Source organism: Pseudomonas sp. CCI1.1 (assembly GCF_034348165.1).
GTDB classification, from domain to species: Bacteria; Pseudomonadota; Gammaproteobacteria; order Pseudomonadales; family Pseudomonadaceae; genus Aquipseudomonas; species Aquipseudomonas paracarnis.
The window spans coordinates 56,949-172,291 of the sequence record NZ_CP133780.1 but is presented as its reverse complement, the minus strand read 5'-3'; the positions used below and the strand labels follow the sequence as shown (position 1 = coordinate 172,291).

102 protein-coding genes, 8 tRNA genes and 2 pseudogenes (2 of these 112 cut by a window edge) are annotated in these 115,343 nt (G+C 60.0%); 47 read left to right on the top strand and 65 right to left on the bottom strand.

Translation table 11 applies throughout. The features are described from left to right. The 7 genes in view from RHM69_RS00825 to RHM69_RS00795 are tightly spaced (at most 19 nt apart) and all read left to right on the top strand, a layout consistent with a single transcriptional unit that may run on beyond the window. Positions 1-507: the 3' portion of a hypothetical protein gene (locus tag RHM69_RS00825; RefSeq protein WP_014717809.1), read on the top strand. It extends 30 nt beyond the left edge of the window; only the last 507 of its 537 coding nucleotides appear in the window; its start codon lies beyond the left edge, outside the window; it ends in the stop codon at positions 505-507. Next, positions 504-827: a hypothetical protein gene (locus RHM69_RS00820; RefSeq protein WP_014717808.1), complete on the top strand. Its 324-nt coding sequence runs from the start codon at positions 504-506 to the stop codon at positions 825-827. The genes RHM69_RS00825 and RHM69_RS00820 overlap by 4 nt, the downstream gene beginning before the upstream one ends. Beyond that, positions 824-1,384 (top strand): DUF6162 family protein, encoded by a 561-nt coding sequence (locus RHM69_RS00815; RefSeq protein ID WP_014717807.1) that lies wholly within the window; start codon positions 824-826, stop codon positions 1,382-1,384. Before RHM69_RS00820 ends, RHM69_RS00815 begins: the two co-directional genes overlap by 4 nt. Before the next feature lie 19 nt (positions 1,385-1,403). Beyond that, the gene (locus RHM69_RS00810) at positions 1,404-2,324 is read left to right on the top strand and encodes a metal ABC transporter substrate-binding protein (RefSeq protein WP_032901958.1); all 921 of its coding nucleotides are present in this window, start codon (positions 1,404-1,406) and stop codon (positions 2,322-2,324) included. Next, a complete protein-coding gene (locus tag RHM69_RS00805; RefSeq protein ID WP_073454479.1) occupies positions 2,321-3,067 on the top strand; it encodes a metal ABC transporter ATP-binding protein in 747 nt (248 codons plus the stop codon). The genes RHM69_RS00810 and RHM69_RS00805 overlap by 4 nt, the downstream gene beginning before the upstream one ends. Continuing rightward, positions 3,064-3,963, top strand: a complete 900-nt coding sequence (locus RHM69_RS00800; protein WP_032901932.1) for a metal ABC transporter permease — start codon at positions 3,064-3,066, stop codon at positions 3,961-3,963. Before RHM69_RS00805 ends, RHM69_RS00800 begins: the two co-directional genes overlap by 4 nt. Continuing rightward, positions 3,963-4,916: a metal ABC transporter solute-binding protein, Zn/Mn family gene (locus tag RHM69_RS00795; RefSeq protein WP_020301068.1), complete on the top strand. Its 954-nt coding sequence runs from the start codon at positions 3,963-3,965 to the stop codon at positions 4,914-4,916. Before RHM69_RS00800 ends, RHM69_RS00795 begins: the two co-directional genes overlap by 1 nt. 146 nt (positions 4,917-5,062) lie before the next feature. On the opposite strand, the gene RHM69_RS00790 is transcribed toward RHM69_RS00795, so the two are convergent. Next, positions 5,063-5,776 (bottom strand): UTRA domain-containing protein, encoded by a 714-nt coding sequence (locus RHM69_RS00790; protein ID WP_020301069.1) that lies wholly within the window; start codon positions 5,774-5,776, stop codon positions 5,063-5,065. Between the two features lie 351 nt (positions 5,777-6,127). On the opposite strand from RHM69_RS00790, the gene RHM69_RS00785 reads away from it, so the two are divergent. From RHM69_RS00785 to RHM69_RS00750, 8 genes are all read left to right on the top strand, one after another. Further along, positions 6,128-7,204: an ABC transporter substrate-binding protein gene (locus tag RHM69_RS00785; protein ID WP_014717801.1), complete on the top strand. Its 1,077-nt coding sequence runs from the start codon at positions 6,128-6,130 to the stop codon at positions 7,202-7,204. A gap of 177 nt (positions 7,205-7,381) precedes the next feature. Then, positions 7,382-8,188, top strand: coding sequence for an alkaline phosphatase family protein (locus RHM69_RS00780; protein WP_014717800.1), 807 nt, complete (start codon positions 7,382-7,384; stop codon positions 8,186-8,188). After that, positions 8,185-9,030: an ABC transporter permease gene (locus RHM69_RS00775; RefSeq protein ID WP_014717799.1), complete on the top strand. Its 846-nt coding sequence runs from the start codon at positions 8,185-8,187 to the stop codon at positions 9,028-9,030. Before RHM69_RS00780 ends, RHM69_RS00775 begins: the two co-directional genes overlap by 4 nt. After that, positions 9,017-9,817, top strand: coding sequence for an ABC transporter permease (locus RHM69_RS00770; protein WP_020301071.1), 801 nt, complete (start codon positions 9,017-9,019; stop codon positions 9,815-9,817). Before RHM69_RS00775 ends, RHM69_RS00770 begins: the two co-directional genes overlap by 14 nt. Next, positions 9,814-10,803 carry an ABC transporter ATP-binding protein gene (locus tag RHM69_RS00765; protein ID WP_019817262.1) on the top strand — a complete coding sequence of 330 codons (990 nt, stop codon included), beginning with the start codon at positions 9,814-9,816 and terminating at the stop codon, positions 10,801-10,803. Before RHM69_RS00770 ends, RHM69_RS00765 begins: the two co-directional genes overlap by 4 nt. A 33-nt stretch (positions 10,804-10,836) precedes the next feature. Beyond that, positions 10,837-11,490 (top strand): HAD family hydrolase, encoded by a 654-nt coding sequence (locus RHM69_RS00760; RefSeq protein WP_034127241.1) that lies wholly within the window; start codon positions 10,837-10,839, stop codon positions 11,488-11,490. Between the two features lie 361 nt (positions 11,491-11,851). Further along, positions 11,852-13,933 (top strand): carboxy terminal-processing peptidase, encoded by a 2,082-nt coding sequence (locus RHM69_RS00755; protein WP_224796967.1) that lies wholly within the window; start codon positions 11,852-11,854, stop codon positions 13,931-13,933. A gap of 117 nt (positions 13,934-14,050) precedes the next feature. Continuing rightward, entirely contained in the window at positions 14,051-15,820 is a 1,770-nt protein-coding gene (locus tag RHM69_RS00750; protein WP_014717796.1) for a bifunctional diguanylate cyclase/phosphodiesterase, read from the top strand. Here the strand turns inward: RHM69_RS00750 and RHM69_RS00745 are convergent. From RHM69_RS00745 to RHM69_RS00730, 4 genes are all read right to left on the bottom strand, one after another. Continuing rightward, a complete protein-coding gene (locus RHM69_RS00745; protein WP_005786715.1) occupies positions 15,817-16,188 on the bottom strand; it encodes a hypothetical protein in 372 nt (123 codons plus the stop codon). The genes RHM69_RS00750 and RHM69_RS00745 overlap by 4 nt on opposite strands. Next, entirely contained in the window at positions 16,185-16,523 is a 339-nt protein-coding gene (locus RHM69_RS00740) for a helix-turn-helix domain-containing protein (RefSeq protein ID WP_014717794.1), read from the bottom strand. Before RHM69_RS00740 ends, RHM69_RS00745 begins: the two co-directional genes overlap by 4 nt. A gap of 96 nt (positions 16,524-16,619) precedes the next feature. After that, on the bottom strand, positions 16,620-17,075 hold the full coding sequence (locus RHM69_RS00735) for a YkvA family protein (protein WP_020301075.1): 456 nt from the start codon (positions 17,073-17,075) through the stop codon (positions 16,620-16,622). A gap of 415 nt (positions 17,076-17,490) precedes the next feature. After that, on the bottom strand, positions 17,491-18,231 hold the full coding sequence (locus tag RHM69_RS00730; RefSeq protein WP_003190133.1) for an FKBP-type peptidyl-prolyl cis-trans isomerase: 741 nt from the start codon (positions 18,229-18,231) through the stop codon (positions 17,491-17,493). Between the two features lie 247 nt (positions 18,232-18,478). Here RHM69_RS00730 and RHM69_RS00725 point away from each other — a divergent pair, with 247 nt between their 5' ends. Beyond that, entirely contained in the window at positions 18,479-20,287 is a 1,809-nt protein-coding gene (locus tag RHM69_RS00725; RefSeq protein ID WP_032901939.1) for a di-heme-cytochrome C peroxidase, read from the top strand. Between the two features lie 29 nt (positions 20,288-20,316). Then, positions 20,317-21,450, top strand: coding sequence for a catalase family protein (locus RHM69_RS00720; protein WP_032901960.1), 1,134 nt, complete (start codon positions 20,317-20,319; stop codon positions 21,448-21,450). A gap of 89 nt (positions 21,451-21,539) precedes the next feature. Here the strand turns inward: RHM69_RS00720 and RHM69_RS00715 are convergent. The 4 genes from RHM69_RS00715 to RHM69_RS00700 form a co-directional block, all read right to left on the bottom strand. After that, positions 21,540-21,616 (bottom strand) — tRNA-Asp (locus tag RHM69_RS00715). A gap of 19 nt (positions 21,617-21,635) precedes the next feature. After that, positions 21,636-21,711, bottom strand: a tRNA-Val gene (locus RHM69_RS00710). A 177-nt stretch (positions 21,712-21,888) separates the two neighbouring features. Then, positions 21,889-21,965: transfer RNA gene (locus tag RHM69_RS00705), tRNA-Asp, on the bottom strand. An 18-nt stretch (positions 21,966-21,983) separates the two neighbouring features. Then, a tRNA-Val gene (locus RHM69_RS00700) sits at positions 21,984-22,059 on the bottom strand. 159 nt (positions 22,060-22,218) lie between these two features. On the opposite strand from RHM69_RS00700, the gene rdgC reads away from it, so the two are divergent. Both rdgC and RHM69_RS00690 read left to right on the top strand, forming a co-directional pair. Beyond that, entirely contained in the window at positions 22,219-23,139 is a 921-nt protein-coding gene (rdgC, locus tag RHM69_RS00695; RefSeq protein WP_020301078.1) for a recombination-associated protein RdgC, read from the top strand. A gap of 166 nt (positions 23,140-23,305) precedes the next feature. Further along, the gene (locus RHM69_RS00690; protein WP_102666700.1) at positions 23,306-24,262 is read left to right on the top strand and encodes a bile acid:sodium symporter family protein; all 957 of its coding nucleotides are present in this window, start codon (positions 23,306-23,308) and stop codon (positions 24,260-24,262) included. A 141-nt stretch (positions 24,263-24,403) separates the two neighbouring features. On the opposite strand, the gene RHM69_RS00685 is transcribed toward RHM69_RS00690, so the two are convergent. Next, positions 24,404-26,131 carry a M91 family zinc metallopeptidase gene (locus tag RHM69_RS00685; RefSeq protein WP_060767837.1) on the bottom strand — a complete coding sequence of 576 codons (1,728 nt, stop codon included), beginning with the start codon at positions 26,129-26,131 and terminating at the stop codon, positions 24,404-24,406. A 335-nt stretch (positions 26,132-26,466) separates the two neighbouring features. Between RHM69_RS00685 and sugE the strand changes: the two genes are divergently transcribed. Continuing rightward, on the top strand, positions 26,467-26,781 hold the full coding sequence (sugE, locus tag RHM69_RS00680; RefSeq protein WP_003190128.1) for a quaternary ammonium compound efflux SMR transporter SugE: 315 nt from the start codon (positions 26,467-26,469) through the stop codon (positions 26,779-26,781). 40 nt (positions 26,782-26,821) lie between these two features. Here sugE and RHM69_RS00675 read toward each other — a convergent pair whose 3' ends face one another. After that, the gene (locus RHM69_RS00675; RefSeq protein WP_020301081.1) at positions 26,822-28,321 is read right to left on the bottom strand and encodes a M91 family zinc metallopeptidase; all 1,500 of its coding nucleotides are present in this window, start codon (positions 28,319-28,321) and stop codon (positions 26,822-26,824) included. Positions 28,322-28,360: 39 nt separating this feature from the next. Here RHM69_RS00675 and RHM69_RS00670 point away from each other — a divergent pair, with 39 nt between their 5' ends. Then, positions 28,361-28,807 (top strand): hypothetical protein, encoded by a 447-nt coding sequence (locus RHM69_RS00670; protein ID WP_158245737.1) that lies wholly within the window; start codon positions 28,361-28,363, stop codon positions 28,805-28,807. 204 nt (positions 28,808-29,011) lie between these two features. Here the strand turns inward: RHM69_RS00670 and RHM69_RS00665 are convergent, their stop codons facing one another. The 3 genes from RHM69_RS00665 to RHM69_RS00655 all read right to left on the bottom strand — a co-directional run bounded on the left by RHM69_RS00665 (position 29,012) and on the right by RHM69_RS00655 (position 33,393). Further along, positions 29,012-30,886 (bottom strand): MFS transporter, encoded by a 1,875-nt coding sequence (locus RHM69_RS00665; protein ID WP_058410643.1) that lies wholly within the window; start codon positions 30,884-30,886, stop codon positions 29,012-29,014. A gap of 59 nt (positions 30,887-30,945) precedes the next feature. Next, the gene (locus RHM69_RS00660; RefSeq protein WP_038449620.1) at positions 30,946-32,094 is read right to left on the bottom strand and encodes a TDT family transporter; all 1,149 of its coding nucleotides are present in this window, start codon (positions 32,092-32,094) and stop codon (positions 30,946-30,948) included. A gap of 111 nt (positions 32,095-32,205) precedes the next feature. Then, positions 32,206-33,393: an MFS transporter gene (locus tag RHM69_RS00655; protein ID WP_073845297.1), complete on the bottom strand. Its 1,188-nt coding sequence runs from the start codon at positions 33,391-33,393 to the stop codon at positions 32,206-32,208. Positions 33,394-33,484: 91 nt separating this feature from the next. Between RHM69_RS00655 and RHM69_RS00650 the strand changes: the two genes are divergently transcribed. Then, on the top strand, positions 33,485-34,024 hold the full coding sequence (locus tag RHM69_RS00650; protein ID WP_072435554.1) for a TetR/AcrR family transcriptional regulator: 540 nt from the start codon (positions 33,485-33,487) through the stop codon (positions 34,022-34,024). A gap of 131 nt (positions 34,025-34,155) precedes the next feature. Here RHM69_RS00650 and RHM69_RS00645 read toward each other — a convergent pair whose 3' ends face one another. The 4 genes from RHM69_RS00645 to RHM69_RS00630 all read right to left on the bottom strand — a co-directional run bounded on the left by RHM69_RS00645 (position 34,156) and on the right by RHM69_RS00630 (position 37,333). Beyond that, a complete protein-coding gene (locus RHM69_RS00645) occupies positions 34,156-34,935 on the bottom strand; it encodes an ABC transporter permease (protein ID WP_003190115.1) in 780 nt (259 codons plus the stop codon). After that, on the bottom strand, positions 34,932-35,864 hold the full coding sequence (locus tag RHM69_RS00640) for an ABC transporter ATP-binding protein (RefSeq protein ID WP_014717781.1): 933 nt from the start codon (positions 35,862-35,864) through the stop codon (positions 34,932-34,934). Before RHM69_RS00640 ends, RHM69_RS00645 begins: the two co-directional genes overlap by 4 nt. Before the next feature lie 135 nt (positions 35,865-35,999). Continuing rightward, positions 36,000-36,617 (bottom strand): glutathione S-transferase family protein, encoded by a 618-nt coding sequence (locus RHM69_RS00635; RefSeq protein WP_003190113.1) that lies wholly within the window; start codon positions 36,615-36,617, stop codon positions 36,000-36,002. A gap of 56 nt (positions 36,618-36,673) precedes the next feature. Beyond that, a complete protein-coding gene (locus tag RHM69_RS00630) occupies positions 36,674-37,333 on the bottom strand; it encodes a transglutaminase-like domain-containing protein (protein ID WP_019817270.1) in 660 nt (219 codons plus the stop codon). 190 nt (positions 37,334-37,523) lie between these two features. Here RHM69_RS00630 and RHM69_RS00625 point away from each other — a divergent pair, with 190 nt between their 5' ends. Together RHM69_RS00625 and RHM69_RS00620 are read left to right on the top strand one after the other, a co-directional pair. Further along, positions 37,524-39,971: an acyl-CoA dehydrogenase gene (locus RHM69_RS00625; RefSeq protein WP_014717779.1), complete on the top strand. Its 2,448-nt coding sequence runs from the start codon at positions 37,524-37,526 to the stop codon at positions 39,969-39,971. Positions 39,972-40,046: 75 nt separating this feature from the next. Beyond that, positions 40,047-40,454 carry a PA2817 family protein gene (locus RHM69_RS00620; protein ID WP_003190109.1) on the top strand — a complete coding sequence of 136 codons (408 nt, stop codon included), beginning with the start codon at positions 40,047-40,049 and terminating at the stop codon, positions 40,452-40,454. 139 nt (positions 40,455-40,593) lie between these two features. Here RHM69_RS00620 and RHM69_RS00615 read toward each other — a convergent pair whose 3' ends face one another. Beyond that, positions 40,594-41,526 (bottom strand): LysR family transcriptional regulator, encoded by a 933-nt coding sequence (locus tag RHM69_RS00615; protein ID WP_014717778.1) that lies wholly within the window; start codon positions 41,524-41,526, stop codon positions 40,594-40,596. Positions 41,527-41,615: 89 nt separating this feature from the next. On the opposite strand from RHM69_RS00615, the gene RHM69_RS00610 reads away from it, so the two are divergent. Beyond that, a complete protein-coding gene (locus RHM69_RS00610) occupies positions 41,616-42,260 on the top strand; it encodes a hypothetical protein (RefSeq protein WP_073453079.1) in 645 nt (214 codons plus the stop codon). Positions 42,261-42,398: 138 nt separating this feature from the next. Here RHM69_RS00610 and RHM69_RS00605 read toward each other — a convergent pair whose 3' ends face one another. Together RHM69_RS00605 and RHM69_RS00600 are read right to left on the bottom strand one after the other, a co-directional pair. Next, positions 42,399-43,973, bottom strand: coding sequence for an alkaline phosphatase D family protein (locus tag RHM69_RS00605; protein WP_106111810.1), 1,575 nt, complete (start codon positions 43,971-43,973; stop codon positions 42,399-42,401). Next, positions 43,970-44,524 (bottom strand): GNAT family N-acetyltransferase, encoded by a 555-nt coding sequence (locus RHM69_RS00600; protein ID WP_014717775.1) that lies wholly within the window; start codon positions 44,522-44,524, stop codon positions 43,970-43,972. The genes RHM69_RS00605 and RHM69_RS00600 overlap by 4 nt, the downstream gene beginning before the upstream one ends. Positions 44,525-44,714: 190 nt before the next feature. Here RHM69_RS00600 and RHM69_RS00595 point away from each other — a divergent pair, with 190 nt between their 5' ends. From RHM69_RS00595 to RHM69_RS00570, 6 genes are all read left to right on the top strand, one after another. After that, positions 44,715-45,122 carry an ExbD/TolR family protein gene (locus tag RHM69_RS00595; protein WP_014717774.1) on the top strand — a complete coding sequence of 136 codons (408 nt, stop codon included), beginning with the start codon at positions 44,715-44,717 and terminating at the stop codon, positions 45,120-45,122. A 2-nt stretch (positions 45,123-45,124) separates the two neighbouring features. Beyond that, on the top strand, positions 45,125-45,853 hold the full coding sequence (locus tag RHM69_RS00590; protein WP_102666698.1) for an energy transducer TonB family protein: 729 nt from the start codon (positions 45,125-45,127) through the stop codon (positions 45,851-45,853). Positions 45,854-45,877: 24 nt separating this feature from the next. After that, positions 45,878-48,163 carry a TonB-dependent receptor gene (locus RHM69_RS00585; protein WP_014717772.1) on the top strand — a complete coding sequence of 762 codons (2,286 nt, stop codon included), beginning with the start codon at positions 45,878-45,880 and terminating at the stop codon, positions 48,161-48,163. Between the two features lie 25 nt (positions 48,164-48,188). Further along, positions 48,189-48,836 (top strand): MotA/TolQ/ExbB proton channel family protein, encoded by a 648-nt coding sequence (locus RHM69_RS00580; protein ID WP_003190096.1) that lies wholly within the window; start codon positions 48,189-48,191, stop codon positions 48,834-48,836. Positions 48,837-48,892: 56 nt separating this feature from the next. Next, positions 48,893-50,110: a phospholipase D-like domain-containing protein gene (locus RHM69_RS00575; protein ID WP_014717770.1), complete on the top strand. Its 1,218-nt coding sequence runs from the start codon at positions 48,893-48,895 to the stop codon at positions 50,108-50,110. A gap of 95 nt (positions 50,111-50,205) precedes the next feature. Continuing rightward, complete coding sequence (locus RHM69_RS00570; protein WP_014717769.1) at positions 50,206-51,945, top strand: dipeptidase; 1,740 nt, start codon at positions 50,206-50,208, stop codon at positions 51,943-51,945. A 536-nt stretch (positions 51,946-52,481) separates the two neighbouring features. Here RHM69_RS00570 and RHM69_RS00565 read toward each other — a convergent pair. Beyond that, positions 52,482-54,143 (bottom strand): M24 family metallopeptidase, encoded by a 1,662-nt coding sequence (locus RHM69_RS00565; RefSeq protein ID WP_102666697.1) that lies wholly within the window; start codon positions 54,141-54,143, stop codon positions 52,482-52,484. Positions 54,144-54,220: 77 nt separating this feature from the next. On the opposite strand from RHM69_RS00565, the gene RHM69_RS00560 reads away from it, so the two are divergent. Then, positions 54,221-55,711, top strand: a complete 1,491-nt coding sequence (locus RHM69_RS00560) for a PLP-dependent aminotransferase family protein (protein WP_019816690.1) — start codon at positions 54,221-54,223, stop codon at positions 55,709-55,711. 5 nt (positions 55,712-55,716) lie between these two features. On the opposite strand, the gene gltS is transcribed toward RHM69_RS00560, so the two are convergent. From gltS to RHM69_RS00545, 3 genes are all read right to left on the bottom strand, one after another. After that, positions 55,717-56,928 (bottom strand): sodium/glutamate symporter, encoded by a 1,212-nt coding sequence (gltS, locus tag RHM69_RS00555; RefSeq protein ID WP_014717766.1) that lies wholly within the window; start codon positions 56,926-56,928, stop codon positions 55,717-55,719. Positions 56,929-57,092: 164 nt separating this feature from the next. Continuing rightward, positions 57,093-57,380 carry a hypothetical protein gene (locus RHM69_RS00550; protein ID WP_014717765.1) on the bottom strand — a complete coding sequence of 96 codons (288 nt, stop codon included), beginning with the start codon at positions 57,378-57,380 and terminating at the stop codon, positions 57,093-57,095. A gap of 28 nt (positions 57,381-57,408) precedes the next feature. Then, entirely contained in the window at positions 57,409-58,512 is a 1,104-nt protein-coding gene (locus RHM69_RS00545) for a polyamine ABC transporter substrate-binding protein (protein WP_282377375.1), read from the bottom strand. 137 nt (positions 58,513-58,649) lie between these two features. Here RHM69_RS00545 and RHM69_RS00540 point away from each other — a divergent pair, with 137 nt between their 5' ends. Then, positions 58,650-59,441, top strand: a complete 792-nt coding sequence (locus RHM69_RS00540) for a helix-turn-helix transcriptional regulator (protein ID WP_282377374.1) — start codon at positions 58,650-58,652, stop codon at positions 59,439-59,441. Between the two features lie 79 nt (positions 59,442-59,520). On the opposite strand, the gene RHM69_RS00535 is transcribed toward RHM69_RS00540, so the two are convergent. The 4 genes from RHM69_RS00535 to RHM69_RS00520 form a co-directional block, all read right to left on the bottom strand. After that, positions 59,521-59,596: transfer RNA gene (locus RHM69_RS00535), tRNA-Gly, on the bottom strand. Between the two features lie 3 nt (positions 59,597-59,599). Beyond that, positions 59,600-59,675 (bottom strand) — tRNA-Glu (locus tag RHM69_RS00530). Positions 59,676-59,780: 105 nt separating this feature from the next. Then, positions 59,781-59,856: transfer RNA gene (locus tag RHM69_RS00525), tRNA-Gly, on the bottom strand. A 3-nt stretch (positions 59,857-59,859) separates the two neighbouring features. Further along, positions 59,860-59,935: transfer RNA gene (locus tag RHM69_RS00520), tRNA-Glu, on the bottom strand. A gap of 359 nt (positions 59,936-60,294) precedes the next feature. On the opposite strand from RHM69_RS00520, the gene RHM69_RS00515 reads away from it, so the two are divergent. Both RHM69_RS00515 and RHM69_RS00510 read left to right on the top strand, forming a co-directional pair. After that, the gene (locus RHM69_RS00515; protein WP_032872063.1) at positions 60,295-61,065 is read left to right on the top strand and encodes a hypothetical protein; all 771 of its coding nucleotides are present in this window, start codon (positions 60,295-60,297) and stop codon (positions 61,063-61,065) included. A 309-nt stretch (positions 61,066-61,374) separates the two neighbouring features. Further along, the gene (locus RHM69_RS00510; protein ID WP_019816694.1) at positions 61,375-62,187 is read left to right on the top strand and encodes an alpha/beta fold hydrolase; all 813 of its coding nucleotides are present in this window, start codon (positions 61,375-61,377) and stop codon (positions 62,185-62,187) included. Positions 62,188-62,223: 36 nt separating this feature from the next. Here RHM69_RS00510 and RHM69_RS30970 read toward each other — a convergent pair whose 3' ends face one another. The 4 genes and pseudogenes from RHM69_RS30970 to RHM69_RS00495 form a co-directional block, all read right to left on the bottom strand. Further along, the gene (locus RHM69_RS30970; protein WP_370706333.1) at positions 62,224-63,066 is read right to left on the bottom strand and encodes a methyl-accepting chemotaxis protein; all 843 of its coding nucleotides are present in this window, start codon (positions 63,064-63,066) and stop codon (positions 62,224-62,226) included. A gap of 15 nt (positions 63,067-63,081) precedes the next feature. Continuing rightward, positions 63,082-63,309, bottom strand: a pseudogene (locus RHM69_RS30965) (HAMP domain-containing protein); the annotation flags it as partial. Between the two features lie 995 nt (positions 63,310-64,304). After that, entirely contained in the window at positions 64,305-65,717 is a 1,413-nt protein-coding gene (locus RHM69_RS00500) for a PLP-dependent aminotransferase family protein (RefSeq protein WP_102666801.1), read from the bottom strand. Positions 65,718-65,917: 200 nt separating this feature from the next. Then, a complete protein-coding gene (locus RHM69_RS00495; RefSeq protein WP_014717758.1) occupies positions 65,918-66,679 on the bottom strand; it encodes an SDR family oxidoreductase in 762 nt (253 codons plus the stop codon). Positions 66,680-66,907: 228 nt separating this feature from the next. Between RHM69_RS00495 and RHM69_RS00490 the strand changes: the two genes are divergently transcribed. Then, positions 66,908-67,915, top strand: a complete 1,008-nt coding sequence (locus RHM69_RS00490) for an NADP-dependent oxidoreductase (RefSeq protein WP_014717757.1) — start codon at positions 66,908-66,910, stop codon at positions 67,913-67,915. 123 nt (positions 67,916-68,038) lie between these two features. Here the strand turns inward: RHM69_RS00490 and pyrF are convergent, their stop codons facing one another. Then, positions 68,039-68,737, bottom strand: coding sequence for an orotidine-5'-phosphate decarboxylase (gene pyrF, locus RHM69_RS00485; protein ID WP_003190068.1), 699 nt, complete (start codon positions 68,735-68,737; stop codon positions 68,039-68,041). 259 nt (positions 68,738-68,996) lie between these two features. Between pyrF and RHM69_RS00480 the strand changes: the two genes are divergently transcribed. Beyond that, positions 68,997-69,761, top strand: coding sequence for a response regulator (locus RHM69_RS00480; protein WP_014717756.1), 765 nt, complete (start codon positions 68,997-68,999; stop codon positions 69,759-69,761). After that, positions 69,761-70,792: a sensor histidine kinase gene (locus tag RHM69_RS00475; RefSeq protein ID WP_102666802.1), complete on the top strand. Its 1,032-nt coding sequence runs from the start codon at positions 69,761-69,763 to the stop codon at positions 70,790-70,792. Before RHM69_RS00480 ends, RHM69_RS00475 begins: the two co-directional genes overlap by 1 nt. Before the next feature lie 207 nt (positions 70,793-70,999). On the opposite strand, the gene RHM69_RS00470 is transcribed toward RHM69_RS00475, so the two are convergent. The 9 genes from RHM69_RS00470 to RHM69_RS00430 all read right to left on the bottom strand — a co-directional run bounded on the left by RHM69_RS00470 (position 71,000) and on the right by RHM69_RS00430 (position 79,151). Next, positions 71,000-72,064, bottom strand: a complete 1,065-nt coding sequence (locus RHM69_RS00470) for an AI-2E family transporter (protein ID WP_003190063.1) — start codon at positions 72,062-72,064, stop codon at positions 71,000-71,002. A gap of 73 nt (positions 72,065-72,137) precedes the next feature. Then, positions 72,138-72,956 (bottom strand): DUF4892 domain-containing protein, encoded by an 819-nt coding sequence (locus tag RHM69_RS00465; RefSeq protein WP_019816697.1) that lies wholly within the window; start codon positions 72,954-72,956, stop codon positions 72,138-72,140. 102 nt (positions 72,957-73,058) lie between these two features. Beyond that, positions 73,059-73,913 (bottom strand): alpha/beta hydrolase, encoded by an 855-nt coding sequence (locus RHM69_RS00460; RefSeq protein ID WP_072435567.1) that lies wholly within the window; start codon positions 73,911-73,913, stop codon positions 73,059-73,061. Next, on the bottom strand, positions 73,910-74,713 hold the full coding sequence (locus tag RHM69_RS00455) for an alpha/beta fold hydrolase (protein ID WP_014717752.1): 804 nt from the start codon (positions 74,711-74,713) through the stop codon (positions 73,910-73,912). The genes RHM69_RS00460 and RHM69_RS00455 overlap by 4 nt, the downstream gene beginning before the upstream one ends. A gap of 97 nt (positions 74,714-74,810) precedes the next feature. Further along, a complete protein-coding gene (locus RHM69_RS00450) occupies positions 74,811-75,254 on the bottom strand; it encodes a hotdog fold thioesterase (protein ID WP_014717751.1) in 444 nt (147 codons plus the stop codon). A gap of 30 nt (positions 75,255-75,284) precedes the next feature. After that, positions 75,285-76,934, bottom strand: a complete 1,650-nt coding sequence (locus tag RHM69_RS00445) for an AMP-binding protein (protein WP_019816699.1) — start codon at positions 76,932-76,934, stop codon at positions 75,285-75,287. 387 nt (positions 76,935-77,321) lie between these two features. Further along, on the bottom strand, positions 77,322-77,771 hold the full coding sequence (sixA, locus tag RHM69_RS00440; protein WP_014717749.1) for a phosphohistidine phosphatase SixA: 450 nt from the start codon (positions 77,769-77,771) through the stop codon (positions 77,322-77,324). Next, positions 77,768-78,115 (bottom strand): DUF4389 domain-containing protein, encoded by a 348-nt coding sequence (locus RHM69_RS00435; protein WP_014717748.1) that lies wholly within the window; start codon positions 78,113-78,115, stop codon positions 77,768-77,770. Before RHM69_RS00435 ends, sixA begins: the two co-directional genes overlap by 4 nt. 10 nt (positions 78,116-78,125) lie before the next feature. Next, positions 78,126-79,151 (bottom strand): NAD(P)H-dependent glycerol-3-phosphate dehydrogenase, encoded by a 1,026-nt coding sequence (locus RHM69_RS00430; protein ID WP_014717747.1) that lies wholly within the window; start codon positions 79,149-79,151, stop codon positions 78,126-78,128. Between the two features lie 195 nt (positions 79,152-79,346). On the opposite strand from RHM69_RS00430, the gene RHM69_RS00425 reads away from it, so the two are divergent. From RHM69_RS00425 to fabB, 5 genes are all read left to right on the top strand, one after another. Continuing rightward, positions 79,347-81,467 (top strand): TonB-dependent receptor plug domain-containing protein, encoded by a 2,121-nt coding sequence (locus tag RHM69_RS00425; RefSeq protein ID WP_317147082.1) that lies wholly within the window; start codon positions 79,347-79,349, stop codon positions 81,465-81,467. Between the two features lies 1 nt (position 81,468). Further along, a complete protein-coding gene (locus RHM69_RS00420; protein WP_014717745.1) occupies positions 81,469-82,398 on the top strand; it encodes an ABC transporter substrate-binding protein in 930 nt (309 codons plus the stop codon). Further along, positions 82,395-84,296 (top strand): ATP-binding protein, encoded by a 1,902-nt coding sequence (locus RHM69_RS00415; protein ID WP_014717744.1) that lies wholly within the window; start codon positions 82,395-82,397, stop codon positions 84,294-84,296. Before RHM69_RS00420 ends, RHM69_RS00415 begins: the two co-directional genes overlap by 4 nt. 249 nt (positions 84,297-84,545) lie before the next feature. Beyond that, positions 84,546-85,061 (top strand): 3-hydroxyacyl-[acyl-carrier-protein] dehydratase FabA, encoded by a 516-nt coding sequence (gene fabA, locus RHM69_RS00410; RefSeq protein WP_003190035.1) that lies wholly within the window; start codon positions 84,546-84,548, stop codon positions 85,059-85,061. A gap of 11 nt (positions 85,062-85,072) precedes the next feature. After that, on the top strand, positions 85,073-86,293 hold the full coding sequence (gene fabB / locus RHM69_RS00405) for a beta-ketoacyl-ACP synthase I (RefSeq protein ID WP_003190033.1): 1,221 nt from the start codon (positions 85,073-85,075) through the stop codon (positions 86,291-86,293). Between the two features lie 185 nt (positions 86,294-86,478). Here the strand turns inward: fabB and RHM69_RS30960 are convergent, their stop codons facing one another. The 3 genes and pseudogenes from RHM69_RS30960 to RHM69_RS00395 all read right to left on the bottom strand — a co-directional run bounded on the left by RHM69_RS30960 (position 86,479) and on the right by RHM69_RS00395 (position 89,223). Next, a complete protein-coding gene (locus RHM69_RS30960; RefSeq protein WP_404942496.1) occupies positions 86,479-87,342 on the bottom strand; it encodes a methyl-accepting chemotaxis protein in 864 nt (287 codons plus the stop codon). Continuing rightward, positions 87,334-88,104, bottom strand: a pseudogene (locus tag RHM69_RS30955) (MCP four helix bundle domain-containing protein); the annotation flags it as partial. The pseudogene RHM69_RS30955 and the gene RHM69_RS30960, both read right to left, overlap by 9 nt. Before the next feature lie 96 nt (positions 88,105-88,200). After that, on the bottom strand, positions 88,201-89,223 hold the full coding sequence (locus RHM69_RS00395; RefSeq protein WP_102666805.1) for an amidohydrolase family protein: 1,023 nt from the start codon (positions 89,221-89,223) through the stop codon (positions 88,201-88,203). Between the two features lie 139 nt (positions 89,224-89,362). Here RHM69_RS00395 and RHM69_RS00390 point away from each other — a divergent pair, with 139 nt between their 5' ends. Then, the gene (locus RHM69_RS00390; RefSeq protein ID WP_014717741.1) at positions 89,363-89,779 is read left to right on the top strand and encodes an OsmC family protein; all 417 of its coding nucleotides are present in this window, start codon (positions 89,363-89,365) and stop codon (positions 89,777-89,779) included. 62 nt (positions 89,780-89,841) lie between these two features. Beyond that, positions 89,842-90,708, top strand: coding sequence for a pirin family protein (locus tag RHM69_RS00385; protein WP_020301699.1), 867 nt, complete (start codon positions 89,842-89,844; stop codon positions 90,706-90,708). Between the two features lie 99 nt (positions 90,709-90,807). On the opposite strand, the gene RHM69_RS00380 is transcribed toward RHM69_RS00385, so the two are convergent. The 4 genes from RHM69_RS00380 to RHM69_RS00365 form a co-directional block, all read right to left on the bottom strand. After that, entirely contained in the window at positions 90,808-91,536 is a 729-nt protein-coding gene (locus RHM69_RS00380; protein WP_102666806.1) for a dienelactone hydrolase family protein, read from the bottom strand. Between the two features lie 66 nt (positions 91,537-91,602). Further along, the gene (htpG, locus tag RHM69_RS00375; protein WP_014717738.1) at positions 91,603-93,507 is read right to left on the bottom strand and encodes a molecular chaperone HtpG; all 1,905 of its coding nucleotides are present in this window, start codon (positions 93,505-93,507) and stop codon (positions 91,603-91,605) included. 89 nt (positions 93,508-93,596) lie between these two features. Then, on the bottom strand, positions 93,597-94,049 hold the full coding sequence (locus RHM69_RS00370) for a PaaI family thioesterase (RefSeq protein WP_038449582.1): 453 nt from the start codon (positions 94,047-94,049) through the stop codon (positions 93,597-93,599). Further along, positions 94,046-94,522 carry a PaaI family thioesterase gene (locus RHM69_RS00365; RefSeq protein ID WP_014717736.1) on the bottom strand — a complete coding sequence of 159 codons (477 nt, stop codon included), beginning with the start codon at positions 94,520-94,522 and terminating at the stop codon, positions 94,046-94,048. The genes RHM69_RS00370 and RHM69_RS00365 overlap by 4 nt, the downstream gene beginning before the upstream one ends. Before the next feature lie 156 nt (positions 94,523-94,678). On the opposite strand from RHM69_RS00365, the gene RHM69_RS00360 reads away from it, so the two are divergent. After that, the gene (locus RHM69_RS00360) at positions 94,679-94,936 is read left to right on the top strand and encodes a hypothetical protein (protein ID WP_003190018.1); all 258 of its coding nucleotides are present in this window, start codon (positions 94,679-94,681) and stop codon (positions 94,934-94,936) included. 84 nt (positions 94,937-95,020) lie between these two features. On the opposite strand, the gene RHM69_RS00355 is transcribed toward RHM69_RS00360, so the two are convergent. From RHM69_RS00355 to sdhC, 11 genes are all read right to left on the bottom strand, one after another. Next, complete coding sequence (locus RHM69_RS00355; RefSeq protein ID WP_019816707.1) at positions 95,021-95,761, bottom strand: DUF599 domain-containing protein; 741 nt, start codon at positions 95,759-95,761, stop codon at positions 95,021-95,023. A 256-nt stretch (positions 95,762-96,017) separates the two neighbouring features. Continuing rightward, a complete protein-coding gene (brnQ, locus tag RHM69_RS00350; protein ID WP_003190014.1) occupies positions 96,018-97,331 on the bottom strand; it encodes a branched-chain amino acid transport system II carrier protein in 1,314 nt (437 codons plus the stop codon). A gap of 428 nt (positions 97,332-97,759) precedes the next feature. After that, the gene (gene sucD, locus RHM69_RS00345; RefSeq protein WP_003190013.1) at positions 97,760-98,641 is read right to left on the bottom strand and encodes a succinate--CoA ligase subunit alpha; all 882 of its coding nucleotides are present in this window, start codon (positions 98,639-98,641) and stop codon (positions 97,760-97,762) included. Next, the gene (gene sucC, locus RHM69_RS00340) at positions 98,641-99,807 is read right to left on the bottom strand and encodes an ADP-forming succinate--CoA ligase subunit beta (protein ID WP_003190011.1); all 1,167 of its coding nucleotides are present in this window, start codon (positions 99,805-99,807) and stop codon (positions 98,641-98,643) included. The genes sucD and sucC overlap by 1 nt, the downstream gene beginning before the upstream one ends. Positions 99,808-100,011: 204 nt before the next feature. Beyond that, complete coding sequence (gene lpdA, locus RHM69_RS00335; RefSeq protein WP_014717733.1) at positions 100,012-101,448, bottom strand: dihydrolipoyl dehydrogenase; 1,437 nt, start codon at positions 101,446-101,448, stop codon at positions 100,012-100,014. Between the two features lie 99 nt (positions 101,449-101,547). Then, positions 101,548-102,771, bottom strand: coding sequence for a 2-oxoglutarate dehydrogenase complex dihydrolipoyllysine-residue succinyltransferase (gene odhB / locus RHM69_RS00330; RefSeq protein ID WP_014717732.1), 1,224 nt, complete (start codon positions 102,769-102,771; stop codon positions 101,548-101,550). Positions 102,772-102,815: 44 nt separating this feature from the next. Further along, a complete protein-coding gene (locus RHM69_RS00325) occupies positions 102,816-105,647 on the bottom strand; it encodes a 2-oxoglutarate dehydrogenase E1 component (RefSeq protein WP_014717731.1) in 2,832 nt (943 codons plus the stop codon). A gap of 262 nt (positions 105,648-105,909) precedes the next feature. Next, positions 105,910-106,614 (bottom strand): succinate dehydrogenase iron-sulfur subunit, encoded by a 705-nt coding sequence (locus RHM69_RS00320; protein WP_003172807.1) that lies wholly within the window; start codon positions 106,612-106,614, stop codon positions 105,910-105,912. 11 nt (positions 106,615-106,625) lie between these two features. Continuing rightward, complete coding sequence (gene sdhA, locus RHM69_RS00315; RefSeq protein ID WP_014717730.1) at positions 106,626-108,398, bottom strand: succinate dehydrogenase flavoprotein subunit; 1,773 nt, start codon at positions 108,396-108,398, stop codon at positions 106,626-106,628. Between the two features lie 3 nt (positions 108,399-108,401). Then, on the bottom strand, positions 108,402-108,770 hold the full coding sequence (gene sdhD / locus RHM69_RS00310; protein WP_003172805.1) for a succinate dehydrogenase, hydrophobic membrane anchor protein: 369 nt from the start codon (positions 108,768-108,770) through the stop codon (positions 108,402-108,404). Further along, positions 108,764-109,138: a succinate dehydrogenase, cytochrome b556 subunit gene (gene sdhC / locus RHM69_RS00305; protein ID WP_014717729.1), complete on the bottom strand. Its 375-nt coding sequence runs from the start codon at positions 109,136-109,138 to the stop codon at positions 108,764-108,766. Before sdhC ends, sdhD begins: the two co-directional genes overlap by 7 nt. 365 nt (positions 109,139-109,503) lie before the next feature. Between sdhC and gltA the strand changes: the two genes are divergently transcribed. Beyond that, on the top strand, positions 109,504-110,793 hold the full coding sequence (gene gltA / locus RHM69_RS00300) for a citrate synthase (protein WP_014717728.1): 1,290 nt from the start codon (positions 109,504-109,506) through the stop codon (positions 110,791-110,793). A 247-nt stretch (positions 110,794-111,040) separates the two neighbouring features. Here the strand turns inward: gltA and ltrA are convergent, their stop codons facing one another. From ltrA to RHM69_RS00280, 4 genes are all read right to left on the bottom strand, one after another. Then, on the bottom strand, positions 111,041-112,462 hold the full coding sequence (ltrA, locus tag RHM69_RS00295; RefSeq protein ID WP_011805433.1) for a group II intron reverse transcriptase/maturase: 1,422 nt from the start codon (positions 112,460-112,462) through the stop codon (positions 111,041-111,043). Between the two features lie 479 nt (positions 112,463-112,941). Continuing rightward, positions 112,942-114,600 (bottom strand): cation acetate symporter, encoded by a 1,659-nt coding sequence (locus RHM69_RS00290; RefSeq protein ID WP_003190002.1) that lies wholly within the window; start codon positions 114,598-114,600, stop codon positions 112,942-112,944. Beyond that, positions 114,597-114,908, bottom strand: coding sequence for a DUF485 domain-containing protein (locus RHM69_RS00285; RefSeq protein WP_003190001.1), 312 nt, complete (start codon positions 114,906-114,908; stop codon positions 114,597-114,599). Before RHM69_RS00285 ends, RHM69_RS00290 begins: the two co-directional genes overlap by 4 nt. Before the next feature lie 256 nt (positions 114,909-115,164). Then, a protein-coding gene (locus RHM69_RS00280) for a glycine betaine ABC transporter substrate-binding protein (RefSeq protein ID WP_003233255.1) crosses the window boundary here: on the bottom strand, positions 115,165-115,343 show its end. Its footprint extends 673 nt past the window's final position; only the last 179 of its 852 coding nucleotides appear in the window; its start codon lies beyond the right edge, outside the window; its stop codon occupies positions 115,165-115,167.

Sequence of the window (115,343 nt, the reverse complement as noted above, 5' to 3'; positions counted from 1 at the left end):
CCGCTGCGCGCCTTTTGGCTGAAATGGCGTTTCCATGTCAACATCCTGCTGTTGCTGGTGCCGCTGGGGTTCATGCCCAAATACTTTGCCGACGCCGCGTTGTTTCGCGGGGATACCGGCATCGGCGAGCGCGTGGCCGGGCAGGTGCAAGTCGGTCCCTGGAGCCTGACGCTGGCTGAGTTTCGCAACGAAGGCCCGAGCCCGAACCCGGCTGGCCCGATGAAGTTCTTCAACGCTGCCCTGTGCGATACCTGTGCCGAGCAGGTCAAGGCCACTTACCTGCGTATCGGCAAACCCCGCAGCCTGCGCGCCGCCGGAGTGATCTTCTTCGGCACGCCGTACCGCATGGGCGCCGCCCTGCCGATCCCAGAACGCACCCCGGCGGATGCCGAAATATGGGTGACCATGGAAGGGTGGGACGGCAGCATGCACCAGGGTTCCATCCCGCTGAGCCAGGCCTCGCCTGCCACCATTGCCTGGCTGAACAAGCAAGGAGTCAAACCATGACGTTCAAGCGCCTCACCCGCGCCGCGCTGTTGCTGTGCGCCGGCCTGAGCACCACCGCCTTCGCCCACAACCCGATGTGCGAATGCAAAGAAATCCCCGGCGAGCAGATACAGTGCAAAGGCGGTTTTTCCGACGGCAGTGGCGCCCCCGGCGTAACCCTGGATGTGATCGGCTACGACGAAACCATCCTGGTGCCGGGCAAGCTTGGCGAGGATTCGACCCTGACCTTCAAGAAGCCCGCCGCCGAATTCTACGTGCTGTTCGATGCCGGCCCCGGCCACGTGGTGGAAATCGACCAAGCGGATATCCCGTCGCAATGAGTACCACACAGGTTGTACGCCCCGCGGGCGCGGGCCACGAAACCCTTTATGTGTTGCTGTTGTGCCTGATCATCCTCGCGGTGGCGGGCACGGTCGTGGCGCTGCACGGGGAAACCCAGGAAGTCGCGGCAGTGCCCAGCCACCAGCTGGACGCCCGCCGCGACCTGAGCGCCGCCGAGCAAGGCATCTACGCCGACCTGCGGGTGACCCTGGATGAAATCCACCTGTTGCAGCAGGAACACAGCGCCCTGCCGACGCCTGAGCAACTGGCCGAAGAAGGCTTCGCGCCCTTTGCCCAGGATGCCAGTTCGGTCAGCCGTGGCGGCCATCGCTGGCAGCTGCTGGCACCCGCCGCCTACCTGGGCTTGAGCCAGGCGCCGGCCACCAGCGGTTCGCTGCTGATGCGCGTGCAAGGCAGTGAGCCGGATATCTGGCTCAACCGCAGCGCCAACCTTGCCGCCCCTTCCGACCTCACTGACCAGGCGCTGATCGCGGCCGGCTGGCAGCAGGTGGTCGCGCAATTCGATGCTGGCGTCACCCGCCAGCACCGTCACTGAACGAGAAGACCGATTGCCCATGTCCATGTCATCGCCCCTGTTGCGCCTTTTACTGGTTGGCCTGTTCAGCCTGATGCTCACCCCCCTTGCCAATGCCGAGGCGGCCAAGCGCCTGCGTATCGGCATTACCTTGCACCCCTATTACAGCTACGTGGCCAATATCGTGGGCGACAAGGCCGAGGTGGTGCCGCTGATTCCCGCCGGTTTCAACCCGCACGCCTACGAGCCGCGCGCCGAAGACATCAAGCGCATCGGCACCCTGGATGTGATCGTGCTCAACGGCGTCGGCCATGACGACTTCGCCGACCGTATGATCGCCACCAGCGAGCGCCCGGACATCCCGGTGATCGAAGCCAATGCCAACGTGCCGCTGCTCGCCGCTACAGGTAACGCGGCACGCGGTGCGGGCAAGGTGGTCAACCCGCACACCTTCCTGTCGATCAGCGCGTCGATTGCCCAGGTCAATAACATTGCCCGTGAGTTGGGCAAGCTCGACCCGGACAACGCTAAAACCTACACCCAGAACGCTCGCGCCTACGGCAAGCGCTTGCGCCAGATGCGCGCCGACGCCCTGGCCAAGCTGACCAGCGCGCCCAACCCCGACCTGCGTGTCGCCACCGTACACGCGGCCTACGACTACCTGTTGCGCGAGTTTGGCCTGGAAGTCACCGCCGTGGTCGAGCCGGCCCACGGTATCGAGCCAAGCCCCAGCCAGCTGAAAAAGACCATCGATGAACTGCGTGCTCTGGATGTGAAAGTGATCTTCTCGGAGATGGATTTCCCGTCCACCTACGTCGATACCATCCAGCGTGAATCCGGGGTCAAGCTGTACCCGCTGTCGCATATTTCCTACGGCGAATACAGCGCAGAGAAGTACGAAGTGGAGATGACCGGCAACCTCAACACCGTGGTACGGGCGATTCAGGAGTCGGGAGCATGACCGCCGCGCAGCACCTGAACGCCGTCAACGTCGGCCCCACCCTGAACTTCGACCAGGTCTCGCTGACCCTGGGGCGCACCGCAATCCTCGATGGCGTGAGTTTCCAGGTACAACCGGGCAGCATCCACGCACTGGTAGGTCCCAACGGCGGCGGTAAAAGCTCGCTGATCAAGACCCTGCTGGGGCAGACGCCGCACCAGGGGCGTTTGAGCCTGGAATGGCCAACCACACCCGGCACCATCGGTTACGTGCCCCAGGCGCTGGAATTTGACCGCGGCTTGCCGATGACCGTGGACGATTTCATGGCTGCCATGTGCCAGCGTCGTCCGGCGTTTCTGGGCCTTTCCAGGCATTACGCAGCGGCGATTGGCGATGCCCTTGAGCGCGTTGGCATGCAAGACAAGCGCAAGCGCCGCATGGGCGCGTTGTCCGGCGGTGAGCGCCAGCGCGTACTGCTGGCCCAGGGGCTGATTCCTGCGCCGCAGTTGCTGGTGCTGGATGAGCCGATGTCGGCCCTCGACGAGGCGGGTATCCAGGTGTTCGAACGGCTGTTGAACGACTGGCGCCTGGCCGGGATTACCGTGCTGTGGATCGAGCACGACCTAGAGGCCGTGGGCCGCCTGGCCGACCGCGTCACCGGTCTTAACCGCCGCGTGCTGTTCGACGCCACACCGAAAGAGGCGCTGACCCCGGACCGCCTGCTCACTCTGTTCTCCACTCACCCTCGGAGCCCGGCGCCATGAGTTATGAAGCCTTTCGCTTGATGGTCCAGGGCTGGGCCTCTGCCGGTTACCTGCCCGAAGCCCTGGCCTACGGGTTTGTGGTCAACGCCCTGCTCGCCGGCTTGTTGATCGGCCCGGTACTCGGCGGCCTGGGTACGCTGGTGGTGGTCAAGCGCTTTGCGTTTTTCTCCGAAGCGGTCGGCCATGCCGCGCTGACCGGCGTGGCCGTGGGCATTCTGCTGGGCGAACCCTATACCGGGCCTTATGGCAGCCTGTTTGGCTACTGCCTGCTGTTCGGCATCCTGCTCAATTACCTGCGTAACCGCACCGGCCTGGCGCCCGATACCTTGATCGGCGTGTTCCTGTCGGTGTCCCTGGCACTGGGGGCAAGCCTGCTGCTGATCCTGGCCGGCAAGATCAACGTGCACATTCTCGAGAACGTGCTGTTTGGCTCGGTGCTGACGGTCAACGGCAACGACCTGCTGGTACTGGCCATTGTCGGCTCGCTGGTGATGGCCCTGGCATTGCCGCTGTACAACCGCATCATGCTGGCCAGTTTCAACCCGCAATTGGCAGCAGTGCGCGGGGTGGCGGTGAAAAGCCTGGACTACCTGTTCGTGATCCTGGTGACCCTGATCACCGTGGCCGCGGTCAAGGTCATCGGCGCAATCCTGGTCGGTGCCTTGCTGGTGATTCCTGCCGCTGCGGCGCGCCTGTTGAGCCAGTCACTCAAAGGGTTTTTCTGGATCTCGGTGCTGATCGCCACCGTCAGCACCCTGTGCGGCATCCTGCTGCCGATCATCTTCGACCTGCCCATCCCATCCGGCGCCGCCATCATTCTGGTTGCCGGTATCGCCTTCGCCTTCGCGGCCATCGCCCGTGGCGTTGTGCCCAGCCTCAAAGGGAATCTTGGATAATGCGCCCTGTCTTTCGCCCACTGGCCCTGGCCATCGCTTGCTTGATGAGTACGTCGGCACTGGCCGTCGACGGTTTCGACGCCAAGGACTTCAAAGTCAACCAGGGCCTCGGTCACGCAGCCCTGACCAAGACCAAGCCGCCGGTCAAGGTGCTGGCGTCGCTGCCGATTACCTACGGCTTGGCCGAGGCGCTGCTCACAGGCACCAACGTAGCGCTTGAACGCGCCGCACCGGCCAATCTGCCGGGTTCGCGGCAGGTGTCCTACTTCACCGGCCGCGGTGCTGCGGCATTGAACAAGTTGGCGCTGGACGCCGACGCGGCCATCGGCCTGCGCTCGCTGTGGGCCGATGACCCGCTGTACCCCGTGGCGCGGCGCAGCAATATCCGCATCGTCGAAGTCGATGCCGCACGCCCGGTGGACGGCGGCTTGCCGGGTATCGCAGTACAACCGGGGGTCACCGATGGCTTGAACAGCCAACCCTGGCAATCGAGCAACAATATGGGGCGCATGGCCGACGTGATGGCCGCCGACCTGAGCCGCCTGGCGCCGGCTGCCAAACCCAGGATCGACGCTAACCTGGCCGCGCTCAAACAGCGTTTACTCAAGCTCACCGCCGACAGCGAGGCGCGATTGGCCAAGGCCGACAACCTGAGTGTGCTCAGCTTGAGCGATCACTTCGCGTACCTGGTCAGCAGCCTGAACCTGGAAGTGCTCAGCACCGATGCACGGCCCGACGCCGAGTGGACGCCCGAGGCGCTGCAAAAACTCAGCAGCGCGTTGAAGGACAACGCTGTGGCGGTGGTGCTGCATCACCGTCAACCCAGCGATGCAGTCAAAACCGCCGTCACTGCCGGCGGCTCCAGACTGTTGGTGTTGAATGTGGACGGCGCCGACCCGGTGACGGAGTTGGAAACCAATGTAGACCAAGTGATCAAGGCACTTACACCCTAGGCAAGCCACCGATCCGTCAGAGATAAACTCGGTTCAATGTGGGAGCTGGCTTGCCTGCGATGCGGACGCCTCGGTTTATCAGGCGCACCGAGTCGATGCCATCGCAGGCAAGCCAGCTCCCACATGGGCTCGCGGTGCACCAGCCGCTACACCACATCCACACCCACATGAATCGCATCATGCCGCCAGAACTCCAGGTCGCAGTCGATCAGGCGTTGATGCTGGTCGTAATTGACCCGGGCGATGCGCAAGCCCGGGCTGCCTGCCGAGACGCGTAGCGCAGCGGCCGCTTCCACCGGTAGCGAGGTGGGCACAATCTCGAAACGCACCCGCCCGTAGTGCAAGTCATATTTGCTGGCATACAGCTCAGTCATCGACTGATTCAAATCACACGCCAGGATCCCCGGAAAATACTGCGGGTTCAGATAGTGCTCGACATACAACACCAGGCGCCCGTCAATCCTGCGCCCCCGGCAAATCTGGATCACGCTCGACAACGCCGGCAACTGCAACCACGCGCACACCGCCGCCGACGCCGGTTGCAAGCGTGCTGAGATGACCTGCGTGGAAGCCTCGCGCCCCTGGTCGCTGACCATGGCGTGAAAGTGGCTGCGCTGCATCAGGTTATAGGCCAGCCGTGGCGGCGAAACGAACCAGCCCCGACGCTCTTCGCGGTAAATCTGCCCTTGGGCCTCAAGCTGTAACAAGGCTTCCCGCACGGTAATCCGAGTGGTACCAAACAACTCGCTGAGCTTGCGTTCGGCGGGCAGTTTGCTGGCAGGCGGCAACAGGCCGTGGTCGATCTGCTCCTGCAGCGCCAGGCCGATGGAAGTTACCGCCTTGATTGCCTCATCACGCATCAACGTTACCTATCTGGACTAGACCAGCACCGTTCAGGTGCATAAAACGCGCTCTATCTGGGCTTTTGCTGCTGGGTGCCAGCCTAGGCACTCCAGATGACCGACAGATGACAAAGGCTGTCGACTGCGTCTTCCACACCCTGCAATACATCGGCCAAGTCCAAGGCCTGCGGGCACTTGGGCATGGTCTACGCTAAGTCAGAGCTGAACGACATCAGCGCTTCAAAAACGACATCGACATGAAACTGTCATCCAGGGGGCCTAGATTGGCTCAGGTATTGCTGACCTAGACCAAACCACCGCTAACGTTCAGATAAAACGCCGCGTTGAAAACGCCCAAAGGAGCTTCGGATGAAACAGCTTTTCCTGGCATCACTGTTAGGCTCGACCATTGCCATGTGCACCGCCGCCATGGCTGCTGATACCGATCTAAAAACCTTGGAAGCCGCCGCCAAAGCGGAAGGCGCCGTCAACAGCGTCGGCATGCCCGATGACTGGGCCAACTGGAAAGGCACCTGGGAAGACCTGGCCAAAACCTACGGCCTCAAGCACATCGACACCGACATGAGCTCGGCCCAGGAAATCGCCAAGTTCAAAGCCGAAAAAGATAACGCCAGCGCCGATATCGGTGACGTGGGCGCGGCCTTCGGCCCGATCGCGGTAAAGCAAGAAGTGACCCAGCCGTACAAACCATCCACCTGGGCACAGGTGCCGGATTGGGCGAAAGACAAGGACGGTCACTGGGCCCTGGCTTACACCGGTACCATTGCCTTTATCGTCAACAAGAAGCTGCTGCACGGCTCCGAAGTGCCCACCACCTGGGCTGACCTGCAAACCGGTAAATACAAGGTATCGGTGGGTGACGTGAGCACCGCCGCCCAGGCTTCGAACGCAGTACTCGCCGCGGCCATCGCCAACAAAGGCGACGAGAAAAACATCGCGCCGGGCCTGCAATTTTTCACCAAGATCGCCCAGCAAGGTCGCCTCTCGCTGTCCAACCCGACCATCGCTACCATGGAAAAAGGCGAAGTCGAAGTGGGCCTCGTCTGGGACTTCAACGGCCTGAGCTATAAGGCCAAGATGGCCAACCCCGATGACTACGTGGTGCTGATCCCCTCGGATGGCTCGGTGAAATCCGGCTACACCACCCTCATCAACAAATACGCCAAGCACCCGAACGCCGCCAAGCTCACCCGCGAATACATCTTCAGCGATGCCGGCCAGCTCAACCTGGCGCGCGGCAATGCGCGTCCGATCCGGGCTGAAACCGACTTGAAACTGCCGGCAGACGTTGCCAAAAACCTGATCCCGGGCGAGCAGTACACCAAGGCCAACCCGCAGCCGATCAAGGATGCCGATGCCTGGGAAGCGACGTCCAAGAAGCTGCCACAGATGTGGAACGAGCAAGTCATCGTAGAAATGAAGTAATCGGTCTCTCTGATCCAAAGGCGGTCAGTGTGGGAGCTGGCTTGCCTGCGATAGCGGTCTGACATTCAACATTTGTGTCCACTGATACACCGCCATCGCAGGCAAGCCATCTCCCACATTTGATCCCATTCCACGTTGATACTGAGCCATACCCTCTGTTGCGGAGCCCCAGCCCCCATGAAGCACACTGTCATCCTTGTGGTGCTCGACGGCCTCAACTTCGAGGTTGCCCGGCACGCCATGGGGCACTTGCAGGCCTATGTCGGCGCAGGACGCGCAGCCCTCTACACACTGGAATGTGAACTGCCTGCCCTGTCCCGCCCGTTGTACGAGTGCATCCTCACCGGCGTGCCGCCGATCCAAAGCGGTGTCGTGCACAACAACGTCTCGCGCCTGTCCACCCAGCGCAGCATTTTCCATTACGCCACCGACGCCGGCTTGAGCACCGCTGCGGCGGCTTACCACTGGGTCAGCGAGTTGTATAACCGCACGCCCTTTCTCGCCGCCCGCGATCGTCATACCGACGACAAGGCGCTGGCGATCCAGCACGGGCATTTCTACTGGAATGACCACTACCCCGATTCCCACCTGTTCGCCGACGCCGAAAGCCTGCGGCTCAAGCACGCGCCAAACTTTTTGCTGGTGCACCCGATGAACATCGACGACGCCGGTCACAAGCATGGCCTCGACACCGCGCAATACCGCAACAGCGCACGCTCGGCTGACATTATCCTGGCCGACTACCTGCAAGACTGGCTCGATGCCGGCTACCAGGTACTGGTCACCGCCGACCACGGCATGAACAACGACCGCTCCCACAACGGCCTGTTGCGCGAAGAACGGGAAGTGCCACTGTTTGTCATCGGTGACGCCTTCAGCCTGGACACCGACGCTGCGCCGAAACAAACCGACCTGTGCGGCACCATCTGCGAACTGCTGGGCGTGCCCCACAACAAGCCTGTGTGCCGGGAGCTGCTCAAGTGAATGCATTGACCCGCGGCAAATGGCTGGCCCTGCTATGCCTGCTGCCCTTCGCACTGTTCTTTATCGTGTTCGAGATCGCGCCGCTGGTATGGGTGCTGATCAGCAGCCTGCAAACCGAAGAGTCCGGCTGGAGCCTGGAAAACTTCACCCGCATCTTCACCTCGAAGTTCTACCGGCAGGCCATCCAGTTCAGCCTGGAGATCAGTTTCTACTCCAGCATCTTCGGCATCATCATCGCCACCCTGGGCAGCTACTCATTGCGCCGAGTGGATTCGCCGCTGCGCAACTTCGTCACCGCATTCGCCAACATGACCAGCAACTTCGCCGGCGTACCCCTGGCCTTCGCGTTCATCATCCTGCTGGGGTTCAACGGCAGTATCACCCTCATGCTCAAGCAGGCCGGGATCATTGAGGACTTCAACCTGTACTCGAAAACCGGCCTGATCATCCTCTATACCTACTTCCAGATTCCCCTCGGCGTACTGCTGCTCTACCCGGCCTTCGACGCATTGCGCGAAGACTGGCGCGAGTCGGCCGCCCTGCTCGGTGCGAATGGCTGGCAGTTCTGGCGGCATATCGGCCTGCCGGTGCTCACCCCGGCGCTGCTCGGTACCTTTGTGATCCTGTTGGCCAACGCCCTCGGCGCCTATGCCACGGTCTATGCACTGACCACCGGCAACTTCAACGTACTGCCGATTCGCATTGCCGGCCTGGTCTCCGGCGATGTGTCGCTGGACCCGAACATGGCCAGCGCCCTGGCCGTGGTGCTGGTGGCGCTGATGACCGTGGTCACGGTGGTGCATCAACTGCTGCTCAAGAGGAGCTACCATGTCTCGCGCTGAAGCCGGCTCGGCCTCCCTCTACCACCGGGTGGTGGTGTACCTGTTGTTCCTGATCCTGGTACTGCCTTTGGTAGGCACCTTTGTCTACTCGATTTCCAGCAGTTGGTCGGCAACCATCCTGCCTGCCGGCTTCAGCGTGAAATGGTATGTACAGCTGTGGAGCGACCCGCGCTTTCTGATGGCCTTCGGGCAATCGTTGCTGGTGTGCGTGGGCGCACTGATCCTTTCGGTGGTGTTGATTTTGCCGCTGCTGTTCGTGGTGCACTACCACTTTCCCAAGCTCGACGCGTTGATGAACATCCTGATCCTGCTGCCCTTTGCGGTGCCGCCGGTGGTGTCCTCGGTGGGTCTGCTGCAACTGTACGGGTCCGGGCCGCTGGCGATGGTGGGCACGCCGTGGATTTTGATCGGCTGCTACTTCACCGTCGCGCTGCCGTTCATGTACCGCGCGATCACCAACAACCTGCAAGCCATCAACCTGCGCGACCTGATGGACGCTTCGCAACTGCTCGGCGCCAGCACCTGGCAGGCCGCGATCCTGGTGGTGCTGCCCAACCTGCGCAAGGGCCTGATGGTGGCGCTGCTGCTGTCGTTCTCGTTCCTGTTCGGCGAGTTCGTGTTCGCCAACATCCTCGTCGGCACCCGCTACGAAACCCTGCAGGTGTACCTCAACAACATGCGCAACAGCAGTGGCCATTTCACCAGCGCCGTGGTGATCTCTTATTTCTTCTTTGTGCTGGTACTGACCTGGGCCGCCACTCTCTTGAACAAGGACAAAAGCCAATGAGCTTCGTCAGCGTCCAACACCTGCAAAAAAGCTACGCCGGCACCCCGGTGTTCAGCGATATCAATTGCGAGGTCGCCAAAGGCGAGTTCGTCACCCTGCTCGGCCCGTCCGGTTGCGGCAAATCCACTTTGTTGCGCTGCATCGCCGGGCTTACGCCGGTAGACAGTGGCCAGATCCTCCTGGATGGCCAGGACATCGTGCCCCTGAGCCCACAGAAACGCCAGATCGGCATGGTGTTCCAGAGCTACGCGCTGTTCCCCAACATGACCGTGGAACAGAACGTCGCCTTCGGCCTGCGCATGCAAAAGGTCAACGCCGACGACAGCAACAAGCGCGTGCAAGAAGTGCTGCAACTGGTGGAGCTCAAGGACCTGGCCGGCCGTTATCCGCACCAGATGTCCGGTGGCCAGTGCCAGCGCGTCGCCCTTGCCCGCTCCCTGGTGACGCGCCCGCGCCTGCTGCTGCTGGATGAACCGCTGTCGGCATTGGATGCACGTATTCGCAAGCACTTGCGCGAGCAGATCCGCCAGATCCAGCGCGAGCTGGGGCTGACCACGATCTTCGTGACCCATGACCAGGAAGAAGCGCTGACCATGTCCGACCGCATCTTCTTGATGAACCAGGGCAAGATCGTGCAGAGCGGTGATGCCGAAACCCTCTATACCGCGCCGGTGGATGTGTTCGCTGCCGGGTTTATCGGCAACTACAACCTGCTCGATGCCGACAAGGCCAGCCAACTGCTGCAGCGGCCGATCAGCGGGCGCATCGCGATTCGCCCCGAGGCCATCGAGTTGAGCCGCAGCGGCGAGCTCGATGCGTTGGTGCGTAGCCACAGCCTGCTGGGTAACGTGATTCGCTACCGCATCGAAGCCCGTGGCGTCGAGCTGGTGGTGGACGTGCTCAATCGTTCGGCCGACGACCTGCACCCGGATGGCCAGCGCCTGGCACTTTCCATCGACCCCAGCGCACTGTGTGAAGTAGCCTGACAGGCAGCGACCTATTGAGAGAGAGCATCACCGATGGCATTGGTAATTTTTGATCTGGACGACACCCTGATCCACGGCGACTGCGCCACGCTGTGGAGCGAACAAATGGGCCGCCTTGGCTGGGTGGATCCTGAGTCGTTCATGCGCAGGAACAACGAGCTGATGGATGCCTACAGCCAGGGCAAGCTGTTGATGGAAGATTTCATGGATTTCAGCCTGGAGCCGATGATCGGCCGTACCCCGGAAGAAATCGAGCACCTGGTGGAGCCGTGGGTCGAGGACGTCATCGAGCCGCTGATCTACAGCGACGCCACCAAGACCATCGCCCGCCACCGCGCGAACGGCGACCGAATCCTGGTGATTTCGGCTTCGGGCACTCACCTGGTCACGCCGATTGCTGCGCGTATCGGTATCGAGGAAGTGCTGGGGATTAACCTGAGCGTCAGCCATGGGGTATACGACGGCAAGACAGAGGGTGTACTGACTTACCGTGAAGGCAAGATCACGCGGTTGCTGGAATGGCTGGAGCAGGAAGGCGAAACCCTTGAAGGTGCCTATTTCTATTCGGACTCGCGCAATGATTTACCGCTGCTGCTCAAGGTGGATCACCCGCAGGTGGTGAACCCGGACCCGGTGTTGCGCGCCCATGCCGAACAGGCCGGCTGGCCGATCCACCACTGGACCTGAATCAATAGAGATCAACCCGCAAGAGATGGCTTGCCTGCGATAGCGGTGCAACAGTGAAGAATTCTTCATCTGGTGCACCGCTATCGCAGGCAAGCCAGCTCCCACACTGACTGCATTTCAATCTAGGATTCGGTCAGGCTGTTGGCAATATGGACTACACCGAACGTAGGACGAGGTTGTTCTAGGCCCCCACATCACCGTCAACGCCTTGCAATGCTTTCACAGTGCCTCCATAGTGAGTCTGGACTGAGCCCGGTGCTGTAGCGCCGGGCTTTTTGCATTATGCGACCGGACCATATGGAACCGGCTCCCTCAAAGACGGCCTAATATGCGTTATCAATTGCCCCCGCGTCGAATCAGCATGAAGCATCTGTTCCCCAGCACCGCCCTCGCTTTTTTCATTGGTCTCGGCTTCGCGTCGATGTCGACCAATACGTTCGCAGCCAATAGCTGGGACAACCTTCAGCCTGATCGCGATGAGGTGATTGCCAGCCTTAACGTCGTCGAGTTGCTCAAGCGCCATCACTACAGCAAGCCGCCGCTGGACGACGCTCGCTCAGTGATCATCTACGACAGCTACCTCAAGCTGCTGGACCCCTCGCGTAGCTACTTCCTGGCCAGCGATATCGCTGAGTTCGACAAGTGGAAGACCCAATTCGACGACTTCCTCAAGAGCGGCGACCTGCAGCCCGGCTTCACCATCTACAAGCGTTACCTGGACCGCGTCAAAGCGCGTCTGGATTTCGCGTTGGGTGAGCTGAACAAAGGTATCGACAAGCTCGATTTCACACAGAAAGAAACCCTTCTGGTGGACCGCAAGGACGCTCCTTGGCTGACCAGTACCGCGGCGCTGGACGACCTGTGGCGCAAACGCGTCAAGGACGAAGTGCTGCGCTTGAAGATCGCCGGCAAAGAGCCCAAGGCCATTCAAGAACTGCTGACCAAGCGCTACAAGAACCAGCTGGCACGCCTGGACCAGACCCGTGCCGAGGATATCTTCCAGGCCTACATCAACACCTTTGCGATGTCCTACGACCCGCACACCAATTATCTGTCGCCAGATAACGCGGAAAATTTCGATATCAATATGAGTCTGTCCCTGGAAGGCATCGGTGCCGTCCTGCAAAGCGACAATGACCAGGTGAAGATCGTACGTTTGGTGCCGGCAGGCCCTGCTGACAAAACCAAGCAAGTGGCACCGGCCGACAAGATCATCGGCGTGGCCCAGGCCGACAAAGAGATGGTCGATGTGGTCGGCTGGCGCCTGGACGAAGTGGTCAAGCTGATCCGTGGGCCTAAAGGCAGCGTGGTGCGCCTGGAAGTGATTCCGCACACCAATGCACCGAACGACCAGACCAGCAAGATCGTGTCCATCACTCGTGAAGCGGTGAAGCTCGAAGACCAGGCTGTGCAGAAGAAAGTCCTCAACCTCAAGCAGGATGGCAAGGACTACAAGCTGGGCGTGATTGAAATCCCGGCCTTCTACCTGGACTTCAAGGCGTTTCGTGCCGGGGATCCGGACTACAAGTCCACCACCCGCGACGTGAAGAAAATCCTGACAGAACTGCAGAAAGAGAAAGTCGACGGCGTGGTCATCGACCTGCGCAACAACGGCGGCGGCTCCCTGCAGGAAGCCACCGAGCTGACCAGCCTGTTTATCGACAAGGGCCCGACCGTGCTGGTACGCAACGCTGACGGCCGTGTCGACGTGCTCGAAGACGAGAACCCGGGGGCCTTCTACAAAGGGCCGATGGCGCTGCTGGTCAACCGCCTCTCGGCCTCGGCCTCGGAGATTTTCGCCGGCGCCATGCAGGACTACCACCGTGCATTGATCATCGGCGGCCAGACCTTCGGCAAGGGCACCGTGCAGACCATCCAGCCGCTGAATCATGGCGAGCTTAAACTGACACTGGCCAAGTTCTACCGGGTATCCGGGCAGAGCACCCAGCATCAAGGCGTACTGCCGGATATCGATTTCCCGTCGATCATCGACACCAAGGAAATCGGCGAAAGCGCCCTGCCTGAAGCCATGCCGTGGGACACCATCCGCCCTGCGATCAAGCCGGCGTCGGATCCGTTCAAGCCCTTCCTGGCGCAGTTGAAGGCTGATCATGACACCCGCTCCGCCAAGGATGCCGAGTTCGTGTTTATCCGCGACAAGCTGGCCCTGGCCAAGAAGCTGATGGAAGAGAAGACCGTCAGCCTCAACGAAGCGGATCGCCGTGCACAGCATTCCAGCATCGAGAATCAGCAACTGGTACTGGAAAACACCCGCCGCAAGGCCAAGGGTGAAGACCCGCTCAAAGAGCTGAAGAAAGAAGATGAAGACGCGCTGCCGACCGAGGCGGATAAAACCAAGCCGGAAGACGACGCTTACTTGGCCGAGACTGGCCGGATCCTGCTGGATTACCTGAAAATCACCAAGCAGGTGGCCAAGCAGTAAATGATGGCGATTTAATGTGATCGCTCCTCGGAGTGTCATCATATAGACATCATTCTGTCGTGAAATAAAAGGACCGCAGGTTTACGCCTGCGGTCCTTTTTTTTGATCGAGACCGCCATGACCATGACCGAACAGCTGAATGCATTGGGCTCAATCCTGGCTCAAGGCAGTTTGCACAGCCTGTTCCAACCGATCATCTGCCTGTCGGAGCGGCGCATCCTCGGTTATGAAGCCCTCAGTCGTGGCCCGTCCAACAGCCCGCTGCACTCCCCCGTTGCGCTGTTTTCGGTGGCCAGCCATGCCGGGCGCCTGAGCGAACTGGACATGGCGTGTCGAGAGAGTGCGTGCCGGCGCTTCAGCGAGCAGAAACTGCCCGGCAAGCTGTTCCTCAATATCTCGCCGGAATCCTTGATGGAGCACGCGCATCAGCCAGGGCGCACCCTGCAACTGTTGCGCGACTTCGGTATTTCTCCCAGCCAAGTGGTGATCGAGCTCACCGAGCAAGCGCCCACCGACGATTTCGCGCTGTTGCAAACTGCCTTGCACCACTACCGCGACATGGGTTTTGCCATCGCACTGGATGACTTGGGCGCTGGTTATTCCAGCTTGCGGTTGTGGTCGGAACTGCGCCCGGACTACGTGAAGATCGACCGGCACTTTATCGACGGCATTCACCAGGACGCCCTCAAGCGCGAGTTTGTCGGCTCGATCCTGCAGATCGCCAGGGCATCCCGCGCCCAAGTGATTGCCGAGGGCATCGAACTGCCAGAAGAACTGGCGGTGTTGACCGAGATGGGCGTCGACCTGGTCCAGGGCTACCTGCTCTGCCGCCCTCAGGAAAAGCCGCCGCAGGAAGCGCGCCTGATGCTGCCCAAGCCGGATAACGCCACGCTGGCCCTCAATGACGAAGGCAGTGACTTGAGCGCCCTGCTCAATGAGCAGCCCGCCGTGGATCAAGACACAGCCACCGCTCAAGTGCTGGAATCGTTCCGCCGCCAGGCCAACCTCAACTCGCTGGCGGTGTTGGACGGCCGTGGTTGCCCGGTCGGCATTGTGCACCGGCACTCGTTGTCGGACGCGTTGCTCAAGCCGTTCGCGACCGATCTGTTTGCACGTAAACCCATCAGTCGCTTGATGAGCGATGATTTTTTGGCGGTGGAACTGAGCCAGTCCTTGCAACAGGTCAGCCGCTTATTGACCAGCCGCGCGCGGCAACGCATCGAAGAGGATTTCATCATCACCCTGAACGGTGATTACCTGGGGCTGGGTCGGGTCATTGACGTGCTCAAGTTGATCACGGAGCTGAAAATCCAGCAGGCCCGCTACGCCAACCCGTTGACCTTGTTGCCTGGCAATGTGCCGATCCAGCAATGCCTCACCCGGCTGCTGCAGCAACAGCGCGAGTCGGTGATCTGCTATGTGGATATCGACAGTTTCAAACCGTTCAACGACATCTACGGCTACGGGCGCGGGGATGAAGTGCTGCTGTGCCTGGCGCAGTGCCTCAACGACCGGGTAGACCCCAGCCGCGACTTTGTCGGGCACATTGGCGGCGATGACTTTCTGCTGGTGCTGGGCCCGCAGGACTGGCGCAAGCGGCTCAACCAACTGCTGGACGATTTCCACACCCAATGCCGACGCTTCTACCGCGCTGAACACCTTGAGGCTGGGTGCTTCGTGGCCCTCAATCGCCAGGGCGCGCGCCAGGAGTTTGCGTTGCTGTCGCTGTCCATCGGTGTAGTGCATTTGTATCCTCAGGCCTGCGCACAACTCGATGCCAGCCAGTTGGCAGAGCTGGCTTCACAAGCCAAGCACCATGCCAAGGATGTGGCGGGCTACAGCATCCACGTGATCGACAGCATGGACACCTGCGCCCAGGCGCTTTAGGCCTCGGCGGATTCCGGGTACTCGTACTCGAACACCCGCACCACTTCGGATGCATGCCAGGACGCGGCGGCCACACCATCGGAAGGCCCGCTGAACCGCCCCAGGCGCTCAACACACTCAAAAAAACCGGTGCGCGGCAGGCGGCTGGCACCCTGGCTGATCACCAGGGAACTGCGCAGCGGTTGCTCCGCCTTGGCATCCAGTGCCGCCAGGTGCTCCAGGGCCGCAGCCAGGGTCTGCATGGCCGGCGTCGGGAATTGCAGGCGCTCAAGCAGCGCACGGTAGGTGAGCAAATGGCGCTGGCGCCGCGCCTGATCCAGTTCGTTGAGCAACCCATCCCAGTGTTGACGACTAATACGTAAGCTCAAGACTCATCCCTCCAACCTGCAACGCCCAATTCCCAGGCCAGGCTGCGGCGAATGGCGGCATCCGGCTGGCGTTCACCACTTTCTATCAATCCAAGATACGAAGGGCTGATGCCCACGGTACGCGCCAGGGCCTCGATTGCCAGGCCCTTGGCCTCACGCAGGCCGCGCAGGGCTGCAAGCGGACGCAGGTCCTGCTCGATAGCGGTGGGTGCAACAGAAGGAGAAGCGCGTGTTGGTTGCAATTGACCGGCAGCTTTTAGCAGCGCCTGGTACTGGTCCCATGGCAACACCGCGTATTCGGGTGCGCCATCGCGTGAAATGATCTGGATATCCATGACTGCCCCGTAGGATAAAAACACTTACTAAGTAAGTTATTTCCTTAGGAGTGTAATCCTAACAGCCACAAAGGTCGCAGGGGATACCGGGCAACATTAGTTTTTTTGCGGGTTTTCCCGGGCCAGCAGCTCAGGCGTCGCTGGCAGGCGCTCAACCACCGCAAGTTTTTCCGGGCGCTGCCCATCGCGCCAGGCACGAAACGCGCTCAGTTCGCCGCTCAGGGTCTTCATGACCCATGCCAGCACGGCGATGTCATCGAGCATGCCGAACATAGGGAGGAAGTCCGGAATGGCATCAATCGGGCTGAGAAAGTACATCAGCCCCGCTACCACCGAAATCAGCGCCTTGGGGCTGATAGCACGGTATTCGCCACGCCAGTAAGCCAGGCAAAGGGCCTGAAGCAATTTGAGATCGTCCTTGAGCTGGCCGAGCCGATTGCCTTGGCTTGAACCTTTGGCAGCGACGGCAAACAGCAAGGTTGGCAAACGCCCCCGACCGAGCAAGCGTGCGGCCATAGGCAGGAAACGGGTGAAATTGAACGGTGGTTTCATAGGACACTCCAGTTCCAGGCGATATAAAAGGTTATCCACACAAATTGTGGATAACCTTGTGAACAGAGCCTGTTTTATCGGCTGAAAGCCACGGACTACAAGGCCTACAGTCAGATCGGGCGTTTTTTGCGCACATAAAAAAAACCCAAGAATTCATTGACTTGGCATGTATGTGCGGCTACCCGTGCTCGAGTCTTATATCAGACTGTGTCCGGTTGCAGACGTTCGTTTGGATTTTTTGAGGCTTCACGTAGGGGCTGCATCTGCACGACTCCGGCACGAGGCTGACCCCTGTGGCGAGGGAGCTTGCTCCCGCGGCGGCCTGCCCGTTCCCACAGAAAATTTTACAGTCCTTGGCCAGTCCCGAGAACAACAACGCCCCGTCGAGACGGGGCGTTGTGTGTTCAGGCGCCGATTACTTCTTGGCGGCTGGTGCAGCAGGTGCGTCAGCCGCTTCTGCCTTGGCTGGGTCCTTGATGGCCAGCAGTTCCAGGTCGAATACCAGCACCGAGTTGGCCGGGATCGCCGGGCTCGGGCTCTGGGCGCCGTAGGCCAGGTCGGACGGGATGTACAGCTCGACCTTCTCGCCAACGTGCATCAGTTGCAGGCCTTCGACCCAACCCGGGATCACGCCGCTGACCGGCAGGTCGATCGGGCTACCGCGATCTACGGAGCTGTCAAAGGTAGTGCCGTTGGTGAGCTTGCCGGTGTAGTGAACAGTCACCACGTCGGTCGGCTTAGGCTGGGCGCCGTCGGCCTTCTTCACGATCTTGTACTGCAGGCCGGAAGCGGTGGTGACAACACCGTCTTTCTTGGCGTTGTCTTCGAGGAATTTCTTGCCAGCGGCTGCCGACTCTTCGCTCATTTTGGTCATGCGCTCTTCAGCACGCTTTTGCAGTGCGGCAAACGCTTCAACCAGCTCATCGTCCTTGAGCTTCTGCTCTTTCTTGCCGACGGCATCTTCGATGCCCTGGGCAACAGCTTTGGAGTCCAGGTCGTCCATGCCTTCTTGGGCAAGGCTCTTGCCCATGTTCAGGCCGATGCCGTAGGAAGCTTTCTGCGCCGGGGTTTTCAGCTCTACGCTGGTCTGCGAATCACAACCCGCAAGTACCAGGCTAACCAGGGCCACCGCCGCCGCCAACCGATGCTGTTTCATGCTATTTCCTTGTTCATGCGCCATAAGGGCATTCGAATAAAGTCGCGAGCTTATCAGGCGGCCACGACCAATGGCTACCGGCATGTGAGCAGGAAACTTCTGATAAGTTCACGTGTTTAAAAGCATTTCCATTTATCATAGGGCCCCGCGACGGATCGCGGGACCGCCTGATAGCGGGCCAATTGCTACTTGCCGCACCTGTGGCGCAGTGGCATAACAACGCGACAATTCGACAAGGATAGTTATCTTGCGCATTTTTTCCCGTGTTTTACTCCTGATACTGATCGCACTGGGCCTGATTCTGGCCGTGGTGCTCTACTACACCCTCAACCCCAAGCTGCCGGACTACGTGCCAGTAAAGCAGGTGCACTACCAGGAGCAATGGAGTGCCGACGACCGCCAGACCTACTACTTCACGCCCCAGGGCACCCAAGTAAAAGGCCTGCACTACGACTGGTTCACCGCCCTGGAACTGCCGTTTTCCGAGCAACGCTTTGCCGCGCCGGAGTACCTGGCGCGCTTTGGCTTCCTGGTCGACCCCAAGCAGACGCCCACCGCGCAAAACCCTGGCAACCTGCCAGTAGGGTTCGCCCGGCACCAGAACGCCGACAGCAGGGCTCAGTACCTGGATATCACCTGTGCGGCCTGCCACACCGGCGAATTGCACTACAAGGGCCAGGCCCTGCGCATCGACGGTGGCTCGGCGCAACACGTACTGCCCTCCAGCGTTCCCACGTTGCGCGGTGGCAGTTTCGGCCAGGCCCTGGTCGCCAGCCTGGCCGCTACCTATTACAACCCATGGAAGTTTGAGCGTTTTGCTCACAAGGTGCTGGGGGATCAGTACGATGCCCGGCGCGATCAACTGCGCAAGGACTTCAAGCAATCGCTGAACCAGTTCCTCAAAGTCGCCTGGAATGACACCCACCGTGGCCTTTACCCCACCGAAGAAGGCCCGGGCCGTACTGACGCCTTTGGACGCATCGCCAACGCCAGTTTTGGCGACGCCATTTCCCCCGACAATTATCGCGTCGCCAATGCGCCGGTGGACTACCCACAGCTGTGGGATATCTGGACCTTCGACTGGGTGCAGTGGAATGGCTCGGCCCAGCAGCCCATGGCGCGCAACATCGGCGAAGCCCTTGGCGTAGGCGCGACTCTGGCGTTCTTCGACGCAGCCGGGCAACCGCTCAAGGGCGATGCCCGCTACCCATCCAGCGTACGGGTGCGCGACCTGCACCTGATCGAAGAAACCCTGCAACGGCTCAAGCCGCCGACCTGGCCGCAAGACTTGTTCGGTGCCATCGACAAACCCCTCGCCGCCCAGGGCCGCGCACTCTTTGCCGAGAACTGCGCCGGCTGCCACCTGCCCACCGTTACCGAAGAAAACGGCCGACCGGTGCAGCAGTTGAAAATGCTGCCGGTGGACTACATCGGCACCGACCCCGGCACAGCCAACAACATTGCCGACCAACGCTATGACCTCAGCGCGCTGCAATGGGACCCGGCCGAACTGGCCCGGCTCAATGTCGAACTGCACCCCACCCCCACCGCGCCGCTGGACCTGAAAAAAATGTCGGTGGCCCAAGGCCTGGCCTATGTCACCGCCTTCGTCGAAGAGCATGCCTACCGTGCGGCGGGCGTGACCCCGGCCGAGCGCCCGGGCCTGGACGGGTTCGGCCTGCCCATCGGCGTACGCGAGTTGCGTGCCTATAAGGCGCGGCCACTGGCAGGCGTATGGGCCACCCCACCGTTCCTGCACAACGGTTCGGTGCCGACGATCTACCAACTGCTCTCGCCCCAGGACGAACGCAGCACCACTTTCTATAAAGGCACCTTCAACTACGACCCGCGTCACCTGGGGTTTGAGACCACCGCCTTCAAGAACGCCTTCCTGTTCGATACCAGAGTCACCGGCAACCACAACAGCGGCCACGAATTCCGTGCCGGCGAACGTGGCAATGGCGTTATCGGCCGTGGCCTGCTGCCGCAGGAACGCTGGGCGCTGCTCGAATACCTCAAAGTGCTGGGCGGCCCGCTGGAGCAACAACTGCCATGATTATCCGATCGCAAAACAAGGACCGCTCCATGCTTGCTCGTCTCTGGCTGCGCCTTGGCGCCTTTGTGGGCAAAACCCTGCTGTGGCTGCTGGGCCTGGGCCTGCTGGGCTGGGTGTTGGCCACGGCCTGGTTCGCCTGGCAGCACAGGGGCCCGGTGTCGGTGAAGGAACAGATCCCGCCGGGTGAGGCGGCGATGACCCAAGGCATCATCCAGACCGCCGTGCGCATCGTTGACCAGCATCGCGAAGGCACTCGCTACCTGCGCGATGCCCATGCCAAGGCCCATGGGTGCGTGAAAGCCGAGGTCAGCGTTCTGGCGGATCTCGACCCGGCCTTGCGCCAGGGTGTGTTCGCCGAGCCGGGCAAGACCTGGCAGGCGACGATGCGCCTGTCCAACGGCAACGCCTACCCGCAATTCGATAGCATCCGCGATGCCCGCGGCATGGCGATCAAGCTGTTGGATGTGCCGGGCAAGCAACTGATGGCCGACCAGCAAGCGCGCACCGAGCAGGATTTCGTGATGTTCAGCCATCCGAACTTCTTTGTCAGCGATGTCGCGGAATACGCGCAGAACATCGGTGCGCAAGCGGATGGCAAGAAGGTCCTGGCGTTCTTTCCCAAGCTCGATCCGCGCAGCTGGCAAGTGCGTCACTTGTTTATCGCCCTGGCAACCCTGGCGCCCGCCCCGGCCAGCCCGACGCAGACGACTTACTTTTCAGTGTCGCCTTATAAGTTTGGCGCGGCCAACGCCAAGTTTCGCGTGGCGCCCGACCCGCAAAGCTGCCCGGATTATGTGTTGCCCAAACAGAACCAGGACCTGCCCAACTTCCTGCGCAGCGCGCTCAACCAGCAACTGTCCACCGACCGCGTAGACGCGTGTTTTGTGCTGCAGATCCAGCGGCAAAACCCGCAGGCCTTCATGCCCATCGAAGACACCAGCATCGAGTGGAAGGAAAGCGACGCGCCGTATGAAACGGTGGCCAAGGTCAGGATTCCCGCCCAGGACTTCGACACGCCGGCGCAGAACCTGGCGTGCGATAATCAGTCGTTCAACCCCTGGTTCGGTTTGGAAGCGCACCGCCCCATCGGCGGGATCAACCGACTACGCAAAGCGGTGTACGAAGCCGTCAGCGATTACCGCCACAGCCGCAACGCGCCGTAAGGTGCGTTAAATCGCAGGCGAAAAAAAACCCGCTCAATGAGCGGGTTTCTTATGGCTACCTGGCGTTCAGCGTTCCAGGTGACCGAATATGGCGCAGCGGACGGGACTCGAACCCGCGACCCCCGGCGTGACAGGCCGGTATTCTAACCGACTGAACTACCGCTGCGCGTAACACTTGAAGCGAATGGTGGGTGATGACGGGATCGAACCGCCGACCCTCTGCTTGTAAGGCAGATGCTCTCCCAGCTGAGCTAATCACCCTTCGTTTCGGTGTGGGCGCATCATACACCAAAAAATCGTAATGTCTTGATTTAAATGCAATTTATTTAAAAAAAGTTTAGCGCACGATTTTTTGCCATATTTCGGACAGAAAAAAGCCCGCTCGATGAGCGGGCTTTCTTTGGCTACCTGGCGTTCAGCGTTCCAGGTGACCGAATATGGCGCAGCGGACGGGACTCGAACCCGCGACCCCCGGCGTGACAGGCCGGTATTCTAACCGACTGAACTACCGCTGCGCGTAACACTGAAGCGAATGGTGGGTGATGACGGGATCGAACCGCCGACCCTCTGCTTGTAAGGCAGATGCTCTCCCAGCTGAGCTAATCACCCTTCGTTTCGGTGTGGCGCGCATTCTACGGAGCGACCCTAAGTCTGGCAAGCACTTTCTTAAATCTTTTTTTTCAGCCCTTCCAATGGCTTAGGCAGGGTTGGCCTGCGGCGTGATCAAGAGAATAATGCCCCCCTTTGTATAGAGGAGAGACTCACCCCATGTGGTTCAAGAACCTGCTTATCTATCGCCTGACCCAAGATCTGCCTGTTGATGCCGAGGCGTTGGAAGCGGCCATGGCCACCAAGCTGGCGCGCCCTTGTGCAAGCCAGGAGTTGACCACTTACGGTTTCGTCGCACCTTTCGGTAAAGGTGAAGATGCTCCCCTGGTTCACGTCAGTGGAGATTTCCTGCTGATCGCCGCCCGCAAGGAAGAACGCATCCTGCCGGGCAGCGTGGTGCGTGATGCACTTAAAGAGAAAGTCGAAGAGATCGAAGCCGAGCAGATGCGCAAGGTCTACAAGAAGGAGCGCGACCAGATAAAGGATGAAATCATCCAGGCCTTCCTGCCGCGTGCCTTTATTCGTCGCTCGTCGACCTTTGCTGCGATCGCGCCGAAACAGGGCCTGATCCTTGTCAATTCGGCCAGCCCAAAGCGCGCCGAAGACCTGCTGTCGACCTTGCGCGAGGTGATCGGCACCCTGCCCGTCCGTCCGCTGACGGTGAAGACTGCACCAACTGCCATCATGACCGACTGGGTCACCACCCAGAAACCGGCCGATGACTTCTTCGTCCTCGACGAATGCGAACTGCGCGACACCCACGAAGACGGCGGCATCGTGCGCTGCAAGCGCCAAGACCTGACCAGCGAAGAGATCCAACTGCACCTGACCACCGGCAAGGTCGTGACCCAACTGTCCCTGGCGTGGCAGGACAAGTTGTCTTTCATGCTCGACGACAAGATGACCGTCAAGCGTCTGAAGTTCGAAGACCTGCTGCAAGACCAGGCGGAACAGGACGGCGGCGATGAAGCCCTGGGCCAACTGGATGCCAGCTTTACCTTGATGATGCTGACTTTCGGCGATTTCCTGCCAGCGTTGGTTGAGGCACTGGGCGGCGAAGAGACGCCACAGGGCATCTAAGCAACACCGATCCAATGTGGGCACGGTCAGTGTGGGAGCTGGCTTGCCTGCGATAAAGGAGTGTCAGCCAGAGGAGTGCCGACTGACACTCCGCTATCGCAGGCAAGCCAGCTCCCACATTTGATTGCATCGACAACTCGGAAATCGAATAAAAAAGGACATCCCCATGCGTGCACTCGCCGCCTTGAGCCGCTTCGTCGGCAATACCTTCGCTTACTGGGTGTTGATATTTGCCGTGCTCGCCTTCCTCGAACCCAGCTGGTTCATCGGCCTGAAAAGCGCCATCGTCCCACTGCTGGGCCTGGTGATGTTCGGCATGGGGTTGACCTTGAAACTGGAAGACTTCGCCGAAGTCGCTCGCCACCCCTGGCGCGTAGCGTTGGGCGTGGTCGCGCATTTCGTGATCATGCCGGGCGTGGCATGGTTGCTGTGCCAGGCGTTCCATTTGCCGGCGGAAATTGCCGTTGGCGTGATCCTGGTCGGCTGTTGCCCAAGTGGCACGTCGTCCAACGTGATGACCTGGCTGGCCCGGGGTGACCTGGCGTTATCGGTGGCGATTGCCGCGGTCACCACCCTCCTCGCTCCGCTGCTCACACCGGCGTTGATCTGGCTGCTGGCCTCGGCCTGGCTGCCCGTATCGTTCATGGAGCTGTTCTGGTCGATCCTGCAAGTGGTGCTGCTGCCGATCGTGCTCGGCGTGGTCGCGCAACGGGTGCTGGGAGAACGGGTTCGTCACGCAGTGGACGTACTGCCGCTGGTGTCGGTGGTCAGCATTGTGATCATCGTCGCGGCCGTGGTTGCCGCAAGCCAGGCGAAGATTGCCGAATCGGGCCTGCTGATCATGGCGGTGGTGATGCTGCACAACAGCTTCGGTTACCTGCTGGGCTACTTCACCGGGCGCCTGTTCAAGTTGCCCTTGGCGCAACGCAAGTCGTTGGCGCTGGAAGTCGGTATGCAGAACTCCGGGCTGGGTGCCGCGCTGGCCAGTGCACACTTTTCGCCGCTGGCGGCAGTACCCAGCGCGTTGTTCAGCGTCTGGCACAATATTTCCGGCGCATTGCTTTCTACCTACTTCCGTCGCATGAGCGAGAAGGAAGACCGCCGCGCATCAGACGCCGCGTAATTTCAGCTCTCCAGAGAACTTCGCGGGGATGACCTCGCGACGCACCAAGCGATTGCCCTACCTATAACGAACGTGGCGCAAGCAAGTGCAGGGCCTTGCTTGCACCTATGCTTCAACACCGCTGAGCGATGTATTAATGCCTTAGTCGAAGTATCTTTGACGTAGAGGCAAATTCAACTCCGCCAGCAGAGCGTTTTCGTTATACGGCCACGGGTTGTAGGTGGAGGCCGAAAAGTTACGACCGAGGAACTGAAAAGGCTGATGACTGGTAGGAAGTCCAACGGCCTGGCGTTCCAGGTTTCTCTCCCAGGCAAAATTCGGATCAGGATGGCCTACAAACGTATAGCCCGGTAGAAAGGTACCCTGACCGCCGTTGACCGCATGACTAAGCTCATGGTAGAGAATCACGGCAGGGGGGCGCCCGTGTCCGGGAGTGATGAAACTTCGCTCATGAATCAGCACGGGATTAGTCGCAGGCGCCCCTCGGACACCGTTTGATATAAAGCCGTACGCGGGGTCATTTTCGAGACGATTGGCGTCTTGAGGCGAGGGAGGGCTATCTGGATCGCGGTGATGGTATGAGCTTCCATCCAATCCCTCTCGAAGGGTTATCGGCGCGGCAAGGGAATCGATTTCTGCCAGCATCCCCTGCCCTGTGGGTGAGCTGCGCAGAAACTCCAGGTTGTCTTCCATGTTTTGGATGAAGTCTTCGCTCCCCTTGATCTTGATGCTGCTACCGTTACTCGAAGCGCCTAAATGACGAACGCTTGCAGGTGAACGCACACCATTAAAATTATCCACCCCGCGTTGCCCATATACGATATCGGATGGGTTATAAGTCGTGACGGTGTCCTGCCCTCGTCCCGTGTATATAACATTGCGGTCACCACCATTAATGATGTCGTCACCGCCCCCGCCATGCAATATATTGCGCCCTCTGCCGCCATAAATTAAATCGTTACCCTGTCCTCCGTCCAAGTAGCTGATTTTTGCATCCGGACCACCGCCCGCACGCAGCTCATCACTCCCCTTGCCACCATATATCACCGTATTGCCAGTACCGCCGGTGATGAAGTCATTGCCATCATTTCCCTCTGCATAGCTATCACCGCTGCCCAGGTTGATGATGTCAGAACCGTCTCCACCAAATACATTCGTCCGGCCTGCCCCGCCATAAAAGATATCGTTACCCGCGCCGAGATTGACAAAGGTTTGCTCACGCCCTCCATAGTCGAGACTGACGCCATCGCGCCCACCCCCGGTATCAATGTAAAGACGCTGTTGATCAGCAGAGTTATTTTGGAAAGGCAGGTGGTACGACTGTCCATTAACGTGTGCAACAAGCCCTCCATCTCTGCCTCTTTCAACATGGACTCTGTCGTCGCCATCACCGGTAGATAACAGAACATGCTCACTTTGCTTTGAAGGGTCATCAGCGTCATTGGCGGAGCCGCGCTCAATGGTGACATTGTCATCTTTATAACGGTTAGTACTGATGCGAGCAGGCTCTTGCCCGGCAAAATTTATTTGTCCTTGCTGACCACGGGCAGCAGCCTTGACTTCCTCTCGACTAGGACCAGACCGGTAGTACGGTTCGCCCTGCGGCGCAGCAGCTTGCCTCGCCTGCCGCTGAGACTCATTATCGCCGCTGGTGTTTTCACCATAGGTAATCGGTCCCGCCTGGGAAGAATTGAACTCTACCGGGGGAGCATCATTTGTGTTGTTAAACATCAGCTGCACATTCGCCGTGTTTGGAGCAGCGCGTGCTTCCTGCCTGGCAGGATCAGCCGCCTGGCGATGACTTTCGTTGTTATTTTCATTTTCGTAAGATCGTGAACCGGGTGATGCTGCAACAGAAGAAGTTTCCATTGTGTACCTCCAATTAACACTCGGGCTTACGAACCTTATGTGGTGTTACGGGTGGAGGCCGTTCCTTGCCATTGGGCGAAAACTTCCTGACTCCTGCGCTAAAACATAGAACTCAACCTGCACACCGGCGATTCCTCCCAAACCCCTCGATTTAAAAATGGGCAGCCATTGACGTCGCATGAGCGAGCACAAAACAGCCGTGCGCTGGAGGCCGCGCCGTAAACTTGATCACCTGATTTAATTTCGGCACTCTAGCGAGCTACGCGAGGACGACCTCGCGACGCTATCAAGCGCTTACCCGGGGACGACCCCACTTTGATAGAAGCGAGGTCATCATGTCCTGGATCATTCTGTTTTTTGCCGGGTTGTTTGAAGTGGGCTGGGCCGTCGGCCTGAAGTACACCGACGGTTTCAGCAAGCCACTGCCAACCGCCCTGACGATTGCTGCCATGGCTGTCAGCTTGGGGTTGCTGGGGCTGGCCATGAAGGAGTTGCCGCTGGGCACCGCCTATGCCATCTGGACCGGCGTGGGCGCCGTGGGCACCGTAATTGCCGGGATTATCCTGTTTGGGGAGTCCATGGCGTTGTTTCGGTTGGCAAGTGTGGCGTTGATTATTTGTGGGTTGATAGGCCTCAAGATCAGCGCCTGAGTCATTGGTCGCTCCCGGCATTGGGAGCGACTTCCTTTAATCAGCGAGCAAAGTACCGCTCACGCAACGAAGTTCCCAGCTCGTCAGCAAGGCCATTCTCAGTGGCCCATGCCGGGTTTGTATTCGTAGGTGGCGTTGAAGGATCGTTGTCGAAGTCGAAAGGTGGCGCATTAGTCGGCTGGCCTACTGCCTGCCGCTCCCTGTTTGACTCAAATTGCGGCCGGTCAGGATCAGCTTGATCAGCCCCTACAAAAGTTTCACCAGCCAATGCGGTGCCATTGACACCGTTATAGGCATGCCCCATCTCGTGAAACAGCGGAATAATGGGCGGCCGCTTATGCTCTTCCACCACAAATGAAGGGTCGAATAGAATCGTTGCGTCATCTGCCGGAGCGCCCGGGATACCGTCATTGATATAACCATGAGCCCAATCATTCGGTGGTTCTTGACGAGGGTCACCCGCGTCGACCCCTTTACGCCCATAGTTATAAAAAGCGCCCTCCCCTTCGGGCTGTTGCACAACCTTGATTCGCTCAGGCGTTTTATCCAATGCACCCAACATTTTCTGTCCCGTTGGAGAACTTTGCAAAAATTCAAGGTCGTCGTTAAAACGCTGCTTGAATTCCTCAGTCCCCTCGACATTAAAGGCCTTACTCCCGACTTCTGTTGGAGACACTATCTTCAACTGCGAACCGAACGTTCGCTTGATACCGTCGCCGTCTTTCGCATAGATAGAATCGACATCCGATACTGAGTTGATCGTGTCAAGCCCTCTACCGCTGTAAAAGATGTTACGCCCCTTCCCACCAATGAGAACATCATCATCCCTGCCACCGTGCATGACGTTATGTCCGGAGCCGCCCTCTAATAGATCATTTCCGCGCCCCCCATCCATGTAACTGCCGCCGCTCCCGCCACGTAGTTTGTCGTTGCCGTTACCCCCATACATGACGCTGTAACCTAGGCCTGCAGTAATGGAGTCATCACCGTCATCACCTTCGGCATAAGCAACCCCTGCGCCCAGCGTCAGCGTATCGTTACCTGCGCCGCCATATACATTGGTCCTGCCCCCGCCGGCTTTGAATCTGTCATTACCATCGCCCAGCTTGACGCTCACCGGCAGCTCAAGATCATCGGCAACAGACACGTCATCGTCTCCGCCATTGGTGTGGATTTCAATCTTTTGACGACTTCTTTCATCCTGATAAAGTGGAATCTCATAGGACTTGCCGTTAATGTCAGCAATCAGCCCTCCATCGTTAGATTTTTTTATATGGACTTTATCGGCTGCATTTCCCGTCGTGATGACCAAATTCTCTTCTTTTGGTGGCCCGAAAAATCCTTTGCCACCTCTAACATTCAGCTCTATCTGTATTCCATCCTCACTGAAAGGCATATTTGGAATGATCTTCACGGGTGCCGACGTCACGCCAGATTTACTTTGAGATTTATCAATACCCGTCAAATAATTTAGCTGGCCCGTAACGGTCCCTTGGGCTGGAGAGTGGTGAAGAGACGGAGAACCAACAGGCATATTCATAGAAAGTCATCCTTAGCATTAATTAGCTGCGATGACTATGTGGCGGGCCTGACGAAACCGTTCCGTCAGCTGAATGACTTTTTACCCTATGCAGTAAGTTTCGAGAATTTTCCGACAGCAACACTCACATTTCTCAGGGCCTTACTTGAAGCATTACAACAGGCCCTGAGCTTGCAGATCATGCGCAATGGTACTGATGACTATTCGAAATACCTAGGCCGTATCGGCAAACCGAATTCCGCCAGCAGCGCATTTTCATTCCTGCGACGCATCGGATTGCCTTGGCTGCCTCTGAAGCTCGTTATCGCCACCATAGGTCACCGGCCCCACCCGGGCAGAGCTGGTCTCTACCCGGGAAGCATCATGCTCATTGCTGTACATAAAGGGCACACTGGCCGTGTTCGGAGCAGCCTGAGCACCCTGCGCTGCAGGGTCAGCCGCCTGTCGATAGCCGGCGTCGTTTTTTTCATCTTCGCTGGAGCGTGAAGCAGTCGATGGTGCAACAGGCGACGTTTCCATCACTAACCTCCGAACATGCATTTGGGATTACGACGGTTAGGTGGTGCTACGGACCGAAAACGTTCCTGAAACCGAGTGGAAACTTACCGACGCCTGTGCAGAAGATACTCATCAAGCACCAGACCAGCGCACAATCCGGATCGTTGATGAGCCTCCATTACCGACGAAAAACTACCTTAAACTTCCGCGTAATTTTCCAACCAATGCGTGCAAAGCATTCGGTGTCACCGTCTCACTTTCCACCGGCTCACCCGCCACCAACACCACCCGCGACCAGATCCGATGGAAAAAGCCCTTGTTCGGATCGCGGCTGAAGAAACTCCCCCACAACCCCTGCAACGCCATCGGGATCACCGGCACCGGCGTCTCCTCCAGGATGCGTGTCACCCCGCCACGAAACTCATTCATCTCGCCATCGGCTGTCAGCTTGCCTTCCGGGAAGATGCACACCAACTCGCCATCCTTGAGGTACTGGGCAATGCGCGCGAACGCCTGTTCGTAGATCTGAATGTCTTCATGGCGCCCCGCAATCGGAATCGCCCCAGCGGTGCGGAAGATAAAATTGAGCACCGGCAAGCGGTAGATCTTGTAGTACATGACAAAGCGAATCGGCCGACGTACTGCACCGCCAATCAACAGCGCATCGACAAACGACACATGGTTGCACACCAGCAACGCCGCGCCTTCATCCGGGATGGCTTGCAGGTTGCGATGCTCCACGCGGTACATGGAATGGCTGAGCAGCCAGATCATGAAGCGCATGGTGAACTCGGGGACGATTTTAAAGATGTAGGTGTTAACCGCGATGTTGAGCAGCGACACCACCAGGAACAACTCGGGGATCGACAGCTTGGCCACGCTCAACAGCAGAATGGACACGATGGCCGAGACCACCATGAACAGTGCATTGAGAATGTTGTTCGCCGCGATCACCCGTGCCCGTTCGTTCTCGGCGGTACGCGACTGGATCAGCGCATACAGCGGCACGATGTAAAAGCCACCGAACACACCCAGGCCGAGGATATCGAGCAGCACCCACCACGCCTGGCCGTAGCTGAGCACCGCGAGCCAATCGTTGGCTTGCACGTTCTGCGGGAAGCCGCCGGAGTGCCACCACAGCAGCAGGCCGAACACGGTCAGGCCAAATGAGCCAAACGGCACCAGGCCGATTTCCACCTTACGCCCGGAGAGTTTTTCGCACAGCATCGAGCCCAGGGCGATGCCCACCGAGAACACCGTGAGGATCAAGGTCACCACGGTTTCGTCGCCGTACAGCCATTCCTTGGCATAGGCCGGGATTTGCGTGAGGTAGATCGCGCCGACAAACCAGAACCATGAGTTGCCGACAATCGAGCGCGACACCGCCGGCGTCTGCCCCAGGCCCATGCGCAACGTCGCCCACGACTGAGTGAAGATATTCCAGTCCAGGCGCAGCTGCGGTGTCGACGCCGCTGCGCGCGGGATGCTGCGGCTGGCCAGGTAGCCCAGCACCGCCACGGCCACAATCGCCACCGCCACCACCGGCGCGTAATGGGTGGAAGACATCATGATCCCGGCACCGATGGTGCCCGCCAAAATTGCCAGGAACGTGCCCATCTCCACCAGGCCGTTGCCGCCCACCAACTCATCGTCGTGCAAGGCCTGGGGCATGATCGAGTACTTCACCGGGCCGAACAGCGCCGAGTGAGTGCCCATTGCAAACAGCGCCAGCAGCATCAGTTCAAGATGATTGGTCAGAAAACCCGTCGCGCCCACCGCCATGATCACGATCTCGCCGATCTTGATCGCGCGGATCAACGCGTCCTTGTTGAATTTCTCGCCAAACTGCCCGGCCAACGCCGAGAACAGGAAGAACGGCAGGATAAACAACAAAGCACACAGGTTGACCCAGATGGAGCGGTCACCCTCGATGGTGAGCTTGTAAAGGATGGCCAGAATCAGCGACTGCTTGAAGATGTTGTCGTTGAACGCGCCCAGCAACTGGGTAATGAAAAACGGCAAGAAGCGCCGCGTGCGCAGCAAGGTAAATTGGGAAGGATGGCTCATCGTCGTCCGTGTTCCTGCGTGGCCTTTATTTATCAGGCCACGACTTTACCTAATCCTGCTTACTTATTCGCTAGCCCGGCAATACAAGGCGAAACAAAAAGCTCGCCTTTATAAGCGCCCTGCACGGTGCGCTTGGCCACGATCAGCCACATCAGCGCCAGCGCAACCACCAGCACACTGCCAAACACGCTGAAAAACGCCAGCTGTAACAGGCTCGCCAATTTAAGCGTGGCCAAGGCGTAAACCCCCAATGGGAAGGTAAAACCCCACCAGCCCAGGTTGAACGGGATACCGGCGCGCAGGTAACGCAGGGTGATCAACACCGCAATCAACATCCACCACAAACCGAAGCCCCACAGGGTAATGCCCGCAATCAGGCCCAGGCCGTGGGCCATTTCACCGACACTGGCCAGGCCATTGGCGGCGAAGATCCCAGGGGCATCCGTACCGAGCAGCAACATGCCCAAGGCACCGGTACCGATCGGGCCCAGGGCCAACCAGCTCGACGCTGCCATATTGGCGTGAGGCAACTTATGCAAGGCCATGCGCAGCATCAGGATGGTCAGAATGCTGAACGCTACCGGCAGGGAAAACGCCCACAGCACGTAGCTGGTCACCAACATCACCAGTTGCGAATGGGCATCGGCCAAGTGCGGCGCGAGCAAGCCACCGCTGGCCGCTGCCACTTCGGCCGCCACCACGGGCAACAGCCAGACGGCGGTCATCTGGTCGATGCTGTGCTCCTGGCGGGTGAACATCATGAACGGGATCAGCACGCCGCAGGCCAGGGACATGGCCACGTCCAGCCACCACAAGGCTTCGGCCAACGGGATCACATCACCGCCCCAGCGCGGCAGGCCGAACAGCAGCAAGCCGTTGAGAATGGTCGCCAGCCCCATGGGGATGGTGCCGAAAAACATCGAGACCGTTGAGTGCCCGAAGATGCGCCGCGCCTCGTGGAAAAACATCACCCAGCGGGCGGCATACAGCACGCTGAACAGCACAAACAGGCCAATGGTGAACAGCCACAGGCCCTCGGCGACGGCATGCAGGCCTGGCAGGCTGACTGGCAGCTGGGCCAAGGCCAGCGCCAGCACACCGGTGCCCATGGTCGCGGCAAACCAGTTCGGGGTGAACTGGCGAATCACTTCCCGGGGACGGGCCAAGTGACTGAAGGGTTTGTAGCGGTGAGTGGTCGAGCAGGTCATGGGTTAATCCTCTTCCTCATTTGAGGTTGGGGCCATGATAGAACCTGATCGAATATCTATATAACGGGTAATATCTCTAACTGTTATCTATTTTACCTATATTAATCGTAATCATGCGCTGGCCCTTGCCTGCGCCGTGTCCCGCCACAACAACCCAACAAGCGCGCCGAGAGACAGCAAGATAAGCACCGCACCGTAGCCGTCCGTGGTCGCGATCAGGCCAAAGACGCGGCTCAGGTTACCCGCCAACAGCGCCGGCACGCAGAACGCCAGGTAGCTCAATACATAGAACGCCGACATCAGGCCCGCCCGCTCATGGGGCAACGCCAGGCCCACGATACTGCGCACACTGCCCATGAAACCGCCGCCGAAGCCCAGGCCTGCGATCACACTGGCGACAAAGAACAGCCACAGGCTGGCGGTGTTTACGGCAACCAGCAGCAACCCCACGCCCACGGCCAGCAGTGCAGCCGACAAGCGCATCACCCTGTCAGCCGCGTGATTGCGCAGGCTGTAGATCATCACCGCGCCGCTCAAGGTCACCACCGCCACCAGCCCGCCGCCGATCAAGTGCGAGGTCGACCCGGTGGCGACGCGCACCAACGACGGCGCCAACGAGGAAAAGAACCCACCCAGCGCCCACACGGCCACATTCAATGGCATCGCCAGCCACAAGGCGCGGCGCGCCTGCGGCGGCACATGCAGGGTTGGCGCCAGGGACTGCAAGGCGCCGGGTATACGACTGACCGTTTCAGGCAGGCGCCATACATAGAGAGCCTGCAACACCATCAAGCCCAGCAGGGTGTAATAGATCAATTGGGTTGGCCATGGCGCGTACTCCACCAGTAACCCGCTGCCCAGGCCACCACTGGCCATGCCGAGCATCGGTGCAAGGCTGTTGAGCATCGGGCCGCGGACGCGGTCGGTATCGAGCAGCGTCGCACTCAATACCGCTGTGGCAGTGCCAGTCGCGAAGCCCTGTAACGCGCGGGCGGCCAGCAGGCAGGCGGTGCTGTCAGCGTGGATAAACAGCAGCATCGCCACACTATTGAGCAGCAGCGCGGCGAAGATCACCGGCTTGCGCCCCAGGTAATCCGAGAGCGACCCCACCGTCAGCAGGGCCGCCAGCAGGCTCACGGCATAGACACCAAAGATGGCCGTGAGCATGGCCGCCGAAAAATGCAGGTGGTCTTGGTACACCTGGTACAAGGGCGTCGGCGCGCTGGAGGCGGCGAGAAAGGTCAGCACCATGATCACTAGAAACGCCAGGCTGGACCGCTGAGAGATGACACTGGACATGGGCACGCTCCGCTAAAGCTAATATTTTGCTTTTGTGCAGTGTGCTATTCGCTGGCGCTTAAAGCAAATTCTTTGTGTTAAGGTCTTGCCCATGGCGATCAAAGAAGGCCTCCGCCCGGGGGGCCGCAGTGCCCGGGTACAAGAATCCGTCCACAGAGCGGTGCGCGAATTGCTGGAAGCCCATGAGCGTTCCAGTGTCACCGTGCCGATGATTGCGGCATGTGCAGGCGTCACGCCGTCGACCATTTACCGGCGCTGGGGCGATCTGTCAGTACTGCTCGCCGACGTCGCCCTGGCCCGAATGCGCCCCGATACCGAACCGGCCAACACCGGCAGCCTGCGTGGCGACCTGCAAGCCTGGGCCGAGCAATACCTGGATGAGATGAGTTCGGACGTAGGCCGCAACATGATGCGCGACGTGCAAAGCAGCCCGACGCCAGGGTATTGCGTGAGCATCCTGAGTGGGCAGTTGCAGGTGATTGTTGACCGCTACCCGCAGGAACAGCCACCGAGCGTTGACCATCTGATCAACCTGCTCGCCGCACCGACGGTGTTTCGTATTCTGTTTTCGGCAGAGCCTTTGGCGGTAGAAGAACTGCATGCCCTGATCGAGCTGGCACTGAAGGCTTAAAGCCCTGCACAGAGCAAATGTGGGAGCGGGCTTGCTCGCGAAGGCGTCGTGTCAGTCAATGCATCAGCAACTGATCTACCGCATTCGCGAGCAAGCCCGCTCCCACATTTTTTACCGCGTGCCGTCAGCGGCTAGGTACGCATCCCACGTCCGCTCACCAGCAACCGCGCGCAGCCGATATACAAGACGATGGTGGCGACGATCATAAAGGTGATCGCCACACTGATCTTGATATCCGACACGCCCAGAATGCCGTAGCGGAAGGCGTTGACCATGTGCAGCACCGGGTTGGCCAAGGACACCGTCTGCCAGAACGGCGGCAGCAAGGTGATGGAGTAAAACACCCCGCCCAGGTAGGTCAGCGGCGTCAGCACGAAGGTCGGGATAATGGAAATATCATCGAAGTTGCGTGCGAACACGGCGTTGATAAAGCCCAGCAGCGAGAAGATCGTCGCCGTCAGCACGACCACCAGAATGGTGACCCCCAGGTGATGCACCTGCAGGTGGGTAAAGAACAGCGACAGCAGCGTCACGATCACCCCCACCATCAGGCCACGCAACACGCCGCCCAGGGTGTAGCCGATGAGGATGGTGTGCGGTGACACCGGCGAGACCATCAGCTCTTCGATGGAGCGCTGGAACTTGCTGCCAAAGAAACTCGACACCACGTTGCCGTAGGAGTTAGTGATCACCGACATCATGATCAGGCCCGGCACGATGTACTCCATGTAGGTGAAACCACCCATGTCGCCGATTTGCCGGCCGATCAGGTTACCGAAGATCACAAAGTACAGGACCATGGTGATCGCCGGCGGCAGCAGGGTCTGCGGCCAGATCCGGGTAAAGCGCTTCACTTCGCGATAGACAATGGTTTGCAGCGCGACAAGGTTGGGTTGCAGTTCGGAACTCATACCGCCACCTTCGCCAGATTTTTCTCCACCAGGGACACGAACAACTCCTCAAGGCGATTGGTTTTGTTACGCAGGCTCAACACTTCGATGTTCTGAGTCGCCAGCTGGGTGAACAGCGCGGTGATGCCCATGGCCTTATCCACCTGCACCTCCAGGGTGTGGCTGTCCACCAGCCGGCTTGGGTAGCCGAGCAACTGCGGCGCCACCGAGAGATTGTTTTTCAAGTCGAGCAGGAAGGTTTCCACATGCAACTGGCCCAGCAGGTTGCGCATGCTGGTGTTCTCGACAATGGTGCCGTGGTCGATGATGCCGATGTTGCGGCACAACTGCTCAGCCTCCTCCAGGTAGTGGGTGGTGAGGATGATGGTGATGCCCTTCTCGTTCAGTTCGGTGAGGAAGGTCCACATCGAGCGGCGCAGTTCGATGTCCACGCCGGCGGTAGGTTCGTCGAGGATCAACAGGCGCGGCTCATGCACCAGGGCACGGGCGATCATCAGGCGTCGCTTCATGCCACCGGACAGCGAGCGCGAAGGCACGTCACGCTTGTCCCACAGGCCCAGTTGGGTGAGGTACTGCTCGGCGCGTTCCTTGGCGACTTTCGCCGGAATGCCGTAGTAGCCAGCCTGGGTCACGACAATGTCGAAGGTCTTTTCGAACTGGTTGAAATTGAATTCCTGGGGCACCACGCCAATGGAGCGCTTGAGCGCCGCCGGGGATTTGTCCAGGTCATGCCCGAAGATATTCACCGTGCCGCTGGTCTTGTTGACCAGGGTGGAGAGAATACCGATGGTGGTGGATTTGCCGGCACCGTTGGGGCCCAGCAAGGCGAAGAAGTCACCTTCGGCAACGTCCAGATCGATACCACTCAGGGCCTGGAAACCGTTGCCGTAGGTTTTGGTTAGCTGCCGGATGGACAGAGCGGAACTCATATCGGAATACGCACCAAAGAAGGGAATAGAAAGAATAGATGAGGGCACACCGCAGGTAGTTCAACCGGCGATGCAATGCGGGCATGGTGCTTGCCCATGCCGCACAAGTACAGTCACCCGTATTAATAGTGTGTATTAAGTCAACGCGGTCATCACCGCCTTGCGGTAGGCCGGGCGCTGTTGCAAGCGCTGGTACCAGGCCTCCAGATTCGGCATTGCCGGGCGTTCGATGGGCATCTCGAACCAGGCGTAGATGAAGCAGCCCAAGGGAATATCGCCCATGCCGAACGCCTGGCCGGACAGGTAGGGTTGCTCGGCGAGGGCTTGTTCGACGGTTTTGAGCGCGTCGATACAGGCTTGGCGCCCGGCATTGATGCTGTCCCAGTTTTGCTGGTCAGCCGGGGTGCGCACGATGCCCCAGAACACCGCCTTGAACGGGTCGGCGAGCGTGGAAGTGGTCCAGTCCATCCACTTTTCGGCGTTGGCCCGGGCTTGCAAGTCGCTGGGGTAAAAGTCCGATGCCTGCTTGGCGCACAGGTAACGCACGATGGTGTTGGACTCCCACAGCACAAAGTCGCCATCTTCGATCACCGGCACCCGGCCATTGGGGTTCATGGCCCGGTATTGGGGGGTATCGACCACACCAAAAGCCCCGCCCGCATCAATTGCTTCATAGTCCAGGCCGAGTTCCTCGGCGCACCACAGTGCTTTCCTGACGTTTGATGAATTTTTACGACCCCAGATCTTCAGCATGACCGCGCCTTATTGTGGATGAACTTGGCTGGATGAAGGCAGCAGCATACGCCGGTTCAGCCGCGGCTTAAATCGCTCTGCATATCGCCGAGCAGGGTGGGCGCATCGTCGGCAAACAGGTGCGGGTAGCACTGACGGATATGCCCGAAGAAAAATGCTTCAGGCACGTCAGCAAATTGCCCGTGGTCCACCACGTACTCCATCGAACGCTGACCCTGGCGATTGAACGCGTGGAACACGCTGTCGTGCAGGCCATCGAATTCCAGCGGCGGCACGTCGAACACCTCGCACAATTGCTGGTTGAACGCCGGAGTGGCCTTGACCCAGCGGCCGTTCAGGTAAAGCTCGGTATAACCGTGCATGGCGAACACGTCACTCTTGAGCAGCGCGAGCAGCCGCGGTGTGGACAGGTGGTTGCGCACGTCCGCCAGGCCAATGCGTGCGGGAATGCCGCAGTGGCGCGCGCAAGCGGCGAGCAACGTAGCTTTGGGCACACAGTAGCTTTCGCCGGCCGCCAGGGCGAAGCTGGCGCTCAAGGTGTTGGGGTCACGGCTGAAGGTATAGGGGTTGTAGCGAATGGCCTCACGCACCGCGTAGTAAAGACTGACTGCCTGGTCACTTAAATCCGGGCGGGTTCCGCGATGTTTCTCGGCGAACTCCACCACCACAGGGTGGTCACTATCGATGAAGCGGCTGGGACTCAAGTACGTATTCATGAGCTTGATCTCCGAGGGGAGCCTGGAGTTTAACCACCAGGCCTGCCAGAGAGATAACGACGATTCGGCCAAATGCCGGCGCCGGCTGATGGGTTGCCCAGTACACCTTGTTACACCCTGATCACCCGGCTTGTTCGGATGCCGACTAAGCTCCCTGGTGGTTTCGCCCCTGGTTCACGGAGGATTGAATATGCTGTTGTTGTGGATACTGGTGCTGGTGGTCGGCATTGCCTACCTGGCACACCGCCGTACTGCCCCCCTGCCCGCCCTGGGCGTGGTCGCCGTCTACCTGCTGGCGATGGGCGCCTGGAGCCACGCACCGGGTTGGCTGCTGCTGATCTTCTGGGTGCTCCTGGCCGTGGTGGCCGCGCCTTTGTTGCTGCCCGACCTGCGCCGCCAATACTTCACCAAGCCGCTGTTCAGCTGGTTCCAGAAAGTGCTGCCGCCGATGTCCGAGACCGAGCGCGATGCGATCGATGCCGGTACCGTATGGTGGGATGGCGAACTGTTCAGTGGCCGCCCCGACTGGGACAAATTGCTGGCCTACCCCAAGGCGCAATTGACCGAGGAAGAGCAGGCGTTCATCGACGGCCCCACCGAAGAACTCTGCGCCATGGTCAGCGACTGGGAAATCGGCCAGGCCATGGACCTGCCGCCGCAAGCCTGGGAACACATCAAGACCCATGGTTTCTTCGCCCTGATCATTCCCAAGGAGTACGGTGGCAAGGGCTTCTCCGCCTATGCCCACTCCCAGGTTGCCATGAAGCTCGCGACCCGCAGCGGTGACCTGGCCTCCACCGTGATGGTCCCCAACTCCCTCGGCCCCGCCGAACTGCTGCTGCACTACGGCACCGACGAACAACGTAACCACTACCTGCCGCGCCTGGCCCGCGGCGACGACATTCCGTGCTTCGCCCTCACCGGCCCGCTGGCCGGCTCCGATGCGGGCGCCATGCCCGACACCGGGGTGATCTGCAAAGGGGAATGGGAAGGCAAGGAAACCCTCGGCCTGCGCCTGAACTGGGAAAAGCGCTACATCACCCTCGGCCCGGTCGCGACCTTGCTCGGTCTGGCCTTCAAGGCTTATGACCCAGACCACCTGCTGGGTGAGGAAGAGGACCTGGGCATCAGCCTCGCGTTGATTCCTACCGACACCCCTGGCGTGGAAATCGGCCGTCGTCACCTGCCGCTTGGCGCCGCCTTCATGAACGGCCCCAACTCCGGCAAGGATGTGTTTATCCCTCTGGAATACCTGATCGGTGGCCAGGAGATGCTCGGCAAGGGCTGGATGATGCTGATGAACTGCCTGTCGGTCGGCCGTTCGATCTCGCTGCCCGCCGTCGGCACTGGCGCTGCCAAGTTCACCAGCCTGGTGACCGGCCAATACGCCCAGGTGCGCGAACAGTTCAACGTACCGCTGTCGGCCTTCGAAGGGATCCAGGAAGCCCTGGCACGCATCGGTGGCAACGCCTGGCTGATGGACAGTGCGCGCATGCTCACCGCCAACGCCGTGGACCTGGGCGAGAAGCCGTCAGTGTTGTCGGCGATCCTCAAGTACCACCTGACCGAGCGTGGCCGTGAGTGCATCAGCCACGCCATGGACGTGCACGGCGGCAAGGGCATCATCATGGGCCCCAACAACTACCTGGGCCGCAACTGGCAGGGCGCACCGATTTTCATCACCGTGGAAGGCGCCAATATCCTCTCGCGTAACCTGATGATCTTCGGCCAGGGCGCCATTCGCTGCCACCCCTTCGTGCTCAAGGAAATGGCCCTGGCCGGCCGCGAAGACCATGACCAGGCGTTGAAGGAATTCGACGGCCTGCTGATGCAACACATCGGCTTTGCCGTCAGCAACGCCGCCAGCACCCTGGTGCTGAACCTGGGCTTCGGGCACTTCGAAAAAGCCCCGGGCAACCGGTTGAGCCAGGGCTACTTCCGTGCCCTGAACCGCCAGGCGGCTGCGTTTGCCCTGCTGGCCGACCTGAGCATGATGTTGCTGGGTGGCGAACTCAAGCGCCGCGAACGCCTGTCCGCCCGCCTGGGTGATGTGCTGAGCCACATGTACCTGGCCTCGGCGGCGCTCAAGCGTTATCACGACCTGGACTCGCCGGACCATCTGGAGCCGCTGTTTGCGTGGGCCATGGAAGAAAGCCTGGGCGAATCGGAACGCGCACTGGATGAGCTGCTGAGCAACTTCCCGAACAAGGTGCTGGGCTGCCTGCTGCGGGTGATCGTGTTCCCATTCGGGCGTCGTCATACCGGCCCGTCCGATGCGCTGGATGCCGAAGTGGCAGCCGTGATCGGCCGCGCCAAGGGCGACCCGACCCTGGAAGAATTGCTGGCCGGCTGTTATCGCCCGCAATCAGCAGAAGATCCCGTGGGCGCCCTGCAACATGCCTACGACCTGCTCGGTGCCAGCCACCCCTTGCAGAAAAAACTCCACAGCGCGCTCAAAAGCGGCCAGGTCAAGCCGGCTGCCGGCGAGCATGCCATCGACGCGGCCCTGCAGGCCGGCGTGCTGCAACCGGCCGAGGCGCAAACCCTGCGCGATGCCGAGGCGGCGCGACGCAAGGTGATCGACGTGGATGATTTCAGCAAGGAAGAGCTGATGCAGGCAGAAGGTAAAGTCCGCTGAGTCGAGCGGTCATATAAAAACGGGCGCGAGAGGCTTATACTCTCGCGCCCGTTTTTGCTTTAGAGGCCTTATCTCGTGTCCAACGTCGTTGCCGATCATCTCGTCTTGCTCGACCACTTGCGCAGCATCCTGGTTGCCGTCGGCGAAGCCGAACAGGTACCCGAGGAAAGCCACTCGCTGTTCCTGGAGCGTTTCGACGAACTGCGCGCCCTGTTGCCAATCGACCCGATCGAAAGCCAGTACCTGGGCCAGGACCTGATGAGCCAGGTCATCCTGCGCTACCCGCAAATCGCCCACCTGGTGCCCCGCGACCTGCTGTGGTTCTTTGGCGGCGACTGCCTGCACTTCATGCCCGACGAAGAACTGGACCTGTACCAGGCCCTGGAAGAACGTCGCTATGAAGCCGAACAGAACGACGAACCGTTCGACTGGAACCAGGAAAAACAGCTGCTGGCGATGCCTCAGGACCAGAGCAAACACTGACGACTATGCTCGTTCCTACGCTCTGCGTGGGAACCTATCCTGTGACGCTCTGCGTCACCCGTGCACAGGCATAAAGGCAGGACGCGGAGCGTCCAAGGTGGCATTCCCACGCAGAGCGTGGGAACGAGCAACCGCGCTCCTACCGCCGCCGCAGCGTGGGCTCCTTGGCCATGCACTCCACCAGATAATCGATAAACACCCGCAACTTCGGCGGTAGGTACCGTGTGGGCGAATGCAGCAGCCACGCCTCGCCATGGTACGAGGCAATAAAATCCCACCCCGGCAACACCTGCACCAACTCCCCCGCTTCCAATGCATGCCGCGCGGTGAAATACGGCAAGCTGGCAATCCCGACATGCTGCAACGCCGCCTCCAGCCGCACCCCGGTGTGGTTCGCCGCATACCGGCCGCGTACGCCGACCGTTACCGCCTTGCCAGCCTGGCGAAACTTCCAGCGTGAATCTCCCGGTGTTTCACCCAGATAAATGCAACTGTGCCCAAGCAGATCATGGGGATGGCTCGGTGTACCGTGCTCGGCCAGATATTGCGGCGTCGCGCACAACAAATGTTCGATGGGCAACAGCTGGCGCCCGACCAAGCCTGGCGGTGGGCTGTCGGTGATGCGGATGCTCAAGTCGACGTTGTCGTCGATCAAATCCACATGCCTATCTTCCAGGATCAATTGCACATCCACCTTGGGATAGCGCCGCAAAAATTCCGGCATATGCGGGTGCACCACAAATCGCCCCACCGCCTTGGGCACACTGACCCGCACCAGCCCCTCGGCTTCATGGGTAAATTGCCCACTGATTTCCATCACCGAGCGCGCCGCATTGACCATCTCCTGGCAACGCTTGAACACCTCCTCGCCGCCCTCGCTCAGGCGCAGCTTGCGCGTGGTGCGTTGCAGCAGGCGCGTGGCCAGGGCTTGTTCCAGGCGCGAGATGCTGCGGCTCACCGCCGAAGGTGAAACGCTGAGTTGCCGCGCCGCTTCGGAGAAGCTGCCGGTTTCCACGACCTTGACGAAAATCGCCATTTCACCCAATAACGGTAAAGGAAGATTGATGCTCATGACGCACAGGTCCATTGATAATTGAGCGGATTATCACCCATCTGCGCACTATTTATACTGCCCACAGAACCCTGATGCGGATGTAAATAATGACCGAGCGCCTGTTTTTTACCCACGACCACCTGACGGCCGAGCTGGAAGTGCTCAGTTGCACCCCGCACGAAGAGCAATTCGCCGTGATTGTGCAGTCGACCATTTTCCATCCCCAAGGCGGCGGCCAGCCGTTCGACACCGGCTGGCTCGGCGATAGCCAGGTACTGCGGGTCGTGCAGGAAGCCGAACAGGTGGTGCACTACGTCGACCAGCCCCTGGAACCAGGACCCGCCACTGCACGAGTCGACGCACAGCGGCGCGCCTTGCACACTCGTCTGCATTCGGCGGGGCACTTAATTGGCAATGCCGGCGAACGCCTGGGCTGGATGCCGATCAAGGCTCACCACTGGCCCGGCGAAGGCAAGATCACCTTTATCCGTGGCCAGACCGCGCAAGACATGGATGCGCAGACGCTCCAGCAGTGGGTCAACACATGGATCGCCGCCGACTATCCCCGCTATATGACGCTGGAAGATGGCACCCGCGAAGTCGGCTTCGGCGAATTACCGGCTTACGCCTGTGGTGGCACTCATGTCCAAGCGCTGAGCGAACTGGGCCAGGTAACGATCCTGGCGTTGTCGGAGAAAAAAGGCGCGCTCTCGGTGCGCTATGAAATCAATGCGGGAGGAGGCTTGCCTTAATGCCATTCAGTTAAGCTCAGTTCCCCTGTGGGAGCTGGCTTGCCTGCGAAAGCGTTAGTGCAGTAGCAGATGCAGTGACTGACACACCGCTATCGGGGGCAAGCCCCCTCCCACATTGGATCGCCCCAAAGAAACAGGCTACACGGCAATCGCCCCCGCCCTGCTCGGCTCAACCATGAACGACTTCAACGTCGACACCGTCGCCGCCGGGTCACGCGGATCACTGATCGCACGAAAATTCGTCAACATGCTATTGGCCGCCAACTCCACCGACACATACCCACGCTGGCGACTGTCGAAAAACTTCACATGGGGGTTGAGCGGCATGATCTTCATGAACGCGTCATAGGGCGGACCGTCGGAGGTCACCGACGAGCCAACAAACTCGGTGGCGACCACCGCCGAGTCCGGCCTTTCTGCGTCGGCATGCAGGTCGGTGGCCCAGAACGAATGAATATCCCCTCCCCAGAACACCGGGTTCTTCACGCGATTGCGCACGATCGACGCCAGCATCCGTGAGCGGTTCGCCATGTAGCCATCCCAGCCATCGGTCCAGCGGCCAAGCTTATGGTTGGTGAGGTCACGCTGCATCAGCGGCGCCACCAGCAGGTCTTGTGCGATCACATTCCATTGCGCTCCAGACTGAGCAAAGCCCTGGTCCAGCCAGGCTTCCTGCTGCCAGCCGAGCAACGTGCGGCCAGGGTCACGCAGGTCGCTGCAGGGGGCGGTGACAATATGCCCCTGGTGGCTGCCATTGGCCGCGATGCACGGTTGCTCGGAACGGTACTGGCGACCGTCGAGCACATGGAAACGCGCAAGCCGGCCGTAATCCAGGCGCCGGTAAATGCGCATGTCCGGCCCCTTCGGCACGCTGCTGGCACGCAGGGGCATGTGTTCGTAAAACGCCTGATAAGCCGCCGCGCGTTGTTTAAGAAACTGCGCCACCGCCACTTTCGGGTCCTGGGACCAGCGGTTGGCGTAGTCATTCTGTACTTCGTGATCGTCCCAGGTTACGACGCTAGGAGCCGCGGCGTGCAGGGCCTGCAGGTCTGGATCAGTCTTGTACAGTGCGTAGCGGTTGCGGTAATCACTCAGGCTTTGCGCATTGCCGCTGCCGTGAGAACGAAACACCTTGCCCGAATCCGCAGCATAGGAACTGTCGTAGATGTAATCACCGAGGAAAAACACCAGGTCCGGCTGCTCGGCGGCAAGGTGTCGGTAGGCGCTGAAATAGCCACGTTCCCAGTGCGAGCAGGACACAAACCCCAGCCGGGCCGAGGCCATGGCCTGCAACGGCGGCATCGTGCGCGACTGGCCCACCGGGCTCTGCGCACCGAGCCCTTCAAACTGGTACCAATACGGCCGATCTGCCGCCAGCCCCGCCACCTCGACATGCACCGCATGAGCGAAACGCGGCGTCGCCAATACTTCGCCCTGCTTCACAATGCGCGTCATCGCCGCATCGCTGGCCACCCGCCAGCGCACCGGCACCGAGCGACTCAGGCCGCCACGGCCATCCGCGGCGTTGAACAACGGCGCCAGGCGCGTCCAGATCACAAAGCCATCTGGCAACGGGTCGCCGGAAGCCACGCCGAGGGTGAACGGATAATCCACCCCGGCACTGCGCGCAAACGGGCTGAGGATGGAAAAGGCGGTAGCGACCACCAACCCGCCGAGGACCCGGCGTCGGCCGTGGTCGACGTCGCCGCTCACAAGCAGCGCTCCCAGTCATCACGCACGCTGGCAAACCCGAGCAAGTCCTCATACACGCCGTTCTTCAGGAACGCCTGGTGCATGCAGCCTTCATAGCGCAGGCCGATCTTCTCCATGACCCGCGCCGATTCCTTGTTGCGCGCGAAACACTGGCTGCCCACGCGCTGCAACCCTAGCGCCTCGAAGCCGAAATCCATCACCGCGCTCGCCGCTTCTGCCGCATACCCCTGGTTACGGCAGTGCGCCGCCACCCAGCCACCCAAGTGCCCATAGTGATGGCGAGCATTGATGCGCAGGCTGACCATGCCGACCAATTCGTCGGTGCCGCGCACATGCATCCCCAGGTTCAGCAGTTCACCAGTGCGGTACTTGTCGGCGGCCCCGGCAATAAAATCCTGGGCGGTTTCCAGGGTGTAGGGCGATGGAATGTTCGCCGTGTTGTCGGCAATTTTCGGCCCGTTGGCAAGCGTGAAAAGCACCTGCGCCTGGTGCATATGCAGGGCGCGTAACAGCAGTCGCGGGGTCGTCAATTGAGGCAGTGCAGTGGGCATGGGAGCCGGCTCTCAAGATAAATTTCTCAAGCATGGAGGCCCCGAGTGTCAGTTTCATTACGCCCGAAAACTGACCGGTAAGTTTTCTGAAAGACGCGTCCTAGAGCCTCTAAACGGTCAATTAAAGTTAACCAATCGGTCATTTTTGGCTGTTAGCGTTTTGCCCCTAATTCAATGACGGGGTAACGGAATGAGAACCTGGGACGAACCCAAGAAACGCAAGGCGCACATCGAGCTGATCCCGATGATCGACGTGATGATGTTCCTGCTGGTGTTTTTCGTACTGGTGAGCCTGAACGTGATTCCCGCGCTCGGCATGAAGACCCAATTGCCCAGCGCCAGCAGTTCGCAGCAGCTCAAGCCGCAAAACAAATTCATCCTCACCCTGGGCCTGGAAGGCCAGTTGCAACTGGACGGCAAGGACCTGACGGTGGAGGCCCTGGTGCCGGCGCTGAAGGCGGCCGAGAAGCCCGATACCAAGTCGACGATCATCGTCAACAGCGATAAAGGCGTGGAGGTTTCGCGCCTGGTGGAAGTGATGGACACCCTGCGCCTGGGTGGCTTCACCTCCGTGTCCATTGCTACGCGTAAGTCCTGACCATGTACGTTCTGTTTCGCGTGCGTCAGCTGCTGGGCAGTGTGCCGGCCCTGATCGCCTTGGTGCTGATTGCACTGGGTATCCAGTCCCAGACATTGAAGGTCGAGCCGGTGTATGACGAGTCGGCGGTCGAATTGGCCTTGGTCGAGCCGGAACCGCAAGTCATACCGGAACCGGTGGTGGAGCAAGAACCGCCGCCGCCGATGATCGAAGAGGAAGAGACCGAGCCGGCGCCCCCGCCGCCACCGCCCAAGCCGCTGCCCAAACCCAAACCTGAACCCAAGCCAAAACCTGTGCCCAAGCCTGCCCCCGTGGTCGCCAAGCCCCTGCCGGCGCCGCCACCGGTGGCGGCCAAGCCAGCCCCGGCCGTCGTCACCCAAGCGGCACCGACGCCTGCCCCACCGGCGCCACCGAAGGTCGATGGCCAGGCCCTGGAAAGCGGTTACCTCAAAGGCTTGCGCAACGAACTGGACACCTACAAGCAGTACCCCACCGGGCGCCAGGCGTCCCTCGAACGCCCGAGCGGCGAGGTGGTGGTGTGGTTGCTGGTAGACCGTCAAGGCCGTGTCCTCGACTCGGGTTTACAAACCCAGGCCTCGAGCATGCTGCTCAACCGGGCCGCCACCAATAGCTTGCGTCGCATCAAGCAAGTCAAACCGTTCCCCGAGCAAGCCTTCGGGGGGCGCAATGAGCAGCGCTTCACCGCCACCTTCAACTACAGCGTGCAATAAGCACCCGACACCAGGACGACAGTGATGAAGTTCACCCGTATTCATCTGGCACTAGTGGCCGCGACCAGCATGACCCAGGGAATGGTCATGGCAGAGACCAGCGACAGTGACGTCGGCACCATTGGGGTACAAGGCAAGGCGACCGCAGGAGGCGGTTACATGGTGCCGGAGGAAAGCATCAAGGGCCGCTCCACGGTAACCAAGGAAGCACTGGATAAACAGGCGGCCACCGGCAATGCCATCGACAAGCTCAAGTACACCCCGGGCTTGAACATCTCCAGTGAAGACAACACTGGCCTGTCGGGCTTTCGCTTCACCATGCGCGGCATGAACTCCGACCAGGTGGGCATGTCGGTGGACGGCATGCCGATCAATGATTCGGGCAACTACGCGCTGTATTCCAACCTGCTGGGCGATCCGGAAAACATCGACCAGATCTTCGTCACCCAGGGCGCTGCGGAATCCGACGGCCCGCACATTGGTTCCAGCGGCGGCAACATTGGCATCGTCACGATTCGCCCGACCAAGGAAACCGGTGCCTTCGTCAAACAGGTCGTCGGCAGCAACGCCACGCGCAAGACTTTTGCCCGCCTCAACACCGGCGAAATCAACGGCCTGAGCAACTGGCTGTCGGTGTCCCACACAGAAGGTGAAATGTGGCGCGGCTCGGGCGCGGTACGCGCGGACAAGGTGGAGTGGAACAGTTTTTTCGACGCCGGCAATGGCAACACCGCCAACCTGATCCTCAAATACCACGAGCAGGACAACAACAGTTACAGCCAGTTGACCAAGGCGCAGTTCCAGCAATATGGCCGCAAGTACGACCCTTACCCTGCCACCCCCAGCGTGGGCAGCAACGGCAAATACAACAGCTATTACGCCCTGGCGCAGAACCCGTTCCAGACCTTCACCGCCGTGCTCAACACCCAGTTCAAACTGGCCGATAACCTCGCGCTGTCCGTGATCCCGTATTACTACTGGGGCAATGGCAGCGGCGTCGGTTCATCCAGCTATGCCCTCAACCGTGGCTCCAATCAGGGCGGTGTGTTCGACCTCGGCAACCTGCCCACGGCCGCCCAATACAACGCCGACGGCACACCCAACAGCGGCGTGTACTACCGCCCTTCACGCACGCAAACCTGGCGTCCGGGTATCACCACCAAGCTGACCTGGGACCTTGGCGACCACAGCCTGCAATTCGGCTACTGGTACGAGCGCGCACGCCAGAGTCAAACCCAGCCGTTCATTCCGCTCAAGAGCAACGGCAAGCCAGTGGACACCTGGCCGGACTCCAACAGCGCCATCGTCGATGCCAACGGCAACACCGTGCAGGGCCGCGACCGTTTCACCGTGACGCCAGCGCAAAAGGTCTGGGCCCAGGACACCTGGTACATCAACCCGGACTGGACCTTCATCGCAGGCCTGGCCTACATGAACGTCGAGCGTGAAGGCACCAACCACGGCAGCCTCAACGAACGCCCGGAAAAACGTAACCAGACCTACAACAAACTGCTGCCCAACGCCGGCCTGAAATACCAGCTGGACGAGCGTGACCAGTTGTTCTACAGCGTGTCGCGCAACATGCGCGTGCCGCAGAACTACGTGCTCTACGACAAAGGCGCCGGCTCGATCGACGCCGAGCCGGAAACCAGCTGGAACCATGAACTGGGCTGGCGCTACAGCGGCGACGACATGAGCCTGGCCGCCACCCTGTTCTACATGGACTTCAAGAACCGCCAGGTGTCGTCCCGGGACATCAACGGCGACTTTGCCGACATCAACGCCGGCTCCGTGGTCAACAAAGGCCTGGAGCTGGAGTGGAGCGGCCAGTTGCCCCACCACTTCAATTACTACACCTCCTACACCTACACCAAGGCCGAGCAGCAGGATGACCTGACCGTCTACAACGCCGGCAAACCCATCGTGCTGCCCACCAGTGGCAAGCAGTTCGCCAACGTGCCCAAGAACATGCTGGCGGCCAACATCGGTTATGACGACGGGCGCTTCTACGGCACCTTCGGCGGCAAGTACACCAGCAAGCTCTACGGCGACCTGACCAACGACGAGGCGATTTCCGGTCGCACCGTGTTCAACCTCGGCGCCGGTATTTACCTGCCGGTGGACAAGAAGGTGGTCAAGGACGCGACCCTGCGCCTGAACGTCGACAACCTGTTCGACAAGAAATACCTGGACGGCGTGTACACCACCAAGACCAACGCGGCCAGCTACAGCGGCTTCCGCGATGGCGACCCGGCGTACATCGTCGGCCTGGACCGTACCGTCACCGTTTCGCTGGAAGCGAATTTCTAAGACTCACCCCAAGAGGAACACCATCATGGATATGAACCTGCTCCACGACGTCACCTTCTATGTGATGTACGCGGCGATGGCCATTGCGATCTTCATCGCCATCGAACGCGGTATCTACTTCGCCTACGTACGCCGCCAGGCACGCGCATTGATCGACGCCCTGGGCGCCAATGTGCACAGCGAGCGTGACCTGCCGGAGAACCTGACCCGTCGCGACAGCCTGCCGCTGAACATGATCTTGCCGGTGCTGGCCCAGAAGGCAACCCACGGTTCGCGCAAAGACCTGGACGACGAAATCGATACCCAGTACCTGAAGACGCGCGCCCCACTGGCCCGCAGCCTGTGGATCATCGAGACCATCACCACCGCCGCCCCGCTGCTGGGCCTGCTGGGCACCATTCTCGGCATCATCGACACCTTCAAGGCACTGGCCACCGCGGGCGTGTCGGACCCAGGGCAGATTTCCGGGGGTATCGGGACGGCGTTGTTCGCCACGGGATTAGGTATCGCCATCGCACTGTTTTGCGTGGTGTTTCACAACTTCTTCCAAGACAGCCTGGAGCGCATCAACGACCAGTTGAAGATCCTGTTGATCCGCGCCGCCACCGGTGCCCGCGCACAGGATGAAGTGCCCCATCGCGTGCCCACCCCGCTGCACAGCCGCACGGCTTGACCTACAGGGCGGGCGCCTTGGGCGCTCGCCTTTTCCTTTGGTGCGATGAGACGCTTATGTCCCTTTCGATGAAGTTGCGTATCGCCGGCCTGACCGGCTTGCTCCTCAGTCCGCTGGCCCAGGCGGACTTTTCCATTCCAGGCTTTGAACTGGTGCATACCGTACCCGTGGACACCGCCCTGGGCACCGACGATCTGCGCCAGCCCGGCCCGGTATGGATCGAGCTGTTCGACGGCGCCAAAAGCCGCATTGATATCGGCCAATTCTATGCCGCGGACCACCCTGGTTCGGTGATGAATACGGTGCTTGAACACCTGGAAGCCGCCGGCAAACGCGGCGTGAAGATTCGTTTCCTGCTCGAAGAAAAAGGCATCAAGCTGTCGGATGCCGCCACCCTGGAACGCTTGCGCGCCATTCCCAACCTGACCTTGCGCGTGCTGCCCTACGGGCAACTGAGCGGCGGCATCATCCACGCCAAGTACCTGCTGGTGGATGGCAAGCAGGCGTTTGTCGGCAGTCAGAATTTCGACTGGCGCGCCCTGGAGCATATCCACGAAACCGGGCTGCGCATCACTGACGAAACGGTGGTGGGCCAGGTGCAGGCGATCTTCGAGCAAGACTGGCAAGCCCAGGCCGCGCTGGCGGGTAAACAACCGGTGCCGCTACCCGCCAGTGGCCCGGCACCCGCACGTACCGGCAACTACCTGGTGGCCAGCCCGCAACGCTACAACCCGCCCGGCGTGGGCGACTCACAGTTGGAACTGCCGCGCCTGCTGGGCGAAGCCAAAAAAGAAGTACGCGTGCAATTGCTCGACTACGCGCCGCTGTCCTACGGACCGGATCGAACCCGGCCGTACTACGCGGTGATCGACAACGCCGTGCGCGCTGCTGCTGCCCGTGGCGTGTTGATCAAGCTGATGGTATCCAACTGGAACACCGACCCGCTGGAACTGCCTTATCTCAAGAGCCTGGCGGTACTGCCCAATGTCGAGATCAAGATCGTCACCCTGCCCGAAGCCAAGCAAGGCTTCATCCCTTATGCGCGGGTGATCCACAGCAAAACCATGGAGATCGACGGCCAAGTGGCGTGGGTCGGCACCAGCAATTGGTTGGGCGGCTACCTGGATAATTCGCGCAATCTGGAAGTGGTGATGCGCAGTGAGGCGATGGCCAAGCGCGTAGGCCAATTGCATGAACAACTGTGGGATGGGCCTTACGCTAGAGCCTTGAGCGTGACGGAGGAGTATCCCGCGGCCCATCCTGGCCAGCATTGACCTTGGGCACCTGAGTAATGGTAGTGTGTGGAAATGTTTCTGACTCTTCCGTCAGAAACCTCCTACTCACTACCTGCAAAGGAATGCCTTTAACCATGCACTTTCCACTGAAAAAACTGGTGGCTGCCACCTTGTTCGCCGCGAGCCTGTCGGCAGTTGCCACTCCCGCATCCGCAAACATCACCGCAGACCAAAGCGCAGCCATCCTGAAGCATTTCAGCGAGAACTCGGCCACCGATTTTCGCAGTTTCCTCGGCACCCTGGCCAAGAGCGAACTGGGCAAATCGGCTGACACCGGCCCTGCTATCAGCGCGTTTCTGGGCAACAAAACCCTGAGCGCCGAGCAGCAGAACGAGATCAATCGCCTGCTGGGCATTTATACCCGCGTGAAGTACGGCAAAGCCGCGCTCGAAACCCTGCGCGAACTCGTGGAAATCCCCACGTTCAACGTGGACGGCCTGCCACAGTATAAAAACCCGGAATTCCTCAAGATCGCGGCGAAGATCGAGGCCTTGGCCAAGTCCTTCAACCTGAACTTCCGTAACGTCGATAATCGCGTGTACGAAATTTCCCTGGAGGGCAGCGGTGATGACGTCGTGGGTGTGCATGCCCATGCCGATGTGGTGCCCGTGACTCCGGAAAACTGGGTGCTGCAAGACGGTACCAAACTCGACCCGTTCAAGGTCACGCTGATTGGCGACCGCATGTATGGCCGCGGTACCGAGGATGACAAGAACGGCATCGTGGTGACGATGTACGCCATGAAAGTCATCAAGGAAGAAAAACTGCCATTGGCGCGCACGTTCAAGCTGCTGGTGGACACCACTGAAGAAACCGCCGGTGATGCCATTCCTTACTACTTCGAACGCAATCCCGTGCCGCAATACAACCTGGCGCTGGATGGCGGTTACCCGGTGGTGATCGCCGAGAAAGGCTCGGGTACGGTCATGGCCACCTTCCCGGTGCGCAAGGGCGAAGGCAAAGGCGCGCAAATCATCGCGATGACCGGCGGCAAGGCGAACAACCAGATTCCATCGGCCTCGGTGGCCACGCTGGTCAGCGATACGCCAGCCGAATTGGCCGCCAGCTTGCAACAGGCCGGTGACGACTATGCCAAGCGCAATGGTGGCAATTTCCAGGTGACGGCCAAGGTCGATGGCAAGGACGTCAAACTCACGGTTACCGGCGTATCCGCTCACTCCTCCGAGCCTGAAACCGGGGTCAACCCGGTGGCGCGTATGCTGGACCTGATCCACAGCCTCGACGGCAAGGTCGCCCTCCAGCACAACCACATCACCGATGCCGCGCGGTATGCCGCCGACAACTGGGGCCTGGATTACCTGGGCGGCAAATTGGGTGTGGGCTACGCGGATGATTTCATGGGGCCGTTGACCACCTCGCTGACGTTTGTGGGGCAGGATGACAAAGCCTTCAAACTGGCCGTGAACCTGCGCGCACCGAAAGGTAAAACCCCGGAGGCGCTCAAGGCGCAAATCGAGCAGAAGCTGAACACCTGGGACAAGAACGCCAAGGTCAACGTGAGCTTCACTTACTCGCTGGACACGCCGATGTACCGCAACCCTGAAGGGGAATGGGTAAAAGCCTTGCTGGCAGTGGCCACTGAAAACCTGGGCATGGCGCACAAGTTCGGCACCTCGGCCGGCGCAACCTCGGTGCACGACCTGCCCAACGGCGTGCAATTCGGCCTGGCCCGCCCGGAAGAGAAGTACACCGGGCACACTGACAGTGAGTTCAAGACGGTTGAACAGTTCTTGCTGGACCTGCAGATCGTCACCGAAATGATGGGCCGCGTCGGGCAATTGCCGAAGCTCTGACCCAGTTGAAGCCCCAGCGAGGCTGCGATGGCGGCGGTACAGGCAACTTCTTTAGCGCCTGAACCACCGCTTTCGCAGCCTCGCTAAAGCTCGGGAGATCGGCGTATGTGGAATCACGCTTTGCAGGGCCATCGAGCCAAACACAACTCCCGACAACAACACCGCCCCAATGTGGGAGCTGTCGAGCCCCGGCGAGGCTGCGATGGCGCCGGCACAGTCAACCTCTTCATCGCCTGAACCACCGCTATCGCAGCCTCGCTAAAGCTCGACAGCTCCCACAGGGGATCGGCTGTGTATGTGGAATCCCGCCTTGCAGGGCCATCGAGCCAAGCACAACTCCCGACAACAACACCGCCCCAATGTGGGAGCTGTCGAGCCCCGGCGAGGCTGCGATGGCGGCGGCACAGGCACCCTCTTCAGCGCCTGAACCACCGCTTTCGCAGCCTCGCTAAAGCTCGACAGCTCCCACAGGAGATCGGCGGTGTGGGTGAGATCTCGCTTTGCAGGGCTATCGCGCCAAGCACAACTTGGCAACATCAGCCTTGCAACATCAGCATGTCTTCAAAGAAACCACCGACCGGCTCCGTGGGATGGCACAGCTGTATTTCCAGCACCCAGGCCATTTCACTCGGTGGGATCTCCAGGTCAGCCAACACTTTGCTCTCGAACAACGCATGGGGGAAATCTGCAAGGCGGTGCCCTGCCAGGTTGCGTGCCAATCTCCAGCCTTTGGACAGGGCGCTCTGCTCGGCGAAGTCGTAGAGTTCACGCCCAGTCAGGCCACGCAGCCACGCCTGGCGTGTTTCATCAAACACTTCGTGCACGGCCGTTTTGCAGGCCTGGTGCAACGGCGCATCGCCGAACACAAACGTATCGCCATAGTCCCCTTCGTAGCCATCCCACACCGGGCCAAGATCGACCACGGCAATGTCATTAGCGCGCAGCCTGCGCTGACGACAAACACCCTCGCGCGGCGGGCGCACAGTGTCGGCGCCAAAACGAATGTAGGTCGGATGCCAGGTGTGCGAAGCGCCCATGGCCTGCAGTTGCCTTGCGGCCATCTCAAGGGCCTCGCCGGTGGTCATGCCGATCTTCAACTGGCTGGCAATGGCCCCCAGGGCACGCATGGATTTTTCCCGCGCAGCCAACATGCCGTCCAAGGAATAACGCGGGCCGACTTTCTCCCAGACCGGGTCGAACGACAGGGAAACCGTTTCCGCACTTGACCGACCACTGGCAACAAACGCCTCCGCGATAAACCGGTGGCTAGCCAACCCCGCTTCAAGGCAATGGGTGCGCACCTGGCTGAGCATTGCACCATTACCGCACGCATACACCTGGACCTGCTCCCAGCGATGCCCGTGACCCGATGCAACCTCCTGCACCCTGCCCTCTGATGACCGCACGGGATGCCAGCGAAAACGGGGATGCTCAAGCATCGCGTGGTCGAGGAAGGCGCTGTCATAAAAGTCCGCCGATTGCGCGCCACCCCAATACAACGTCACTTCGACATCGCGCTTGAGCGCGGTCAGCAGGATAGGCTTGATGCCCGCGTAACCAGTGCCCGTGGCAAATAGGACCACGGGCGCCGCCTCATCGTCCTGCCAGGTACAGGCACCAAACGGCCCTTCCACGTGAAGACGCTCACCCGCGCCGAGATCACCCAGGATACCCTCGGAAAAGTACCCGCCACTCACCCTTCGAATCTGGAAGATCAACCGCCCTTCATCATCGGCGGGCAGGTTGGCAACCGAAAAGCAGCGCGTGTCACCGTCCGCCAGGCGGAACTTGAGGTATTGACCAGGCCGCACCGCCACTGGGCTTTCGGGTATCAATACCAACTCGATCACATCGGGGCCCAGCGCACGCTTGCTATGCACTTGCGCCGCCACTACCAGCGCGGGCGTATCCAGCGACCAGCCGGGAATACGCAGGCGCATGTCGCCGCAGGCGTGGCTCTGGCATAACAACATTTCATTGGCTGCCAGAGGATAAGAAGGCGCCGGCGCACCCGGCGCAAGGCGCTTGGCCCGGTACGCACCTTCGGCGACCACCACCTTGCACGAACCGCAGGCGCCACGGCGGCAGGAGAACGGCACGGCCAAGCCGCTGGCGAGCATGGCGTCGAGCAAGAGTTCATCGCCCGCTTCAAAGGTTTTCCCCGAGGGCGACAGTTCGATGACATGACGTTTATTCATAAAGACCTCGGGATAAGTAAGGCTTGATTGTTGCGCTAGACTAGGCCCATTAAAACCTCCAGATTTGGATACTTCAGATGGTCCAGATGCGTAAATGGCGTCCACTGCTCCGGCTTGAAGAAGGTGCAAGCCAGGCGACTTACCGCAAAATCGCCGAAGGCTTGGTCAATGCCATCCTCGAAGGCCGCCTGCCGCCCGGGACGTTACTGCCGGGCACGCGGGAAATGGCACACTTGCTCGACGTCAACCGCAAGACGGTGATCCTGGCCTACGAAGAAGCCATGACCAAGGGCTGGCTGATCAGCGAGCCGCGCCGTGGCACCTTCGTCAATGCGCAGTTGACACCCACGCAACTGCCCAGCGTTACACAACCGTCTTTCGCACCGCAGTTACTGCACCAACCAGCGGTACCCTATTTCACCCATAACGCCCAAGTGGTCGCGCTTGAGCATCGACACGGCGCGCTGTTTTTCGACAACGGCACCAGCGACCACCGCCTGCTGCCCCAGGCCGTTTTGCACCGTTACTATCGCCATGCATTGCGCAACAGTTTCGCCTCCAATACCGTGCGTTACGGGAGTGAGGGCACCGGCTATCATTTGCGCTGTGCCCTGGCCGAGATGCTGCGTAACAACCGTGGGCTGACGGTCACTGCCGAAAATATCTGCCTGACCCAGGGCACCCAGATGTCCCTGTACCTGAGCGCCAGCCTGCTGCTCAAGCCCGGCGACGTGGTACTGGTGGAACGCTTGAGCTACCCACCGGCCTGGGAAATTTTCCGTCAGCTCGGGGCTCAGTTGGTCACGGTCGACATCGACGATGAAGGTTGCCGCACCGACCAGGTCGAGCGCTTATGCCGTGAGCACAAGGTGCGCATGATTTACCTCACGCCCCATCACCAGTTCCCCACCACCGTGAGCCTGCATGCCGCCCGCCGGCAACACTTGCTGGCGTTGGCCGCGCTGCATGACTTGTGCATTATCGAAGAGGACTACGACCACGAATATCATTTCAGTGGCCGCCCTTACCTACCGCTGGCCAGTGACCGCGCCCAACGCCATGTGCTGTATATCGGCTCGTTGTCCAAAGTGCTGGGCTCGACGTTCCGCTGCAGCTATATCGTCGCGCCCACCTCTGTGATTGAAGCCCTGCAGCGCAATGCCGCGCTGATGTTGGGCGATGCCGACGCGGTCGCTCAAGCCATGCTGGCAGACCTGATCAATGACGGGGAGTTGAAGAAGCATGTGCGCCGCGTGTCGAAAGAATATCGGGCGCGCCGATCCGTGCTGCAGGACTGCCTGGACCAGGCGTTTGGCGCTCGCATACAGGTGCGCGAACCCGAGGGGGGCTTGGCGCTATGGGTACGTTTCGAGGAAGAAATAGACGTCGATAAGTTGGCAAGCGCCGCATTGGACCACGGCGTCGTGGTGCGCAGCGGTCGTCAGTTTTCACCCAACGACCAGCCGGTAAACGCGCTGCGCCTGGGCTTTGCCTCCCTCGACCGGGATGAAATCCAGCAAGCCACGCGGCGCCTGGCCCAGGCGATGAACGCCGTAGGCAGGCGTTGAAAAACTTACCCAGCGGCCCCCAGGAACGGCAGCGCCAGATACAATTTGATCACCACCGCATTGGCGATATCGATGAAGAACGCGCCCACCATCGGCACCACCAGAAACGCGATCTGCGAGGGCCCGAAGCGCTGCGTTACCGCCTGCATATTGGCAATCGCCGTGGGCGTTGCGCCAAGCCCGAAGCCGCAATGTCCTGCCGCCAGCACCGCCGCATCGTAGTTGCGGCCCATCACCCGGAACGTCACGAAAATCGCGAACAGCGCCATCAGCAATGCCTGTGCGGCCAGCAGAATGACAATCGGCAAAGCCAGTGCCGCCAAGTCCCAGAGCTTGAGTGACATCAGCGCCATCGCCAGGAACAACGACAAACTGACATTGCCCAGCACCGAGACTTCGCGCTCGAACACCTGATGCCAGCCGAGCATCGACAGCCCATTGCGCAGCACCACACCGACGAACAATACGCACACGAACGTCGGCAATTCGAACGCGGTGCCTTGGATGGCGGCATTCAACAAGTTGCCGCCCTGCAGACTGATCGCCACCAGCGCCAGGGTCTCGATAAACGAAAACGCGGTGATCAGGCGCTCTTCATTCGGTTGTTCGAACCCCTTGGCCAGGCTCGACTGCGGTTGCCCAATACCTGGCACCTCGACCCGCTTGATCAGAAAACGCGCCACGGGCCCGCCGATCAGGCCACCGAGCACCAGGCCAAAGGTCGCCGAGGCAATCGCCAGTTCAGACGCAGACGCCACGCCATACTGCTCACTGAACACCGCGCCCCAGGCCGCACCGGTGCCATGCCCACCGGACAGAGTCACCGAACCCGCAAGCAGGCCCATCAATGGGTCAAGCCCGAGCGCCGAGGCCAGCGCGATACCCATGGCGTTTTGCACCACCAGCAAGCCCGTTACCACCAGCAGAAACACCGCCAGGATCCGCCCGCCTTTCTTCAGGCTGGCAAAATCGGCGTTCAAACCGATGGTGGCAAAGAACGCCAGCATCAAGGGGGTTTGCAATGAAGGATCGAAGCGTACTTCGATATCGGCAAACCCGCGCAACGCCAGGAGCAGCATGGCGACCAACAGGCCACCGGCTACGGGTTCCGGAATGTTGTAGGTACGTAAGAAGCCGATGCGAGCCACAAGCCCGCGCCCCAGCAATAGCACCAGTGAAGCGGCAACGAGGGTTGAATAGAAATCGAGTTGAAGCATCCGGTCAGTTCTCTGAAGTGGACAAGGAGAATGGGTGGCCAGAGTAGAGAGCACAGGGCGAAAAGGCATCCACCCTACAAAAAACACAGACTTTCCCTACAAGCTTCACAATAATAACCTACAACCGCCTGCACCTCGCCCATCCAGAGATACGCACAGTAGACTTATCGACGACGCCTTCGCAGCAGAGGCCAGTTTGAGGCGATCTCACCCGGCTCAGCGTCACGCCCTGCGACTCGCACCAGATCTGGAAACTCAAGCAACAGGGCACGATTACCCCGGCCAATGTGCTCCATCACCGCCAGGGTAATATTTTCCCGCACCATGCCCGTCGAAACGTAGTACATGGCCCAGGCCTGTTCTGGCGTACACAGGCCGATCTGCTCTTCAATCTCTTTGTAGGCCTTGTAGTCGTCCGACTCTAAATAGCGCTGATCACCACCCTGGCGCATGCTGTCTCCCTCCCCGACCTCGTCCCCGTCACGTACCGCTTTTGACCTTGGTCCAGACCCGTGTGCGAATGCGCTCCGCCTTCAGCGGCAAGGGCTCAAGCGGAACCAGTGTGGCCATGGTCTTTTTATCGGGATAGATCCAAGGGTTATCCCGCAACTTTTGTTCGACGAACTCAGTGGCGTCTTTATTGGCGTTGGGATAGAGCATGTAGTTGGATGTCTTGGCTATCACCTGTGGCCGCAGCATGTAGTTGATGAACGCCAGAGCTGCCTTTGGGTGGCGAGCGTCCTTGAGCAACACCCAGTTTTCAGACCAGACCAAGGCGCCTTCGCGCGGCAGGCTGTAGGCAATCTTGCGGCCACTGTTGGACTTTTCATTAATCGCCTGCGCCGCCAGGGCACCATTGGCCCAGCCGACGACTGCACAGATATTGCCGTCCGCCAGGTCGGTGTCGATTCTGGACGAATCGAAATAGAGCACATAGGGACGGATTTTCAACAACAGCGCCTGGGCCTTCTGGTAATCCTCGGGATCAGTGCTGTTGCTGGGCAGCCCCAGGTAGTGCAGGGCAATGGAAATGATCTCGCTGGGGGAGTCGAGCATGGCCACGCCACAAGACTTGAGCTTGCTGATGTTTTCTTCTTTGAAGATCAGGTCCCAGCTGTCCACCGGGGCGTCATCGCCCAGCGCCGCCTTGACTTTATCCACGTCGTAGCCAATGCCGGTGGTGCCCCAGACATAGGGCACGGCGTAGCGGTTACCGGGGTCATTGACCGCCAGCAGGGAGAGGATGTCAGGGTCGATGTGCGAAAGGTTACTCAACTGCGCGCGGTCCAGCGGCTCCAGCACCCCGGCCTTGATCAAGCCCGGCAATACATTGGAGGTGGCCACCACCAGGTCATAGCCGGTGCGCCCAGCCATGACCTTGCTCTGCATGATTTCGGCGCTGTCGAAAGCATCCATATGCAGCTTGATGCCGGTCTCCTGCTGGAATTGCTTGGGCGTCTGCGGTTCAAGAAACCCGAACCAGTTATACAGATACACCGAAGATTCAGCGGCGGCTGCGGGCGTGCTGATTGCAGCGCCCATAAGCGAAGCTAAAAAAATAGCTCGCAAGTGTGCTCGACTCATATGACTATCCCTGTCCACACGACGCGCCCTCATGGCTATCGTAAGCTCGGGGTGAATATACCGAGCCTCGGCGAATAGTAAATACCTACAAGTACTTAGCTCTGGCCTGCAAAGCCCTAACCCTAAAGGGGTAGAACATGTCGCTTGACCTTCATAGCCTGGCTTGGCACCGATCGGTTGGAAAACTGATCATGCAGCTCAATCGCCCTGAGTTCTGGAGTTCGTTGATTCGCGTATTGAATGAATATGTGCAGATAGACAATTGGGTGGTGCTGGTTTTTGGCGACCACGCAGTGCGTGTGATCAGCCTGCCCGAAGTAGCAGACAGCGAAGAAATCGGCGCCTTTATTCACCGCTATGTGAAAGGCCTGTATCTGCTGGACCCGTTTTATATCGCTGATCGAGAAAACCCACAGAGCGGGTTCTTCCATCTGCTCGACATTGCGCCGGAACACTTCCGGGAAACCGAGTACTACCAGCAATATTTCGCGCAATACATCTCGGTCGATGAGGCGCAATACAATGTAAGGCTCGATGCCGGTACAACGCTGTGCATGTCGTTTGGCAGCAACCTGCGATTCACCCAGGCGCAGATAACGGTATTGGACATGATCAAGCCGTGGGTAACGGCAATGATGCATCAACGCATGGGCTTTGAAACTGACCCGGCAAAAAATCTTGCCGAGCCGGCCCCATGGGCTGAGGCACTTACTCAGTTGGAAGCACAAGTAACGGCACGTGAAAAGGACGTACTCAAGTTACTGCTCAGTGGGTTCTCCAACAAAGAGATCGCCGGCAAGCTGTCGCTGTCGACGGAAACCATCAAGGTTCACCGCCGCAACATCTACAGCAAGCTGAATATCAAATCGCAGTCCGAACTGTTTGCGCGGTTTTTTATGCCACGGCAGGAGATTCCTTCGACGCTTTGAACGGGGGCGGTGCGCTGGCGAAGTAAATTGCGCACAAACAAAAACGCCGATCATCACTGATCGGCGTTTTCGTTAAATATGGAGCGGGAAACGAGACTCGAACTCGCGACCCCGACCTTGGCAAGGTCGTGCTCTACCAACTGAGCTATTCCCGCAAATGGCGTCCCCTAGGGGACTCGAACCCCTGTTACCGCCGTGAAAGGGCGGTGTCCTAGGCCACTAGACGAAGGGGACACGCTACTGAAACACATGGTGTGTGTTCCAGTGCCCAGAGGCCTTGTCCGAAGACTTGGTCCTGGTTTCACTCAATGCCGCCCGAAGGCCACACTGCTTGTAAATTGGAGCGGGAAACGAGACTCGAACTCGCGACCCCGACCTTGGCAAGGTCGTGCTCTACCAACTGAGCTATTCCCGCATATGGCGTCCCCTAGGGGACTCGAACCCCTGTTACCGCCGTGAAAGGGCGGTGTCCTAGGCCACTAGACGAAGGGGACACACGTACAACATTCACTCCCTACCGCGTTTCGCTGTGTGCTTTACGCTGTAAGTGGCGCGCATTCTATGGATGGATTGAAAGGTCGTCAACCCCCAAGGATAAATTTATTTAAATCAATGACTTCGCCATGGTTTCACGGCCTTCGCGGGCATTGGCACCGTCCGAGCCTTGACGCCTATATTCTGGCGTTCGACAAGACGCTATAGTTCACCCAGGCAAATGATGGCAATGTGCATCCATTCAGGGAACGCCTACTTATATAGAAGAAATCACCTGGGCAACTGGTCGATCGGTCCTATCCGCCGGATGACCCAGTCACTACACTCCACAGCAAACCCTATTAAAGAGGTCACACCAGTGACACCACTCATGATCACCCTGCTGGTAATAGCCGGGATCGTAATACTGATCGCCATTGGCTACATGAACCACGTGGTGGAAAACAACAAGCTGGAAAAGAAGCGTACCGAGATCGAGCTTAACGATCGGCTGCGTCGCTGCGGTGAAATTACCGAGACCTTCCCCGGCCAACTGATGACCCCAGCGCTCAAGCTGTTGCTGGCTCGCCTGGAACTGAACGTCAACCAGCGCCTGTTGAATCTCAACAAGTCCAGCACACCGCTCAAGGCGCGTATCACCGAACTGAATGCGCTGATCGCCCAAGGCGAATCGATTCCGGTGGCCAACCCACCGGCACCGATCCAGACCGAGGCCAAGGCCAAGGACGTGCGCTTCCTGCTCGAAGCCCTGCACGGCCAAGTCACCCGCGCCGCGCAGGATGGCTTCCTGCCGACCAACGAAGCCAAGCACTGGATCAAGGAAATCCGTCATATCCTGGTGCTGCTGCACATCGAGTTTTTCAACAACCTCGGCCAGCACGCCCTGCTGCAAGGCCAACCCGGCCAGGCACGCCTGGCGTTCGAACGCGGCGTGCAGTACCTGCGCAAACAGCCGGAGCCGGTGCTCTACAGCGCCCAGTTGCAACTGCTGGAGTCCCAACTGGCGCGCGCCAACTCCACAGTGCTGACTAACAGCCAGCCTGCCGAGGACGAAGTCAACGAGCTGACCGAGGGCTTGAAAGTTGTTGACGCTGACGCCGAGTGGAAGAAGAAAGCTATTTACGATTGATGGCAACGCGAGCGCAATGCTCAAAGCAACGAAGGTCAAAGGTGGGGCTTGCCGGCGACGACGTCGGCTCAGCAAGGATTGATGTTGACTGACCCGCCGCTTTCGCGAGCAAGCCCGCACACAGTTCGATGGTGGGGTGTCAGGTAGATCAGCATCGGCTGGCAGGCCTTTATCGCAGGCAAGCCAGCTCCCACAATGGGGCCGCTAAGGAAAATCCGATTCTGCCACATGCCATTAATATGACCCTATCCCCCCGCCCCCGACTAGCGTAAAAAAGTGCCCCTCACTCCGTGAAACTAGAGGCCTGTTATGCCTGTCGCCGTGATTGATGGACAACCGCTGCACTATATCGACCAGGGCGCCGGCCCCGTCGTGCTACTGGGTTCGAGTTACCTGTGGGCCAGCGACATGTGGGCGCCGCAGATTGAAGCGCTGTCGCGGCAATACCGCGTGATCGTCCCCGAGTTGTGGGGCCACGGTGAGTCCGGGCCGTTGCCAGCAAACACCCATTCCCTGGATGACCTCGCCCGCCAGGCCCTGGCGCTGCTGGATCACCTGAGCATCGAGCAAGCCAACCTGGTGGGGCTCTCGGTCGGCGGCATGTGGGGCGCACGCCTGGCGCTGCTGGCTCCCGAGCGCATCAACAGCGTGGTGCTGATGGACACCTACCTAGGGGCTGAACCCGAAGCAACGCGCCAGTACTATTTCTCGCTGTTCAAGATGATTGAAGACGCCGGGGCGATCCCCGAACCGTTGCTGGATGTGATCGCACCGATCTTCTTCCGCCCGAACATCGACCGCGAATCCGCGCTGTACCAGGACTTTCGCCAGTCACTGCAAGGCTTCCCCAAAGAACGCTTGCTGGACAGTATCGTGCCACTGGGCCGCCTGATCTTCAGCCGCAAAGACATCTTGGCGCACTTACCTGCATTGGACTCCGACACCACCCTGGTGATGTGCGGCGAGCAGGACAAACCCCGGCCACCCGCCGAGTCCGAGGAAATGGCCGACCTGATCGGTTGCAGCCTGATCCTGATCCCCGAAGCCGGGCATATCTCCAGCCGCGAGAACCCGGATTTCGTCAACGAGGCGCTGCTGACCTTCCTCGCCAACCACGCCTGATCGCCCTGCCCTCAGATCGCAGCGTCTACGCTGCGATCAAAGGCGGAAATGCCCCACCATCCCCTTGAGTTGCGCGCCCAACTGCGCCAACTGGATGCTCGAGGCGGCATTGCCTTGCATGCTCAACGCAGAATGATCGGCACTCGCCCGAATACTGGTGACACTGCGGTTGATCTCTTCGGCCACCGAGCTTTGCTCCTCGGCGGCGGCGGCGATCTGTTGGTTCATCTGCTGGATCAATGAAACAGCCGCCGCAATGCTGCCCAAGGCCCCTTCGGTCTCCAGTGCATCACTGACCGCCAGTTTCACCAGCTCGCCACTCTGCTGGATCTGCTGCACCGAGGACTGCGCCGCACTGCGCAGCGTGCTGACCAGCCGTTCGATTTCCTCGGTCGATTGTTGGGTGCGCTTGGCCAGTGCCCGCACTTCATCGGCCACCACCGCAAAGCCACGCCCCTGCTCACCGGCACGCGCCGCCTCAATCGCAGCGTTCAAAGCCAGCAAGTTGGTCTGTTCGGCCACGCTCTGGATCACGCTCAAGACGGTACCTATATTCTGGATTTGCGCGCTGAGGCTTTCGATGCTGGCGCTGGCACTGTTGCTCGACGTCGCCAGCAATTCGATACGCTGAAGGCTCATGCGTACCACCTGTTGGCCGCTATCGACTTTGGCATCCGCGGTCTGCGCGGCTTGGGCCGCCTGCTCGGCATTGCGTGCCACATCGTGCACCGTGGCGGTCATCTGGTTCATCGCCGTGGCGACTTGCTCGGTTTCGTCCTTCTGGTTGCTGACTTCGGCAGTGGTTTGCTCGGTGACGCTGGACAATGAATGCGCGGAGCTGGCGAGCTGTTCGATCCCCGCCTGCAACCCGCTGACCATCTGGCTCAAGCTATTGCCCATCTGCTGCATCGCCTGCATCAACTGGCCGATTTCATCACGACGGCTGATCTCCATGCGCCCACTCAGGTCACCCGAGGCGATCTGCTGGGCCACGGCGATCACCGCGCGCAACGGCGCAACAATCAAGCGAGTGATCACCCATGCAGCGATCAAGCCCACCAGCAGCGCCAGGGCGGATGAGCCGATGATCAGCAACGTGCTGTGCTGCAACTGTGTTTGCATGGACTGGTCTTCGGCGGCATACGCCTGGTTGACCCGGCTGACCACTTGCTCGGCGCGGTCATGCAATTGCGTGTAGACCACTTTTTCCTGGGCCAGCAGCCCGGTGTATTCGCCGAGCTTTTCACTGAACGACGCGATATGCCCGGCGACTTCGTTGAGCACGGTCTGGTAGCCGGGGTCCTTGACCGTGGTTTTGAGTGTCTCGACTTCAGCCAGGGCCTGGTCGGCTTGCTCGATCTTGCCCTGCGCGGCGTCGTCTGCGTCCGCCCTGCGGCTCTGATCCAGGCGCACCCGCGCTTCGTTCATGGCCTGCAACATCAGCCGCGACACCTGGCTGACCTGCCCTGCCTGCTCGATAAACGCCGCGCCCTCCTTGCCTTGGCTTTCCTTGAGGCCATAGGCGCCGTCGTCCGCCAGCCCGGCTTGCAGCACATCCAGGTTATTGGCCACGCTGGACACCGACCAACTGGCCATTTCCAGGGCGAGGTCTTTGGTCTGGGTCAACTCGACGAACTCATCGAATGCCTGGCGATAGGCGACCAAAGCTTGCTCAACATCACCCATCACTCGCTCGTTGCTGGCGGACCGTGCCTTGAGACGCGTGGCCTGGGCCATCAGCGCATCGACACTGGCATGCAGGGCCTCAACGGCCTTGGGGTCGGCGTGCAACGCATAGTCTTGCTCGATCAAGCGCACCTTGAGCAGGTCGCTGTTGAGCGTCGACATCGACGTAAGGCCCTCGAAGCGCTGGCCGATGGTCTGCAGGGACCACACACCGATGGCCGCTACCAGGGCCGTCAACAGCAGTACCAGGGTAAAACCCAAGCCGAGTTTTTTTGCCATACCGAGGTTGGCGAAACGTCGTTGCACGCCCGAAATCATTGCACTTGATCCTCTTGCGATGGCAAATGCCATAAGCCAGGTTTACAAGCAGCGAGATTCGCAACCCCGAGGCACTGAGCACAAGCCGCTGGCGCCGGAATAATGGCAAAAAGCTACATGTGCGTCGTTTTCAGAATGGTCGAGGTCGATCTCGCTGCACCCATAGCGCGGAACAGCGTCAATGCGCGTTGATCAGCGGCGTAGGCCACATTGATGCGCAGCCATTCGCTGCGCTCACCCGTGGGGCTGAACAACGCACCCGGCGACAGCAACACACCCAGCCGCTGGGCGCAGGCTTGCAATCGCAAGGGGTCGGCCAAGCCTGGTCGTGCCCACAGGAACATCCCGCCCGCGGGTGCGGCAAATACCTGCCACTCTTCATCCTCCAGCACCTGCAGAGTGGCAGCCATCTGCGCAGTCAGGCGCTTGCGCAGGCGCTGCATCCACTTACGGTAAGTGCCGTTACTCAGCAACGTCGCCACCATGGCTTCGGCAAACCGTGAGGTGCCGATGCCTGTCAGGGTCTTGAGCTGGACCAATTGCGTGATGATCGCGGCATTGGCGCACAGGTAACCCACGCGCAGGGCACTGCTCAGTGTCTTGGAAAAGCTCGACACATAGATCACCCGCTCATCATGGGCAAGCGCCGACAAGCGTGTGCAACTGGCATGTTGCAGGTCGCCGTAAACGTCCTCTTCGATAATCAGGAAGTCGCGCTCGCGTGCCAACTCCAACAAGCGCTCCGCCACCGGACGACTCAAACTGGTCCCCGTGGGGTTGTGATACAGGCTGTTGATGAACAGGCACTTGGGCCGGTGGGTGTGCAGCAGCGCTTCCAATGCCGGAATATCCGGGCCACCACGGGTGCGCGGCACTTGCAGCAGCGTAACGCCCTGAAAGGCCAGTTGGCGATAGAGATTGCCATACCCGGGTATCTCGACCACCACCTTATCACCTGGCTTGAGCAGCGTGCGTATCAGCAGGTCCTGGGCATGGCTGGCGCCGTGGGTGGTGAGAATACGGTCCAGGCTGGTGGGCACGTGTATCTGGGTCAGGCGTTTGAGCAGTTGTTCGCGCAACGCCGGCAACCCCAAGGGTGTGCTGTAGTTGAACAGGCCGCCAGTGTCGGTACGGCTCAGTTCGCGGATCGCGTAGTTGATGTCATCGCTTTCGCGCCAAGTGTCGGGTAACCAACCGCAGCCCAACTTCAGCTCGCCCAGCGGGCTATCGGTAAATGCACCCCAGCCTTGTTCCGCACCTTCATACCAATGGTTTTCGTGGACCGTCGTGGGTGACGCCACCACAAACCCCGAGCCATGTCGGGGGGCCAGCAGCCCCTGGGCCACCAATCGTTCGAATGCCTCGATCACACTGGCCTGGCTCAGCAGGTTATCGAGGGCCAATTGGCGAATGGACGGCAAGCGTGTGCCAGGGCTCACCCCCTCCTTGCGAATCCATTCTGCCACCGCGCTGACGATCTGCTGAACAACCGGTACCAGGGCTTGTCGATCGATCCCTAAATCCATGAGCCACTCACTTCAACTGTCTGTTAACCCAAAACAGTTAAGCACAGAAGCTCAGTAAAACCGGCCGCCAACTTTTATTAAAGTATTGATTTTATTGGGTTATTTACCTAGTGAAACATATTCGGGCGCAGCCCACTGCCCGCCATGGAAACGCCCCACAGCACCTGGCTCTGTTTTCGAATGCCACGCGACCTGCCGTCCTAGATCGCTGTCGCGCCGCCGTCCACCGCCAGGGCCTGACCGGTGGTAAATGCTGCGCCATCACTGCACAGGTACAACACGGCGCTGGCGATTTCCTCAACCTTGCCAATGCGTCCGACCGGGTGCATGGCGGCGGCAAACTCAGCCTTGCGTGGGTCGGCCTCATAGGCGCGGCGAAACATGTCGGTATCAATCACGGCCGGGCAGACCGCATTCACGCGGATTTTCTTCTTCGCATACTCGATGGCCGCCGACTTCGTCAGCCCGATCACCGCATGCTTGGACGCCGCATAGATGCTCATCTTCGGTGCCGCCCCCAACCCCGCCACCGATGCGGTGTTGACGATGGCCCCACCGCCCTGGGCCAACAGCAACGGCAGCTGATACTTCATGCACAGCCACACGCCTTTGACGTTAACCCCCATGATCGCATCGAACTCATCAAGACTGCCGTCGGCCAGCTTGCCCTTCTCGATCTCGATGCCGGCGTTGTTGAAGGCGTAGTCCAGGCGTCCATAGGTGGCGACGGTCTGTGCCATCAATTGCTGCACGTCCGCGTCGAGCGTGACGTTGCAGCGCACAAATATCCCTTCGCCACCAGCCTGGTGGATCAATGCCACAGTGCCCTCACCTCCCGCCACATCAAGGTCAGCGACCACCACCTTCAAGCCTTCGGCGGCGAATGCCAGCGCGGTGGCGCGGCCAATACCAGCGGCGGCGCCGGTCACCAAGGCGACCTGGCCGGAAAACGTCATGCTCATGGGAACTGTCCTGTGGGGTTAGTAGCGATGGAGCGAGTCTAGCCAACGCCGGGAGCCGCACGTCAGCACTATCAGAAGGCCGGTTGGCGCTGCATGAATCGCAGTGATAAAGCGGACCGGCTGATTATCAATGAGGCCTATTGCCGGGCATTCGCCTGCGCCGCACACCCTTGCCCTTCTGCCACTGAGGGTCTATCACTCATGTTCCATTTCTAAAGAGTCCTTGCCATGACCGCCCAGACCAACCGCCAATTTCTGCTCGCCAAACGCCCGGTCGGTGCCGCCACGCGCGAGACCTTCACTTACCAGGAAGTACCGGTGGGCGAACCCCAGGAAGGCCAGGTGCTGGTGCGCAATGAATACCTGTCCCTCGACCCGGCCATGCGTGGCTGGATGAATGAAGGCAAGTCCTACATCCCACCAGTAGGCATCGGCGAAGTGATGCGCGCCCTGGGCGTAGGCAAGGTGATTGCCTCGAAGCATCCGAACTTCGCGGTGGGGGACTACGTGAACGGTGCACTGGGCGTGCAGGATTACTTCCTTGGCGAGCCCCGTGGTTTCTATAAGGTGGACCCCAAGCTAGCGCCCCTGCCCCGCTACCTGTCCGCCCTGGGCATGACCGGCATGACGGCGTACTTTGCCCTGCTGGACACCGGCGCACCGAAAACCGGTGACACCGTGGTGATCTCTGGTGCTGCCGGTGCCGTGGGTAGCATCGCCGGGCAGATCGCCAAGCTCAAAGGCTGTCGCGTGGTGGGGATCGCCGGTGGCGCCGAAAAGTGCAAGTTCCTGGTGGATGAGCTGGGCTTCGACGCCGCCATCGACTACAAAAACGAAGACGTGCCCGCCGCCCTCAAGCGCGAGTGCCCCAAAGGCGTGGACGTGTATTTCGATAACGTCGGCGGGGATATTCTCGACGCCGTGCTCAGCCGCCTGGCGCTCAAAGCCCGCGTAGTGATTTGCGGCGCAATCAGCCAGTACAACAACAAGGAAGCGGTCAAAGGTCCGGCCAACTACCTGTCATTGCTGGTCAATCGTGCGCGCATGGAAGGCTTTGTGGTGATGGACCACGCGGCGAACTTCGCGGCGGCGGGCCAGGAAATGGCCGGCTGGATGGCCCAGGGCAAGCTCAAGAGCAAGGAAGATATTGTCGAAGGGCTGGAGACATTCCCGGAAACGCTGATGAAGCTGTTCAATGGCGAGAACTTCGGGAAGTTGGTGCTCAAAGTCAGCTGAAACAACACAAAAACAAATGTGGGAGCTGGCTTGCCTGCGATGCAAGCAACTCGGTTTCTAAGTGATACCCAGTTGATACTATCGCAGGCAAGCCAGCTCCCACATTTTTGCTCACTCTAAAAATCAGGCGATCTCGGCGACGACCGCTGCCAACGCCTTGGCAGGATCCGCCGCCTGGCTGATCGGACGGCCAATCACCAGGTAATCCGAGCCCGCATCCAGGGCCTGGCGTGGGGTCAGGATGCGGCGTTGGTCATCCTGGGCGCTGCCGGTGGGACGGATACCCGGTGTCACCAGTTGCAACGACGGGTGAGCGTTCTTCAAGGCCTGGGCTTCCAGGGCCGAACACACCAGGCCGTCGAGGCCGGCTTTCTGCGCCAGGGCTGCCAGGCGCAACACCTGAACCTGCGGCTCGATATCCAGGCCAATACCTGCCAGGTCTTCACGCTCCATGCTGGTGAGCACGGTTACACCGATCAACAACGGTTTTGGGCCGCTGCGCTGTTCCAGCACTTCGCGGCAGGCGCTCATCATGCGCAGGCCACCGGAGCAGTGCACATTGACCATCCACACGCCCATCTCGGCCGCGGCTTTGACGGCCATCGCCGTGGTGTTGGGGATGTCATGGAATTTCAGGTCCAGGAACACTTCGAAGCCTTTGTCACGCAGGGTGCCGACGATTTCCGCCGCGCAACTGGTAAACAGTTCCTTGCCGACCTTGACCCGGCAAAGCTTGGGGTCCAACTGGTCAGCCAGCTTCAGTGCGGCGTCACGGGTGGGGTAATCCAGGGCGACGATGATAGGAGTCTGGCAGACGGACATTGGAATGGGCTCTCAGGCAAGTCGAAATCGGCGCGGATTGTAGCGCAAGCAGCGCCGTTGCGGGATCCGATGATCGGTAAATACTGATCAAGCGCCCAATACCGGCGATTCAGAGCAATTGTTTCAACCCCGATACATTCACGACACGCCCCCAATACGCCGCCCGGCTAGCCTCGCGCACATGACCGTCCGCCCAGCACTTCCAGCCCTGGAACTGGGCGCCTATGCTGACAGCCACACTCAGGCAGATGACCTCGCTATGCATACCCCTTGCGACCCTGTAAACGAAGCGCCAAAAGACGCGGTGATCGCCGAAGACAAGCGCTGGAATACTCGCGCGCTGATTGTCGACGACGACGTGCCGATCCGCGAACTGCTGATCGACTACCTGGCACGCTTCAATATTCTCGCCTCGGGCGTCACCGACGGCACCGCCATGCGCCAGGCCATGCAAGCGGAGACCTTCGATGTGGTGGTGCTCGACCTGATGCTGCCGGGCGAAGACGGGCTGACATTGTGCCGCTGGCTACGCGCCGAGTCGGATATTCCGATTTTGATGCTCACCGCCCGCTGCGAACCTACCGACCGCATTATCGGCCTGGAACTGGGCGCCGATGACTATATGTCCAAGCCGTTCGAGCCGCGGGAGTTGGTCGCGCGTATCCAGACCATCCTGCGCCGGGTGCGTGATGACCGCACCGAACAGCGGGCCAATATCCGTTTCGACACTTGGCGCCTGAACAGCGTGCTGCGCCAGCTGGTGGCCGATGATGGCCTGGTGGTGCCGTTGTCCAACGCCGAGTTTCGTTTGTTGTGGGTGTTTATCGAACGCCCCCGCCGTGTGCTGAGCCGCGAACAGCTGCTGGACGCGGCCCGTGGGCGCTCCATCGAGGCCTTTGATCGCAGCATCGACCTGCTGGTGTCGCGCCTGCGCCAGAAGCTGGGGGATGACCCCAAGGCTCCGCAATTGATCAAGACCGTACGCGGCGAAGGCTACCTGTTCGACGCCCGGGATATCGGTTGATGCGCGCGCCCTTCAACACGCTGTTCGGGCGACTGTTCGGCCTGTTGCTGGTGGCGATTGTGCTGGCCCATGTGCTGGCGTTCTTCTGGTTCCACCACTACGGCCCGCCGCCACCACCCCGCGCGGCCTTCGTCGAACAACCAGATGGCAGCCTCACGCCCTTGCGCAAAGCGCCTCGCCCCTGGTTCGGCGGCCCGGTGGTGCCCCTGACATTTCAATTTATCTCGCTGATCATCGCTGCCTGGTACGGCGCCAAACTGCTGAGCCGGCCAATCCAGCGCCTGAGCGCAGCGGCCGAGCGCCTGAGCGTCGACCTCGACAGCCCGCCCCTGGTGGAAACCGGCCCTCGCGAAGCACGCCAAGCGGCCTCGACCTTCAACCTGATGCAAAAGCGCATCCGCGAACAAGTCAGCCAGCGCGCACGCATGCTCGGCGCGGTCTCCCACGACCTGCGCACCCCGCTCTCGCGCCTCAAGTTGCGCCTGGAACAAATCGAAGACCCCAAGCTGCAAGGCCAGATGCGCCAGGACCTGGACGACATGATCGGCATGCTCGATGCCACCTTGAGCTACCTGCACGAACAGCGCACCAGCGAGACACGGCATTGGCTCGATGTACAGGCGTTGGTGGAATCCCTGAGTGAAAACGCCCAGGACCAAGGCCGCGACGTGCAGTTTGCCGGCACCTGTACACCGTTGCAGGTACAGCCGATGGCCCTGCGTTCATGCCTGAACAATTTGATCGATAACGCCCTGCGCTATGCCGGCACCGCCCGGGTGGAACTGGCCGACAGCCGCGGTGCGTTGGTAATCCGGGTGATCGACCACGGCCCGGGAATCGCCGCCGATAAGCGCGAAGCGGTGTTCGAGCCTTTCTTTCGCCTGGAAGGGTCGCGCAACCGCAATTCCGGAGGGGTCGGTTTGGGGATGACCATTGCCAGGGAGGCCGTCGAGCGACTCGGCGGCCACCTGAGCCTGGAAGATACACCGGACGGTGGGTTGACGGCGGTGATGTGGTTGCCGAGGGGGTGAAGTATCCAATTACACAACCATGGCACGACGCCGCACCTGTGGGAGCTGGCTTGCCTGCGAAAGCGGTAGTGCAGTCACAGATGCGGCGACTGACACACCGCCTTCGCGGGCAAGCCCGCTCCCACAGGGGATCTTCGCCTAACTGACTGAAATGAGGGCAATCTCCCTTCCACAGCTACAGTGCCGCACCACAGTTAGGTACACCCATCAGTTACACGGTTTGTCTTCACGACGCACTTGCGCCTGGCTCGCGCTCCAGTCTGTCAACAGGCTGTAGGCCACCGCCAGCAACGTCGGGCCAATAAACAGGCCGATAAAGCCGAACGCTATCAACCCGCCAAATACACCCAACAACACAATCACCAACGGCAGGTTGCCGCCACGGCTGATCAGGTACGGCTTGAGCACGTTATCCACGCCGCTGATCACGAACGTGCCCCACACGCCCAGGAATACCGCGTAGGTGTAGTCGCCCTTCCACGCCAGCCACGCCGTGGCCGGGATCCACACCAGCGGCGGCCCCATGGGAATAAGGCTAAGCAGGAAAGTCACGATACCCAGCACCAGCGCGCCCGGTACGCCGGCGATCAGAAAGCCGATCAGCGCCAGCAGCGCCTGGGCCGCAGCGGTGCCGATCACACCATTGACCACTCGCTGTACCGTGCCAGCCACCAGTTCGATGTAATAGCCGGCGCGTTCGCCGATCAGGCGCTCCAACAGGCGGTGCACAAACATCGCCAGGCGCGGCCCGTCACGGTAGAAAAAGAATACGAAGACCAGGCTCAGGGTCAGCTCGAGAATGCCGCCGCCAATTTGCGCACTGCGCGCCAACAACCAATTGCCGACCTGGCCCAGGTACGGCTTGATGCTCACCATCAGCGCCGCGCCTTGTTGATCAATGCTGTCCCAGGTCGCCACCAGGCGCTCGCCTACGAAGGGGATCGACCCCAACCAGGTCGGCGCCTCGGGCAAGCCGTCGACCTGGATGTCCTTGATCAGCGCCACCGCATCACGCACATGGTCCGCCAGGTTGAACCCCAGCCATACCAATGGCACCGCCACCAGCAACATCCAGCCCAACGTCAAGATGCCAGCGGCCAGGGACTCCCGGCCGCCGAGCCAACGGGTGAGCAAACGCATCAGCGGCCAGCTGGCAAATGCCAGCACCGCGCCCCAGAACAGCGCCGACCAGAACGGCGCCATGACCCAGAAGCTGGCACCAAACAGCACCAGCAGCAGGATTTGCACCAGCAGGCGATCGTTATTGAGCATCGGGTATCTCGAGAAGAAGGCTGTAGGAAGAGAGCTTAGGCGAACGGCGCGGGTCCGTTCGCCCGTGTGATGCTTAGCGTATCAGATGCAGATGCAGCCCTTGGGTTTCACCGGCGCCGGTTTCCAGACGGGCGGTGCGCACGCCCTTCTCCACCAGCGCCTGGCGCCAGGCCTCGGTGTGCGGCCCGCTCAGGCTCACGCGCAGGGTGGTGTCGAGGTTCAAGGCACGGGATATCAAGGTCAGCCAGGTGTCATCAGGCTCGGCGCCCAGCGCGGGGAAATCCAGCTCGCCGGTGCTTTTGAGTTCACGCAGCAGGGTGGCCGAGGTGGGCAGCAGGTTGCCCAGAGGCGCGCTGGCGTCGAGTTGCTCCACATGCAGGTAGGCGCGACGGTTACCGCGGGTAATGCCATACAGCGCGACCAGGGAATTGTCCTGCGGGGCGGCCAGGCGAAGCAGCAGGTACTCCTGTTGGCCGTCGGCGCCCACTAGCTTGGCGTTACCAAACACCTCGTTGGCCCACAGGCTGCTTTCGCCACAATCGCGGGCCTTGCACCAGAACAACAACTGCGCGCCCTTGGCCTGCAAGGCTTCGCGTGTTGCGGTAAAGGCGGCGCTGGAGCTGTGTTCGGCGGGTAGTTCATAGGTGATGGCAGTGGCTGGGCCGCGTGCGATGGCCTGGCCTTCGTAGCGCAACTGGCCGCTGATCTTGCGGATTGCGCCCATGGGGTAGATGCGTTCCTTGTCTTCAGCAGGGCGGTAATCGACGATTTGCGCATCAACCTGACGGGCTACCGCCGGTAAATCCTGGCTGCCGGGCAGATCGGCGGCAAATACCAGGGGGCTGAAACAGCAAAGGCCTAGGGCACGGATACATCCTTTACCCAGGCTCATCGGATCAGCGAGCCCTGGCCAATGTTGGTCACAGCGATATCGAGTGTGTTCATGGTTGACTCCCTTTCAATCCGCCCAGCCTCGGCAGTTGACCCCGCCAAGTCAAGGCGTGGAGAAGAACCGATTGAAACAGTCTGCAACAAGAGCTGCACCGGGCTCGTCATTCAGGTGTAAATGATGGCCGCCTGGCAGCGTGGTAATCGTGAAAGGTAGCTGAGAAAGCAATTCGGAATGTTTCGCCAGCATGCCGTCAGCCGCGACCACCAACTGCGTAGGGCACCCTACCCTTCGCACGAAAGCCATGGCCTGTTCATCGGTCAGGCGCATCGGCGACGCCAGGGTCAGGCGGCTATCGCTGCGCCAAGTGTAACCGCCCGGCACCGGCATCAAACCGCGCTGGGCCAGGAGTTGCGCCGCTTCACGGCTGACCGCCACCACGCCTTTCATCCGCGCCTCAACGGCCCGATCAAGGCTGTTGTAGACGGGTTTGCGCTTGTCCTGCAGGCTCAATTGCGCCTGCAACGCCATGCCCAGGCGCTCGGCCGCGTTCTCGCCGCTGGCGGTCGGTGGGATCACGCCGTCGATCAGGCCCAGGTGTGTCACCCGCTCCGGCAAGGCCCCGGCCAACACCAGGGAGACTATGGCGCCAAGGGAGTGGCCAAGTAATGCAAAACGTTTCCAGCCCAGTTGCTCGGCCACCTGCAGCACGTCGTAGACGTAATCCCACAAGGCATAACCGGCGCCAGCCGGGCGGTGCGCCGAATGCCCATGCCCCGCCATGTCCAGGGCGACGATGCGCAACCCGTGCAACTTGGGCGCCAGGCGCGCAAAGCTGTTGGCGTTGTCCAGCCAGCCATGCAAAGCAATCACCGGCAGCCCATCCTCGGCCCCGAACAGATGCGCGGCCAATTCGATGTGCGGCAAGCTCAGGCGAACCTCTTCGACAGGCGTACTCATGCGCAACTGCGCTCGCGGGCCTGCCAGCGGGCGAACAGGTTTTTGATCAAGGCAGCGGTGTCCTGGGGGCGTTCAAGAGGGAACATATGGCCCCCGGGCATGGTGAGCATTTCGCCCATGGGCAAGCGGTCGACACCGCTGGCATGGTGACGCATCACCACCCGGCTCTGGCGGCCACGCACCACGGCCAGCGGCACCTTCAACTGGCGCACCTGGCCCGGGCTGGTGTGGGGCACGCCGCGATAGATGCTGATTTCGGTGGCTGGGTCGAACCGCAGGCGCAGGCGATCGCCCACTTGCTGCAGACCATGTTGCAGGTACGCGTCAAAGCAATCGGGGTCAAAGCCACGGAACAGGGTCTTGCCGGCGAAATAGCTGCGCGCGGTGTCCAGGTCGGTGAATTCTTCGCGCCGGCCAAGCGTGCGCCCAGCCGGGGTGAGGCGGTCGATAAAACCAAAGCGCTTGGCAGCGCGGATCACCCAGCGGTCTGCGCGGGTGAGCACCGGCGAATCCAGCATCACCACGCCCCGGTACAGGTGCGGGCAGCGCATGGCCGCGTGCAAATGCAGCACGCCTCCCAGGGAATGGCCAACGCCCCATACCGGTTCTGGCTGCTGCTCCAGATGGTGGATCAGTTCGTCCACCAGGTTCTGCCAGTTATCATCCACCGGGAACCTGGGGTCGTGACCGTGCTGCGGCAGATGTGCCACCGCATATTCCGGGGCCAGGGCGGCAAACAGCTTGCCGTAAGTGGCCGAAGGGAAGCCATTGGCGTGGGTAAAAAACACGTGCTGCGACATACAGGTTCCATCAACAAAAACAGAGGGGGATTGTCACCATGGCCGGCCTCTACAGCAATGACTGTAACTGCCAGGAATGATGACACTCACGCCACGCCTATCGCGCCGGCGGTTGTTCACCCAGCGGCACCACGGCCATGGTCAGGCGCGAGACACAACTGGCCTTGCCCTCGTCGCTGCTCAAACGGATGTCCCACACTTGGGTAGTGCGCCCGATATGAATAGCCTTGGCCACCGCCGTCACCCGACCGCTGCGCACACCGCGCAGATGGTTGGCGTTGACCTCCAGGCCCACGCAATAGAACTTGCTTGCATCAATGCACAAGTAGGCGGCCATGGAGCCGACACTTTCGGCCAGCACCACCGAGGCCCCGCCGTGCAGCAGGCCGTAGGGCTGATGGGTGCGGTGGTCGACCACCATACTGGCGGTAAGGGATTCGTCGTCGAAGCTTTCGAAACGAATATCCAGCATTTCACCGATGGTGTTTTTCTGGATCGCGTTGAGGTGTTCGATATTCGGTTGGGTACGCCACAGGCTCATACGGTTGTCCTTGTTGGTTTTATTACGACCCTAATCCTGCCACAGAACGGTTTCGGCGCGCGCGCTCCATGCTTGCAATTGTGGCCCGTACGTCGACTCGATCACGTTGCGTTTGATCTTCAAGGTCGGCGTGAGAAAACCGTTTTCCACCGCCCAGTGGTCTTTCACCACCACCAATTGCCCCATGCGTTCGTGCTTGTCCAGGCCCGCGTTCACCTGTGCCAGCCAGCGTTCAAGACCACTGCCGAGGGCTTGGCGGTCCTCGCCGGGTGCCGACAACACGCACAGCCCTATCGGCGCGCTGAGCCCCTCGCCGACCACACACACCTGTTCGATACGTGCATGTTCGGCCAGGCGGTTTTCAATCGGCGCCGGGGCCACGTATTTGCCTTTGCTGGTCTTGAAAATTTCCTTGAGGCGTCCGGTCAGGCGCAGGCGACCGTCCGCGTCCTGCTCGCCCTTGTCACCCGTGCGCAGGAAGCCATCTGCGGTGAGCGTATCCGCGGTTTTCTGAGGGTCCTTGAAGTAGCCCAACATGGTCGCGCCACTGTGTACCTGCACTTCGCCTGACGGGTCGATACGCACTTGCACGCCTGGGCAGGGCTGGCCGATCCAACCAAGCGTTTGCCCACCTGGGCGACACACATGGGAATAGCCGCAGTTTTCGGTCATGCCATATACCTCCAGCACATCCAGGCCCAGGCGCTGATACCAACGCAGCAACGCCTCGGGCACCGGCGCCGCGCCGGAAAGAGCGATACGCAGCGCATCCAGCCCCAGACCGGCGAGGACTTTATGGCCGACGCGCTTGCCGATAAAAGGCAGGCTTAACAGCATATCGAGCCTTTTTTCCGGGATTTTGGCGTAGACGCCCAGTTGGAATTTGGTCCAGATGCGCGGCACGCCAAACAAGGCCGTCGGCCGCGCCCTGCGCAAATCGGTCAGGAAGGTCTCCAGGCTCTCAGCAAAAAAAACGGTTTGCCCGGTATAGATCGACGCCATTTCCACAAACATTCGCTCCGCCACATGGCACAGCGGCAGGTACGACAGCAACCGGTCATCCTCTCCCAGGCCAAACAACTCAGTACCGCGCGTGGCAGCACACCCCAAGGCGCCGAAACTGTGCATCACCCCTTTGGGCAGGCCGGTCGTGCCGGAGGTGTAGATGATGGTAGCCAGGCTGTCGGCATCCGGTAGCGGGTTGTCCTGAATCGGCGAGCAGGCTTGCAGGTTCGCCCAGTTGAAATCGAAAGCCCCGTCAGGACACAGCGGCAGGCTGATAGTCGGGACACCCGCAGGGATGCCAGGCGCCATCGCCGACCAATCATCAAGCTTGCCGATCAGCGCCAACCGCGCCTGCGAGTGAGTCAGCACATGGGCGACTGAGTCCGCGGTGAGGTTGGGATAAAGCGGCACCGACACATGCCCGGCCATCCAGATCGCCAGGTCGGCGATGATCCAGTGGGCGCAGTTTTTTGAAATCAGCGCAATGTGCGAGCCCTGGGGCAACTCCCGCGCACGCAGCCAGTGCGCAGCGCAACGGGCCTGGTGGCCGACATCGCCCCAGGTGAGGGCCTGCACCTCACCGCCGCCGATGGGCTGAACGAGGAAGACTTTGCGCGGGTGCCGCGCTTCACGCTCGAAGAAGACCTGCAACGGCAAACGAAAAGCGACAGGCATGGGACGCGCTCCTTTGTGATCCGAGATACAGCCGACCAAGCACTTGCTTGGTTGACGGTATAGCACAGGTAAAGGAAATGGCTTGTCGCTAACCACGATGCGAAGCGAGCCGCTCTTGATCTGCTCTTGATCTTGATCTCAGGCGCCCCGTCGAACCACGCTGGCCGGAATTCCGGGTCCTTTTCCAAAAGTGACCCGCCGTTGGGCGGAACTCTAAGTGGCCGTTACCGCAGCAGTGGATATGTACTCGGTATAACAGTGTCGCCTGTCAGGTCGTCATCGCAGGCAAGCCAGCTCCCACAGTTGGATCGCGGGGTGTCAGCGAGATAGGCGTCGGCGGCAGGCTGTCGCGCAGGCAAGCGCCCTCGCCACAGCGTCGCACGATGCCTAGGGATTCTTCACACCCACCAGACTCATCAACCCCGCCAATGGAAAATCACCCTCAAGCTCCGCCAGGCTGGCCGTGTACATCGGCTGTGGCTGACGCTGATGCCCATGCTGCAAAAAACTGATCAGGCTGCCCACCAGCGGTTGGTGGCTGACCAACAGCACGTCGTCATCGCTGTCGAGTTTCTCCAGCACTCGCTGAACATCCCCATCGGGCGTCAGCCACGGCACAGTACGGATTTCGGGCTGAAACCCCAGCACATCGCGCACCAACTGCGCCGTCTGTTGCGCCCTTACATAAGGGCTGGCAATGATGGCGCCCAAGGGCTGGCCAATCAGGTGCGCAGCACTGCGCAAGACTTCGGCACGCCCATGCTCGGTAAGGTTGCGCTCGGCGTCCGTGGGTGCGTGCCCTTCAGCTTCACCGTGACGCAGAATCCATACCTTCATAGCTTCGGCTCTTCATCACGCACCGGGTGCGGTGCCGGCGGTACGCTGTGGGCCGCTTCGCCTTCGGGCGCACGTGGGGTTGGCCAATCGGCGAACGGCCAGGGCTTTTGCTCGGTGTGGAAGCTGCCGAAGCGGCCAATCTGCGCCAGGAACTGGCTGAGGCTGTCGCCAAAGTTCATCAGGCCCAGGTTCGGCGCTCCGTAGACCAGCCGGTAAATCAATTGCACCACCACCAACGCGCCGAGCAGGAATTGCGCCACCTGCCACACCAGCGCAAACACCAGCATCCACAGGATGCGCAAGACAATCGACTCGTATGGGGGGGCAGCTTTGGGATCGTTCATGACGCGCTCCTCAGTTAAAACCACTGGTGGAAATGAAGTCGACATCGGTCTTGGGCTCGGCCCGCATCAGTAACTCGATGACCTGGTTCAAGGTGCGCCCTTCGAACAGGATCGCGTGCAGCCCGGCGACCAGCGGCATGTACACGCCCACTTCCTGGGCCTTGGCCTTCAAAACCTTGAGGGTGTTGACCCCTTCGGCCACTTCACCCAGGCGCGTCACCGCCTCCTCCAGGCTCAGCCCTTGGCCCAGGGCAAATCCAACCTGATAGTTGCGGCTTTTAGGCGATGAGCAGGTGACGATCAAGTCACCCACGCCCGCCAGGCCGAGGAAGGTCATGGGGTTGGCGCCCTGGTTCACCGCAAAACGCGTCATCTCGGCCAGGGCACGGGTGATCAGCATGCTCTTGGTGTTTTCGCCCATGCCCAGGGCCACGGCCATGCCGGCGATGATCGCGTAGACGTTTTTCAAGGCGCCGCCCAATTCGACGCCGAAGCGATCAGCGCTGGCGTAGACCCGGAAAGTACGGCCATGCAGCACCGCCTGGACGCGCTCGCACAAGGCCTCGTCTTCACTGGCGACCACGGTGGCGGTCAACGCGTGCTCGGCGACTTCCCGCGCAAGGTTTGGCCCGGACAGCACGCCAATGCGCGCCTGAGGGGCGATCTCGGTGAGGATTTCACTCATCAACTTGAAGGTGTGGGCTTCGATACCCTTGGTCAGGCTGACCAACAACTTGCCAGCCAGGCGTTCGGCGTGGGGCGCCAATACCGAACGCAAGGCGCTGGAAGGCAGCGCGACGAAGCACAGGTCGCAAGCCGTGAGGGTGTCCAGCAGGTCGGTCACCGGTTCGACGGCAGGATGAATCTTGATACCTTTAAGGTAACGGGGGTTTTCGCGATGCACGCGAATGGCTTCGGCCTGCTCGGGGTCGCGCATCCACTGACGCACCGCGTGGCCGTTCTCGGCCAGCAGGTTAGCCACGGCGGTACCAAAACTTCCGCCTCCCAGGACCGCAATAGGGCGCTGTTCAGTCATATGCAATCCGTTAATCCATACCAGTGGCGATGGCGGCATTATACGGGGCGCCCGGCTTGCGGCCAGCCCCCCTATCAATTCGCGGTTTTGTCAGAAAATGCCACGGGTGTGCGAAGTAAATGCAAGTCCGACGACTGGCAAATAGCCGCGCCTCGGTTAACATGGTCGGCTATCCGCAATTAACAAGGCCGTGCCGTGTATCTAGGCCCTCCTCCTCGCTCATCACTGTTATTGATGCTGGTGTGCGCTACCTGCGCACAGGCCGACGACCTGTTCCTCGACAGCCAGCCGCTCCCCCAGGTCTTGACCGCCACGCGCCTCAAGCAATCGGCCGCCGCCGTGCCCGGCAGCATGACGGTGATCGACAGCGAGCTGATCAAGGCCAGTGGTGCCCGGGACATCTCGGAACTGCTGCGGCTGGTTCCCGGGATGATGGTCGGCTACACCAGCGGCAACCAGGCCTCGGTGAACTACCACGGCACCAGCGCCAGTGATGCCCGGCGCATGCAGGTGTTGATCGACGGGCGCTCGGTCTACCGCGCTGGCCTGGCCACGGTGGACTGGAGCGATATCCCGGTGGCCATGGAGGATATCGAGCGCATCGAGGTCTTTCGCGGCCCCAACACCGTCAGCTACGGCGCCAATGCACTGATGGCGGTGGTGAATATCCTCACCCGCTCGCCGGCCAACAGCCAGGGTTCACGGATAAAGGTGGTCCGTGGCGAACGTGGCATCAATGACTTCTATGCCAGCCAGGGTGTGGGCTGGGAGACCGGCGATTTGCGCTTGTCCCTGTCCGGGCAACAGGACGATGGTTTTGACAGCGACGCAGCCGGCGCCGACCGCCGTGACGGGCGCCGTCTCAACCGTTTCAGCCTGGCGGTGAGCCAGACCTTGAATGGGCAACAAAGCCTCGATTGGCAACTGAACGTCAAGGAAGGCACGAACCAGCGCCCTTATACCTACACCCCGGTGTTTGCCGGGATTACCGAAGGCGGTAGCAATTCCGACGCCACCGCCAAAGACTATGCGGGCTCCCTGCGCTGGAACTTCGACTTCAACCCCGACCACAGCCTGTATATCCAAGGTTCGGCACAGCAATGGGACCGCAAGCAAATCTGGAAAGCCTGTGACGCCAAGGTCTCGTTCAGCCCGGAGCTGACCCAGCTATGGCAGCTCAACCCCAACTATGCCGAACAGCTGGCGCGGCACATGGACACCTACAGCCAAGGCTCCGCACCACCCGGCAGCGCCGCCGAACAGGCCTTGGCCAATCAGGTGCTGGGCCAGTGGCGCAACGGCGCCAACCAGAGCGTGTGCGGCGATATCGACCAGAGCGCCCGTGAAAGCCGCTACGACGTGGAGATTCAGGACACGCTCAGCCTCTCCGACAGCCTGCGCCTGGTCAGCGGCATGAATTACCGCTACGACCGCGCCGACTCCGAGACCTATTTCAATGGCACCTTGGACGACACCACTTGGCGTCTGTTCGGGCATCTGGAATGGCGCGCCAGCGAACACTGGCTACTGCAAGGTGGCGCCATGTACGAAGACACGCACCTGAGCGGCAACTCGCTGACGCCCCGTGTGGCGGTCAATTACCTGATCAACCCCCGCCACGGCTTGCGCGCGGTTTACTCCGAGGCGATCCGCTCGCCGGACATGTTCGAGAACAACGTCAACTGGAGCTACCGTGTCACCAATCTCAGCTCCCCGACCTACGGGCAAAACGCCGGGCAATATTTTGTCGTGACGCGCGGCCCCGGCAACCTCGACAAAGAGTTGATGCGCTCACGCGAGCTGGGCTACAACGGCTTCTTTGCCGAGCTGGGGCTGAATGTCGACGTGAAGCTGTTCTATGACGAAATCACCGACATGATCAGCTCGCCGCTGCGCAACAACCAGTACATCGCCAGTAACGCCAACAGCTCGCGCTTCACCGGTGCCGAGTCACAGTTCGACTGGCGCGTGAGTAGCGCCGACCGCCTGCGCCTGACCTATGCTTATGTAGACGCCACCTCCAGCAACCCGCTGGACAAAGCGCAAACCGCGCGTAACAGCGGCTCGGCCGGTTGGCTGCGTGAATGGGGCCAGGGGTGGTCCAGCGCCTTGTTCTACTATGGCGACGACGCACTCAACCAATATCGCTTCCAGCGGGTCGACCTGCGGGTGGCCAAGCGCATTGCCGTAGGCAAAACCAACGTGGAGCTGGCGGGCATGTTGCAACAACGCCTGGATAACCAACCCACCACCTGGGCGGACAACAACTACGACCATCGCCACGTTCTCTACTTCAGCGCCGAGCTGGACTTCTGACATGGCCGATCAGTCACGGATGACACGCCTCCTGGTTTCACGATTGTGGCGCCGCGGCCTGCTGCTGGCGTGCCTGCTGCTGGCAGCGCCGGCCTGGAGTGCCAGCATCCTGCTCACGGCCGCCGAGGACGGTGCCGGTGTGCGCGCCTTTACTCAGGCCCTTGCCCAACAGCGCCCCAACGACCAGGTCAGCTTTACCCCCCTCAACGAGTTGCCGGCGCCCAGGGACTTGCCCGCCAGCACCCGTTTGATCCTCCTCGACCTGCCCGGCCTCGACTGGCGCCTGCAGGATGCCCAGGGGCCGCCCGCTCTGGTGTTGCGCATCAGCCGCCTCCAGGCCCGGCAACGCCTGGGCAACACGCACCCGGCGAAAATCAGCCTGCTCTGGAGCGACCCGCCGCTGGAGCGTCAGTTGCGCCTGATCGCCCATATCCTGCCCCAGGCCCAGCGCGTTGGCGTGCTTTACGATGCCGGCAGTGAGTTCCTGCTGCGCGAACTGATGCAGGCCGCCAAGCCCATCGGCCTGGAAATCGTGCCCCAGCTCTGGGACAACACCAGTGACAGCCGCCCGTTGCAAAACCTGTTCAAGAACAGCGACGTGCTACTGGGCCTGGACGATCCGAACCTGTACAACCCCAAAACCGTAAAAAACCTGTTGCTGAGCAGTTACGCCCGACAACTGCCGTTGGTGGGGCCCAATGCCGGCTTTGTGCGGGCCGGCAGCCTGGCCAGCACCTACAGCGATCAGGCCGACTGGCTCGCCGTGCTGGACCATCTGCTGGACCAGCCGCCGGCCAATTGGCCGCACACGCTCTACCCTGAACACTTCAAAGTCGTGGGCAACCCGCAAGTCGCACGCTCACTGGGCATCGAACAGGTCGATGAAGTCGCCGTTGCCGCCCGCTTGGCCGAAGGAGAACAACGTCCATGACCTTGCGTCGTCGTTGGGATATCAACACCCGCACCCAGCTCATTACCCTGGGCCCCGCGCTGCTGTTGACCCTGCTGCTCATCACCTTCTTCACCTTTGTGCGCATCCAGGATTTGCGCCAGGAACTGGACCACACCGGTCAATTGATCGCCAACCAGCTGGCGCCCGCCACTGAGTACGGCGTGATTTCCGGCAACAACGACGTGCTTGAATCCCTGCTGCGTGCAACCCTGGCCACGCCCCATGTACGCTTCCTGGAGATCCAGGACAGCGCCGAGAACATCCTGGTGTACGTGGAGCAGCCGTCCGAGCGACATGATCGCTCGCTGTCGGTGAAGGTGTTCCAGGCACCGATCCGCCTGCAACACATCCAGCTCAACAATGACTTTTTCCAGGACAACCTCAACGAACCCAAGGCCCCCCGCGCGGACTACCTGGGGCGGGTGATCGTGGGCATGTCCAATGATGCGTTCAGCCAGCGCCAGCAGGAGATCCTGTTCAAGGCCGGGATCCTGGCCTTGTTCGCCCTGCTGTTTACCTTCCTGCTGGCGCGGCGCTTGTCGGCGAGCCTGTCAAAGCCGATCAGCGCCATGGGGCATGCGGTCAAGGCCATCCAGCAAGGCGATTACAAGACGCCACTGCCCATCGTCGATGACTCGGAACTGGGCGACCTCTCGCGGCATATCAACAACCTGGCCGAGGGCCTTCACCAGGCCAGTCGCGAACAGCAACAAGCCATGGCCCAGTTGATCCAGACCCGTGAAGAAGCCGAGCGGGCGAACAACGCCAAGTCGGATTTCCTGGCGATGATGAGCCATGAACTGCGCACGCCCATGAATGGCGTGCTGGGCATGCTGCAACTGCTGGAAACCACCGAGATGACCGAGGAGCAGACCGAGTATGCGGCGCTGGCTTCGGAGTCTACCGAGCACTTGCTCAAGGTGATCAATGACATCCTCGACTTCTCACGCATTGAACGCGCCGCACTGGAGCTGGAGCATATTCCGTTCAACCTGGCGGACCTGATCAGCAGCTGCGCCCAAGCGTTCCAGCACAGTGCCCAACAGCGCGGGCTGAGCCTGGAGTTGCCCATCCCCATGGGCCTGGAAGCCCTGCGGGTGCGCGGCGACCCGACGCGGATCCGCCAGATTCTGGTAAACCTGATCGGCAATGCATTGAAATTTACCGAACATGGCAGCGTGACCGTCGAGCCCCACTGGCAAACCCTGGACCATGAGTTGCTGTGGTTCACCTGCACCGTGCGCGACAGCGGCATCGGTATTTCTGCCGAACGCCTGGATTTGATGTTCGATGCCTTCCAGCAGGCCGACAGCTCCATTTCCAGGCGTTACGGTGGCACGGGCCTGGGCCTGCCGATTGCGCGCACCCTGGCCGAACGTATGGGCGGCACCTTGCGCGCCCAGAGCGAAGAAGGTCGAGGCTCAGTGTTCACCTTGGAGATTCCGCTGGCCATTGACCAGCAGCATGTGCCGGTCGCCGCTCCTGATGCGCTTGGCAAAGCCAGCGCGGGCGATGGGCGCCACGTACTGTTGGTGGAGGACAACCCGGTCAACCGCACCGTGGTCGAAGCGATGCTGCGCAGCCTGGGCTTCGAAGTCAGCCTGGCCACGGACGGCGCCGAGGCGATCCGCAGCGCCGAGAGCTTGATTTTCACCGCCATCCTGATGGATTGCCGCCTGCCCCTGATTGATGGCTACGAGGCCACGCGGCAGATTCGCCAACTGCCTGGCTGCGCCGATCTGCCGATCATCGCCCTGACGGCCAACGCCTTGCAGGGCGATCGCGAAGCCTGCCTGGCAGCCGGAATGAACGATTACCTGGCCAAGCCGTTCAAACGCACGGATTTGCAGCAAATCCTGCAGCGCTGGGTGCAATAGCGCCGCGCCATCAGCCAACTGCGACTGGCGTGAAAGACGAAAGTGGGGCAGTCTTAGGCACCCGAACGGGCTGATAAACAGGCCCGGTTTAAAATTTCAGTGAACAAGTGTACATTCAGTGCCTTGCCGCTGTGACTTTCACTACAACGCAATAGTCTATGTGTAGGCTGCCGCTATGAGGCATGAACGCTTCATTCGGTTCGGGAAGATTTGCCCTACCCTGCCGCATGGGATTATTGAGGAGCTCGCATGACCAAACAAAACGCCTTTACTCGGGAAGACCTGCTGCGCTGCAGTCGCGGTGAGCTGTTCGGCCCAGGTAACGCGCAACTGCCCGCCCCGAACATGCTGATGGTGGATCGCATCACCCATATCAGCGAAGAGGGTGGCAAGTACGGCAAAGGTGAATTGGTCGCCGAGCTGGATATCACCCCTGACCTGTGGTTCTTCGCTTGCCACTTCGAAGGCGACCCTGTGATGCCAGGCTGCCTGGGCCTTGATGCCATGTGGCAGCTGGTCGGTTTCTACCTGGGCTGGCAAGGCCTGCCGGGCCGCGGTCGCGCCCTGGGTTCGGGCGAAGTGAAGTTCTTTGGCCAGGTACTGCCGAGCGCCAAGAAAGTCACCTACAACATTCAAATCAAGCGCGTCCTCAAGGGCAAGCTGAACCTGGCCATCGCCGACGGTTCGGTGACTGTCGACGGTCGCGAGATCTATACTGCCGAAGGCCTTCGGGTCGGCGTATTTACTTCCACTGACAACTTTTAAGGGTTATCCGCATGCGCCGCGTCGTTATCACTGGTCTGGGCATCGTTTCTTGCCTGGGCAATGACAAAGAGACCGTCACCGCTAACCTGCGTGCAAGTCGCCCTGGCATCCGCTTCAACCCGGAATATGCCGAAATGGGTCTGCGTAGCCAGGTTTCCGGCTCCATTGACCTGCCCCTCGAAGAACTGATCGATCGCAAGATCTATCGCTTCGTCGGCCACGCTGCCGCCTACGCCTACCTGGCCATGAAAGACGCGATCGCGGACTCCGGCTTGAGCGAAGACCAGGTTTCGAACGTACGCACCGGCCTGATCGCCGGCTCCGGCGGCGCATCGACCCTCAACCAGATGGAAGCGCTGGATATCCTGCGCGAAAAAGGCGTGAAGCGCGTCGGCCCTTACCGTGTCACGCGGACCATGGGCAGCACCGTTTCCGCTTGCCTGGCTACGCCATTCCAGATCAAGGGCGTGAACTACTCGATCTCCTCCGCATGCGCCACCAGCGCCCACTGCATCGGGACTGCCGTTGAGCAGATCCAACTGGGCAAGCAGGACATCGTATTTGCCGGCGGCGGTGAAGAAGAGCATTGGAGCCAGTCGTTCCTGTTCGACGCCATGGGTGCATTGTCCACCCAGTACAACGAAACCCCAGAAAAAGCCTCCCGCGCTTACGACGCCAAGCGTGACGGTTTCGTCATCGCCGGCGGTGGTGGCATGGTGGTGGTCGAGGAGCTGGAACACGCCCTGGCCCGTGGCGCGAAGATCTACGCGGAAATCGTTGGCTATGGCGCGACGTCCGACGGCTACGACATGGTTGCGCCAAGCGGTGAAGGCGCCATCCGCTGCATGCAGATGGCAATGTCCACCGTCGACACCCCAATCGACTACCTGAACACCCACGGCACCTCGACCCCGGTCGGCGATGCCAAGGAAATGGAAGGCGTGCGTGCGGTATTTGGCGACAAGGCTCCGAAAATCAGCTCCACCAAGAGCCTGTCGGGTCACTCCCTGGGCGCCGCTGGCGTTCACGAAGCGATCTATTGCCTGCTGATGATGGAAGGCAACTTCATGGCCGGCTCGGCCAATATCGACGAGATTGATCCGGTTGTGGCCGATATGCCGATCCTGACCAAGACCGTTGAAAACGCCAAGATCGACACCGTGATGAGCAACAGCTTTGGTTTTGGTGGCACCAATGCCACCTTGGTACTCAAGCGCTGGCAGGGCAAGTAAGCCCGCAGGTTGATCACACGAAAAAGCCCCGACTGGTTCGGGGCTTTTTTTTGCGTTTGATTTGAAACCGCGTCGCCTTCATCGCAGGCAAGCCAGCTCCCACATTCGACCGTGCTCACCTTGAAGAAACGCGGTCCAGTGTGGGAGCTGGCTTGCCTGCGATTGGGCCAACCCGGTTCCCCGCCCTACACCGAAAACCGCGCCACCATCGAATTCAGATCCACCGCCAACCGCGACAACTCCTGGCTCGCTGCACTGGTCTGATTGGCCCCGGTCGATGTCTGGTGCGCCAGGTCGCGGATATTCATCAAGTTACGATCCACCTCCCGCGCCACCGCCGCCTGCTGCTCCGAGGCACTGGCGATCACCAGGTTGCGTTCGTTGATCAAGGTGAATGCCGAGGCAATCTCTTCCAGGGCCATGCCCGCCGATTTGGCGATATCCAGTGTGGAGCGCGCCCGAGTATTGCTCTGCTGCATCGAGCTGACAGCCTGGTCGGTGCCCTGCTGAATCCCGCTGATCATCTGCTCGATTTCCTGGGTCGACTGTTGCGTGCGATGGGCCAAGGCCCGCACTTCATCGGCTACCACCGCAAACCCGCGCCCGGCATCCCCCGCTCGCGCCGCTTCAATCGCCGCGTTCAGTGCCAGCAAGTTGGTTTGCTCGGCAATCGAGCGAATCACATCCAGCACTGTGCTGATGCCATAGACCTTTTGCGCCAGCGCTTCGACCTGGGTCACATTGGCGGTCACATCGGTCGCGAGGGCTTCAATCGACACCACCGTCTGCTGCACCTGTTCACGCCCTTGCTGGGCAATCCGGTCGGATTCGCGAGACGCCTGGGACGTGGCCACGGCATTGCTCGCCACCTCCTCCACCGCCACCGTCATCTGATTGACGGCCGTGGCCGCCTGTTCGATTTCCTGGTTCTGCTGGTGCAAACCACGGGTCGCATCCTCGGTGACGCAACTGAGCTCTTCGGAAGCCGACGCCAATTGGTTCGATGATTCTGATATGCGCCGGATAGTGTCGCGCAAGCTCTCCTGCATACGCTTGAGCGCCTGTTGCAAGCGCGCCGGCTCGTCGCTGCCACTGAGCCTGATGTCGCCCGTCAAGTCGCCACTGGCAACGCCCTGGGCCACTTTCAACGACTGTGCCAACGGCAGCACGATGCTGCGTGTCAGCCACACCGCCAGGCCAATCGTGATCAACGCCGTGACGCCAATCATGACCATCACCCAGACCCGCGACTGGCTGAACACCTGCTGTGCCAGCCGGGCGGCCTCGTTGGCGCTGGACTTGTTCAGATTGACCAACTCACGCAGCGTCACGGCCATCTGGTCGGCCATCTGATTCATTTCGCCATTGACCACCGCAATGGCCTCCTCCAGCCGATTGGCCTTGGATAAGCCCACCACTTGCTCCTGGCGTTGCAGGTACTGCTGCTCCTCGACCTTGAAGCGATCAAACAGCACCCGCTCCTCAGGCAAGACGATCAATGCCTCGTACACGCCTTCAGCGTGATGCAAGCCGGTTTTGATCTCGGCGATTTTCTGCTCGTTCTGCGCCACCGCCTGGGGGTCGCGGTTGACCAGCAAGCGCAACGTCAGCGCCCGAATGCGCAACACATCCTGATTCATCTCCCCCACCGCCATGACGCTGGGCAGCCAGTTGGTCTCCACCTGGTCCGACTGCTGGCGCATATTAGCCATCTGCAACAGGGCAAAGCCGCCCAAGACGAACACCATCAACGCCAGCACACCAAAGCCCAGGCCGGCGCGAGGGGCGATATTCAAACTGCGGATATTCATGCCAGGGTTCCTTCCAAAAGTACTGCATCCACCTGCAGCGGGTCTCTTGGACGTTATCGGCACCTGAGGTCATTGGCGTAAGATCAAAACGCGATATCAACGCGCGTCGCCATCGCGATGCGGCTTGGGCAGGATGGCGAGGAAGTTGTAGCGCGCAACCTTGTGGGCAACGTCTTCGGGCAACGCATCGAGGAAAGGATCGAAACGGCGCATCTCCTTGCCCAACTTATTGAAGCGCCCCACAACATCGGAGCCGAGCATGAAGCGATCCGGGAAGCGCGCCACCAGCGCAACCCATTGCGGCCGTGGCTTGCCGGCGTCATCCAGCAGATAGGGCGTGAGCATGCTCCAGGACAGGTCGATATACAGGTTGGGGTACGCCTCAAGCAGGCGCGTCAGGGTAGGCAACAAAAAGTCCATCTGCACCTGATGACGGTGAATTTCCTTGCTGGTACCGGCATGGGCCCAGATAAAACGCGTGTGCGGGTGGTTGCGTAACGGCTGCTCGACTTCCGCCAGGTACAGTGGGTTGCGCTCACGTTTGGAGGTAATGTTGGAATGCAGCAGCACCGGCAGGTCGTTTTCGGCCGCCAGGTGGTAGATGCGCGTCATGGCTTCGTTATTGGCACGCGGCGTGTCGCCGGAAGTCAGCGCGGTGAGGTCATCATGGCGGGTAAACACTTCACCGATGCCCTGCCACAGCCCAGGGTTGAGGTCGAGCATGCGCTGGATGTGGGCGGCGGAGTTCTTGTCGTTGGGATTGAAACCGGCGAGGAACGGGTGAAAGTGCTGGCGTTGCGCAGGAGAAAGTTTATTCACTGCCGCCGCGACGATCACATCCGTGGCGCTGTACCAATAAGCATCGGCGTCGTCACCGGCGTAATAGCGCGGGCGCTTGGGCTCGTCTTCGTGCCATTTCTTGGCCACGGGAATCCCGGAAATCATGACGTGCTCAATGCGGTTGTCCGCCATGGCCTTGAGCAGCTTGTCCATGCCGGCGCTCTCCTGAAAGAAATCCACGTAATGCAGGTGCGCGTCGCTGTAGGCATAGTCACGAGCCTGCGCGGCAAGGCTGCTGATGGCAAGCAACAAGGCAAGACTCAGGCGGGTTCCAGACACGGTAAAACCTCAATATGGGCTGATACGGGTAGACCTTGCGCCAGCCTTCAGGGTTCAGCATGGAAAAAACCGGAACACTGGAGTGCCAGCATGCTCTATAACTGCATGACCTTCATCCTGCGCCCTTATGAGGTTTGCCATGCCTGTTACCGTCAATACGCTGAACGCTGAAAACTTTCGTCACAGCGTGAATATCAATAATCACGAGCTGTTTACCGACCTGCCCAAGAGCCTGGGCGGTGACGATTCGGCGCCCTCCCCCCACGATTATTTCGATGCTGCGCTGGCGTCGTGCAAAGCTTTGACTGTGAGGCTCTACGCGCAGAAAAAAGCTATCCCGCTGACCGGCGTGACCGTGGAGGTCACTCACGACAGCGCCGAAGAGCAAAAGGGTAAATACAAGCTCAACGTCAAGCTGACCCTCAAGGGCGTACTCACCGACGCCCAGCGCGATGAACTGCACCGCGTCGCCGATAAATGCCCGGTACATAAGCTGATGACCACTGCCGAAGTCACTATCGAGACAAAATTGTCGGAAGGTGCCTTCAGCCAATAGCCCCACCTTCCCATCGAGCGGGTTATGCTCAAAGCATCTAACCCGCTCAGACTGGGATGCCCATGACCACTCTCACCGTGATTCGCCCTCGCCCCGAAGATGTAGAAGGCCAGCCTATCCTGCGGCCCCTGCCCTCGCGTGAATGCCGCAGCGTCGGGCCCTTTGTGTTTTTCGACCACATGCTGCCGACCCGCTACGCACCGGGTAACGGCATGAATATCCGCCAGCATCCCCATATCGGCCTGTCCACCCTTACTTACCTGTTTGAAGGCGTCTTGCAGCATAAGGACAGCCTTGGCTCGGACCAGGTGGTGCAAGCCGGCGATGTCAGCTGGATGACCGCCGGCAGCGCGATTGCCCACGTCGAGCGCACACCTGAAGCGGTCAAGGCCAGTGGCTTCAACCTGCATGGCCTGCAGGTATGGCTGGCCTCGCCCAAGGACCACGAGACCGGGCCGGGACACTACAGCCATCACCCAGCGGCGAGCTTGCCGAAAAGCGATAACCTCGGCGTGCAGGTGCGTTTGATCGCCGGTGATGGTTTTTGCCTCAGGTCACCGGTGCCGGTACTGTCGCCGACGCTGTATGCCGAGGTACAGATGCAAACCGCCACCACCCTGTTGATTCCTGATGAACATGAGGAACGTGCGGTGTATGTGCTGGAGGGTGAGGTGCAGTTGGACGGTGAAGCCCTGGAGGTCAACAGCTTGGTGGTATTGCCGACTGGGCAGGAGATGACCCTGTATGCCGAGAGTGATTGCCACCTGATGGTATTTGGCGGGGCGCCGCTGGATGGGCCACGGCGGATCAACTGGAATTTTGTGGCGAGTGATCCGGCGGTGATCGAGCAGGCGAGACAGCGTTGGGCGGCCGGGGATTGGCCCACCGTGCCGGGGGAGTCAGAAAGAATCGAGTTGCCTGTGAAATAGCTATCGCAGGCAAGCCAGCTCCCACATTTGATGGGTATACACATTTTAGAATGTAGGAGCTGGCTTGCCTGCGATGGCGTCCGATCAGGCGCTGAGGAATCAGCCCTTGAACACTTCATCCAACAAGTTATGCATCGACTGGAAAGCCCGCGCAGCGGTCTTGGCGTCGTACATCATCTTGCCTGGCACATTGGCATGGGGGTCGGTGAAGGAATGCACCGCACCGCCGTAGCTCAGCAACTGCCAATCCACACCCGCCGCGTTCATTTCATCTTCGAACGCCGGCAGTTGCTCTTGGGGCACCAACGGGTCCGAGGCGCCATGCAGCACCAGCACTGACCCCTTGATGTTCTTCGCATCCGCCGGGTTCGGTGTATCCAGGGTGCCATGGAACGACACGGCAGCCTTCAGCGGCGCGCCGGTACGGGCCAGCTCCAGGGAGCAGCAACCGCCAAAGCAGAAGCCGAAGGTGGCCAGTTTCGAGGTGTCCACTGCTGCCTCAGTCTGGCCTTGCAGTTGCTCTAACGCTGCTTGCATGCGCTTGTTCAGCAACGGGCGATCATTCTTCAACGGCATCATCGCCGCGCCCGCTTCATCGCCATTTGAAGGACGTACGTTTTGCCCGTAGAGGTCGGCAATCAACACCACGTAGCCTTTGCCGGCAACGGCCTTCGCGATCTCTTCGGCCCCCACACTCACGCCCATCCAGTTCGGCGCCATCAGCAGTCCCGGCAACGGGCCCTTGTGGCTGGCATCGAACGCCAGACGGCTTTCATAAGACTGGCCATCAATCTGATAGACCACGGAACGTACAGTGACTTGGCTCATGATTCACTCCAGTTGAGGTGCGCACAAACGAAAAAACCCGCCGAAGCGGGTTTTTCTACAACGGTGTTAAACCGACAATTCAACCAACAGCTTGTTCAGTCGGCGCACATACGCGGCCGGGTCCTTCAAGCTGTCGCCGGCTGCCAGGGCGGCCTGGTCGAAGAGGATGTGCGACAGGTCACCAAACCGCTCTTCGCTCTGCTCGCCATCGAGTTTCTCGATCAGCGGGTGAGACGGGTTGAATTCGAAGATCGGCTTGGAATCCGGCACTTTCTGGCCGCTGGCTTCCAGAATCTGGCGCATCTGCATGCCCAGGTCCTGCTCGCCGATGGCCAGGATCGCAGGAGAGTCGGTCAGGCGGTGGGAAACCCGCACTTCACTCACCGCTTCGCCCAGGGAAGCCTTGATGCGCTCAACCAGGCCCTCTTTGGACTTGGCGACTTCTTCGGCTTCCTTCTTCTCTTCTTCGGAGTCCAGGTTCCCCAGGTCCAGGTCACCACGGGCCACGTCGACGAAGGTTTTGCCGTCGAACTCGGTGAGGTAGCTCATCAGCCACTCATCGATACGGTCGGTCAGCAGCAGCACTTCGATGCCTTTCTTGCGGAAGACTTCCAGGTGCGGGCTGTTCTTGACCTGGGCGTAGGTTTCGCCGGTCAGGTAGTAGATCTTGTCCTGACCTTCCTTGGCACGTGCCAGGTAGTCAGCCAGGGACACAACCTGCTCGCCGTCTTCACCCTGAGTCGAGGCAAAACGCAGCAAACCGGCGATTTTTTCCTTGTTGGCAAAATCTTCCGCCGGGCCTTCTTTCATGACCTGGCCGAAGTTTTTCCAGAAGCTCTTGTATTGCTCAGGCTCGTTCTTCGCCAGCTTTTCCAGCATGTCGAGTACGCGCTTGGTGAGCGCCGACTTCATGGAGTCGATGATCGGGTCTTTCTGCAGGATTTCCCGCGACACGTTCAGCGACAGGTCGTTGGAGTCGACCACACCTTTGATAAAGCGCAGGTACAGCGGCAGGAAGGATTCCGCCTGGTCCATTACGAACACGCGCTGCACGTACAGCTTCAGGCCTTTTGGCGCTTCACGCTGGTACAGGTCGAACGGAGCACGGGCCGGTACGTAGAGCAGCGAGCTGTATTCGAGCTTGCCTTCAACCTTGTTGTGGCTCCAGCTCAGCGGGTTCTCGTAGTCGTGGCCGATGTGCTTGTAGAACTCCTGGTATTCCTCGTCCTTGATCTCGGTACGCGGACGGGTCCACAGGGCGCTGGCGCGGTTGACGGTTTCCCACTCTACCGCCGGGGCTTCTTCGCCTTCGGCAACGGTCTGTTCCTTGGGCAACTCGATCGGCAACGCGATGTGGTCGGAGTACTTCTTGATGATGTTGCGCAGGCGCCAGCCATCGGCGAATTCATCTTCACCGGCTTTCAGGTGCAGCACGATGCGCGTGCCACGGTCAGCCTTGTCGATCGTGGCGATTTCAAATTCGCCCTCGCCCTTGGAAGCCCAGTGCACGCCTTCGCTGGCGTCAAGGCCGGCGCGGCGGCTGAAGACTTCAACCTTGTCGGCGACGATGAAGGCCGAATAGAAGCCCACGCCGAATTGGCCGATCAGGTGAGAGTCTTTTTTCTGGTCGCCCGACAGGTTCTTCATGAAATCTGCGGTGCCGGACTTGGCGATGGTCCCCAGGTGGGTGATCGCATCGTCACGGCTCATGCCGATACCGTTGTCTTCGAGGGTGACGGTCTTGGCGTCTTTGTCGTAGCTCACACGGATCTTGAGTTCCGCGCCGCCTTCCAGCAACTCAGGCTTGGACAGGGCTTCGAAACGTAATTTGTCGACAGCGTCAGAGGCGTTCGAGATCAATTCGCGAAGGAAAATTTCCTTGTTGGAATACAGCGAATGGATCATGAGGTGCAGCAGTTGCTTCACCTCGGTCTGGAAGCCCAGGGTTTCCTTTTGAGTTTCCACACTCATGGTCATCAAACTCCAATTGGATGGCAGTGGCCGCGCCCGAAAGGGTTGGCGGCGGGTTGTCATCAAAGTTGGGGGCTCAGGCCAGGATTTCAAGGGCGGGCCAATTCCTCAATCTTGAAATGTGCGCGGGCGGTGGCAATCGGTTCGGCCGGTGTGCTCTGCCAGGCGGTAATCGCCACGTTGGCCACGCGCCGGCCCTGACGCCATACCTGGCACTTGGCATAGGTGTCACGAAACTGGCCGGCGCGCAGGTAATCCAGGGAGAAGTCGATGATTTTCGGCAGGCCCGGAGCGCCCGTAAACACCATCAGGTGCAGGGCAGCTGCCAACTCCATGAAGCCGGCGATCACCCCGCCATGCAGCGCCGGCAATATGGGGTTACCAATATTGTCCTGGTTGGCCGGCAGGCGAAACAGCAACTCATCCCCCAGCCGGGTGCATTCGATGCCGATCAACCTGGCATAAGGCACCAACTCGAGCAGCGCGTCACAGTCGCCACGATCGAGGGCTTGCTCCAGACGGGTCTTGAACCGATGCGTCATGCCTGCTCTCCCTTGATGACCGTGCCCAAGCCTTGGGTGCCTTTGAGGCGCTTGCCCATGCGCATGAATGTGCCCACCACATGGGCGATAGGTTGTTGCGGGTCATCCTGATAGGCAACGCCACGGGTGAAGATCACGTCGGTGGTCACCCGGTAGCATTGCGCGAAGCCATACACCGGCTTATGGGGTTCGGCGGGATGCATGTAGTCGATACGCAGGTCCAGGGTGGGGCACACCTCGAACTCGGGCAGTACGCACAGGGTTGCCATGCCGCACGCGGTGTCCATCAATGAGGTCAGCGCGCCGCCGTGGATCACCCCGGTCAGGGGATCACCGACAATATGCGGCCCATAAGGCAGTACGAGGGTCATGCCCTCCTCGCTGGCTTCATGCACCGCCACACCCAGCACCTGGCAATGGCGCAGGGCCGAAACGAAGCGCACGGCACGCTCCAACAAAGGGTTTACGGTCATTGTTTTAGACTCTTATTAGTGTGAATTCGGCGGATTGGAATGACTGGGTAAAGTTCCTGTACGAAACATGCTATATATCTGTGGGACATAAGGAACTAATGCTGGCCCCTTGGGTTCGAAAGGCCAGTAGATATCTTCAATAAGGAGAAACACCCCATGCGTAAGACATTAGCTATTTCCATGATGCTGGCCGCTGCTCTCGGTCTGGCTGCCTGCGACAAGAAATCCGAAGACAAAGCCCAAGATGCCGCTGCACACTCTGAGCAAGCACAGCAAGACATGGCTAAAGCACAGGATAAAGTGAACGACGCTGCGAAAGAAAACGCTGAAGCTGCCAAAGCTCAGGCCGAATCGAACGAAGCTGCTGCAAAAGAAGCTGCACCTGCCGCACCTGCAGAACCTGCCAAGCAGTAATCGCAGGGTTTAAAGCAGTATTGCAGCAAAAGAAAGCCCGCTGATTAAAGCGGGCTTTTCTTTGTCTGCGATTTGCTTGCAGCGCTACTGTGCGCCGTCTTTTACAACGTCGGCTCCCGGCATATCGGTCGGGGTATACACCATCACCTGCAATACATCGGAATGGAACTCGCGGCGGTACAGCACCAGCACCACCCCGCTACTCATCAACATGAACAACCAGGGGCTGACAAACCAGGCCAGCATGGTCATGCCGAAGTAATAGGCGCGCAGGCCAAAGTTGAACTGGTTGGCCGCCATCGAAATCACTCGAGCCGCCCGCAAAGCAAACGCCTTGCGCTCCTGCTCTGACACGTGCCGTTCACCGATCATGGGCGCCGAGCCCACCAGCACCGCCGCGAAGTTGTACTGGCGCATGCACCAGCTGAAGGTGAAAAAGGCATAGACGAACACCAGTGCCAGGCACAGCAATTTGATCTCCGACATGCCCTGGGATGCCTGCTGCACCATGGGAATGTCCGCCAGCAGTGACACTGCGCGTTCCGAAGCCCCCAGCACCGTGAGAATACCGGCGAGGATGATCAAGGTGCTGGAGGCAAAGAACGAGGCATTGCGCTCCAGGTTACCGATCACACTGGCGTCGGCGATACGGTTGTCGCGCAGCAGCATGCGGCGCATCCAGTCTTCACGGTACAGGTGCAACACACTGGCCAGGCACGCCGTGTCCCGGGCTTTCCACGTTGCGTAACGGGTGTAGCCGCCCCAGCAGATGACAAACCAGAGTGCGGCGATCAAATGGATCCAATTGACTTCAACGAACGACATGCAGGTCCTTGTACACAGGATGATAGGGCCGACACAGTCCAAATGTGGGAGCTGGCTTGCCTGCGATAGCGTCTTTGCAGTCACCACCGCGCACAACCGATGTGCCGCCATCGCAGGCAAGCCAGCTCCCACACCGACCAGTGTTTTCAACTTGAGATTTTTGACGCCATTCCCAAAAAAAAGACACTGCCAGCGACTCAAAAAAAATGCCCCGTATCGTTTGATACGGGGCATTTCAGTAGAGCTCAACCGCGCGTTACGCGATGGCTTCGCTGCGCTTGCCCAGCATACGGTCAATCACCACGGCCACGACCAGCGTCATCACCGACGGCACCAGCCACGCCAGGCCTTGTTCGCTCAACGGCAGGTTTACCAGTTGCGTAGGCATCCAACCCGCCAGGCCTGCACCCTTGAGTGCGTCGATGCAGCCAAAGATGAACGACACCAGCATCACCGGGCCGACAATACGGCCCTGCTCCTGCCAGAACCCTTTGCAGAAGCTCAAGGCCACCAACACGATGCATGGCGGGTAGATCGCGGTCAGCACCGGGATCGAGAAGGCAATGAGTTTGGTCAAGCCCAAGTTGGACACAAACAGCGAGAACAGTGCCAGGATCACCACCAGGGTCTTGTAGGACAGCGGCAGGATCTTGCTGAAGTACTCGGCGCAGGCACAGGTCAGGCCCACGGCGGTCACCAGGCATGCCAGGGAAATCAGCACGGCGAGGAAACCACTGCCCAGGGAGCCGAACGTGTATTGCACATAGGCGTGCAGTACCGCCGCGCCATTGCTGGCACCCGCGGCCACGGCATGGCTGCCCGAACCCAGGCGGAACAGGCTGACGTACACCAGTGCCAGGCCCACGCCGGCAATCAGCCCGGCAATGATCGCGTAGCGAGTGATCAGCTTGGGTGACTCGACGCCACGGGAGCGAATCGCGTTGACGATCACGATGCCGAACACCAGGGCGCCCAGGGTATCCATGGTCAGGTAACCATTGATAAAGCCTTGGGAGAACGGCGCGGCAACGTATTCCGGCGTGGCAACCCCCACCTCACCGGCGGGCAAGGCAAACGCAGCGATGCCGAGAATAGCCAGGGCGATGATTTTCAGCGGCGCCAGGAAACGGCCCACGGTGTCCAGCAGTCGACCTGGGTACAGGGAGACAAAGAACACCACCAGGAAATACACCGAGCTGTAGAGGAACAGTGCCAACGGGCTCTCACCGGTCAAGGGCGCCAGGCCCACTTCAAACGATACTGTTGCGGTGCGCGGGGTCGCAAACAGCGGGCCCACTGCCAGGTAGGCCGCTGCCGCCAGCAGGCCACCGGCGATCTTGCCAATCGGGCTGCTCAGCGCATCCATGCCACCACCGACCTTGGCCAGGGCGATCACAGTGACCACCGGCAAACCGACCGCGGTGATCAGAAAGCCCAGCGCCGCCATCCAGACATGCGGCCCGGACTGCAAACCAACGATAGGCGGGAAGATGATGTTGCCGGCGCCCACGAACAGGGCAAAGGTCATAAAGCCCAGCGCCAGGATATCCTGGCTTTTCAACACTTTCATTTGAGGAAATACCACACTACTGAATCGGAATTTAGAGAGGGCTTCCCTATGGATGAGGGAAATGCTGCCGGCCCTTGTGGGGACCGACCGGTCTAGCGCGCAGCTTCCTTTTGGGACTCGGACGCATAAAGAGGCGGCTAGAGTACAGAATTAGGCTGACAAACGCACTGTTGCGGGGCGGACTGTCCGATAAGCGACATTTCAATGTCGCGTTTTCATACTTAATTGGGCAACACAGAACCCTGTGGGCGCTGGCTTGCCTGCGATGGCATCGACTGGGCATGGCTGATGCGCCGAGGTGTCTGCATCGCAGGCAAGCCAGCTCCCACATTGAACCGAGTACATCCCCAAATCTGGGTATACCCAGAAAGCACAAAGGCCACCCGAAGGTGGCCTTTGTGTGGTGAAGCGTCAGCTAAGCGCGAGGCTTACTTGACAGCCCAACCGGTCAGCTCGGCCAGGGCCTTGCCGATGTCTGCCAGCGAACGCACGGTTTTAACGCCTGCGTCTTGCAGTGCAGCGAATTTCTCGTCTGCAGTGCCTTTGCCGCCAGAGATGATTGCGCCAGCATGGCCCATGCGCTTGCCCGCAGGGGCAGTCACACCAGCGATGTAGGAAACAACCGGCTTGGTCACGTGTGCCTTGATGTAGGCAGCCGCTTCTTCTTCAGCCGAACCGCCGATCTCACCGATCATTACGATCGCTTCGGTCTTCGGGTCTTCCTGGAACAGCTTCAGGATGTCGATGAAGTTGGAGCCTGGGATCGGGTCACCGCCGATGCCGACGCAAGTCGACTGACCGAAACCGGCGTCAGTGGTCTGCTTGACAGCTTCATAGGTCAGGGTGCCGGAACGGGAAACGATACCGACTTTACCTGGCAAGTGAATGTGACCTGGCATGATGCCGATCTTGCATTCGCCTGGGGTGATCACGCCTGGGCAGTTAGGGCCGATCAGGACTACGCCCAGTTCGTCGCACTTAACTTTAGCGTCCAGCATGTCCAGGGTAGGAATGCCTTCGGTGATGCAGACGATCAGCTTGATGCCGCCGAATGCCGCTTCCAGGATCGAGTCCTTGCAGAAAGGAGCTGGAACGTAGATCACGCTGGCGGTGGCGCCAGTGGCTTCTACTGCTTCTTTCACGGTGTTGAACACGGGCAGGCCCAGGTGCTCGGTGCCGCCTTTGCCTGGAGTTACGCCGCCAACCATCTGGGTGCCGTATTCGATGGCTTGCTGGGTGTGGAAACTACCTTGCGAACCGGTAATACCCTGGCAGATAACTTTGGTGTCTTTATTGATCAGGACGCTCATTACTTGCCCTCCGCAGCTTTGACAACTTGTTGAGCAGCGTCGGTCAGGCTGGTAGCCGCGATGATGTTCAAACCGCTTTCTGCCAGTACTTTAGCGCCCAGTTCAGCGTTGTTACCTTCAAGGCGAACAACAACCGGGATTTTAACGCCGACTTCTTTCACTGCACCGATGATGCCTTCGGCAATCATGTCGCAACGAACGATGCCGCCGAAGATGTTGACCAGTACTGCAGCGACGTTGGAGTCGGACAGGATGATCTTGAACGCTTCGGTAACGCGTTCCTTGGTAGCGCCACCACCTACGTCGAGGAAGTTGGCTGGCTTGCCGCCATGCAGGTTGACGATGTCCATGGTACCCATGGCCAGGCCGGCACCGTTGACCATGCAGCCGATGTTGCCTTCCAGGGCTACGTAGTTCAGTTCGAACTTGGCAGCGTGCGCTTCGCGCGGATCGTCTTGCGACGGATCGTGGAAAGTCTTCAGCTTAGGCTGACGGTACATGGCGTTGGCGTCGATGTTGATCTTGGCATCAAGGCAGTGCAGATCGCCGTCAGCCTTGATCACCAGCGGGTTCACTTCCAGCAGGGCCAGATCGTGATCCTGGAACAGTTTGGCCAGACCTACGAAGATCTTGGCGAACTGGGCAACTTGCTTGCCTTCCAGGCCCAACTGGAAAGCCAGTTCACGACCCTGGAATGGCTGAGCGCCAACCAGTGGATCGATAGTGGCCTTCAGAATTTTTTCTGGGGTTTCGTGAGCAATTTTCTCGATGTCCACGCCACCTTCGGTGGAAGCCATGAACACGATGCGACGGCTCGAACGGTCAACGACAGCGCCCAGGTACAGCTCTTTAGCGATATCAGTGCACGATTCAACCAGGATCTTGGTGACTGGTTGGCCATTGGCATCAGTCTGGTAAGTCACCAGACGCTTGCCCAGCCACTGCTGTGCGAAGGCCTTGGCGTCTTCTTTGCTGCGAACCAGCTTGACGCCGCCCGCTTTACCGCGACCACCGGCGTGGACCTGGGCTTTGACAACCCACTCGCTGCCGCCGATTTTGTCGCAAGCTTCTGCTGCTGCTTCCGGGGTGTCTACTGCGTAGCCCTTGGAAACTGGCAGGCCGTATTCAGCGAACAGCTGCTTACCCTGATACTCGTGAAGATTCATGCTTTTTACCGTCTTCGTTAGGTACTGCGCATTCGGCGCTGCGCTCATTATGAGTGCCGCGCCACCTGTGACTGCTGCTCGCGCAACTTGCGGGGCTTATGGCCCGTAAAGCTGCGCAAGGCTGCGTCCAGCGGATATTCCGCGGTGAGTCTTGCGCGCAAGGCTCACGACGGGCAACTCCGCCGTGGTTTCTTATTATCTCGCTTAGCGCTTCTTCTTGTTGGCAATGTGGATGGCGCCGCCATTCACTGCCAACGCAGCTTCGTGCAGCGCTTCGGACAGGGTCGGATGGGAGAAGACCATCATGCCCAAGTCCTCGGCACTGGTGCCGAATTCCATGCCGATCGCGCCTTGCTGAACCAGTTCTGCAGCGCTTGGGCCAATCACGTGGACGCCCAATACGCGGTCAGTCTTGGCATCAGCGATGACTTTGACAAAACCACCGGTGTCGTTGGCTGCCATGGCACGGCCAGAAGCGGCAAACGGGAAGGTGCCGACGTTAACTTCAACGCCTTCAGCTTTCAACTGCTGTTCGTTCTTGCCGACCCATGCAATTTCCGGGTGGGTGTAGATAACCGATGGGATCAGGTCGTAGTTCATCTGGGTCTTGTGACCCTTGATGCGCTCAACGACCATGATGCCCTCTTCGGAAGCCTTGTGGGCCAGCATCATGCCACGAACCACGTCGCCAATGGCATAGACGCCAGGCACGGTGGTGGCGCAATGATCGTCAACGTGGATGAAACCACGCTCGTCGATGTTCACGCCGCTGTCGGAAGCCAGCAAGTCGTTGGTCACTGGGCGGCGGCCCACGGCGACGATCAGCTTGTCGAAAGTGATGGTCTGCTCGCCGTCTTTATCGGTGTAGGTCACTACGACTTCTTCGCCGTTGACCTTGGAACCGGTAACACGGGCGCCGAGCTTGATGTCCAGACCTTGTTTGGTCAGGGTTTTCAGCGCTTCCTTGGACACCGCGGTGTCGGCAGCCAGCAGGAATGTATCCAGGGCTTCCAGCACGGTGACTTGAGCACCCAGGCGGGACCATACCGAACCCAGTTCCAAACCGATCACGCCAGCGCCGATGACGCCCAGACGCTTAGGCACAGCTTGGAATTCCAGGGCGCCGGTCGAATCAACGATCACGTTGTTATCAACAGGAGCAGGCGGAATGTCGATTGGACGCGAGCCGGGTGCCAGGATCACGTTTTCGGCTTCGATGACTTCAACCGAACCGTCTGGCTTGGTGACTTCAACTTTCTTGCCGGCCAGCAGCTTGCCGTGGCCTTGAATGGAAGTCACGCCGTTGGCCTTGAACAAGGTGGCAACGCCGGAAGTCAGGCCTTTGACGATGTTGGCTTTACGGCCGACCATTGCGGGTACGTCCATGGTCACGCCAGCATGGTTGATGCCGTGGATCGCAAAGCCGTCTTGGGCTTCGTGGAATTTCCAGGAGCTGTCCAGCAGCGCCTTGGACGGAATGCAACCCACGTTCAGGCAAGTACCGCCCAGCGCCAGTTTGCCTTCCTTGTCGGTGTATTTTTCGATGCAAGCAGTGGACAGGCCCAGTTGCGCAGCCTTGATGGCGGCAACATAGCCGCCAGGGCCTGCACCAATCACTACAACGTCAAATTTCTGTGTCATGAAAATAGATCCTCTATTTGCGACAAGCTTCTAGTCACACGTTGCAAGCCAAGCTGCTTTTTCCTACAGCTTGTAGCTCGCAACGTGCAACTGCTTCTATCAGATGTCCAGGAGCAGGCGAGCCGGGTCTTCCAGCAGGTTCTTGATGGTCACCAGGAACGTCACGGCTTCTTTACCGTCGATCAGGCGGTGATCGTAAGACAGTGCCAGGTACATCATTGGGCGGATCACGACTTGGCCGTTGATGGCCATCGGACGCTGGATGATGTTGTGCATGCCCAGGATCGCGGCCTGCGGTGGGTTGACGATCGGCGTCGACATCATCGAACCGAAGGTACCACCGTTGGTGATGGTGAAGGTACCGCCGGTCATCTCGTCGATGGTCAGCTTGCCGTCACGGGCTTTCTTGCCGAAGCCAGCGATGCCGCCTTCGATTTCGGCCAGGCTCATCAGCTCGGCGTTACGCAGGACTGGAACCACCAGGCCGCGGTCGCTGGAGACGGCAACGCCGATATCCGAGTAGCCGTGGTAAACGATGTCGCCGCCGTCGATCGAAGCGTTGACTGCCGGGAAGCGCTTCAGCGCTTCGGTGGCCGCTTTCACGAAGAACGACATGAAGCCCAGGCGCACACCGTTGTGGGACTTCTCAAACAGGTCCTTGTACTTCGAACGCAGGGCCATGACTTCGGTCATGTCGACTTCGTTGAAGGTGGTCAGCATCGCCATGTTCGACTGAGCTTCAACCAGGCGCTTGGCCACGGTGGCACGTACACGAGTCATCGGTACGCGCTTCTCGGTGCGGTCGCCAGCGGCAAACACAGGCGCAGCGGCAGCAGGCGCTGCAGCCTTGGCAGGTGCGGCAGCCGGAGCGTTCTTCTTGGCTTCAACTGCGGCAACCACGTCTTCCTTGGTCACACGGCCATCTTTGCCGGTGCCCTTGATGGAAGCCAGGTTGATGCCGTTTTCCTCAGCCAGTTGACGCGCAGCCGGTGCAGCGATTGGATCTTCGCCACCCGCAGCCGGTGCGGCAGGCGCAGAAGCAGCCGGTGCAGCAGCGGCAGGAGCAGGAGCAGCGGCAGCAGCGCTGCCCTCTTCGATCGAGCCCAGTACCTGGTTCGACAGAACGGTAGCGCCCTCTTCAGCAACGATTGCGCCCAGCACGCCGTCAGCTTCGGCCAACACTTCCAGAACGACTTTGTCGGTCTCGATGTCGACGATCAGGTCGTCACGCTTGACGGCCTCGCCTGGTTTCTTGTGCCAGGTGGCAACGGTGCCATCGGCAACCGATTCCGGGAATGACGGGGCTTTGATTTCGATAGCCATTATCTGTAGGTCCTTAAAATTCGGTTTCAGTCAGCGCGAAGGCGTTAAACAGTGAAAGCATCTTGCAGCAGTTTTTCCTGCTGCTCGGCGTGCATCGACGCGTAACCACAGGCAGGTGCAGCAGAAGCATCACGACCGGCGTACTCAAGGACCAAAGCCTTGTTGTGGTTGCCGATGCTGCGACGCAGATGATGCTGGCTGCTGTACCAGGCGCCCTGGTTCATCGGTTCTTCCTGACACCACACTACGTTCGTGAGGTTGGTGTAAGGCGCGATGATCTCCATGAGGTCATCTTCCGGGAACGGATAAAGCTGCTCGATACGCACGATGGCGATGTCTTCGCGGCCTTCGGCACGGCGTTTTTCCAACAGATCGTAGTAGACCTTGCCGCTGCACAGGATCAGGCGAGTGACCTTGGCGGCGTCCAGCGTATCGATCTCTGGAATCACGGTCTGGAACGAACCTTGGGCCAGATCTTCCAGGGTCGAAACGGCCAGCTTGTGACGCAACAGCGACTTCGGCGTCAGTACCACCAGCGGCTTGCGCAGCGGACGGATCACCTGGCGACGCAGCAAGTGGTAGATCTGCGCCGGGGTCGTCGGCACGCACACCTGAATGTTGTGCTCGGCGCACAATTGCAGGTAACGCTCCAGACGGGCCGAGGAGTGCTCAGGGCCCTGACCTTCATAACCGTGTGGCAGCAGCATGGTCAGACCGCACAGACGGCCCCACTTGTGCTCGCCGCTGGTGATGAACTGGTCGATAACCACCTGGGCACCGTTGGCGAAGTCGCCGAACTGGGCTTCCCAGATCACCAGCGCGTTCGGCGTGGTGGTCGAGTAACCGTATTCGAACGCCAGTACGGCTTCTTCGGACAGGAACGAATCGTACAGGTCGAAACGTGGCTGGCCTTCGTACAGGTTCTGCAACGGGATGTAGGTGCCCGCGTCTTTCTGGTTGTGCAATACAGCATGACGGTGCGAGAACGTACCGCGGCCGATGTCCTGGCCGGTCATGCGGATCGGGTGACCTTCGAACGCCAGGGTCGCGTACGCCATGGTTTCGGCGTAACCCCAGTTGATCGGCAGGCCACCGGCTTGCATCTTCTGACGGTCTTCGTAGATCTTCGCAACCTGGCGCTGTACGACGAAGCCTTCGGGAATTTCCAGCAGCTTGGCGGACAGTTCCTGCAACGTCTTCAAATCGAACGAGGTATCGTGACGTGCAGTCCAGGTGTGACCCAGGTATGGGCGCCAGTCAACGAACAGCTCTTTGTTCGGCTCCTTGACCAGGCTTTTCACTACATGCAGGCCGTTATCCAGCGCGTTGCGGTATTCGTCGACTTTCGCCTGAACACGCGCATCGTCAACCACGCCGGCCTTGGTCAGGCTTTCGGCGTACAGCTCACGGGTGGTGCGCTGCTTGGTGATCTGCTGGTACATCAACGGCTGGGTGCCGCTTGGCTCGTCCGCTTCGTTGTGACCGCGACGGCGGTAGCAAACCAGGTCGATGACCACGTCACGCTTGAACTGCATGCGGTAGTCGACAGCCAGTTGGGTCACGAACAGCACGGCTTCCGGATCATCGCCATTCACATGGAGGATCGGCGCCTGGATCATCTTGGCAACGTCGGTGGCGTACTCGGTGGAACGCGCGTCCAACGGGTTGCTGATGGTGAAGCCCACCTGGTTGTTGATGACGATGTGAACGGTACCACCGGTCTTGAAGCCGCGAGTCTGCGACATCTGGAACGTTTCCAGGACCACGCCTTGACCGGCGAATGCCGCGTCACCGTGGATGGAAATCGGCAGAACCTTCTCACCGGTGGAATCGTTACGACGATCCTGGCGAGCACGTACCGAACCCTCGACCACTGGCGAAACGATTTCCAGGTGGGAGGGGTTGAATGCCATGGCCAGGTGAACTTCACCGCCGGTGGTCATCACGTTGGACGAGAAGCCCTGGTGGTATTTAACGTCACCGGAACCCAGTTCGACCTTCTTCTTGCCTTCGAACTCGTCGAACAGCTCACGCGGGTTCTTGCCGAAGGTGTTGACCAACACGTTCAGGCGACCACGGTGAGCCATGCCGATCACGATTTCCTTGGTGCCATAGGAACCGGAACGCTGGATCAGCTCGTCGAGCATCGGAATCAGGCTTTCGCCGCCTTCCAGGCCGAAACGTTTGGTGCCTGGGTATTTGGTGCCCAGGTATTTCTCGAGGCCTTCGGCCGCGGTCACGCGCTCCAGCAGGTGGCCGCGCACATCGGCGGACAATACCGGACGGCCACGCACGCCTTCCAGGCGGTGCTGGAACCACTGGCGCTGCTCGGAATCGGTGATGTGCGTAAATTCAGCGCCGATGGTGCGGCAATATGTCTGCTGCAACGCTTCGTGAATTTCGCGTAGGCTCGCTTCCTCTTTGCCGATGAACAGGTCGCCGGCACGGAAGGTCGTATCAAGATCGGCATTGGTCAAGCCGTAATGATTGATCGACAGGTCTGCAGGTGCAGGACGCTGCCACAGCCCCAGCGGGTCAAGCTGGGCTGCCTGGTGGCCACGCATACGGTAGGCCTGGATCAGTCGCAGTACTTCAACTTGCTTCTTCTCATGCTCACTGCTCACGCTGCCGGCGGAAACCGGTTGGGCGCGGCGCTGGTTCTTTGCCAGCAGCACGAACTGATCGCGAATTGTTGCGTGCGATACATCGGTGGCAGCGTTGCCGTCTGAAGACAACGTCTGAAATTTGGTGCGCCATTCTTCTGGCACAGCGTTAGGGTCGTGCAGGTAGAGCTCATAAAGCTCTTCCACATAGGCAGCGTTACCACCTGAAAGATAGCCGCTGTTCCACATGCGCTGCATCACGCTTTCTTGCATGCTTGGTCACCCTCGATTTGGGGACACCACCGGCGAAAACACCGAGTTTGCTTGCAAAAGGCCAAGTGCAGCGACCAAAACAAGCCACTTAGGATCACGCTGATAGTTCGGGTACCAACCCGAATGCCCCTGCTTGTCTCATTTCTTCAAAATAAGAGCCGCGGCTTTGTAAGTCGCTGCTCAAGTTAAAACTACGGCGCCGGTTGAAGCCTGCGCCGCAGCATTTACGGGCACAACGGTCCTGCTTTTACTACAACGTCAGTTACACGCCGCTCTGCAGCAGCATGTTACGGATGTGACCAATGGCCTTAGTCGGGTTCAGGCCTTTAGGACATACGTTGACGCAGTTCATGATCCCGCGGCAGCGGAATACGCTGAACGGGTCATCCAGCGAAGCCAGACGCTCGGACGTCTTGGTATCACGGCTGTCTGCCAGGAAGCGGTAGGCTTGCAGCAGCGCAGCTGGACCCAGGAACTTGTCCGGGTTCCACCAGAAGGACGGGCAGGATGTCGAGCAGCAAGCGCACAGGATGCACTCGTACAGGCCATCGAGTTTTTCACGTTCTTCCGGGGACTGCAGACGCTCGATGGCCGGAGCCGGCGTGTCGTTCTGCAGGAACGGCTTAACTTTCTCGTATTGCTTGTAGAAGATGCTCATATCGACGACCAGGTCACGGATAACCGGCAAACCTGGCAGTGGACGAACAATCAGCTTGTTGCCTTTGACCACGGCGGACAGCGGCGTGATGCACGCCAGGCCGTTTTTGCCGTTGATGTTCATGCCGTCGGAACCGCACACACCTTCACGGCAAGAGCGACGATAGGAGAAACCCTCGTCCTGCTCTTTGATCAGTGCCAGTACATCCAGCACCATCAGGTCTTTACCACCGGTATCGACCTGGAACTCCTGCATGAACGGCGCGGCGTCCTGATCAGGGTTGTAGCGATAAACACTGACTTTCAACATGGCAGCCACCCTTAGTAAGTCCGAATCTTCGGTTCAAACGTCGGCACCGTCTTCGGCGAGAAGTTCACGGCACGCTTGGTTACGCGCTTGTCACCCGGGAAGTACAGGGTGTGGCACAACCAGTTTTCGTCGTCGCGATCTTCAAAGTCTTCACGAGCGTGAGCACCACGGGATTCTTTACGAACCTCGGCGGCGATCGCCGTCGCTTCAGCCACTTCCAGCAGGTTTTGCAGCTCAAGGGCTTCGATACGAGCAGTGTTGAACGCCTGGCTCTTATCGTTGATCTTGACGTTGGCGATGCGCTTGCGCAGGTCAGCCAACTGGGCGATGCCCTTCTGCATGTATTCGCCGGTACGGAACACACCGAAGTAGTTCTGCATGCAGCTTTGCAGCTCGCGACGCAGGGTTGCTACGTCTTCGCCATCCGTGCGCTCGTTCAGAGCGTTCAGACGCGCCAGGGCCGCTTCGATGTTGGCGTCGGTGGCGTCATCGTATTCGATGCCGTCAGTCAGCGCCTTCTCAAGGTGCAGGCCGGCCGCACGGCCGAATACCACCAGGTCGAGCAGCGAGTTGCCGCCCAGGCGGTTGGCACCGTGAACCGATACGCAAGCCACTTCACCTACTGCGAACAGACCATGGATGATCTCGTCCTGGCCGTCGGCGTTCTGGGTGATTGCCTGGCCGTGAATGTTGGTCGGCACGCCGCCCATCATATAGTGGCAAGTTGGAACCACTGGAACCGGAGCAACTACCGGGTCAACGTGGGCGAAGGTCTTGGACAGCTCGCAGATACCAGGCAGGCGGCTGTGCAGCACTTCTTCACCCAGGTGATCGAGCTTGAGCAGTACGTGGTCGCCATTCGGACCACAGCCGTTACCGGCGATGATCTCTTTAACCATCGAACGTGCCACAACGTCACGGCCAGCCAAGTCTTTGGCGTTCGGAGCATAACGCTCCATGAAACGCTCGCCGTGCTTGTTGATCAGGTAACCACCTTCACCACGGCAACCTTCGGTCACCAGTACACCGGCGCCGGCGATGCCGGTCGGGTGGAACTGCCACATTTCGATGTCTTGTACCGGTACGCCAGCACGCAGGGCCATGCCGACGCCGTCACCGGTGTTGATCAGGGCATTGGTGGTAGAAGCGTAGATACGACCTGCACCACCGGTCGCCAGCACAGTCGCCTTGGCGCGGATGTAGGTGGTTTCACCGGTTTCGATGCAGATGGCGATCACACCGACGAACTCGCCCTTGCCGTTCTTCACCAGATCAACCGCGTAGTACTCGTTCAGGAACGTGGTACCGGCTTTCAGGTTGCCTTGGTAAAGGGTATGCAGCAGCGCGTGACCGGTACGGTCGGACGCAGCGCAAGTACGGGCAGCCTGGCCGCCTTTACCGTAATCCTTGGACTGGCCACCGAATGGACGCTGGTAGATACGGCCTTGCTCGGTACGGGAGAACGGCAGACCCATGTGGTCCAGCTCGAACACCGCGGCCGGGCCTTCCTGACACATGTATTCGATAGCGTCCTGGTCACCGATATAGTCGGAACCCTTGACGGTATCGTACATGTGCCAGCGCCAGTCATCGTTCGGGTCGGCGGAGGCGATGGCGCAGGTGATACCACCCTGGGCCGATACGGTGTGGGAACGCGTCGGGAACACCTTGGTGATCACGGCAGTCTTGTGACCGCCCTGGGCCAGCTGCAGCGCAGCGCGCATGCCAGCACCGCCGCCACCAATAATGATGGCGTCGAATGAAATAGTTGGAATGTTAGCCATGAATCAGATACCCCAAAGAATCTGCACACCCCAGACGAAGTAAGCGAACATCGCGACGCCGCATACTGCCTGGAAGAGGAAACGTACTGCAGTCGCGGACTTGCCCAGCGCCATCGGCGTCAGGTAGTCAGTCGCGATGGTCCACATGCCAACCCAGGCGTGAGCGCCCAGGGCTACAAGGGCCAGCAGACTGAAGATTCGCATCGCATTGTGGGAAAACAGGCCGTGCCATTGCTCATAGCCGATGCCCGGGTTTGCGACGAGGTATCCGATCAGGAAAATGAAATAAGCCGCGAGAACGACCGCAGACACACGCTGTGCCATCCAGTCATAGAGGCCCGAACGCGACAGATTCGTTACGCTGGTTACCATATCCAAACTCCTGCCAGAACGATCAGCACCACGGAAATGGCGACGATGATTTTCGAGCCCAGGCGGCCGCCTTCCAGCGTCTCACCGATGCCCATGTCCATGATCAAGTGGCGCACACCGGCTACCAGGTGATACAGAAGAGAGGACAGGAGGCCCCATGCTACGAACTTGGCCAGCGGGCTGGTCAAGCATGCCTTCACCTCGGCGTATCCTTCCTCGGAACCCAGGGATTTGCTCAATGCATAAAGCATGATGCCCAAGCCCAGGAACAGGATGATGCCGGAAACACGGTGCAGGAACGACGTAACGCCGGTGATGGGGAGTTTGATGGTCCTTAGGTCTAGGTTTACAGGTCGTTGGCTATTCACGGCTTTTTTTCACACTGAAGAGCCCCTAACAATCAGGGCAAAGTTGTTGGGGAGTGCGACTGGTCAGGTAAGCACCACCCAGGGAGTGCGACCCCCAATGAAAGCAAGCCCAAAAGCCCTTGGCGGTCGGTGGCCGAGTATAGACAGTTAGGTTACTAATGACAACGCGCACACCTCACCCTAATAGCTGATTGCGCTGGCGGGATAAAAGGCGTAAATGGCAGTCAATTTCGACGAAAAAGTACGGTTAAAGCCTTCTGGCGCAAGACTTTAGGCAAATTGACATCTGGATTTATATCAATATAGTGGTGCGGGCCCTGCGTGGGGGGTCTGTCTGATGATTTGAAGCATAAATAGGAGGCCACATGGCTGACAAAAAAGCGCAGTTGATCATCGAGGGCGCAGCCCCCGTCGAGCTGCCCATTTTAACCGGCACCGTTGGTCCTGATGTTATCGACGTACGGGGCCTGACGGCCACGGGCCGTTTTACTTTCGACCCAGGCTTCATGTCGACCGCGTCCTGCGAGTCGAAGATCACCTATATCGATGGTGATAATGGCATTCTGCTTCATCGCGGCTACCCGATCGAGCAACTGGCTGAAAAGTCGGACTACCTGGAAACCTGCTACCTGCTGCTAAATGGCGAATTGCCAACAGCCGAGCAGAAAGCCCAGTTCGTCAGCACCGTGAAGAACCACACCATGGTTCACGAGCAGTTGAAGACCTTCTTCAACGGCTTCCGTCGCGACGCCCACCCGATGGCCGTCATGTGCGGTGTAGTAGGCGCCCTGTCGGCCTTCTATCACGACTCCCTGGACATCAATAACCCGCAGCATCGCGAAATTTCCGCGATCCGCCTGGTTGCCAAGATGCCTACCCTGGCCGCAATGGTTTACAAGTACTCCATGGGCCAACCCATGATGTACCCGCGCAACGACCTGACGTACGCGGAAAACTTCCTGCACATGATGTTCAACACCCCGTGCGAGATCAAACCGATCAGCCCGGTGCTCGCCAAGGCCATGGACCGGATCTTCATCCTCCACGCCGACCACGAGCAGAACGCTTCCACCTCTACCGTGCGCCTGGCGGGCTCTTCGGGTGCCAACCCGTTCGCCTGTATTGCCGCCGGTATCGCCGCACTGTGGGGCCCTGCCCACGGCGGTGCGAACGAAGCCGTATTGACCATGCTCGATGAAATCGGCGATGTGTCCAACATCGACACCTTCATCGCCAAGGCCAAGGACAAGAACGATCCGTTCAAGTTGATGGGCTTCGGTCACCGGGTCTACAAGAACCGCGACCCGCGCGCTACCGTCATGAAGCAGACCTGCGACGAAGTGTTGAAGGAACTGGGCATCAAGAACGATCCGCAACTCGAACTAGCCATGCGCCTGGAAGAGATCGCCCTGACCGACCCGTACTTCATCGAACGTTCTCTGTACCCGAACGTCGACTTCTACTCGGGGATCATCCTCAAGGCGATCGGCATTCCAACCAGCATGTTCACCGTGATCTTCGCCCTGGCGCGGACCGTGGGCTGGATCTCCCACTGGAAAGAAATGCTCTCCAGCCCGTACAAGATTGGCCGCCCGCGCCAGCTGTACACCGGCTACGAGTCGCGTGACATCACCAAGCTGGAAGACCGCAAGTAAGCATTCAACTGCTTAGCTGCATTGAGAACGGCCTCCCTTAGTGGAGGCCGTTTTTGTTGGTGTGGCCTGATCTACCGTCATCGCAGGCAAGCCAGCTCCCACATTGGACCGCATTCCAACAAAAGGACACGACCCAGTGTGGGAGCCGGGCTTGCCCGCGATGAGGCCAGCCCAGGATCGAGTAGGAGGCGGATTCACATCCGCCGTCCTCTCACACCACCGTACGTACGGTTCCGTATACGGCGGTTCAGGTTATACGGTTAAGTCGGTTTATCGTATCCAGTATCGAGACCAGCCCGAGGCGGTCCCACAGCTTCTTCGGCAACGCCTGATTCATATGGGGCGCTCCCGAGTTCCACCATGGGCCTCGGCCATTGACTGCCGATTTCCACGCCCGCGCCGCATTAAGTCCCAAGCGTATCAAGTTGCGCGCCCTCGTAGAGGGCCGCTTCCATTGACGCCAGACGATACAGCGAAGCTTGTGACGCACCCAGCCGTCCAATTCCTCAAGTGGCCGTCTGCTCTGGCTCAGCTTGAAGTAGCCCGCCCATCCGCGCAGCACGGGGTTTATCCGCTCGATGACAGTCGCCACCTTGTGGCCCCGCGCTTTACGTAGCAGCTCTCTGAGCCGGTCGCGCAAGCGACCCAGGCTCATCGTCGCCACTCTCAGTCTCGGTTGCTGATGCCAGCTCATCCCGTAACCCAAGTAATCACACATCCAAGACCCGGCTACTCGGCTCTTATCCCGATTCAGCGTTAGTTTCAGGCGCTGATTCAGGAAGCGCTCAACACTGGCCATCACTCGTTCGCCAGCACGAGGGCTGCGCACATAGATGTTCGCATCGTCGGCATAACGCACGAAGCGATGACCCCGCCGTTCCAGCTCGCGGTCGAGTTCGTTGAGCAGGATGTTCGACAGCAACGGCGAGAGCGGGCCGCCTTGCGGCGTCCCTTCCTGCCGTCGGCTGGCGATCCCACCCGACATCTCACCGGCTTGGAGGTACCGCCGGATCAGTCTGAGCACGCGTTTATCTACGATTTGGCGCGCCACGTACGCCATCAGGAGATCGTGGTTGACCCGGTCAAAGAATTTCTCAAGATCGAGTTCCACGCACCAGCGATGCCCTGCCGCCACATGGGCGCGGGCTGTCTCGATGGCTTGGTGGGCGCTTCTGCCCGGACGGAAGCCGTAGCTGTAATCCGAAAACAGCGGGTCGAAGATCGGCGTGAGCTGTTGCAGCAGTGCCTGTTGGATCAGGCGATCCACGACGCAGGGAATGCCCAGTTGTCGGGTGCCGCCTTTGGGTTTGGGGATGTCGACGGCGCGTACACCTTGCGGGTGGTATTCGCCGGCCAGCAACCTCCTCTGGAGGATCGGCCAATACTGATTCACGTAGTCCGCCAAGTCGTCGACCGTCATGCCATCGGCACCCGGCGCGCCCTTGTTGCTGACCACGCGCTGATACGCACGTCTGAGGTTGGCCGGTGCAAGCACCCGCGCCATCAGCGTGTCCGGCTCCGCGTTCGTCCACGTCACAGATGCCGTCGATACCTTTGCGCTGTCAGCCGTCATCCTCGGATTCTGTCCGGGACTCGGAGTCACAGTCTTCTCTTGGAGAAATTTCTGCATTTCGGTATTCAACGAGACTCTGACGCCTACTGGCGGCATAACCTGTTCGGCCCTTGGTGGCGCGGTTATTCGCCACTTACTACGGCTTCGGCTGACTTCTGCACGCTCATCCCATCGCCTCTCGACGCTCGGTAGCACACTGGCAAACGTGCAGATCTCCCAGGGTAATTCGCGCGACCTTCCTGCTTATGCCTGTCGGATCTACGTCACAGCGTTCCGTGCAAGTATTGGGCTTTGAAGATTTTGGCCTTCTTACCCCGCTGCGCCGCCTCTATCCGCTTCCTGTTCGTCAGGCCAGCATTTTGCCTCGGGCTTCCTTCAGATTCGCAGTCACCCGCGACACCCTTGCCTCTGGCTAACACTTCCCCTTGCCGGGTGTGTAGAGGACTTTCACCTCCCAGTCACCAGCGTGGCCACCACAGCCAAGCTGGTTGCGCTTGCGCGCAACGCGCCATGCCTGGCGCACCAAAAAAATACCCCGGCGTTGCGACCGGGGTATCTCTTATGCAGCTGACGACTTAGTGATTAACCGCCCCACTCGCCCCCAGGCCAGTCTGCGAACGCACAAACTGTGGGAAGTACAGCGCACGCTCTTTCTCCGCCGCCGCCGACTTGTCGGTGATGGAGAAGAACCAGATGCCGACGAACGCGATGATCATCGAGAACAGCGCCGGGTACTCGTACGGGAAGATCGCCTTTTCATGGTGCAGGATCGACACCCAGATGGTCGGACCGAGGATCATCAGGCCCACGGCGCTGATCAAGCCCAGCCAGCCGCCAATCATGGCACCACGGGTGGTGAGGTTTTTCCAGTACATGGAAAGCAGCAGCACCGGGAAGTTACAGCTGGCGGCGATGGAGAACGCCAGGCCGACCATGAACGCGATGTTCTGGCTTTCGAACAGGATACCCAGGCCGATGGCCAATACACCCAAGGCTACGGTAGTGATCTTCGACACGCGAATCTCATCTTTCTCGTTGGCCTTGCCCTTCTTGATCACGCTGGCATACAGGTCATGGGACACCGCCGAAGCACCCGCCAGGGTCAAGCCGGCAACCACCGCCAGGATGGTGGCAAACGCCACGGCCGAGATGAAGCCCAGGAAGATACTGCCACCCACCGCGTTGGCCAGGTGCACCGCCGCCATGTTGTTACCGCCGAGCAAGGCGCCCGCGGCATCCTTGAACGCCGGGTTGGTGCTGACCAAAAGGATCGCGCCGAAGCCGATGATAAAGGTCAGGATATAGAAGTAGCCGATGAAGCCGGTTGCGTACAGCACGCTCTTACGCGCTTCCTTGGCGTCGCTTACCGTGAAAAAGCGCATCAGGATGTGCGGCAGGCCAGCGGTACCGAACATCAGTGCCAGGCCCAGGGAGAATGCCGAGATCGGGTCTTTCACCAGGCCGCCGGGGCTCATGATCGCCTCACCTTTGGGGTGAACCTTGATCGCCTCGGAGAACAGCATGTTGAAATCGAAGTTGACGTGCTTCATCACCATCAGCGCCATGAACGAGGCACCGGACAGCAACAGCACCGCCTTGATGATCTGCACCCAGGTGGTCGCCAACATGCCGCCGAACAGCACGTACATGCACATCAGGATACCCACCAGGATCACCGCCACATGGTAATCAAGGCCAAACAGCAGCTGGATCAGCTTGCCCGCGCCGACCATCTGCGCGATCAGGTAGAACGCCACCACCACCAGCGAGCCACACGCCGACAGGCTGCGGATCTGGGTTTGCCCCAGGCGATAGGACGCCACGTCGGCAAAGGTGTATTTGCCCAGGTTACGCAAGCGCTCGGCGATCAGGAACAGAATGATCGGCCAGCCCACAAGGAAGCCGATCGAGTAGATCAAGCCGTCATAGCCGGAGGTGAACACCAGCGCGGAAATCCCCAGGAAGGACGCCGCCGACATGTAGTCACCGGCAATCGCCAGACCGTTCTGGAAACCGGTGATCTTGCCGCCCGCCGCATAGTAGTCCGCCGCCGACTTGTTGCGCTTGGACGCCCAATAAGTGATGCACAGGGTGGCGCCGACAAACGCGACGAACATCACAATGGCCGAGATGTTCAGCGGTTGCTTGTGCACTTCACCGGTCAATGCGTCCGCCGCCCAAACGGCCGGAGCCAACAGCGAAGCACCGAATAGAGCCAATAGACGCCGGATCATTGCGCAGCCTCCTTGAGAATCGCATTGTTCAGGTCGTCAAATTCGCCGTTGGCCCGACGCACGTAGATGCCGGTGAGAATGAAGGCCGACACAATCAGCCCGACGCCCAGGGGGATGCCCCAGGTAATCGAGGAACCGGGGCTGATCTTGGCCCCCAGCACTTGTGGCCCGTAGGCGATCAACAGGATGAAAGCGGAGTAAAGCCCTAGCATGATCGCCGAGAGAATCCAGGCGAACCTTTCCCTTTTCCTGACCAGCTCCTTGAAACGCGGGCTGTTTTGAATCGAGAGGTAAATGCTGTCGTTCATTGTTTTTATCCTCGCAGCACAGCTTTTTATTATTTTGGAACGTATCCACTGTATGCGGCTGCGCAATGGGTTCCAGACGACCTTAGTAGTAGATCGAGTGTAGCGAGGGATTGCTGGGGCGCAGGAAGATTTGAGTCAGTGCAAAACGAATGTGGGAGGGGGCTTGCTCCCGAAAGCGGTGTGCCAGTCAAAAATCTGTGACTGGCACACCGCTTTCGGGAGCAAGCCCCCTCCCACAGGGTTGCATCGGTGGCTTTTATTTAGCGGTCCATTCGGCAACGCGCTCGGGGTGCTTGGCTACCCAGTCCTTGGCCGCGGCGTCCGGCTTGGCGCCTTCTTGAATCGCCAGCATGACTTCACCGATTTCATCCTTGGAGGCCCACTGGAATTTCTTCAGGAAGGCTGCGACTTCCGGCGCTTTCTTCTCCAGGCCCT

Bases quoted from the DNA above. Each gene is read 5' to 3' on its own strand.
- RHM69_RS00810 (WP_032901958.1), top strand. From the start codon at position 1,404: ATGTCCATGTCATCGCCCCTGTTGCGCCTTTTACTGGTTGGCCTGTTC.
- RHM69_RS00760 (WP_034127241.1), top strand. From the start codon at position 10,837: ATGGCATTGGTAATTTTTGATCTGGACGACACCCTGATCCACGGCGAC.
- RHM69_RS00415 (WP_014717744.1), top strand. From the start codon at position 82,395: ATGACCTTGCGTCGTCGTTGGGATATCAACACCCGCACCCAGCTCATT.
- gltS (WP_014717766.1), bottom strand. From the start codon at position 56,928: ATGCTTCAACTCGATTTCTATTCAACCCTCGTTGCCGCTTCACTGGTG.
- RHM69_RS00435 (WP_014717748.1), bottom strand. From the start codon at position 78,115: ATGAACGATCCCAAAGCTGCCCCCCCATACGAGTCGATTGTCTTGCGC.
- RHM69_RS00805 (WP_073454479.1), top strand. From the start codon at position 2,321: ATGACCGCCGCGCAGCACCTGAACGCCGTCAACGTCGGCCCCACCCTG.
- sugE (WP_003190128.1), top strand. From the start codon at position 26,467: ATGTCCTGGATCATTCTGTTTTTTGCCGGGTTGTTTGAAGTGGGCTGG.
- RHM69_RS00495 (WP_014717758.1), bottom strand. From the start codon at position 66,679: ATGAGCATGACGTTTTCCGGCCAGGTCGCCTTGGTGACCGGCGCCGCC.
- RHM69_RS00480 (WP_014717756.1), top strand. From the start codon at position 68,997: ATGCATACCCCTTGCGACCCTGTAAACGAAGCGCCAAAAGACGCGGTG.
- RHM69_RS00390 (WP_014717741.1), top strand. From the start codon at position 89,363: ATGCCTGTTACCGTCAATACGCTGAACGCTGAAAACTTTCGTCACAGC.
- RHM69_RS00285 (WP_003190001.1), bottom strand. From the start codon at position 114,908: ATGAACGACAGCATTTACCTCTCGATTCAAAACAGCCCGCGTTTCAAG.
- RHM69_RS00545 (WP_282377375.1), bottom strand. From the start codon at position 58,512: ATGAGTCGAGCACACTTGCGAGCTATTTTTTTAGCTTCGCTTATGGGC.
- RHM69_RS00625 (WP_014717779.1), top strand. From the start codon at position 37,524: ATGCTGTTGTTGTGGATACTGGTGCTGGTGGTCGGCATTGCCTACCTG.
- RHM69_RS00420 (WP_014717745.1), top strand. From the start codon at position 81,469: ATGGCCGATCAGTCACGGATGACACGCCTCCTGGTTTCACGATTGTGG.
- RHM69_RS00800 (WP_032901932.1), top strand. From the start codon at position 3,064: ATGAGTTATGAAGCCTTTCGCTTGATGGTCCAGGGCTGGGCCTCTGCC.
- RHM69_RS00550 (WP_014717765.1), bottom strand. From the start codon at position 57,380: ATGCGCCAGGGTGGTGATCAGCGCTATTTAGAGTCGGACGACTACAAG.
- RHM69_RS00790 (WP_020301069.1), bottom strand. From the start codon at position 5,776: ATGCGTGATGAGGCAATCAAGGCGGTAACTTCCATCGGCCTGGCGCTG.
- RHM69_RS00560 (WP_019816690.1), top strand. From the start codon at position 54,221: ATGGTCCAGATGCGTAAATGGCGTCCACTGCTCCGGCTTGAAGAAGGT.
- lpdA (WP_014717733.1), bottom strand. From the start codon at position 101,448: ATGACACAGAAATTTGACGTTGTAGTGATTGGTGCAGGCCCTGGCGGC.
- RHM69_RS00675 (WP_020301081.1), bottom strand. From the start codon at position 28,321: ATGAATATGCCTGTTGGTTCTCCGTCTCTTCACCACTCTCCAGCCCAA.
- RHM69_RS00660 (WP_038449620.1), bottom strand. From the start codon at position 32,094: ATGACCTGCTCGACCACTCACCGCTACAAACCCTTCAGTCACTTGGCC.
- RHM69_RS00690 (WP_102666700.1), top strand. From the start codon at position 23,306: ATGCGTGCACTCGCCGCCTTGAGCCGCTTCGTCGGCAATACCTTCGCT.
- RHM69_RS00655 (WP_073845297.1), bottom strand. From the start codon at position 33,393: ATGTCCAGTGTCATCTCTCAGCGGTCCAGCCTGGCGTTTCTAGTGATC.
- rdgC (WP_020301078.1), top strand. From the start codon at position 22,219: ATGTGGTTCAAGAACCTGCTTATCTATCGCCTGACCCAAGATCTGCCT.
- RHM69_RS00740 (WP_014717794.1), bottom strand. From the start codon at position 16,523: ATGGATATCCAGATCATTTCACGCGATGGCGCACCCGAATACGCGGTG.
- RHM69_RS00370 (WP_038449582.1), bottom strand. From the start codon at position 94,049: ATGACGCATCGGTTCAAGACCCGTCTGGAGCAAGCCCTCGATCGTGGC.
- RHM69_RS00475 (WP_102666802.1), top strand. From the start codon at position 69,761: ATGCGCGCGCCCTTCAACACGCTGTTCGGGCGACTGTTCGGCCTGTTG.
- ltrA (WP_011805433.1), bottom strand. From the start codon at position 112,462: ATGCCGCCAGTAGGCGTCAGAGTCTCGTTGAATACCGAAATGCAGAAA.
- RHM69_RS00785 (WP_014717801.1), top strand. From the start codon at position 6,128: ATGAAACAGCTTTTCCTGGCATCACTGTTAGGCTCGACCATTGCCATG.
- RHM69_RS00320 (WP_003172807.1), bottom strand. From the start codon at position 106,614: ATGTTGAAAGTCAGTGTTTATCGCTACAACCCTGATCAGGACGCCGCG.
- RHM69_RS00455 (WP_014717752.1), bottom strand. From the start codon at position 74,713: ATGTCGCAGCACGTGTTTTTTACCCACGCCAATGGCTTCCCTTCGGCC.
- RHM69_RS00645 (WP_003190115.1), bottom strand. From the start codon at position 34,935: ATGAGTTCCGAACTGCAACCCAACCTTGTCGCGCTGCAAACCATTGTC.
- RHM69_RS00580 (WP_003190096.1), top strand. From the start codon at position 48,189: ATGGATATGAACCTGCTCCACGACGTCACCTTCTATGTGATGTACGCG.
- RHM69_RS00500 (WP_102666801.1), bottom strand. From the start codon at position 65,717: ATGGATTTAGGGATCGATCGACAAGCCCTGGTACCGGTTGTTCAGCAG.
- sucC (WP_003190011.1), bottom strand. From the start codon at position 99,807: ATGAATCTTCACGAGTATCAGGGTAAGCAGCTGTTCGCTGAATACGGC.
- htpG (WP_014717738.1), bottom strand. From the start codon at position 93,507: ATGAGTGTGGAAACTCAAAAGGAAACCCTGGGCTTCCAGACCGAGGTG.
- RHM69_RS30970 (WP_370706333.1), bottom strand. From the start codon at position 63,066: ATGGTCAGCGGGTTGCAGGCGGGGATCGAACAGCTCGCCAGCTCCGCG.
- RHM69_RS00755 (WP_224796967.1), top strand. From the start codon at position 11,852: ATGAAGCATCTGTTCCCCAGCACCGCCCTCGCTTTTTTCATTGGTCTC.
- sdhA (WP_014717730.1), bottom strand. From the start codon at position 108,398: ATGGCTAACATTCCAACTATTTCATTCGACGCCATCATTATTGGTGGC.
- RHM69_RS00565 (WP_102666697.1), bottom strand. From the start codon at position 54,143: ATGAATAAACGTCATGTCATCGAACTGTCGCCCTCGGGGAAAACCTTT.
- RHM69_RS00570 (WP_014717769.1), top strand. From the start codon at position 50,206: ATGCACTTTCCACTGAAAAAACTGGTGGCTGCCACCTTGTTCGCCGCG.
- RHM69_RS00720 (WP_032901960.1), top strand. From the start codon at position 20,317: ATGCTTGCTCGTCTCTGGCTGCGCCTTGGCGCCTTTGTGGGCAAAACC.
- RHM69_RS00770 (WP_020301071.1), top strand. From the start codon at position 9,017: ATGTCTCGCGCTGAAGCCGGCTCGGCCTCCCTCTACCACCGGGTGGTG.
- RHM69_RS00815 (WP_014717807.1), top strand. From the start codon at position 824: ATGAGTACCACACAGGTTGTACGCCCCGCGGGCGCGGGCCACGAAACC.
- RHM69_RS00365 (WP_014717736.1), bottom strand. From the start codon at position 94,522: ATGACCGTAAACCCTTTGTTGGAGCGTGCCGTGCGCTTCGTTTCGGCC.
- RHM69_RS00600 (WP_014717775.1), bottom strand. From the start codon at position 44,524: ATGCCCACTGCACTGCCTCAATTGACGACCCCGCGACTGCTGTTACGC.
- RHM69_RS00820 (WP_014717808.1), top strand. From the start codon at position 504: ATGACGTTCAAGCGCCTCACCCGCGCCGCGCTGTTGCTGTGCGCCGGC.
- RHM69_RS00360 (WP_003190018.1), top strand. From the start codon at position 94,679: ATGCGTAAGACATTAGCTATTTCCATGATGCTGGCCGCTGCTCTCGGT.
- RHM69_RS00575 (WP_014717770.1), top strand. From the start codon at position 48,893: ATGTCCCTTTCGATGAAGTTGCGTATCGCCGGCCTGACCGGCTTGCTC.
- RHM69_RS00730 (WP_003190133.1), bottom strand. From the start codon at position 18,231: ATGAAACAGCATCGGTTGGCGGCGGCGGTGGCCCTGGTTAGCCTGGTA.
- RHM69_RS00615 (WP_014717778.1), bottom strand. From the start codon at position 41,526: ATGAGCATCAATCTTCCTTTACCGTTATTGGGTGAAATGGCGATTTTC.
- RHM69_RS00450 (WP_014717751.1), bottom strand. From the start codon at position 75,254: ATGAGCCTGTGGCGTACCCAACCGAATATCGAACACCTCAACGCGATC.
- RHM69_RS00610 (WP_073453079.1), top strand. From the start codon at position 41,616: ATGACCGAGCGCCTGTTTTTTACCCACGACCACCTGACGGCCGAGCTG.
- RHM69_RS00355 (WP_019816707.1), bottom strand. From the start codon at position 95,761: ATGTCGTTCGTTGAAGTCAATTGGATCCATTTGATCGCCGCACTCTGG.
- RHM69_RS00765 (WP_019817262.1), top strand. From the start codon at position 9,814: ATGAGCTTCGTCAGCGTCCAACACCTGCAAAAAAGCTACGCCGGCACC.
- RHM69_RS00590 (WP_102666698.1), top strand. From the start codon at position 45,125: ATGTACGTTCTGTTTCGCGTGCGTCAGCTGCTGGGCAGTGTGCCGGCC.
- RHM69_RS00630 (WP_019817270.1), bottom strand. From the start codon at position 37,333: ATGAATACGTACTTGAGTCCCAGCCGCTTCATCGATAGTGACCACCCT.
- RHM69_RS00445 (WP_019816699.1), bottom strand. From the start codon at position 76,934: ATGCCTGTCGCTTTTCGTTTGCCGTTGCAGGTCTTCTTCGAGCGTGAA.
- brnQ (WP_003190014.1), bottom strand. From the start codon at position 97,331: ATGAAAGTGTTGAAAAGCCAGGATATCCTGGCGCTGGGCTTTATGACC.
- sucD (WP_003190013.1), bottom strand. From the start codon at position 98,641: ATGAGCGTCCTGATCAATAAAGACACCAAAGTTATCTGCCAGGGTATT.
- RHM69_RS00640 (WP_014717781.1), bottom strand. From the start codon at position 35,864: ATGAGTTCCGCTCTGTCCATCCGGCAGCTAACCAAAACCTACGGCAAC.
- gltA (WP_014717728.1), top strand. From the start codon at position 109,504: ATGGCTGACAAAAAAGCGCAGTTGATCATCGAGGGCGCAGCCCCCGTC.
- sixA (WP_014717749.1), bottom strand. From the start codon at position 77,771: ATGAAGGTATGGATTCTGCGTCACGGTGAAGCTGAAGGGCACGCACCC.
- RHM69_RS00685 (WP_060767837.1), bottom strand. From the start codon at position 26,131: ATGGAAACTTCTTCTGTTGCAGCATCACCCGGTTCACGATCTTACGAA.
- RHM69_RS00540 (WP_282377374.1), top strand. From the start codon at position 58,650: ATGTCGCTTGACCTTCATAGCCTGGCTTGGCACCGATCGGTTGGAAAA.
- fabB (WP_003190033.1), top strand. From the start codon at position 85,073: ATGCGCCGCGTCGTTATCACTGGTCTGGGCATCGTTTCTTGCCTGGGC.
- RHM69_RS00635 (WP_003190113.1), bottom strand. From the start codon at position 36,617: ATGCTGAAGATCTGGGGTCGTAAAAATTCATCAAACGTCAGGAAAGCA.
- pyrF (WP_003190068.1), bottom strand. From the start codon at position 68,737: ATGTCCGTCTGCCAGACTCCTATCATCGTCGCCCTGGATTACCCCACC.
- RHM69_RS00780 (WP_014717800.1), top strand. From the start codon at position 7,382: ATGAAGCACACTGTCATCCTTGTGGTGCTCGACGGCCTCAACTTCGAG.
- RHM69_RS00490 (WP_014717757.1), top strand. From the start codon at position 66,908: ATGACCGCCCAGACCAACCGCCAATTTCTGCTCGCCAAACGCCCGGTC.
- RHM69_RS00585 (WP_014717772.1), top strand. From the start codon at position 45,878: ATGAAGTTCACCCGTATTCATCTGGCACTAGTGGCCGCGACCAGCATG.
- RHM69_RS00290 (WP_003190002.1), bottom strand. From the start codon at position 114,600: ATGATCCGGCGTCTATTGGCTCTATTCGGTGCTTCGCTGTTGGCTCCG.
- RHM69_RS00430 (WP_014717747.1), bottom strand. From the start codon at position 79,151: ATGACTGAACAGCGCCCTATTGCGGTCCTGGGAGGCGGAAGTTTTGGT.
- RHM69_RS00510 (WP_019816694.1), top strand. From the start codon at position 61,375: ATGCCTGTCGCCGTGATTGATGGACAACCGCTGCACTATATCGACCAG.
- RHM69_RS00795 (WP_020301068.1), top strand. From the start codon at position 3,963: ATGCGCCCTGTCTTTCGCCCACTGGCCCTGGCCATCGCTTGCTTGATG.
- RHM69_RS00325 (WP_014717731.1), bottom strand. From the start codon at position 105,647: ATGCAAGAAAGCGTGATGCAGCGCATGTGGAACAGCGGCTATCTTTCA.
- RHM69_RS00595 (WP_014717774.1), top strand. From the start codon at position 44,715: ATGAGAACCTGGGACGAACCCAAGAAACGCAAGGCGCACATCGAGCTG.
- RHM69_RS00750 (WP_014717796.1), top strand. From the start codon at position 14,051: ATGACCATGACCGAACAGCTGAATGCATTGGGCTCAATCCTGGCTCAA.
- RHM69_RS00665 (WP_058410643.1), bottom strand. From the start codon at position 30,886: ATGAGCCATCCTTCCCAATTTACCTTGCTGCGCACGCGGCGCTTCTTG.
- RHM69_RS00650 (WP_072435554.1), top strand. From the start codon at position 33,485: ATGGCGATCAAAGAAGGCCTCCGCCCGGGGGGCCGCAGTGCCCGGGTA.
- sdhD (WP_003172805.1), bottom strand. From the start codon at position 108,770: ATGGTAACCAGCGTAACGAATCTGTCGCGTTCGGGCCTCTATGACTGG.
- RHM69_RS00735 (WP_020301075.1), bottom strand. From the start codon at position 17,075: ATGAAACCACCGTTCAATTTCACCCGTTTCCTGCCTATGGCCGCACGC.
- RHM69_RS30960 (WP_404942496.1), bottom strand. From the start codon at position 87,342: ATGCAGGAGAGCTTGCGCGACACTATCCGGCGCATATCAGAATCATCG.
- RHM69_RS00385 (WP_020301699.1), top strand. From the start codon at position 89,842: ATGACCACTCTCACCGTGATTCGCCCTCGCCCCGAAGATGTAGAAGGC.
- odhB (WP_014717732.1), bottom strand. From the start codon at position 102,771: ATGGCTATCGAAATCAAAGCCCCGTCATTCCCGGAATCGGTTGCCGAT.
- RHM69_RS00460 (WP_072435567.1), bottom strand. From the start codon at position 73,913: ATGAGTACGCCTGTCGAAGAGGTTCGCCTGAGCTTGCCGCACATCGAA.
- RHM69_RS00470 (WP_003190063.1), bottom strand. From the start codon at position 72,064: ATGCTCAATAACGATCGCCTGCTGGTGCAAATCCTGCTGCTGGTGCTG.
- fabA (WP_003190035.1), top strand. From the start codon at position 84,546: ATGACCAAACAAAACGCCTTTACTCGGGAAGACCTGCTGCGCTGCAGT.
- RHM69_RS00380 (WP_102666806.1), bottom strand. From the start codon at position 91,536: ATGAGCCAAGTCACTGTACGTTCCGTGGTCTATCAGATTGATGGCCAG.
- RHM69_RS00465 (WP_019816697.1), bottom strand. From the start codon at position 72,956: ATGAGCCTGGGTAAAGGATGTATCCGTGCCCTAGGCCTTTGCTGTTTC.